Here is a 112,283-nt window from a genome sequence, read left to right as displayed (position 1 = left end):
GACCTCCGCGCCGGTCAGCTCGGCGAAGCGGGCGGTGCGCAGGCGAGGGGGTGCGGTCACGCACGCAGTTGTAGCCGACCGCGGGGGCACCACCGGCGACCGCGCGTGGTACACCTGTGCTGAGGTCAGGCTTGCCTATCTTCCGTTCGCCATCTCTCCCAGGAGCGTCGTGACCAGGCTCGTGCGCACCACCGCGACCACCCTGTCCGCCCTCACCGCCGCCGGGGTGCTCGCCGGGTGCGGGTCCGACGCGGCGGCCGCCGAGACGCTGACGGTCTACAGCGCCCAGCACGAGAGCCTGGTGCGTACCATGCTCGAGGGCTTCACCGAGGAGACCGGCATCGCCCTGGAGTTCCGGGACGCCAACGACGCGGAGCTGGCCAACCAGATCGTGCAGGAGGGCGAGGCCAGCCCGGCCGACGTCTTCCTCACCGAGAACAGCCCCTCGATCGACGTCCTGGACCGCGCCGGCCTGCTCGCGCCGCTGGAGCAGTCGACGCTGGACCAGGTGGGCGAGCAGTTCCGGCCGTCGTCGGGCAACTGGACCGGCTTCGCCGCCCGCTCCACCGTGCTGGTGCACAACCCCGCGCAGCTGCCCGCCGACCAGGTCCCGGCCTCGATCATGGACCTCGCCGACCCGGAGTGGGAGGGCCGCATCGGCATCGCCGCCGGCGGCGCGGACTTCCAGGCGATCGTCGCCGGCGTCCTGGCGCTGCGCGGCGAGGAGGAGACCCGCGCCTGGCTGGAGGGGCTGGAGCGCAACGCCGACGTCTACCCGAGCAACACCGCGGTCATGGTGGCCGCCGACGAGGGCGAGATCGACGCCGGCGTCATGTACCACTACTACTGGTACCGCGACCAGGCCGAGAACGGGCTGCAGGGAGACGACGCCGAGCTGCACTACTTCCGCAACGCCGACCCCGGCGCCTTCCTCAGCGTCTCCGGCGCCGGCGTGCTGGCCTCCTCCGACCAGCCCGAGCAGGCCCAGCAGCTGGTCGCCTACCTGACCGGCGAGGCGGCCCAGCGGCGGCTGGCCGAGAGCACCGCGCTGGAGTACGCCGTGGCCACCGGCGTCCCCTCGGCCGAGGCGCTGCCGCCGCTGGAGGAGCTGCAGGCGCCGGAGGTGGACCCGGGCGCGCTGGACCAGGAGCGGGTCACCGAGCTGATGCAGGACGCGGGGCTGCTCTGAGCGCACCCGCGGCACCGGCGACCGCCCCGGGGACCCCGGCTCGACGAGCCGCCCCGGGGCGGTCGCGTGCCCGCCGGGCGCCGCTGACCCTGCTGGCGGCCGCGGCCGTCGCGCTGCTGGCGCTGCTGCCGCTGGGCTACGTGGTCGTCGCGCTGGCCGACGTCGGCTGGGCCGGCGTCCGCGAGCTGGTGGTCCGCCCCCGGGTGGCCGAGCTGCTGGGCAACACCGCGCGGCTGGTCGGCGGCACGGTGCTGCTGTGCGCCGTCCTCGGCGTCGGGGCGGCCTGGCTGGTCGAGCGCACCGCCCTGCCGGGACGGCGGGTCTGGCACGTGCTGCTGGTCGCGCCGCTGGCCGTGCCGGCGTTCGTGAACAGCTACGCCTGGATCTCCCTGCTGCCCGGCCTGGACACCTACGGCGGCGCGCTGCTGGTGGTCACGCTGTCCTACTCCCCGTTCGTCTACCTGCCGGTGGTCGCCGCCTTCCGCGGCCTGGACCCGGCACTGGAGGACACCGCCCGCGGCCTGGGGCTGTCCGGGTGGGCGGTGTTCCGGCGGGTGCAGCTGCCGCAGCTCCGGGTCGCGCTGCTGGGCGGGTCGCTGCTGGTCGCGCTGCACGTGCTCGCCGAGTTCGGCGCGCTGCAGATGCTGCGCTACCCGACCTTCACCACCGCGATCTACGACCAGTACCGGGCCACCTTCAACGGGCCGGGTGCCACCGCGCTGGCCGGCGTCCTGCTGCTGCTGTGCCTGCTGCTGCTCCTGGCGGAGCTCCGGCTGCGCGGGACCCGCGGGTACGCGCGCACCGGCGCCGGCGTGGCCCGCGGAGGGCGGCCGGTGCCCCTCGGCGCCTGGGCCGGCCCGGCGCTGCTGGCCCTCGGCGGGCTGGTCGCGCTGTCGCTGGCCGTGCCGCTGGGCAGCCTGGCGCTGTGGATGGTCCGCGGCTCGTCGACCGCGGTGTCCCTGCCCGCGTTGGCGCAGACCACCGGGACGACGCTCGGGCTGGCCGCGGTCGCGGCGCTGGTCACCACCGCGATGGCCCTGCCCACCGGCTGGCTCGCCGTCCGCGCGCGCGGGCGGGTGGCCACCCTGCTGGAGCGCAGCACCTACCTGGGCAGCTCGGTGCCGGCCATCGTCATCGCCCTGGCGCTGGTCACCGTCTCCCTCGAGCTGACGCCGTGGGCCTACCAGACGGTGCCGGTGCTGCTGGCCGCCTACGCGGTGCTGTTCCTGCCGCGCGGCCTGGTGCCGGTGCGCGCGGCGATCGAGCAGGCCCCGCCACTCTACGACGACGTCGCCGCCTCGCTGGGCTCCTCGGCCGCCGACCGGCTGCGCCGGGTGACGCTGCCGCTGCTCGCCCCCGGGCTCGGGGCGGGCGCGGCGCTGGTGTTCCTGGCGGTGGTCACCGAGCTGACCGCCACCCTGCTGCTCGCCCCCACCGGGACGACCACGCTGGCCACCGCCTTCTGGTCGGCCAGCAGCGCGCTGGAGTACGGCGCGGCCGCCCCGTACGCGGTGGTCATGGTGCTGCTGTCCGCGCCGGCCACCGTGCTGCTCTCCCGCGAGGCCCTGACCACCCGAGGACGGCTGACGTGAGCTCCCTGACGGTCACCGGTGTGACCCGGTCCTACGGCGGGACGCCGGTGCTCACCGGCGTCGACCTGCACGTGCCCGAGGGCGGCTTCACCGCGCTGCTCGGCCCGTCCGGGTGCGGCAAGACGACGCTGCTGCGGCTGGTCGCCGGCTTCGACGACCCCGACGCCGGCACGATCGAGGTCGGCGGGCGGACGGTCGCCGGCGCCGGCCGCAGCGTGCCGGCCCGCCGCCGCCGGATCGGTTTCGTGCCGCAGGAGGGCGGGCTGTTCCCGCACCTGTCGGTGGCCGGCAACGTCGCCTTCGGCCTGCCGCGGCGGCAGCGCCGGGACGCCGGGCGGGTGGCCGGGCTGCTGGAGCTGGTCGGCCTGGACCCCGCGCTGGCCGGGCGCGCGCCGCACCAGCTCTCCGGCGGGCAGCAGCAGCGGGTGGCGCTGGCCCGCGCGCTGGCGCCGGCGCCGTCCCTGGTGCTGCTGGACGAGCCGTTCTCCGCGCTGGACGCCGGGCTGCGCGAGGAGACCCGGCAGGCGGTCGCCGACGCGCTGGCCGCCGCCGGCGCGACCACGGTGCTGGTCACCCACGACCAGGCCGAGGCGCTGTCGATGGCCGACCAGGTGGCGGTGCTGCGCGGCGGCCGGCTGGTGCAGCTGGCCGACCCACGCACCCTCTACCGCAGCCCGCAGGACCTCGACGTCGCCACCTTCGTGGGGGAGTCGGTGGTGCTCGACGCCGACGTCCGCGGCGGGCGGGCGCACTGCGCCCTCGGCGCGCTCGACCTGGAGCGGAGCTGCGCCGACGGGCCGGCGCGGGTGCTGCTGCGCCCCGAGCAGCTGCGGCTCGGGCCGTCGTCCGGGGCCGGACCGCTCGCCCGGGTCCGCGCCGTCGACTTCTACGGCCACGACGCGCGGGTGCGCCTGGAGCTGCCCTCCGGGGTGGCGTTCAGCGCCCGGCTGGAGGGCCGGGAGCTGCCGGCTGCGGGGGAGGACGTGACGGTCGGCGTGCTGGGGGCGGCCCTGCCGTTCCCGGGCGTCCGGGCCTGAGTGCAGGCTGCCGGTTAGGTGTGCCTAAGCTCACCGGCGTGGACCTCCTCCTCTTCACGGTCGACCCCGCGTGGGGTGCCGACGTGGTCGCCGCCGGGGCGGCCGGGATCGTCGTGGACTGGGAGCGGCGCGGGAAGCTCCGCCGCCAGCTCGGCGAGGGCACCCAGATCAACGACGACACCCCGGCGGACCTGAGCCGCATGCGGGCGGCCACCGACGGGCGGCTGCTGTGCCGGCTCAACGGCTTCGGCCCGTGGACCCCCGGCGAGGTCGACGACGCCGTCGCGCGCGGGGCCGACGAGCTGCTGCTGCCGATGGTCCGCACGCCCGCCGAGGTCGACCGGACCCTCGACCTGGTGGCCGGCCGCTGCGGGCTGGGCATCCTGGTCGAGACGCAGGACGGCGTGGCGTGCGCCACCGAGCTGGCCCGCCGGCCGCTGTCCCGGGTGTACGTGGGCCTCAACGACCTGCGCATCGACCGCGGCGCCGACCAGCTGTTCACGCCGCTGGTCGACGGCACGGTGGACGCCGTGCGGGCCGTGGTGCCCAGCGCCTTCGGCGTCGGCGGCCTCACCCTGCCCGAGGGCGGCGCGCCCGTGCCGGCGGCGCTGCTGGCCGCCGAGCTGGTGCGCTGCGGTGCGGACTTCACCTTCCTGCGGCGGTCGTTCACCGCCGACATGGCCGGGCGCGACCCGTTCGTCGAGGTGCCCCGGCTGCTCGCCGTCCTGGCCGGGATGGCCGCCGCGGACCCGGCCGAGGTGGCCGCGCGGCGGGCCGCGTTCGTGGCGGCGGTGACCGGCCGGGTGCCGGTGGGCGCGTGAGGCTGCTGTCGTGAGGGCGCCGTCGTGAGGGCGCTGGTGACCGGGGCCGGCGGGTTCGTCGGCCGGCACCTGGTCGCCCGGCTGCGCGGTGACGGCTGGGACGTCGTCCCGCTGACCCGCGCCGCCGTCGACCTGACCGACGCCGACGCCGCTGCCCTGGCCGTCCGCGCGGCCGACCCGGACGTCGTCTTCTCCCTCGCCGCGGGCCGCCGGAAGGCCACCGCGGCCGAGCGGGCGGCGACCACGGCGGTCAACACCTCGCCGTGGCTGGTCGACGCGCTGCCTCCGCGCTGCCGGGTGGTCGTGCGGCTGGGGTCCTCCACCGAGTACGCCGCCGCTCCCGTGCCGCTGGCCGAGGACGCCGCACTGCACCCGCGCGGTTTCTTCGGGGCCACCAAGGCCGCCGGCTCGCTGCTGCTGCAGGCCGCGGCCGCCGAGCGCGGGGTGCGGTCGGCGGTGCTGCGGGCCTTCCAGGTGTACGGGCCCGGCGACCACCCGACCCGGCTGGTGCCCGTGGTGCTCGACGCCGCCCGCACCGGGGCCGCCGTCCCGCTGCCGGCGCGGGTGAGCCGGCGGGACTGGGTGTGGGTGGGCGACGTCGTCGACGCGTGCGTCCGTGCCGCGCTGGCCGACGACCTGCCGCCCGGCCAGGTGCTCAACGTCGGCACCGGCGTGCAGACCTCGACCGAGGAGCTGGTCGCGGCCGCCTCCCGGGTGACCGGCCGGCCGATCGCGGTGCGGCCCGGCGGGCACCCGGGCCGCGACTGGGACACCGACTGCTGGGTCAGCGACCCCTCCCTGGCGGCGTCCCTGCTCGGCTGGCGGGCGTCGGTGGACCTCGACGAGGGGCTGGCCCGCACCTGGGCCGCGATCGCGTGAGCGCCGCGGACGGCCGGGTCGCCGTCGTCGTCCCGGTGTACCGCAACGCGGCGACGCTGCCGGAGCTCGTCGACCGGCTGGGGGTCGCGCTGGCCGGGCGGGACTGGCGGGTGCGGCTGGTGGTCGACGCCTGCCCGGCCGGGAGTGCCCAGGTGGCGCTGTCGCTGGTGGGGCCGCGGGTGGCGGTGACCGTGCTGCCGGTGAACGGCGGCCAGCACGCCGCGCTGCGGCGCGGGCTGGCCCTGGAGACGGACGCCGATACCTGGGTGTGCCTGGACGCCGACCTGCAGGACCCCCCGGAGGCCGTGCCGCTGCTGCTCGACCGGCTGGCCGCCGGGGACGTCGAGGCGGTCTTCGCCGGGCGGCGGGGCGCCTACGAGTCGTGGGCCCGGCGGTTCTCCGGCGGGCTGCACCGGCGGGTGGCGGCCCGGCTGACCGGTCTGCCGCCGGACGCGGGCGCCTTCCTCGCGCTCGGCCCGGCCGTGCGGGCCGCCGTGCTGACGTCGGAGGCCCCGAGCATCGTGCTCGCCGTCGGGGTGGCGCGGCGGCCGGTCACCAGCGTGCCGGTGGTGCGGGACGTCCGGCCCGAGGGACGGTCGGCGTGGACGGCGCGGGCCCGGCTGAGCCAGTCGGCACGCTCGCTGGCCTGGGCGGCGCGCCGCCGTTAGCCGCTGTGTCGCTGTGTCGCCGTGTGGCCGGATCGGCGTGTGTTGCCCCGGTCGGCCGCCGTCAACCCCTGCGCCGGATCTGTGGACGGGCGTCTGACCTGCGTATTCACGTTGATCACGGCAGTCTGCCGCGGTAGACTTCGAACACCCGATCGATCAGGTGGGAGGTGTCCGTGTCCGACCCTGTGGGCGAGCTGCTGGCATCGCTGGACACCCTGGCCGCCGAAGACCTGTCGCCGTTGTTCGGCCCCGCCCTGCTGGAGCGGCTGCGCCCGCTGCTGGTGGCCCACAACCGGCTGGCCGCGGAGATCGCCCGCACGGTGGCCGAGTGCGACGGGGTCGGGGCCGCCGACCACGACGGGCTCACGACGATGAGCTCCTGGCTGCGCGGGCACGGGCACCTGTCGCACGCCGAGGCCGCCCGGGTGGTGCGTGCCGGCCGGGCGCTGGCGCACCTGCCGGGTCTGGCGGCGGCCTTCGCCGCCGGAGCGGTGACCGGCGAGCAGGCCGCGGTGATCGGCACGGTCGCCGAGCCGGGCACGCTGGCGCTGGCCGCCGAGCAGGGTGTGGACCTGGCCGCGGTGGACGCGATCCTGACCCGGGTGGCCACCGAGCAGCCCCATCGGGAGACCGCGAGGGCGGTACGGCACTACTGCGACCGCCTGGACGCCGACGGCCCGGAGCCGGACCCCACCGAGGGCCGCCGGCTGTCGATCACCCGGCACGCGGACGGATCGGTCAGCTTCCGCGGTGACCTGGACGCCGTGGGCGGGGAGCGGTTCTGCACCGCGGTCGAGGCCATCGTGCAGGCCGGCCGCTGCGCCGGCGACGACCGCACCCGCACCCAGCAGCAGGCCGACGCACTCGTGCAGCTGAGCGACAACCAGCTCGCAGCAGGCACCCTGCCGACCCTGCGTGGGCACAAGCCGCAGGTGGTCGTGACCATCGACGCCGAGGACCTCGCCGGCCCCGCGACCGGTCCCGGCGCCGCCCGGCTCGCCAGCGGCGCGACCATCTCCGCGGCCCGGGCACGCTGGCTGGCCTGCGACGGCACGATCACGCGGGTGGTGATGGGCCCGGACGGCCGTCCGCTGGACTACGGCCGCGACGCCCGGCTGTTCCCGGCGCACGTGCGCCGCGCCGCGGAGGTCCGCGACGGGGGCTGCGTGTTCACCGGCTGCGGGGCGCCGACCTGGTGGTGCGACGTGCACCACCTGATCGCCTGGGTCGACGGTGGGGCCACCGACCTGGACAACGCCGCCCTGCTGTGCGAGCGGCACCACACCAAGGTCCACCACGGCTTCCGCGTCGAGCGGCAACCCGACGGCAGGTGGCACACCTGGCGCCCCGACGGCACCGAGATCCGCACCGGGCCACGCGTCACCGGATCCGGCAGCACCGGACCACCGCTGACCGGCGCTGCCTGACCGCCGCACCCGCCGCCGAGCCGCACGACCGTCGAGGTCGTGCGGCCCGGCGTGCGTGCCCACCGCCCGTCGAGCCACTGGCCACGGGCTACGGGTTGCGGGTGCGGGTGGCCCGCGGCCGAGTCAGCGACCGGGCTGGCCGGCATCCAGGGTCCCGAGGAGTCGGCGGACCGCTCGTGTCCGGCGGGACGTCCACAGCAGCGGCGCGACAGCGAGCAGACCCAGCGCGCCCGCCAGTGCCCCAACGGCCGGGTCGTGGTCGTTGTCGACAGCGGCGGCTCCCACGGCCGCGGCGACGGCACCGCAGGCCACAGTGATCAGCACGCTGTCCCGGCGCAGTTCACGGAGCATCCGCGACAACCGGGGGACCCACACCTCCGGCCGCGCGCCCCCCGGCAGCTCACCGACGTCGACGGCGTGCTGGGTCTCGCGCAGCGTGGGGTCCGTCGGCTCGAAGAGGGCGATCCAGGCCAACGCCGCTGCCGCCGTCAACCCCACGCCCACGCTGATGGCCGTGCCTGCGACCTCTCCCCAGCTCCACCCGGAACGGTCGATCACGCTGGTGACCGCTTCCCGGCCGCTGCCGACGTAGAGGCCACCAGCGGACACGATCGCCGCCACACGCCTCCAGTACCGGCTCGGCCACAGGCGTCTCATCCGCCGGCTCAGCGCTCCCAGAGTTGGACGACCAGTGCGGTGTGCGACGCGGGGAACTCGTACACCGCGGTGACTTGCAGGCCGGCGTCCTGGAGGATCGCGTCGTCGTCGGAGGGGACCACCTCGCCGCCCACCACCTGCCGTACCAGCCACACCCGGTCCTGCGGCGCGCGGGCGTCCTCCGGCGGCAGGACGACGTCTGGCCGCAGCTGCGCGGCCGACGTCCGGACGTAGTGGTCCAGCCCGGTCGCCGAGCGGAGGTCCGCGGCCACGACCGGCTCACCGGCGACGTGCCGCTCGGTCAGCAGTGCCACCACGTCGTCGGCCCGCTCCCTCGGTCCGCGGTCGACCAGCGGAGCGGTCGCCACCAGCGAGCAGGCCACGAGCAACCCGGCGACCGGCGCCCGCGCGGGCCGCGGCACCGTGAGCGCGCCCACCGCCGCCAGCACCCCGAGCCCGAGCAGCCCGGCCAGCAGGTAGCGGGGCAGGTACACCGGCCGCACCTGCTCGGCCAGGAGCAGCAGCGTCAGCGGCACGAGCAGCCAGCACGCGCCGACCGCCCGCACGCCACGACCGCGCAGCGCACCGAGCACGGCCAGCCCGACGGTCAGCGCGAACAACGGCGCCAGCCCGCCCACCCAGGCCCCGACCGCCAGGTCGGCCAGCCTGCCACCGGTGTCGGGCAGCCAGTCGGCGTTGCGGGCACCGTTGCCGTTGACCAGGTTCACCCCGACCAGCCCGGCGACGGGCAGCGCCGCCGCGGCTCCGGTGAACGCCTCCGGCAGCGCCCGCCGGCCGCGCAGCAGCAGCGCCGCGACCACGAACGCCGCGAGCACGGTGACCGCGTACCAGTGCGCCAGCCCCATCCCGGCGCCGGCCAACCCGAACAGCAGCAGCCCCCGCGGCGGCTCCTGCAGCCGGCGCACCAGCCCGAGCAGCGCGCCGCCGGTCGCCAGCACCGCCAGACCGTAGGGGCGCGCCTCGACGGCCTGCTCCAGCAGCAGCGGGTTGACGGCCAGCACCAGGCCGGCCAGCACCCCCGCCGCCCGCGAGGCCAGCCGGGTCACCGACCGGGTCACCAGGGCCAGCCCGCCGGCCGTGGCCAGCAGCGACAGCACCCGCAGCGAGGTGTCCCCGCCCAGGCCGGGCACCGACGTCCAGGCGTGCACCACCAGGTACCACGGCGCGTTGTAGGACGGCGGCACGGTGGCCAGGTAGCTCGTGGTCCCGCGGCCCTCGACGACCGCGGCGAGGATCTCCGCGTAGGACCGGCGACCCACCTCGGCGGTGAACAGCTCGTCGAACCACAACCCGTGTCCCGGCGCCAGCAGCACCGCGCCGAGCAGGACGACGGCCAGCGGCGGCAGGAGCTCCACCGCCGACCAGCGGGACGGGCGTGCGGCGGCCGGTCCGCGCGGTGCGGACACCTGTTCCGCCGTCGTGCTCACGCCCAGCAGGTTAGGCGACCCTTCCCGGCGTCCCGAGCTGTCACCCGTGCGCCGTAGCGTCCGCGGCCGGCGGGAGGAGGGGCAGCGGTGACCGCAGGTCCGGGGCCGGCACCGCCGCCGTCGTCGGAGACCGTCGCCCGGCGGTTCCGGCGCCAGCCGCGCCGGGACACCGCGCACGAGCTGGCCGTCCGCCGCCGGTTGCACGCCCGCGGCGTCCGCTACCGGACGAGGGCGCGGTTGACGGCCATCGTGCAGGGGCCCGCCGCGAGCTTGCGAGTGGTGGGGGGCACGGTGGTCCTCTACGGGTGGCCAAGCTCGCCGGCAACACCGCCCGCGACCGTCGGACGGACGCCGTGCTGCGCGCGCACGGCTGGCGGGTGCTCCGCTTCTGGGAGCACGAGGACCCCGACGCGGTCGCCGACGCGATCTGCGCAGCCCTCGGCCGGCCGTCGTTCACGCGCCGTTCACCGGTCCCGACACCGTGCCGGGCCACGCGGGTGGGTAGTGCAGCCGGGACGCCCATCCGTCACCGCGGTCAGGAGGACGACGTGTCGATGTGGACCCCGATGGAACCCAACCTCGGCCAGGAGGACGACGGCATCCCCGCGGCCGACCCCGGAGCCGGGGCCCCGCCACCGGCGGACGGCTTCGGGGTCGGCGGCGAGGAGCCCGATCGGCCCGAGGAGCTGCCCGAGGCGGCGACCGGCGGTGAGCCGGCCGACGACCCGCCGTTCCGCACCCCCGACCCCGCCGACGTGTCCCGCGACGGGGGCTGAACGCACACACGGGCCCGGTGGACCGCACGCGCGGTCCACCGGGCCCGTGCGGACGGGTCAGCCCCGGACGAGGGCCAGCAGGCGGTCGACCAGGTCGTAGTGGCCGACCGCCCAGAAGACGACACCGGCGGCCACCAGGCCGCCGACGGTCACCGCCGCCGAGCTGACTGGGTGCTGCCGGGCGTGCGCCCACGTCTCGCGGGCCTTGCGGCGGAAGGTCAGGAAGAACCGCCGGGCCCACTCGAACTCCGTCGACCACACCCACAGCCCGACCAGGATCGGCGGGATGGTCAGCGGCCCGGGCAGCACGGTGAGCGCCAGGCCGAGCAGCACGAACAGCAGCCCCGCGATGAAGACCCCGACCCGGTAGACGATCCCGAGACCCGGCTTCTGCCGGACGCGGTCCCGCCACGACCCGGGCGCGACCGGCCGCGCCTGGCCCAGTCCGTCGGTGCAGTCGGCGCACCGGGTGGCGCCACCGCGGGCAGATGAGTCGCGCGCGGACGCGTCCTGGGTGCTGACGGCGTGCGTCACGGGTCCTCCTGGGTCGGGGCGGGTGGGATGGGGACGGTCAGCGGGAGGCGAGGCCGCGGGCGACCTCGCTCGGCCGCTGCTGCTCACCGGCGTAGGAGCTGACCACCACGATGGCCCCGGTCAGGGCGGGGATGACCCACTGCAGCTGGTCGAGCTTGGCCTGTGCCACGGCCACCTCGGCCTTGGCGCGCTTGCTCGGCTTGGTGCCCGAGCGCGACGGGGTGGCGCCGGCGTCGGAGACGACCTTGCCCAGGGCCCGGCTGTAGGCGGTGACGCCGAGGGCGGCCGCGGTCAGCAGGGTCTTCACCGTGCTCATGCCGGCGACGCCCTCCTGCTGGGACACCCGCGCGCGGTGGGCGAGCAGCTGGCCGACGCTGCCGACCAGGTGGGCGCCGATGGCGGCGGCGTTCACCGGGGTCCACCGGTCCCACCCGGCGTTCGCGACCCGGCCGGCGTCCGAGGCCCCGCCGGCCTCGGCGGCGGCCGGGTTGAGCGCCACCGCGTTGGCCAGCGTGCCGCCGAACCAGGCGGCCAGGCCGACGTCGTGCAGTGAGCGGGACAGGGTGTTGCGGGCCATGGTGGTGCTCCTCCGGAGAAGTGGGATGGACTCCGGGCCGCTCTACCCCGCTTCCCCCGTTCACACTCCGTTGGCTCAGGTGCCGTACCGCACCGCGGCCCGACGGCGGGCCTTGGCCGCCTCCACCTCCCGGTCCCGGGGCGGCGCCGTGGTGACGAGGGTGGCCAGCAGCTGGGCGGAGACCTCGGCCACCTCGGCGACGGCGCGGTCGAAGGCCTCCGCGTTGGCCTGCGACGGCCGGGTGGTCCCGCTGATCTTGCGCACGTACTGCAGCGCTGCAGCGTGCACCTCCTCGTCGGTGACGGGGGGCGCGAAGTTGGCCAGCGGCCGGATGTTGCGGCACATGGGCCGCAGCGTAGGAGGGCATGTCCCGTCCGGGGGGACAGCCGGTCACCGGGGGAGGAGGGGTGCGTGCCAGGGGAGGACGCGGCGGCCGTGCTGCTCGTGGACGCCGCCAACGTGGTCGGCGCCCGGCCCGACGGCTGGTGGCGGGACCGCGCGGGGGCGACGTCCCGCCTGCTGGCCCGGCTGGCGGCGCTGCCGGGGCTGGCCGTACCGGCCCCCGACGGCGGCCACCCGCTGCGGTGTGCCGAGGTGGTCGCGGTGGTGGAGGGCGCTGCCCGCGCCGTGCCCGCCCCGGACGGCGTCACCGTGGTCCGCGCGCCCGGCAGCGGGGACGACGCGCTCGCCGCCTGCGCCACCCGGATCGCCGGGGAGGGGTGGGACCTGATGGTGGTCACCGCCGACCGCGGCCTGCGCGCCCGGCTGCCCGCGGGCGCCACCGTGACTGGCCCGGGCTGGCTGTACGAGGTCCTGCCCGCATGAGCGGCGGAGCGGCCGGGTAGAGCCGCTACACCGATGCGCTGGGTGACCAGCCCGCGCCGCCACCCGCCCCGCCAACCGAGGAGCCGCATGCCGCCGGCCGCGCCGTCCCAGCCCCTGACCGTCCTCGTCACCGGGGCCTCGAGCGGGATCGGCCGGGCCACCGTGCACCTCCTGGCCGGCCGCGGCGCGCGGCTGGTGCTGCTCGCCCGGGGCCGGGCCGCGCTGGAGGACACCGCCGCCGAGGCCCGCGAGGCCGGCGCCGCCGAGGTCGTCGTCTGTCCCGCCGACGTCCTCGACGAGGACGCGCTGCGCACGGCCGTCGACGGGTCGGTCGCCCGCTTCGGCCGCCTCGACGCCGTGGTCCACTCCGCGCAGGTGGTCGCCTACGGCCGGATCGAGGACGTGCCCAAGGAGGTCTACGAGCGCGTCGTGGACACCTCGCTGCACGGCACGGCGAACCTCGCCCGCGTCGTGCTGCCGGTGTTCCGGCGCCAGGGGGCCGGTCACCTGGTCATCGTCAGCTCGCTGCTGGCCTCGGTGGCCACGCCGTTCATGGGCAGCTACATCGCCGCCAAGTGGGGGCAGCTCGGCCTGATCCGGGTGCTGCAGCAGGAGACCCGCGACGTCGCGGACGTGCACGTGTCCGCGGTGGCCCCCGGTGGGGTGAACACCCCGATCTACGCCCAGGCCGGCAGCTACATCGGGATCAAGGGCCGCCCGCCGATCCCGATCTACTCCCCGCAGCGGGTGGCGCGCTCGGTGGTGGCGCGCCTGGAGCACCCGCGGCGGCTGGTGCAGTCCGGCTTCGCCAACCCGGTGGTCATCCTCGGCTTCCGGCTGTTCCCGGCGGTGTACGACGCCCTCGTCGGGCCGCTGCTGCGGGTGTTCGCGCTGGCCGACGACCACCGCACCTCGGCCACGGAGGGCAACGTCTTCCGCTCGGTGCCGGAGGGCAACGCCACCGAGGGGCGCTGGCACGGCCTCTGAGCCCACGGGTCCGCACCGCACGGGTCCGCACCGCACGGGTCCGCACCGCACGGGTCCGCACCGCACGGGTCCGCACCGCACGGGTCCGCACTGCACGGGCCGCACGGGCCCGGGGGCTCACCAGCGGCCCGGGCGGTCGGCCAGGCCCTCCTCGAACGCGGTGACGACCCCGGCCGCGACCTCGTGCAGCTTGACGTTGCGCCGCTGGGAGGCGATCCGCAGCAGGTCGAAGGCCGCCGCCGCGGTGCAGCGCTCCTGCGCCATGAGCAGGCCGACGGCCTGCCCGATGGCGGCCCGGGTGTCCAGGCCGCCGAGCAGCCGCTTCGCGCGATCGTCGCTGCCGGCCACCCGCAGCGCGACGGCCAGCGCGCCGGTGGCCTGCTCCGCCCAGCCGGCCGCGACGGCCTCGTCCTCGGCGGTGAACACCCCCGGCGCGGTGGCGTAGAGGTTCAGCGCGCCGGCGCTGCGGCCCTCGACGTCCAACGGCAGGGACAGCGAGGAACGGACGCCGAGTTCGGCGGCGCGCTCGGGGTAGGGGGCCCAGCGCCGCTCGGTGCGCATGTCCTCGACCCGGACCACCGTGCCGGTGCGCATGGACTCCAGGCACGGTCCGGCGTCCACCTGGTACTGCTCCTCGTCGGCCCGGTCGGCCAGCGGGCCGGTGCTGGCCACGGTGACCCCCGTGGCCGAGCGGGTCAGGGTCAGCCCGCAGGCCTCGGCGTGCGGCACCTGCCGTGCCGTCAACTCCACCAGGTCGCCGAGGAAGGAGCCGAGGTCGCCGCTCGACGCCAGCGAGGCGAGCAACTCCCGCGCGTCCGGTCCCTGCTGCACTGCCGTCCTCCGTCTGCCGCCACACGCTGCCACCGGTCAGTATCTCTCAGCCACGGCCGCCGGTGGGTGGCCGCTGCCGACGGCTGCCCGTCCCGGGCCGGAGGACCGCCGCTCGCGCGCGGATCACGGGGACCCTGCGGTGCGCTCGACGCGGCGGCGGGCGGTGTGCAGCCACGCCGCCAGCCGGTCGCCGTCCCAGGGCCGGCGGCGTCGGGCGGCGGCGGCGAGCAGCCCACGGGGCAGCTCGACCGTGGCCAGCGCGATGCCCGCGGCCCCCGGCCAGTCGCCGTCGCACAGGTGCCGGAGCACCGCACGGGCCCGCCGGACGGCGAAGCGGGGCAGCTGCCGGGGCAGCGAGGGGGCGTGCTGGTGGACGAGCACCTGCGCGGTCCGGGCGTAGTGCCACTCGCGCAGGAACACCCCCGCGGCCGACCGGCCCGACCGGTCGTGGGTGAACCGGGTGGCCGGGACCCGCAGCAGCACGTGCCCGGCCGCGCGCAGCCGCCGGGAGGCGTCGGCGTCCTCGTTGTAGAAGAAGTACAGCGGGTCGAACCCGCCGGCGGCGAGGAACTCCGCCCGGCGCAGCAGCAGCGCCGTGCCGCTGAGCTCCTCGACCGGGTGCGTCGGCCCGGCCGGCGGCGAGTCCTCCCCGGCGCCGTGCACCCCCGGCGCCGCCGCGACCGCCGCCGGGTCGGCGTCCAGGGCGGCGGCGAGGACGCGCAGCACGTCCGGGTCGGGCCGGCCGTCGGAGTTGACCAGCGCGGCGTAGCGGCCGTCGCAGGCGTCCAGGCCGAGGTCCACCGCGCGGGCGAAGCCCAGGTTGCGCCGCGACCGCAGCACGGTCACCCGGGCGTGCCGGTGGCGGGCCAGCTGCGCCCGCGCCGCGGCCGAGGTGGCCGGCGTCGCGCCGTTGTCCACCAGCACCACCCGGCCGCGCCACTCCGGTCCGAGTGCCGCGGCCAGGGCGGCGTGCTGCCGCTCGAGCAGCTCGGGTGGCTCGCGCCAGGCGAGGAGGACGACGTCCACGTCGTCGAGGTCGGCCCGCACGGTCAGCGGCGGTCCGGCGGGGGCACGGCGTCAACCTAGCGGCGCGCACGGGGGCGACCGTGGGTGCGGTCGCCCCCGTGCGGACTGCGGGTCGGGGACTCAGGGCCGGTCCTCGTCCGGCCGCCGGTGGGCCTCGACGGAGACCGAGTCGGTCAGCCCGGTGTGGGCGTGGGCCTCCTCGATCTCGTGCACCGCCTCGTCGAGCACGGGCACGTGCAGCCCCTTCCGCGGCAGCAGCCGGCGGACCAGCGGCCACAGCAGCACGAGCAGCACGACGGTGTAGACCACGGTGGAGAACGGGGTGACGAGGCCGGAGAGCTCGCCGTTGCTGATCTGCAGTGCGGTGCGCAGCCGCTCCTCGGCGAACGGGCCGAGGATGACGCCGATGATCGCCGGGAGCACCGGCAGCCCGTAGCGGCGCATCATGAACCCCAGCGCGCCGATGACCAGCAGCAGGACCAGGTCGAACGGGGAGGCGTTGGCCGCGTAGGCGCCCAGGCTGGCGAAGAACAGGATGCCTGCGTACAGGTAGGTGCGCGGGATGCGCAGCAGGCGGGCCCACACCGGCGCCAGCGGCAGGTTGAGCAGCAGCAGCGCGGTGTTGCCGATGAACAGGCTGGCGATCAGGCCCCAGACCAACTCCGGCTCGTTGTCGAACAGCTGCGGGCCGGGCTCGATGCCGAAGCTGGTGATGGCGGCCAGGATGACCGCCGCGGTGGCCGTCGTCGGGATGCCGAGGGTGAGCAGCGGGACCAGGCCGCCGGCGGCGGACGCGTTGTTCGTCGCCTCCGGGCCGGCGACACCCTCGATGGCGCCGTGCCCGAACTCCTCCGGGTGCCGGGACAGTCGCTTCTCGGTGACGTAGGAGAGGAACGTCGGGATCTCCGCGCCGCCGGCCGGGACGGCGCCGAACGGGAAGCCGATCGCGGTGCCGCGCAGCCAGGGCTTCCACGACCGCCCCCAGTCCGCCCGGCTCATCCGGGGGTTGCCCACCGGGATGACCTCGGCCGGACGGCGGCGGAGGTGGGCCGCGGTCCACAGCGCCTCGCCGACGGCGAACAGGCCCACCGCCACGACGACGACGTCGATGCCGTCGGCCAGCTCCGGGACGCCGAAGGTGAGCCGCTGCTGCCCCGAGGTCGCGTCGATGCCGACCAGGCCGATGGTCAGGCCCAGCCCGAGGGAGGCCAGGCCGCGGACCCGCGAGCTGCCGAGCACCGAGGTCACCGCGATGAAGGCCAGCACCATCACCGCGAAGTAGTCCGGCTGCCCGACCTCGACGGCGAGGTCGGCCACGGTCGGGGCGACCAGGGCCAGCAGCAGGGTGGCGATGGTGCCCGCGACGAACGAGCCGATGGCCGCCGTGGCCAGCGCCTGGGCGGCCCGGCCGGAGCGGGCCATCTTGTTGCCCTCGAGGGCGGTGACCACCGAGGCGCTCTCGCCGGGGGTGTTGAGCAGGATCGACGTCGTCGACCCGCCGTACATGCCGCCGTAGTAGATGCCGGCGAACATGATCAGCGCGGGGACGGGGTCGAGGCTGACGGTGAGCGGCAGCAGCAGTGCCACCGTCATCGCCGGCCCGATGCCGGGCAGCACGCCGATCGCGGTGCCCAGCAGCACGCCGAGCAGCGCGAACAGCAGGTTCTCCGGGGTCAGCGCGGTGGCGAACCCGCCCGCCAGGTCGGCGAAGGCGCCCATCAGAGGATCCCCTCCAGGATGCCCACCGGCAGGGAGATGCCCAGGCCGAGGACGAACAGGTACCAGGTGCCGACCGACAGGACGACGGCGATGACCAGGTCGCGCACGACGTGCCGGCTGCCGAGCGCGAACGCCGATCCCCAGAACAGGACGGCGCCGGACACCGGCCAGCCCAGTGGCTCGATGAGCACCGCGTTGGCGACGAAGGCCGCGGCCAGCAGGACGACGGTCCGCCAGTCGCTGCCGCCGGTGAGGTCGACGTCCTCGCCGCCCTCGGGCTCGCCGCGCCCGCCGCGGAGGACGTCGACGGCGAGCACCGCCGCGACGGCCACCAGCAGGCCACCCACGACCAGTGGCACGGTCCGCGGCCCGACCGGGCCGCGGGCGATGAGGCTGTCCTCCAGCAGCAGCGCCTGGACGACCACCAGCACGCCGAGCCCGCCCAGGAACAGGGCCACCCCGAGCTCGGAGCGGCCCTGTCCCCGGCCGCCGCCGGCGGCGCGGGACACGTCGCCGGAGGCGGGACCCCCGGCGCCGGCGGCGGAGCTCACGCCAGCCCCAGCTGGCCCAGGACGGTCTGGACCTCCGTGCTCTGCTCCTCCAGGAACGTGGTGAACTCCTCGCCGGTCAGGAAGGCGTCGGTCCAGCCCTGGTCCTCGAGCACCTGCTGCCAGGCCTCGCTGCCGTGCATCTCGGTGATCAGGTCGACGTGCCGCTGCGCCTCCTCCGGGGAGATGCCCGGTGCGGCCACGATGCCGCGCCAGTTGGTGAAGACCAGGTCCACGCCCTGCTCGGTCAGCGTCGGAGCGTCCACGCCCTCGACCGGCTCCTCGCTGGTGACGCCGAGGATCCGCACCTCACCGGCCGCCGCCTGCTCGGCGACCTCGCCGATGCCGGTGGCGCCGGCCTGGATCTGCCCGCCGAGGATGCCGGCCAGCAGTTCGCCGCCGCCGTCGTAGGCGACGTAGTTGACCGCGGTCGGCGCCACGCCGAGTTCCTGGGCGAGCAGCATCGCGGTCAGGTGGTCCGGGCCACCGGGGTTGGAGGCGCCGCCGACCGGCACGTTGCCGGGGTCGGCGGTCCACGCCTGCGCCAGCTGGTCCAGCGTCTGGTACGGGGAGTCGGCCGGGACGACGATCGCCTCGGCCTCCTCGATCAGCCGGGCCACCGGGGTGGTCTGGTCCAGCGTCGCCTCGGAGGAGTTGCTGTACTGCGCGCCGACGACACCGAGCCCCATCTGCATGAGCATGTCGGCGTTGCCCTCCTCGTTGACCAAGCGCTGCAGGCCGACCGTGCCGCCGGCGCCCTCGAGGTTGAACACCTCGATGCCCTCGGCGAGCTCCTCGCCCTCCATCACCTGCGCCGCGGCCCGGGCGGTGGTGTCGTAGCCGCTCCCGGCCGAGTTCGGGACGAGGATCCGCAGCCCGCTGACCGGGCCGTCGGCCGTGCCGCCGGCGGCCGAGCCGCCCTCGGCGGTCGTGCCGCAGCCGGTGAGCAGCAGGCCGGCGGCCAGCGTGCCGGCGGTGAGGCTCCGCAGTGGAGCAGTGCGCATCTCGTTCCTCCTGTGGGTCCAGCGGGGGTCCGCCTCGTCCCAGGGACGGTCGCAACCGGCGTGGCGCGTGTCACGCTTGCGTGCGCAGTGGGCGTTGTGGTCGTTGTGTGCACGGCCTCCGGCGGCAGCGGGGCGGGGTTCAATGGCCGTCCCGTCCCCCGAGCCCGAAGGAGGGCCCCGTGACCGAGCCCGCGAGGTCACGCAGGGGCACCGCCCGGCGGCTCTCCCTCGCCGGCCAGCTGCTCGTGCTGCAGGTGGTCATCGTCTGCGCCGTCCTCGTCGGGGTCGCTGCGGTGACCGTGGCCCAGTCGACCTCCCGCGCCGAGGAGGTCGAGGGCCGCCGCGCCCTGCAGGTCGCCGAGACGCTGGCCAACGCCCAGGCCGTCCGCGAGGCCATGGCCGCCGGACTGCGGGACTACGTCCGCATCGAGGCGGAGAACAGCCGCAGCACCTCCGGCTCGGAGGACGTCCTGGTCGCCGCGGCCGACCGCACCGTCCTGGCCAGCGCCGACCCCGGCCTGCTGGGCGACCGGTACGACCTCGGCGCCAGCCGGGTGCTGGAGGGCCGGGCGTGGACCGGGGACCTCGAGGTGGACGACGGCCGGGCCGCGGTCGCGATGGCCCCGGTCTACTCCCCGCGGGGGGACGCCGTGCAGGGCCTCGTGTCGGTGCAGCGGCCCTACCCGGGTGTCCTCGACGGGCTCGAGGCGGCGGCGCCCAACCTGCTCACCTACCTGGGGCTGGCCAGCGCCATCGGCATCGGCGGCTCGCTGCTGCTGGCCCGGCGGGTAAAGCGGCAGACCCTGGGCCTGGAGCCGGCGGAGATCGCCGGCCTGGCCGAGCACCGCGACGCGATGCTGCACGGCATCCGCGAGGGCGTCGTCGGCCTGGACCTGGCCGGCCGGGTCACGCTGGTCAACGACGAGGCGATCCGGCTGCTGCGCATCCCCGGCGACGCGCTTGGCCGCACCCTCGCCGAGCTGGGCGTGGCCGGTGAGCTCGCCGACGCGCTCACCTCGCCCGGCGTCGAGCGGGACCGGGCGCTGGGCAGCGCCGGGCGGGTGCTGGTGGTCAACCGGCTGCCGCTGACCAGCCGGGGCCGGCCGATCGGGTCGGTGACCACGCTGCGCGACCGCACCGAGCTGCTCGAGCTGCGCCGGGAGCTCGACCTGACCCGGCACGTCACCGACACGCTGCGCGCCCAGGCGCACGAGTTCGACAACCGGCTGCACACCATCGCCGGCCTCATCGAGCTCGGCGAGGTCGAGGAGGCGGTGCGCTTCGTGCACCGGGTGAGCAGCAGCCGCTCCGAGCTCGGCGCCGCCGTCACCGCCGCGGTGCGCGACCCGGCGATCGCCGCGCTGCTGGTCGCCAAGGCCAGCCAGGCCGCCGAGCGCGGCGTGCAGCTGCGCGTCGCCCCGGACTCCGCGCTGCCCGCCCTCCCCGGCGAGCTGTCCACCGACGTGGCCACCGTCGTCGGCAACCTGGTCGACAACGCGCTGGACGCCGCCGCCACCGCCCCCGAGCGCTGGGTCGAGGTCGGCCTGGGCCTGGTCGACGGCGAGGTCGACGTGGTGGTCCGCGACTCCGGCCCGGGGGTGCCGCCGGGCATGGAGAGCGAGGTGTTCCGGCGCGGCGTCTCGACCAAGGACGGCGGCGTGTCGGGTGGCCGCGGCATCGGGCTGTCCCTGGTGCACCTGGTGTGCACCCGCCGCGGCGGGGACGTGACCGCGAGCGCGGCCGGCGGCTCGGTGTTCACCGCCCGGCTGCCCGCCGGGCCGGCGATGGTGGACGCGTGAGCGACGTCCGGGTGCTCATCGTCGACGACGACTTCATGGTCGCCCGGGTGCACGCCGGGTTCGTGGCCGCCCTCGACGGCTTCACCGTGGTCGGGACGGCGTCCACCGGCACCGCCGCCCTGCAGGAGGTGGCCCGGCTGCGGCCGGACCTGGTGCTGCTGGACGTCTACCTGCCCGACATGACCGGGCTGGAGGTGCTGCGCCGGCTGCGGGCGGAGGCCGCGCCGGTCGACGTCGTCGTCATCAGTGCGGCCCGGGACGCCGAGAGCATCCGCAGCGCGCTGCACGGCGGCGTCCTGCACTACCTGGTCAAGCCCTTCGACCGGCAGACCTTCCAGGCCCGGCTGCGCGAGTACGCCGGGCTGCGCGCAGACCTGGCCGGGCTGGCCGACGCCGGGCAGGCCGACGTCGACCGGGTCTTCTCCGGCGCCCGTGGCGCCGTCCCCCCGGCGCCGGTCACCCCCAAGGGCATCGCGCCGGAGACGCTGCAGCTGGTGCGGCAGGCGCTGCAGGGGGCCGGGGCCGACGGCCTGTCGGCCACCCAGTGCAGCGAGCTGACCGGGCTGGCCCGGGTCAGCGCCCGCCGCTACCTGGAGCAGCTGGTCACCCAACAGGAGGCCGAGGTCCGGCAGCGCTACGGCACCGCTGGGCGTCCCGAGCGGCGGTTCACGCTGCGCGCCCCGCACCGGGCCGGCTGAGACCGGAGCCCGGGGACCGCAACGACCGCAACGACCGCTGTGCCCGCAACACCGCAGGTCGGCGCCCGGGTGCCTAGCCTGTCGCCATGACCATCGTCGTGGGCTACGTGCCCACCCCCGAGGGCGAGGCCGCGCTGGACGCCGCGATCGCCGAGGCCAGCTTGCGCCACGAGCCCCTGCACGTCGTCAACAGCGCCCGCGGCGACGTGCTGGCCGACCCGCGGTTCGCCTCGGAGCAGACGCTGGACCAGGTCCGGGCCAAGCTGGACGCCGCCGGGGTGGTCTACGAGGTCGAGCAGCGGGTGGCCGGCCACGAGGCCTCCGACGAGATCGTGGACGCCGCCGACCGGGTCGGGGCCAGCCTGATCGTCATCGGCCTGCGCCGGCGCACCCCCACCGGGAAGCTGATCACCGGCAGTCAGGCCCAGCGCATCCTGCTCGATGCGCACTGCCCCGTCCTGGCGGTCAAGGCGCACTACTGAAGAAGGACCCCGCCGCCCCCCACCCCTCGCAGGCTCGGCGCGGGACCCTGCGGCGGGGCCGTTCCAGCACCTCAAGACAGCAGGTCGAGGGCGTCGCCGGGGGCCTCGGCCAGGTTGCGGAAGATCGTCCGCAGGCTGAGCTCGAGGTGCTCGGCGGTCGCCGCGGCGGCGGCCTCGGCGTCCCCGGCCAGCAGCGCGTCGCAGATGACCAGGTGCTCGGCGACGGACACGTCGACCCGCGCCGGGTCGACGTGGGAGAGGTTGCGCAGCCGGGCGGTGTGCGGGCGCAGCTCGGCGATGGTGCGGCGCAGGTGCTCGTTGCGGGCCGCCCCGACCACCGCCCAGTCGAACCGGTCGGCCAGCTCGTAGAACGCCCGGGACCGCCCCTGCGACGGCGGCTCCCGCTGGATCCGCGCGAAGCCCTCGCGCAGGCCGGCGAACCGCGCGTGCAGTTCGGGGTCGGCGGCCGCCGCCGCGGTGGCCTGCCGCACCGCCGCAGGCTCGAGCAGCACGCGGAACTCGAACAGGTCGCGCACGCTGCGCGCCGACACCCGCGACACCCGGGCGCCCTGCCGGGGCACCAGGTCGACCAGGCCCTCGGCGGCCAGCCGGCGCAGCGCCTCGCGCACCGGCGTCCGCGAGGCCCCGGTGCGCGCGACGAGGGACAGCTCCGACAGCGGCGTCCCGGGGGCCAGCTCGCCGAGCTCGATCTCCTCCCGCAGCCGGCGGTGCACCAGGTCGACCAGGCTGGTGCCGTCGTCCCCGGCGGTCACCGCCGGGGCCTCGGGAAGGGGATGCCGGTCTGCTCGCCGAGCCGCCGCAGCTCGGCCAGCGCGTCCCGGGCGAGGACGACGCCCCCGGCGGCCAGGGCGGCGGCCTCGGCGCGGTCCTCCACCTCCCCCGGGAGGAACACCTGCTGCACGCCCTGGGCCAGCGGCACCGACGACACCTCCTCGACCAGCTGCCCCACCCGGGCCTCGTAGCCCGCGCGGTCGCCGAAGGCCCCGGGGTCCAGGGCGAGGAACAGGTGGCCCGCGCCGCTGCGCGTGCCGGGCTCGTAGGGCCCGTGCACGCCGGTGCCGACGGCGCTGCCGGTCAGCGCACCGGACAGCACGTCCATCATGACCGCGATCGCGTAGCCCTTGTGCCCGGCCATCGGCAGGACCACGCCGAGCAGCGCCTCGGCGGGGTCGGTCGTCGGCGCGCCATCGGCGGTGAGTGCCCAGGACGCCGGGATCGGTTCGCCGCGGCTGGCCGCCAGGTGGACCTTGCCCCGGGCCACCGCGGTGTTCGCGACGTCGACGGCGAGCACCCGCCCGTCCGGCCCGGGCGCGGCGATCGACCAGGGGTTGGTGCCCACCCGCTTCTCCCGCCCGCCCCACGGGGCCATGGCCGGGCTGGCGTTGGTGGTGAGCAGGGCGACGAACCCGTCGCGGGCGGCCCGCCGGGTGAACCACATGGCCGTGCCGAAGTGGTTCGAGTCGCGGACGCCGACGACGCCGACGCCGAACCGCGCCGCCCGTTCGGTGGCCAGCGCGCGGGCCCGGTCGGTGAGCACCTGGCCGACGCCGTCGCGCCCGTCGAGGGCGACCAGCGGGCCGGTGTCGGCGAGCACCACCGGGTCGGTGGCCGCGTGCATCGCGCCGCTGCGCAGCCGGGCGGCGTACCAGGGCAGCCGCAGCAGGCCGTGCGAGCCGTGCCCCCACAGATCGGCCTGCACGAGGGAGTCGGCCACCAGCGCGGCGTCGTCCCCCGGCACGCCGAGCGCGGTGAGGACCCCGGTGCCGAACTCCCGCAGCGCGCCCGGCGCGAACCGCTCCTCCACGTGCGCCCTCCCGTTCATGTGTGCTGACCTGTATACAGGTCAGCACACAGCAACTCGGCAGTCAACGAGGAGGTCCATGGTGTTCAGCCTGGTGGTGCAGATGGAGGTCCGGCCCGGTCGGCGGGAGGAGTTCCTGGCCGGGATGACCGAGAACGCGCGGTCATCGGTGCGTGAGGAGCCCGGTTGCCTGCGCTTCGACGTCTGCTCGGTGGAGGGGGACGAGAACCGCTTCTACCTCTACGAGCTGTACGTCGACGCCGCCGCTCATGCGGCGCACAAGCAGATGCCGCACTTCCTCGAGTGGCGGAAGACCGCCGAGCGCGTCCTGGCGTCGCAGAGCAACACCCCGGGCACCCTGGTCGCCACGAACTCGGCCGAGGCGGCGGCGTGAGCGGGGCAGGGGAGCAGCCGGCTCCGCCGTCGATGGTGCTGCGCCCCGACGACATCGAGCGGTTCGACCGCGGCAACGGCGTCACCACCATCCCGTTCGTCGGGAGGTGGAACTGCGCGGACAACCGGGTCACCACCGGGATGACGGTCTTCGCGCCCGGCACCGGCATCCCGCTGCACTCGCACAACGTCGAGGAGACGGTGCTGGTGTACGCGGGGGAGGCCACCGCGGTGGTCGGCGACGACGAGTTCGACCTGGTCGCCGGGCAGGCGACCTGGGTGCCGGCCGGCGTCCCGCACTGCTTCCGCAACCGCGGCGACGGGGAGATGACCATCTACTGGGTCTACGGCGGCCGCGACGTCACCCGCACCATCACCGCCACCGGCAAGACGGTCGAGCACCTGAGTGACGCCGACCGGGGCGCGACGCCGGCATGACCCCCTACCGCCTCGGCGTGATGCTCGGCGACGGCATCGGCCCCGAGATCGTCCCCGCCGCCGTGCGGGTGGTCGACGCCGCCCTCGCGGCCGCCGGCGCCCCGCCGGTGCAGTGGCAGGAGCTGCCGCTGGGCGCCACCGCCATCGGGACGCACGGCAGCGCCGTCCCGGACACCACGCTGACCGCGCTGGCCGACACGGACGGCTGGCTGCTCGGCCCGCACGACAGCGCCGCCTACCCCGAGCCGTACCGCTCGCAGCTCAACCCGAGCGGCGCGCTGCGCAGGCACTTCGACCTGTACGCGAACGTCCGTCCGTCCCGCGCCTTCGAAGGTGGCCACGCCATCGCGCCGAGGACCGACCTGGTCGTGGTCCGCGAGAACACCGAGGGCTTCTACGCCGACCGCAACACGCACGCCGGCACCGGTGAGTACATGCCGACACCGGACGTCGCCATCGCGATGGGCGTCTTCACCCGGTCCGCGGTCGAGCGGATCGCGCGGACCGCGTTCGAGCTGGCCCGCCGCCGGCGCTGCCGGGTGACCGTCGTGCACAAGGCCAACGTGCTGCAGCTGAGCTCGGGGCTGTTCAAGAGGGTCTGCCTCGAGGTGGCCGAGGCGTATCCCGACGTGACGGTGGACGACGTCCACATCGACGCCATGACGGTGCACCTGCTGCGCCGCGCTGCTGACTTCGACGTGCTGGTCGCCGAGAACATGTTCGGCGACATCCTGAGCGACCTGACCGGGGAGCTGGCCGGCTCGCTGGGCACCGCGCCGTCGATCAACGCCTCGGACGACCGCTGCATGGCCCAGGCGGCGCACGGCTCAGCTCCCGACATCGCCGGGCGGGGTCTGGCCAACCCCGTCGCGATGATCCTGTCGGCGGCGATGCTGCTCGACTGGCTGGGCACCCGGCACGGCGACGAGCGGGCCGCCGATGCCGCGGTGCGGGTGGACGACGCCGTCCGGGCGGCCGTGCGCGCCGGCGTGAGCACCCGCGACCTGGGGGGATCGGCCTCGACCGAGGAGTTCACCGACGCCGTGGTGGCCCGCGTCGGGAGGTGAGGGTCAGCCGCCGCCCTCGTGCAACCGGCGGGCGGCGGCCCCGGCCAGGGCCAGCGCCCCGGCGGTCGCCCACAGCACCCCGGCCGAGCCGACGCCGGCGGCCAGCAGCCCGACGGCGCTGGGGATGAGCACCTGGCCCAGCCGGTTGCCGGTCAGCCGCAGCGACATCGCCCGGCCGCGCAGCCCGGTCGGGGCCATCTCCGCCAGCCAGGACATCGTCAGCGGCTGGCCGACCCCGAGCCCCAGGCCGAGCAGCACCACGAGCACCGCCGTCCCCGCGACGGGCATGGGCACCGCCACCGCGCCCATCGCGACCGCCGACAGCGCGACGCTGACCAGCATCAGCCGCCGCCGCCCGGCTCGCCGCACCAGCCGGCCGAGGAAGAACCGGGAGGTCATCGAGGCCACCGCGCGCAGGGTGAGCAGCAGGCCGACGGTGCCGGCGGCCAGCCCGCGGTCGGCGCCCAGGGCGGGCAGGTAGACCAGCGTGATGTCGACCGCGGCGAGCACCACGCAGCTCACGGTCAGCGCCCGCAGCAGCCCGGGCAGGCGCAGCAGCGTGCCCATGCCCCCGACCTCGGCAGCGCCGGCCGGCCGCGCCCGCGCCGGGACCCGCAGCACGGCGGTGCAGGCCAGCAGGAGCACCGCGACACCGGTGGCCACGGCGAACACCGGCCGGGTGTCGGGCAGCGCGCCCTCGCCCCCGGCCACCGTGATCAGCGCGGGTCCCACCGCCTGCCCGAGGGACGCCGCGAACGTGTAGTGGCCGAAGGCGGTGTCGAAGCGCCCGGGGCCGGCGCTGTTGGCCACCGCCGCCTGCTGGCCCACCACCGACAGCAGGTGGCCGGTGCCGAGGACGACGCTGCCCAGGACCAGCCCCGCCGCCCCGCCCACATCCGCCGTGAAGACCACCGCGGAGGCCAGCAGCAGCACCGCGCCGGCCAGCAGCACCCGCCGCTCGCCGAACCGGTCCGTGGCCTGCCCCGACGGGACGGCGAGCAGCAGCGGGACGACGGCGAAGGACGCGGTGAGCGCCCCCAGCCAGGCCGCCGGCACGTCCAGCTCGATCGCCCGGTACGCCGAGGTGGGGCGCAGCACGAAGGTGACCACCTGGGTGAGCGCGGAGTGCACCAGCAGCAGGGCCAGCAGCCGCCGCCCGCCCGGGCCCGGGGGCGTCCTCACGCCGGGCGGTGCGAGGTGGTCAGGCTCCCGGCGGCCCGGGCCGCGAGACTGGTCTCCACGTGGCGGCGCATGAGCTCGGCGGCCCCGGCGGCGTCGCGGTCCTGCACCAGCTCGAACAGCAGCCGGTGCTCCTCGGCCCGCCGCGCGCGTTCGGTGTCGCTGCGCCCGGTCCGCAGGGCGTGCCGCCGGTAGCGGTCGGTCTTGTCCCACAGGCCGTCGAGGGTGGCCACGAGCAGCGCGTTGTGCGACGCGCGGTAGACCGCGGCGTGGAACCGGCGGTGCCCGGCCAGCTGGCCGGGGGAGGGGTCGTCGGACAGCGACTCCAGCCGGGCCAGGCCGTCGGCCATGGCGGCGAGGTCCGCGGCGGTGCGGCGCTGGGCGGCCAGGCCGGCGGCGAACGGGTCGAGGTCCTGGCGCAGCTCGACCAGGTCGCGGGCCTCACCCGCGTCCAGCGGGGCGACCCGGGCGTCGCGGTGGGCGCCGAGCTCCACGAGACCCTGCTGGGCCAGCCGCCGCAGCGCCTCCCGCAGCGGAGTGGTGCTCACCCCGATCCGCCGCGCCAGGGTGGCCTGGTTGACCACCGCGCCCGGGGCCAGCTCACCGGACAGGACCAGCTCGCGGACCCGCGCGTAGGCCAGTTCGCCCTTCGTGCTGCCCGGTTCGTCCATGCCGTCCCCTGTCCTCACAACCTCGACGACCCGCTGAGCTGCAGCGAAATGCCTGATCTGCGCGATCCTCCCGTCAGCTTATAACTTCGGTCCATGACCGACACACCCGTGCCCGCGACGACCGACCTCTGCGACGAGCACCCGGAGGCCCAGGTGTGCGCACCGGTGTTCCGGGCCTTCGGGGGGCGGCCGGCCTTCTGCGGGCCGATCGCCACCCTCAAGGTGTTCGAGGACAACACCCTGGTGAAGCAGGCGGTCGAGGGGCCCGGGGAGGGCCGGGTGCTCGTCGTCGACGGGGGCGGCTCGCTGCGCTGCGGGCTGGTCGGCGGCAACCTGGCGGTCTCCGCGGCGGCCAACGGCTGGGCCGGCATCGTGGTGTACGGCTGCATCCGGGACGCCGACGAGCTGGCCGCCCAGCCGCTCGGCGTCCGGGCGCTGGCCGCCTTCCCGCGCCGCAGCCAGCGCGGGCTGCACTCCGGTCAGGCCGGGGTCCCCGTGGTGTTCGCCGGGGTGGTGTTCCGCGAGGGCGAGTGGCTGTGCGCGGATGCCGACGGCGTGGTCGTCCTGCCGGAGCCCCCGGCCTGAGGGAGGACCCCTGCGCCGCGGTCCGGGCACGGCCGTCGTCCGGAGGACCTGCGTCGCTGCTCCGGCACGACGGGACGCGAGCGACCTCGGCCGCTCAGCCGACCCGGGCCGGCTCCGCGGACCCCAGCCGGACGACGGTGTCGCCGGCCCGCTCCACGGTGTCGTCGTGGGTCACGCAGACCACCACCCGGCCGGCCAGCGCGGCGCGCAGGTCGCCCAGCAGCGCGGCGGCGGTCGGCGGGTCCAGGTGCGCGGTCGGCTCGTCGAGCAGCACCACGTCCCGGTCGGCCAGCAGCGCCCGTGCCGCGGCCAGCCGGCGCCGCTCCCCGCCGGACAGCGCGGTGCCGCCCGCGCCGACCGGCGTGTCCAGCCCCTCGGGCAGCCCGGCCAGCAGCCCGCCCAGCCCGCTGGCCGCCAGCGCGGCGCGCATCCGGGCCTCGCCGTCCGGGCCGGCCAGCCCGCCGCGCGGGGCGGCCAGCGCCAGGTTGGCGCGGACGGTCGAGGCGAACACGTGCGCGTCCTGCGGCAGCCAGGCCGTCCGCGACCGGACGCCGTCCCCGGTCAGCCGCGCGGTGTCGACCCCGCCGAGCGTCCAGCCCCCGGCGCGCGGGCGGAGCGCCGCGAGCAGCACGGCGAGGAACGTCGACTTGCCCGAGCCCGACGGCCCGCGCACGACCAGCCACCCGCCGTCCGCGGCGGCGCGGGTGGTCAGGCCGCGCAGCACGTCCGGGCCGCCCGGCCAGCCGGCGACCAGGCCGTCGGTGGCCAGCCCGCGCACCGGCGCGGGGACCGGGAGCGGGTCGGCCGGGTCGGCCGGCACCGGTGCGGTGAGGACGGCGTCGAGGCGGGCCCGGGCGTCGGCCAGCGCGCCGCGCCGCTGCAGGGCCGTCACCAACCCGGCCAGCGGCTCGGCCAGGGCCAGCGGGGCGAGCGCGAGCACCGCGACCGCCGGGCCGGTGACCCCCGTCGCGGCCCCCGCCGCCGCGGCGGCGACCGCGGCCAGCCCGGTGCCGAGGACGACCGCCCCGGTGCCCAGCGCCCCGGCCCGGGTGCGCGCGCCGTCGGCCGCCGACCGCTGCGCGGCCAGGCCGGCCAGGTCCGCCGCCGTCCGGCCGGCCAGGCCGTGCGCCCGCAGGTCGGCCGCCCCCTCCAGCACCGTCGTGGTGTCGCGCAGCGCGGCCACCCGCAGCGCGGCCTCGGTGCGGGCGGCGCCGGCGTCGACCCGGCGGTGGGCGGCGAGCACCAGCCCGACGGCAGCGAGCAGCACCGCTGCCGCGGCCGCACCCGCGGCGGGGGAGACGAGGGCCAGCGCGCCCAGCGTCGCCGTGGTCACCGTGCCGGCGACCAGTGCCGGGGGGACGACACGCACCGCGAGGTCCTGCACCAGGCCGACGTCGCCGACCACGCGGGCCAGCGCCGACCCCGGCGTCCGGTCGGCCGCCAGGCCCTGCGCCGCCAGCGCCCGCCACACCCGCACCCGCAGGTCGGCGGCCAGCCGCAGCACCGCGTCGTGCGCGGTCAGCCGCTCGGTCCAGCGCAGCCCCGCCCGGCCCAGGCCGAACGCCCGCACACCGACGATCGCCACCAGCAGGGTCAGCACCGGCGGCATCTCCGCGGCCCGCACGATCAGCCAGCCGGACACCGCGGTCAGCGCCACGCCGGCCCCGGCCGACGCGGTGCCGGCGAGCACCGCCCGCGCCAGCGCCCGCCGCGGCCAGCGCAGCCCGCCGTCCGCGTGCACCGCCGCGACCGGCTCCGGCTCAGCGGTGTGTGCACGTCCCGTCGTCGGATCGGGGGCGGATGCGGCGGTGTGTGCATGGACCGCGGTCGAGGCACCGGCGGCCGGCAGCTCGACGGTGCGGTCGGCCAGCGCCGCGAGCGCCGGGTCGTGGGTGACCAGCAGGACGCTCACCGTGCCGCGCAGCCCGGCCAGCACCGCGGCCACGGTGGCGGCGGCGGCGTCGTCCAGGTGCGCGGTCGGCTCGTCGAGCAGCAGCAGCCGGGCGCCGCGGCGGACCCGCACCAGCCCCCGGGCCAGTGCCACCCGCTGCAGCTCGCCGGGGGACAGGGTGGTGCAGGCCCGGCCGGCCAGGCCGGCGGCGCCGACCCGGGCCAGCGCCTCGACGACGTACGCCTCCCCGACGACCTCGTCGATGCCGGGTGCGGAGCCGGCGTGCCGGCGGAGCTCGTCGGCGACGGTCGCGCCGGTGGTGCGCGGGGACTGCGGCACGTACGCGACCCCGCCGTCCGGGACGCCGGTCACCGAGCCCGCCACCTGCGCGGACGGGTCGACCACCCCGGCGAGGACGGCGAGCAGCGTGGACTTGCCCGAGCCGCTGGCACCCTGCAGCGCGATCAGCTCGCCGGGCCGGACGGCGAGGTCGACCGGCGTCAGGGCGGGCACCGTGCGACCGGGGAAGCGGACGGCGAGCCCGGTGACGGTGACGTCGGCACCGCGTGGGTCGGCGTCCACGGCCGGGACCGCGACGGGCACGGGGGTGTCGAGCACCGCGCGGGCCTCGGCGGCGGCCAGCGCGGCGTCCTCACCGGCGTGGTGCGCGGCGCCCAGCGCGCGCAGCGGGGCGAACGCCTCCGGCGCGAGCAGCAGCGCGGTCAGCCCGACCGCCAGGGCCAGGTCGCCGTGCACCAGCCGCAGGCCGACGGTGACCGCGACCAGCGCGACCGACAGGGTGGCGAGCAGCTCGAGCACCAGCGCGGAGAGGAAGGCCAGCCGCAGCGTCGCCATCGTGCGGCGGCGGGCGGCCTCGCCCAGCTCGGCGAGCGCCGCGGCTTGCTCGGCGGCCCGGCCGAGGCCGACCAGCACCGGCAGCCCGCGGACCAGCTCGGCCACGTGCGCGGCGATCCGGTCCAGCGCGCGGGCGGCCACGGTCGTGCCGTCCCGGGTGGTCAGCCCGACCAGCACCATGAACACCGGCACCAGCGGCAGGGTGAACGCGACCAGGACGGCCGACAGCAGGTCGGTCCAGGCCAGGACGACCAGCAGCACCGGCGGCACGACGACCGCCGAGGCCAGCGCGGGCAGCCGGGCGGCCAGGGCGGGCGCGAGATCGGCCAGCCGGGTGGTGGCCAGGACCGCCGCCGGGCCGGGACCGCCGGCGGCCGCGACCGCGGCGGGGGAGGCGGCCAGCCGGGCGACCAGCGCGGCGCGCAACCGCTCCTCGGCGCGGCGGGCGTCCCGGGCGGCGAGCAGCTCCCCGGCCCACCCGGCGACCGCGCGCACTGCCACGCCGGCGGCCGCGACGAGCAGCGGGCCGGTCAGCGCCCCGTCGTCCTGGCCGGCGGCGCGGGCCACCGCGTGCGCCAGTCCGGCGGCGAGCAGCACCAGCCCGGCGACCTGGCCGAGCGCGGCGGCCCCGGCGCGGACCAGCGCCGCGGTCACCCCGGGGACGCCGGCCAGCGCCCCCAGCGGCCCGCGGTCGGAAGTGCCACCCGCGCGCGACAGGCGACCGCCTTTGTCGCGATATTGGCGGGTCATGCGAGCGTCCCGGTGGGCCCGGCGTGCGGTGACCCCGCGTGCTGGGGCTCGGCGGTCAGCCGCGCCCGGAACACCCAGTAGGTCCACGCCTGGTAGCCCAGCACCACGGGCAGCCCGATGCCGGCGGCCCAGGTCATCACGGTGAGCGTGTAGTCGCTGACCGAGGCCTCGGCGATCGTGAGGCCGAACGCCGGGTCGATCGTGGACGGGACGACGACCGGGTAGGCCGCCCCGAAGACCGTCGCGGCGGCGGCCGCCAGCATCGCGCCCCACGCGGCGAACGCCTGGCCCTCGCGGCCGACCCGCAGCCGCGCCCAGGCGACCAGCACGGCCAGCGCCGCGGCCAGCCACAGCGCCCCGGTGACCGGCGTCCCGGACCGCAGGTGCACCAGGCCGGCCCAGGCCAGCAGCGGCAGCGCGGCCAGCGGCATCCAGCGCAGCGCGAGGGCGCGGGCGGCCACCCGCAGCGGGCCGTCGGTCTTCAGCGCCAGGAACACCGCGCCGTGCACCACGGAGAACGCCAGGACGGCGACCGCACCCAGCAGCGCCGGCCATCCCAGCCCGGAGAACGCGCCGCCGACCCGGGTGCCGTCCGCACCGATCGGCAGGCCGAGGGTGGTCGCGCCGAGTGCGGCGCCGATGCCGGCCGCGGCGAGCAGCGAGCCGCCGGTGATGACGCGGGTCCAGGTGGCGTCCCAGCGCGGGTCGGGGTGGGCGTGCCGCCACTCGAAGGCGACCGCGCGGACGATCAGCCCGAGCAGCACGAGGACGAACGGCAGGTACAGCGCCGGCAGCCAGGTGGCGTACCAGCCGGGGAAGGCGGCGAACACCGCGCCGACGGCGGTGATCAGCCAGACCTCGTTGCCGTCCCACACCGGGCCGATGGTGCGCAGCATGAGGTGCCGGTCGGCGCGCCCGCCGTCGGCACCGCGCCGGCCGAGCACCGGCAGCAGCGCGGCGACGCCGACGTCGAAGCCCTCGAGCAGCAGGAAGCCGGTCCACAGCAGCGCGACGGCGGCGAACCAGAGGGTCTGCAGGTCCACGGTGTGGCTCCCGGTCAGTGGGCGAAGGAGAGGACGTCGTCGTCGGCGTCCCGGGAGGTGTCGTCGGTGCCGGCGGCCGGGACGGCGGCACCGTCCCCGGTGGTGACGCCACGGCGCACGAAGCGGGTGAGCAGCCCCAGCTCGACGACGGCCAGCGCGCCGTAGACCAGGGTGAGCAGCGTCAGCGACGTCCACACCTCGGCGGCGGTGACGCCGGGGGAGACGGCCTGGGCGGTGAAGAACCAGACCTGGTCCTCGACCGGCACGTCGGGGTTGGGGTGCACGACGAAGGGCTGGCGGCCCATCTCGGTGAAGACCCACCCGGTCGCGTTGGCCACGAAGGGCGCGGCGACGGCGGCCAGCGAGCCGTACACGCCGAGCCGGGAGGTGGGCACCCGGCCCCGCCGGGTCGCCCACAGCGCGTAGGCGGCCACGCCGGCGGAGACGGCACCCATGCCGATCATCAGCCGGAAGCTCCAGTAGGAGACCGCCAGCAGCGGCGTGTAGTCGACCTCCTCGCCGGCCAGCGCGCCGAACCGGGACGGGTCGTCGGGGTAGGTCGCGCCGTAGACCTCGGCGTACTCCTCCTGCAGCTGGTTGACCCCCGGGACGGCGCTGGAGAAGTCGCCGTGGGCGAGGAAGGACACCAGCCCGGGGATGGTGATGGAGCGGACGTCGTCGCACTCGTTGGAGCCGAGCTTGCTCCAGGCGAAGACCGAGAACGGGGCCGGCGCCTCGGTCTCGCACAGCGCCTCGGCGGAGCTCATCTTGAGCGGCTGCTGGGCGTACATCAGCTTGCCCTGCCAGTCGCCGGTGAGGGAGACCAGCACGAAGGCGGCCAGCGAGACGACCCCGCCGAGGCGCACCGAGCGGCGCCAGACCCGGGAGTCGGTGTCCTCGGGCTGCCCGGCCAGCGCCCGGCGGCGCAGGTGCCACAGGCCGATGCCGACCAGCAGGGCGCCGGCGACCATGAGCGCGGCGACGATGGCGTGGCTGAACGCGGCCAGCGCGGTGTTGTTGGTGAGGACGGCGAGGAAGTCGACCTGCACGGGGCGGCCGGTGGCGTCGTCGGTGACCACGCCGACCGGGTGCTGCATCCAGGAGTTGGCCGCGATGATGAAGTAGGCGCTGACGATCGAGCCGACGACCGCGGCCCACAGCGCGGCCAGGTGCAGCTTCTTCGGGATGCGGCCCCAGCCGAAGATCCACAGGCCGAGGAAGGTCGACTCCAGGAAGAAGGCGAGCAGCGCCTCCAGGGCGAGCAGCGAGCCGAAGACGTCGCCGACGAAGCGGGAGTACTCGCTCCAGGCCAGGCCGAACTGGAACTCCTGCACCAGCCCGGTGGCCACGCCGAGCACGAAGTTGACCAGGTAGACCCGGCCCCAGAAGCGGGTCATCCGCAGCCACTCTGGCTTGTCCGTGCGCACCCACATGGTGTGCATGACGGCGACCAGCAGCCCCAGCCCGATGGTCAGCGGGACCATGAGGAAGTGGTAGACGGTCGTGATCCCGAACTGCCAGCGTGCGACGTCCAGCACGTCCACGGCGGGTCCCCTCCGGTCGTCGTACGATCGACGCATCCTTTTCTACGCCTCGTAGAAGGTAACCTCTACGCGACGTAGAAGAGTCCCGGTGTGACCCGGCGGACAGGAGGAGCACGTGGCGTCGCTGGGAGACCTCGAGCGCGCGGTGATGGACCGGCTGTGGTCGGCCGACGGACCGCTGGCCGCGACCGAGCTGCGCGACGGCCTGGCCGGTCGCGGCCTGGCCCTGACCACCGTGCACACCGTGCTGTCCCGGCTGGAGCAGAAGGGCTTCGTCGTGCACGACGAGGGCCGGCCGCGGCGCTTCCGGGCCCGCGGCACCCGCGAGGACCACGCCGCCGAGCTCATGCACGAGGTGCTCGGGCAGGCCGGGGACCGGCAGGCGGTGCTGGCCCGGTTCGTCGGCGGCGTCGACCCCGACGAGGCGAGGCTGCTGCGCGAGCTGCTGGCCGCCGCCGGCCCGGACGAGCCGACCGCCTGACCGGCGCCCGATGCTGCCCGCCACCGCCGCGGCCCTCGCCGTGCTGGCCGCGCTGCTGGCCTGGCCGGTGCCGGCGCTGCTGGCCCGCGCCGGCTGGCCGCGCCGCGACCCGCTGGTCGCGCTGGCCTGCTGGCAGGCGGTCGGGCTGGCCGGCGGCCTGTCGATCATCGGCGCGCTGCTGGTGCACGGGCTGGCGCCGTGGGGCGCCTCGCTGCCCGAGGCGCTGGCGGCGGTGGCCACCGGGCGGCCGGCCGGGACGCCGGTCCGCGGCGACCACTGGACGACGCTGACCCTCGCCGGCGTGCTGGCCACCGAGCTGCTCGGCGTGCTGCTGCTGTCCTGGGTGCGCACGGCGCGCACCCGCCGCCGGCACCGGGAGCTGCTGGAGCTGGTGGTGCAGCCGGCCGCGCTGCCCGACGCCCGGCTGCTGGAGCACCCCGCGCCGGTGGCGTTCTGCATCCCCGGCGCGCGGCCGCTGCTGGTGCTGTCCTCCGGGATGGTCGCCGAGCTGGACGACGCCGCGCTGGCCGCGGTCGTCGCGCACGAGCGGGCGCACCTGCGCGAGCACCACCACCTCTACCTGCTGCCGTTCGTGGCCTGGGAGGCGGCGCTGCCGGTGCTGCCCGCCGCGGCCCGGGCGCACGCCGCGGTGCGCACGCTGGTGGAGATGCGCGCCGACGACGTCGCCCTGGCCTCGCTCCCCGGGCCCGCGCCCCGGCGGACGCTGGCCCGCGCCATCGTGGTCGCGGCCGGCGGCGCCGGTGGAGCGGGGGTGCCGTCCGGGGCGCTCGCCGTGACCGGCAGCGCGGTGGGGGACCGGGTGGTGCGGCTGCTGCGGCCGCCGGCCCCGCTGCCCGGCTGGGCCCGGGCCCTCGCGCTGCTGTCGGCCGGCCTGCTGCTGCTGGCGCCGACCGCCCTGCTGCTCCTGCCCGCGCTGTGGTGACGGACCCTGCCGGTCAGCGGCTGGCCGCGCCCAGGGCGGCCGGGAAGTCGACGCCGGTGAGCCGCGCCGACGCCGCCCACAGCCGCTCGGCCGTGGCCAGGTCGCTGGCGGCCCGGCTGCGGCCGACGAGCGTCGGGTACCCGCGCATCTCCATCGTGCCGTCCGGGCCGGCGTAGCTGCCACCGGGCAGGTCGGCGGTCGCCGCGAACAGCAGCGGCAGGGCGCCCTGCTCGGCGTCCATGGCCAGCAGTCGGTTGCCCACGGCCATGACCGCGTCCTTGACCCGGTTGCCGGTGCGGCTCTGCAGGTTCGTCGCCGACCACCCCGGGTGGGCGGCCAGCGCCCGGACGGGCGACCCGGCCGCGGTGAGCCGGCGCTGCAGCTCCAGGGTGAACAGCAGGTTGGCCAGCTTGGACTGGCCGTAGGCGCGCTCGGGGGAGTAGCGCCGCCGCTCCCAGCTGGGGTCGTCGAGGGAGATCTCGCCCATGCGGTGCGCGCCGGAGGCGACGGTGACCACCCGGTCGGTGACCTGCGGCAGCAGCAGGTTGGTCAGCGCGAAGTGGCCGAGGTGGTTGGTGCCGAACTGCAGCTCGAAGCCGTCGGCGGTGCGGCCGGCCGGGACCATCATGATCCCGGCGTTGTTGACCAGGACGTCCAGCGGCCCGTCCCACCGCTCGGCGAAGGCGCGCACCGAGGCCAGGTCGGCGAGGTCGAGGCGGCGCACCTCGACGTCGCCGGCCAGGCCCGCGGCCACGGCCGTGCCGCGCTCGGGATCCCGGACGGCGAGGACGACCCGGGCGCCCGCGGCGGCGAGCTCCCGGGCGGTGACCAGGCCCAGCCCGCTGGTGGCGCCGGTGACGACGGCGGTGCGGCCGGCCTGGGAGGGGATGTCGGCGGTGGTCCAGCGACTCGTCATGCCGAGTGAATGTAGCCGGTGACAACAATGTGTGCAACGCCTACATCGACTAGCCTGCCCGCCGTGCGGCACCCCGACCAGCCCTACCACCACGGCGACCTGCGCGCGGCGCTGCTGGAGCGCGCGGTCGAGCAGCTGCGCACCGGGTCGCCGGCCGACCTGTCGCTGCGCCGGCTGGCCCGCGACCTCGGCGTCAGCCACGCCGCACCCAGCCGGCACTTCCCCGACCGGCAGGCCTTCCTGGCCGCCCTGGCCGCCGCGGGCTGGCAGCGGCTGGACGCCGAGCTGGCCGCCGCCGACCCAGGGCCGGACGCCGGTCTGCGGCCCCGGGTGCTGGCCCTGGGTCGGGGCTACGTCCGCTTCGCGACGACGGAACCGGCGCTGCTGGAGCTGGTCTTCGCCCGCAAGGGCGCCGGCGAGGCCCCGCACGCCGCCGATGCGGTGTCCGGGCCGGCGCTGGTGGTGGCCGACGCCCAGCGCCGCGGCGAGGTCGTCCCGGGGGACCCGGGGGCGCTGGCCACCGCGCTGTGGGCGGGCCTGCACGGGGTGGCCGCGCTGTCGGTCAGCGGCGCCCTGCCCGGTACGGACGTCGACGCCCTGCTGGTGCGCACGGTGGACACGCTGCTGGACGGTCTCCGCCCGCGCTGAGGCCGTCCCTCCCGACCTGGGTGTTCCGGCTGGTCCGCCCGGGGTAGTGGCAGCGCCCCGCCGTCCGGCCCCGGACGGCGGAGCTCGACGGGGAGGTCGGCGTGGCGGGGAAGAGCGGCAAGGGGAGCGACACGGCGGAGAAGGCGAACGCCAAGGCGGAGGAGGAGGGGAAGAAGAACCCCCGGAAGAGCTCGGCCGCGCAGAGCGAGCTCGGCAAGAAGGGGGGGAAGAAGGGCGGGAAGAAGTCCTGACCGCGGTCCACCGTCGACCTGGCGCCGTGTCGACGGGTCGCCCCTGACCAGCACGCGCGGGAGGATGGGCCGGGCGGGACCTCCGGCCACGGGCGGGACGCGGGCCGCGACGGAGCCTCCGCCGGGAGGGAGGTGCAGGTGTCCGCCGGGCTGTACGTGACCGGCTGCAAACCGGGGACCGGCAAGTCCGCGGTCGCCCTGGGGGTCTTCGAGCTGCTCGCCCGGCGGGTCGGCCGGCTCGGCGTCTTCCGGCCGGTGGTCACCGCGGTCGAGGGCACCGACCGCGTCGTCGACCTGCTGCTCCCGCGGTCCCCGGAGCCGCGGCCGCCGTACGAGGCGTGCCTGGGCGTGCCCTACGCCGACGTCCTCGCCGACGAGGACCGCGCCGTCGCCGAGGTCGTCGCCCGCTACCGGGCCCTGGCCGCCCGCTGCGACCGCGTGCTGGTCGTCGGCACCGACTTCACCGAGGCGGGTGCGGCCGGCGAGCTCGCGCTCAACGCGCGGATCGCGGTCAACCTGGGTCTGCCGGTGCTGGCCGTCGTCTCCGGGCACGACCGGACGGCGGCCGGCACCCGGTCGGCCGCCGACGTCGGGGTGGCCGCGATGCGGTCGGCCGGCTGCGAGGTCGTCGCCGTCGTCGCCAACCGGGTCGACCCGCGGGAGCTCGCCGCGGCACCGGCCACGGCCGCCGGCGGCCTGCCGGTCTGGGCCCTGCCGGAGGCCCCGGTGCTCACTGCCCCGACCGTCGCGGAGATCGCCGAGGCCTGCGACGGCGAGCTGCTGGCCGGCGACCCCGTCACGCTGTCGCGGGAGACCTCCGGAGTGCTGGTGGCGGCCATGACGCTGCCCAACCTGCTCGACCGGCTGGTCGACGGCGTCGTCGTCCTCACCCCCGGCGACCGCGCCGACGTGCTGCTCGGCGTGCTCGCCGCGCACCTCTCCGGCGGGCTGCCGGCACCGGCCGGCGTCGTGCTCACCGGCGGCATCCCGCCGGCGCCCCGGGTGCTCGAGCTGGTCGAGCGGCTGCCCACCGGGCTGCCCGTGGTCCTCACCGCGCAGGACACCTACGCCACCGCGCCGACCGCCGCCGCCGTGCCCGGGCGGATCACGCCGGAGGCCACCCGCAAGGTCGACACGGCGCTGGCGCTGTTCGAGGCGCACGTCGACGGGGCGGACCTGCTCGACCGGGTCGCGGTGGCGCGGCCGCAGGTCCGGACGCCGCTGATGTTCGAGTACGAGCTGCTCGACCGGGCGCGCGCCGACCGCCGGCGGATCGTGCTGCCCGAGGGCACCGACGAGCGCGTCCTGCGCGCGGCGGAGACGCTGCTGCGCCGCGGCGTCGTCGACCTCACCCTGCTCGGCCCGCGGGAGGAGGTCCGCGCCGCGGCCGCCCGCGCCGGCGTCGACGTCGGCGGCGCCCAGCTGGTGGACCCCGCCGACCCGGAGCTGCGCGAGCGCCTCGCCGTCGAGTACGCCCGCCGCCGCGCGCACCGGGGCGTGCCGATGGACGCCGCCCGCGACGTGGTCGTCGACGTCTCCTACGCCGGCACGCTGATGGTCGCCCTCGGGATGGCCGACGGCATGGTCTCCGGCGCGGCGCACACCACCGCGCACACCATCCGCCCGGCCCTGGAGGTGATCCGCACGGTCGAGGGCGTGCCGATCGTGTCCAGCGTCTTCTTCATGTGCCTGGCCGACCGGGTGCTGGTCTACGGCGACTGCGCGGTCAACGTGCACCCCACCGCCGAGCAGCTGGCCGCGATCGCGGTCTCCTCGGCGCGCACCGCCGCGCAGTTCGGCGTGCAGCCGCGGGTGGCGATGCTGTCCTACTCGACCGGGTCCTCCGGCAGCGGGGAGGACGTCGACCGGGTGCGCGCGGCCACCGACCTGGTCCGGCAGCAGGCCCCGGACCTGTCCGTCGAGGGGCCCATCCAGTACGACGCCGCCGTCGACGCCGGCGTCGCGCGCGCCAAGCTCCCCGGCAGCGAGGTGGCCGGCCGGGCGACGGTGTTCGTCTTCCCGGACCTCAACACCGGCAACAACACCTACAAGGCGGTGCAGCGCAGTGCGGGGGCCGTCGCGGTCGGCCCGGTGCTGCAGGGCCTGCGCCGGCCGGTCAACGACCTGTCCCGCGGCGCGACCGTGCAGGACATCGTCACCACCGTCGCCATCACCGCGGTCCAGGCCCAGCAGCAGGACCGGCAGCAGGACCGGCCGTGACGGTCCTGGTGCTCAACGCCGGGTCCTCCTCGCTGAAGTACGCCGTCGTCGACGTCGGCGCCGCGACGTCGCTGGCGTCGGGGCTGGCCGAGCGGGTCGGCCAGCCCACCGGGCGGCTGACCCACCGCGGTGCCGACGGCGCCCCGCGGGTGACCGAGCGCCCGCTGCCGGACCACGCCGCCGCGCTCGGTGCCGCCCTCGACGCCTTCGCCGAGGCCGGGCCGGACCTGTCCGGCGTCGGGCTGACGGCGGTGGCGCACCGCGTCGTGCACGGCGGCACCCGGTTCGCCACGCCGGTGCGCGTGGACGACGGGGTGCTCGCCGCCGTCCGCGACCTCGCGGCGCTGGCCCCGCTGCACAACCCGGTCAACGCGACCGGCATCGAGGTCGCCCGGCGGGCGTTCCCCGGCCTGCCGCACGTGGCGGTGTTCGACACGGCGTTCCACCAGACGCTCCCCGCCCACGCGCACACCTACGCGGTGCCGCGGCAGTGGGCCCGCGACCACGGCGTCCGCCGCTACGGCTTCCACGGCACGTCGCACGCCTACGTGTCGCGGCGGGCCGCCGAGGTGCTGGGCCGCCCGGTCGCCGACACCAACGTGGTCGTGCTGCACCTGGGCAACGGCGCCAGCGCCACCGCGGTCGCCGGCGGGCGCAGCGTGGACACCTCGATGGGCCTCACCCCGCTGGAGGGCCTGGTCATGGGCACCCGCTCCGGCGACGTCGACCCGGCGGTGGTGGCCCACCTGCGCCGGACGGCGGGCCTGGACGCCGACGCCGTCGACCGCGCGCTCAACTCCGCCAGCGGCATGCTGGCCCTGGCCGGGCACAGCGACCTGCGCGAGGTGCACCGGCTGGCCGCGGCCGGCGACGAGGCGGCCGCGCTGGCCCTCGACGTCTTCTGCCACCGCGTCCGCAGGTACGTCGGGGCCTACCTGGCGGTGCTGGGCCGCACCGACGCCGTCGTGTTCACCGCGGGCATCGGGGAGAACGACGCCGTGGTCCGCGCCCGCTCGCTGGCCGGGCTGGAGACGCTGGGCATCGTGGTCGACCACGAGCGCAACGCCGCCCCGTCCCGGGCGGCCCGGGTGGTCTCCGCCGACGGCAGCCCGGTCGCCGTCCTCGTCGTGCCGACCGACGAGGAGCTGGAGATGGCCCGCCAGGCCGCCGAGCTGCTGGCCGGTGGCTGAGCGGGCAGGCTGGCCGGGTGGCCGGCACCGAGGTGACCCCCTTCCGCGTGGACGTGCCGCAGGCCGACGTCGACGACCTGGCCGACCGGCTGCGGCGCACCCGCTGGCCGGTCGCCCAGGACCTCCCCGGGGAGCGCGGCATCCCCCTCGAGCGGGTGCGCGAGCTGGCCGGGCGGTGGGCGTCGGGCTGGGACTGGCGCGCCCAGGAGGCGGCGCTCAACGCCTGGCCGCAGGTCACCACCACGGTCGACGGCACCCGGGTGCACGCGCTGCACGTGCGCTCCCCGGAGCCGGACGCCGTCCCGCTGGTGCTGCTGCACGGCTGGCCGGGCTCGGTGGTGGAGTTCCTGCAGGTGTTCGGCCCGCTCAGCGACCCCGCCGCGCACGGCGGCGACCCGGCCGACGCGGTGCACCTCGTCGTCCCCTCGCTGCCCGGCTACGGCTTCTCCGGTCCGACGCCGGACGGCGGGTGGACGCCGGCCCGGATGGCCCGCGCGGTCGCCGAGCTGGTCGCCCGGCTCGGGTACGACCGCTACGTCGTCCACGGCGGCGACTGGGGCTCCCACGTCGGGCGCGACCTCGCCGCCGCCGACGCGGCGCACGTCGCCGGGCTGCACGTGACCATGGTCCCGGGGCCGGCGCCCGACGGGGACCCGGTCGCCGAGGCCAGGGCGGCGCGCTACGCCCGCGAGCTGTCCGGCTACGCCAAGGTGCAGGGCACCCGGCCGCTGTCGCTGGCGCCGGCGCTGACGGACTCACCGGCCGGGCTGCTGGCCTGGGTCGCCGAGCGGTTCGCCGAGTGGACCGACCCGGCCAGTGCCGTGGACGACGACCGGCTGCTCACCAACACGGCCGTCTACTGGTTCACCCGCACCGGGCCGTCGTCGGCGCAGCTGTACTGGGAGCGGGCGCACGCCCCGGTGCCGGGCTGGTCGCGGGACGTGCCGACCGGCGTGGCGGTGCTCCCGCACGACCTGTTCCGGCCGGTCCGCGCGGCGGTGGCCGAGGTGGTCGACCTGGTGTCGTGGACGGAGTTCCCGCGCGGCGGGCACTTCGCGGCGATGGAGGTGCCCGACCTGCTCGTCGAGGAGCTGCGGCGGTTCGTCCGCGTCGTCAGCCGCTGACCGGTCGGCCGTCCTCGCCGGCGCGCAGCCGGTTGACGGTGGCCTGCAGTCGCTCGCTGTCGGCCCGGGCGTCGGCCAGCTCGTCCTGCAGGCCGAGGATGACCTCCGCGGAGGCCAGCGTGTGCCCGTCGTCCAGCAGCTGGCGCAGCCGGGCGGCCAGGGTGAGCTGGTGGCGGGAGTAGCGGCGGTGCCCGCCGGGGGAGCGGTGCGGCTGCAGGACCCCGGCGATGTCCAGGCTGCGCAGGAAGGCCGCCTGGACACCGAGCAGCGCCGCGGCCTGGCTCATGGTCAGCGCCGGGTAGTCCGGGTCGTCGAGGCGCCCCACCGGGTCACCGGCGTCGGGTCCGGGTCTGGTCATGGCGGTCCCCCGGTCCCGGGTGGTGCGGGACGCACGAGGGCCGGGTCCGTGCGGACCCGGCCCTCGCAGGCGCCGACGTCGATCAGCTCTCGACCGACTTCTGCTGGGACGACTCGCCCTCGATGGTGCGGTGCTCGACCGTCGCCGGGGTGTCGGCGCGGGTGACCGTGATCTTGCGGGAGCGGGCCTTCTCGGCGACCGGGATGCTCACGGTCAGCACGCCGTCGTGGTAGCTGGCCTCCAGCCGCTCGGTGTCCAGGCTCCGGCCGAGGACGAGCTGGCGGGTGTAGCTGCCGTACGGGCGCTCCGCGATCGCCCACTCGGCGTTCTCCAGCTGCGGTACCGAGCGCTCGGCGGTGACGGTCAGTGTGGTGCCCTCGACCTGCAGGTCGATCGAGCCGGGGTCCACGCCGGGCAGGTCGAAGTGGGCGACGAAGTTGTCACCGACGCGGTAGGCGTCCATCGGCATGCCCGACAGCGGGCGGGCGGTCAGCGACCCGGCCCGGCCGGCGAGCTGGTCCAGCGCGCGGAAGGCGGCGGACGTGGCGGCGAACGGGTCGTAGGCGGTCAGCATGGCCATGGCTGTGCACCCTCCTGGGATCGTGCTGTTCGGTTCGCTGCCCGAGGTGGATCTCTCGCGGCGACTGGAGATTACCTCGGTCACGCACTCTGGTAAACGTCCATCGCGCACAGGTGTTCCCGGCCCCGTCCCACGTCCCGGTCCGTGGTCGTCGGGCCTGCCCGCCCGCGCGTGATCTCCCGCCCGTCGGGGCAGGACAGGTCCGTGGACGACAACGGAGCAGCCCGGACGCCGGGGGGACCCGAGCAGCAGCGGCGCGGCGACGCGGAGCCGGAGGTGGTCACCGCCCTGGACGGCGACGTCGCGACGTCGACCGTCCACGGCGAGTTCACCGAGGGGGCCCGCCGGCCGCTGGTCCGCACCATCACCGACCTGCTGCTCGGCCGGCCGGACCTGCGGCAGGTCCGGCTGGACCTGCGCGGGGTCACCTACCTCAACTCCGCCGGCATGGCGGTGCTCGTGCAGCTGCAGAAGCTCTGCCAGCCGCGCGGGGTGGAGGTCGTGCTGGTGTCCCCGCCGTCGGTGGTCGCCCGGCCGCTGCAGCTGTCCGGTCTGTGGCTGCGCTTCTCCGTGGAGCAGCAGCCGGCCCTGGCCGACGACCGGGTCGACCGGGAGGGCGGCGGCTGAGTCCCGGTGTCGGGCGGTCCCGGCGGGGGGTGGGCTCCTAGCCTGACCGGGTGCCACCGAGCCACCCCCACAGCCACGGTCCCGACCCGGACGCCCCGCCGCCGAGCCCGGAGGTCCTCACCCGCCGCCGGCGGGCGGTGTGGCTCATGCTGCTGCTGCTCGTGCCGGTCGGGCTGGCCACGGTGGTCGGCCTGGTGGTGCTGTGGCCCGGCGACGGGCCGACCCGCGCCGAGCAGGCCGCCCAGCTGTTCCTCCCGCCGGGCACCACCTACCCGGAGGGGCGGGTCACCACCGTCGAGCCGCTGGACTGCTCCCTGCCCGGCGGGGAGGGCCAGCCGGCGCAGCAGCTGACCTGCGCCACCGTGGTCGTGGAGGTCCTCGACGGCGACGGCGCGGGGGACTTCCAGGAGCTCGAGCTCCCCGCCGAGGTCTACTCCGCCGGGGTCGACGTCGGCGACGTCCTGGTGCTCACCCGGGACGCCGCGGTGGAGGGCGCCGGTCAGTACGCCTTCTTCGACTACGACCGCGACGTGCCGATCGTCGCGCTCACGGTCGCCTTCGCCGTCGTCACCGTGGCCGTCGCCCGGCTGCGCGGGCTGGCCGCCCTGGTCGGGCTGGCGTTCGCCTTCGCCGTGCTGCTGCAGTTCCTGCTGCCCGGGCTGCTCGGGGACTCCTCGCCGACGCTGGTCAGCCTGGTCGGCTCGGCGGCCATCATGTTCGTCGTCCTCTACCTGGCGCACGGTTTCTCCGCGCGGACGACGACGGCGCTGGTCGGCACGCTGTTCGGGCTGGCGCTGGTGGCCGTGCTCGGGGCGGTGTCGGTGGCCACGGCCCGGCTGACCGGGCTGACCACGGAGGAGACCACCACGCTGCTGCAGTACGACCCGGCCATCGACTTCTCCGGGCTGGTGCTGGCCGGCGTGGTGGTCGCCGGGCTGGGCGTGCTCAACGACGTGACGATCACCCAGGCGTCGGCGATCTGGCAGCTGCACGAGGTCGACCCGACCATGGGCGGGCGGGAGCTCTACCGGCGCGGGATGGCGGTCGGCCGCGACCACATCGCCTCCACCGTCTACACCATCGTGTTCGCCTACGCCGGGGCCTCGCTGCCGCTGCTCATGCTCTTCGAGGTCTACGCCCAGCCGTGGGACGTCGTCCTGACCAGCTCGGCGCTGGCCGAGGAGGTGATCCGCACGCTGGTCGGCTCCATCGCGCTGGTCCTCGCCGTGCCGGTGACCACCGCGGCCGGCGCCTTCTTCGCCACGGCCGCCGGCACCGCGGCCGGCGCGGCGACCGAGCGGCGGGTGACCGCCCTGCGCGCCCGGTTCGCCCGGTGAGCGCCGACCGGCCCCGCGCCGAGCCGCTGCTCACCGCCGCCCGCGCCGCCCCGGGGTTCATGCCCGACGACGAGGGGACGGCGCTGTACGAGGCCGCCCGCGCGGTCGCCGTCCCCGGGCCGCTGCTGGAGGTGGGCAGCTGGCTGGGCCGCTCGGCGCTGTACCTGGCCGCCGCCGCGCGGGAGACCGGCCGGGTGGTGGTGACCGTCGACCACCACCGCGGGTCGGAGGAGCACCAGCCCGGCTGGGAGTACCACGACCCGTCGCTGGTCGACCCCGCCGTCGGGCTGCTGGACACCCTGCCGCGGTTCCGCCGCACGATCGCCGACGCGCACGCCGAGGACGTCGTCATCGCCGTCGTCGGCCGCTCGGAGGCGGTCGCCGCGCTGTGGGCCACGCCGCTGGCACTGCTGTTCCTCGACGGCAGCCACACCGAGGAGTCCGCCCGCCGCGACGAGGACGCCTGGGTGGCCACGCTGGCCGTCGGCGGCGCGCTGGCCATCCACGACGTCTTCCCCGACCCCGCCGACGGCGGGCAGGCGCCCTACGGCGTCTACACCCGCGTGCTGGCCTCGGGGGACTTCACCGAGCTGCCCGGCACCGGCTCGCTGCGGCTGCTGCGCCGTGACCGCTGAGGCCCCGCCCCGGCCGCCACCGCTCCCGTGATCATCGTCGAGTGGCTGTCCCCGCCCGCGGTGTAGTCATTCGGTTGTTGCAACGCCCCTTCGATGGTGGTGGTGATGGCCGGATGCCGGGACGTCGGTTGGACGTAGGTGAGCGCCTGCAGATCGAGGCGCTGTGGCGAGCGGGCCAGGAGATCCCGCAGATCGCAGTGTTGACCGGCCGGCATCGGTCGACGGTGTGGCGGGAGCTGCAGCGCAACCACTCCTATCGGCATGGTCACAAGAACCCGGCCGGACGCAGCACGGCCCGCCCGGCCGGGCGGGGCGGGCTGTACCGGTGGGGCTATCTGGCCGGCCGCGCTCAGGAACGGGCAGCCGCCCGGGCGCGGCGGCCCAAGCCGGCCAAGCTGGGACCGGGCACGGCCCTGCGGGCGGAGGTGCTCCAGCGGCTGCGGCAACGGCACTCACCGCGCCAGATCGCCCACGGCCTGCCCCGGGAGCATCCGGGCGCGGCAGGCTGGGCCGTGTCGCACGAGACGATCTACCAGGCCATCTACGTCCAAGGCCGGGGCAGCCTGCGCGCCGAGCTGGCCGACCAGGTGGCGCTGCGCTCCGGACGCGCCCATCGCCGCGCGCGCCGGATACCCGGTGGGGCGGTGCGCTCGGCGCGGGCCTGGGCCACCCCGTAGTTCCACCTCTCCGCCCGCCCCGCCGAGGCCGCCGACCGGGCCGTGCCCGGCCACTGGGAAGGTGACCTGGTCATCGGCGCGCGCGGCGCTTCGGCGATCGTCACCCTCGTGGAGCGCTCCACCCGCTACGTGATGCTCGGCGCGCTCCCCGGCGGCCGCGCCTCCGAGGCCGTCATCGACGTCCTGTCCACCCTCGCCCAGCGCCTCCCGCAACACCTGCTGCGCTCGCTGGCCTGGGACCTGGGCCCGGAGCTGGCCGGCCACGCCGGCTTCACTGTGGCCACCGGCTGCCCGGTGTTCTTCTGCGACCCGCACTCACCCTGGCAGCGCGGCAGCAACGAGAACACCAACGGCTTGCTCCGCCAGTACTTCCCCCGCTCGACCACCGACTTGCGCACCTGGACCCAAGAGGCCCTCGACGACGTCGCCGCCGAACTCAACGGCCGCCCCCGCGAAACCCTCGGCTGGCACACTCCCGCCGAGAAGCTCAACGAGCTCCTCGTTGCAACAGCCGCTTGAAGGCGCCCGCGTGTCGGGCAGCCACCCGCCGATGGTCACGGGGCGGGCGGACGATGGCCGGGTGACCGAGGACGACCCGCTCGCCCGCGCCCGTGCGGAGACGCTGGCCCAGATCGCCGCGCTGACCGGCGAGTTCGACGCCGTGGTCGACGCCTCGCGGGCGTCCAACGCCGACGACGAGCACGACCCGGAGGGCGCCACCATCGCCTTCGAGCGCCAGCAGGTCGTCGCGCTGCTGGCGGCGGCGCGCCGGCGGCTGGCCGACGTCGAGGCGGCGCTGGAGCGGCGCGCGGCCGGCGGCTACGGCGTGTGCGAGACCTGCGGCCGGCCGATCGCGCCGGAGCGGCTGGCCGCCCGCCCCGCGGCGCGCACCTGCATCACCTGCGCCCGCTGACGGCTCCCTCGCAGGGGCCCGCTGCGAGCTCGCGAGCGGTGGGGGGCGAGGGGGTCCTCTCTCAGCTGACGTAGCGGCGTGCGGTCGAGGTGCGCTGGGCGTGCTCCAGCGCGGCGAAGCGGGCCTCGGCGTGGGCGGGCAGCACCCGCCGCTCGCGCAGCACCCAGGGGACCCCGCGGACGGCGGCCAGCAGCCCCTGCGCGGTCACCCGGTCGCGGGGCAGGGTGGCCAGCAGGTGCCCGGTGCGGCGCAGCGCGGGTCGGACCGGGCGGCGCAGCCACGTCGTCCACAGGGTGTTGCGGATGCCGTCGCGGCGCCGCCGGTGGGAGTCGCGGACCCTCGACGCCCGGTGGTGCACGGTGAGTGCCGGCAGGTAGCACAGCTCCCACCCGGCGGCGGCCAGGTCGCCGGCCATCAGCTCCTCCTCGCCGCCCAGCCACAGCCGCGCGCAGAAGCCACCGACCTCGGTGAACGCGGCCCGCCGCAGCACCGAGGCCCCGGCGAGGAAGGAGCCCAGCGCCGGGCCGGGCAGCCAGTCCGCGCCGCGCACGGGGGAGTCCCGCAGCTCGGGCACGATCGGGTCCTCGCGGCCGCCGGGCTCGACGAGGATCCGGGCGGTCACCACCGCGAGCCGCGGGTGGGCGTCCAGCACGTCCGCGGCGGTGCGCAGCGAGCCCGGGTCCCACCAGGTGTCGTCGTCGCAGAAGGCCACGTAGGGGGTGTCCACCCGGGCCACGCCCACGTTGCGGCCGACCGCCCCGAGGTTGTCCGGGCTGGCGACCAGCTCCACCTGCGGGAAGCGCTCGGCGATCGCGGCCGCCGTCCCGTCCGTGGAGCCGTTGTCCACGACGACGACGTGCGGCTGCTCGGGCAGCGTCACCAGCCGGGACAGCGCGCCGAGCACCTCCTCGCGCCGCTGGTGGGTGATGACCACGACCGACACCCGCGGGTCGCGGCCGGTGCCCGTCTCCTGCCGGCGGGGCTGGGTCGCCGTCACGACGACGCCAGCACGCGCAGGTCCGCGCGCACCCGCTCCGGCACGACCCGGCGGCGGCGCAGCGCGGACGGCACCTCGGGCAGCGCGCGCAGCAGGCCCCGCCGCTCCGGACCGGTGCGCAGCGCGGTCAGCGCCAGCCGTCCGACCTCCGGCCAGGGCCGCCGCATGACGGCGGTCAGCAGCCGGCTGCGCCAGATCGCCGTCCGCCGCACCTCCGGGGCGGACCGCTTCGTCGAGGGGTGGTGGTGCACGGTGACGGAGTCGACGTAGGCGATGCCCCAGCCGGCGGCGGCCAGGTCCAGCGACAGCCGCTCCTCCTCGCCGGGGAAGCGGACGACGGGGTCGAAGCCGCCGACGGCGAGGAAGGCCGCGGTGCGCACCATCGCCCCGCAGGCGATGAAGCCCATCAGCGCCGGCCCGGGCAGGTCCTCCGGGGTGCCCAGCGGGCTGCGGGCCAGCTCCGCGCAGAAGGAGTCCAGCCGCTCCTCGGGGCCGACCAGGATGCGCGCGTTCAGCACCGCCAGCCGCGGGTGGGCGCGCATGACCTGCACCGCGCGGGCCAGGTCGCCCGGTGCCCACCAGGAGTCGTCGTCGGCGAAGGCGACGAACTCGGTGCCGGCGCGCTCGACGCCGAGCGTGCGGGCGTGCGAGCCGACGTTGCGCTCCAACGGGAGCACGGTGACCTCCGGCAGGGCCGCGCGCACCGCCGCCACGGTGCCGTCGGTCGAGGCGTTGTCGACCAGCACCACCGGCGCCTCGTGGCGGGGGAGGGTGGCCAGCAGGTCCTCGCGGCGGTTCCGGCTCATGACGACGACGGCGAGGTCGGGGGCGCTCACGGCACCCCGGTGCCCGCGCCGCCGGGCAGCCAACCCGCCGTCTCCGGTGAACTCTGCGTGCCCGGCAGCGCCCCCGGGTCGGTGAACAGGCCCGACGCGCCGGTGGCACCGGAGAGCGCGTCGGCGGCGAGGACGACGGCGGCCGCGGTCCACGTCGTGCGCTCCACCGGCCAGCGGGCGTCGTCGGGCCAGACGTAGCCGGTCCAGTACGAGCCGTCGTCCGCCCGCAGGTGCTGCACCGCCGCGACCTGCTCCAGGGCGGCGTCCGGCCGGCCTGCGGCGGCCAGCGCCAGCGCCAGCTCGCAGGTCTCCGCGCCGGTCACCCACGGCCGGTCGGCGACGCAGCGGACGCCCAGCCCGGGGACGACGAACCGGTCCCGGTCCGCGGCCAGCCGGGCGTCGGCCGCCGCACCCGTGACCGCCCCGCCGAGCACCGGGTAGTACCAGTCCATGGCGTACCGCGACCGGTCGGCGAACGCCTCCGGCCGGGTGCGCAGCGCGGTGCCCAGCCCGGTGAGGGCCAGCTCCCAGTCCGGCTGCGGCTCCCCGGTCAGGCCGGCCAGGGCCACGCCGCAGCGCAGCGCCTGGAACAGGCTGGCGTTGCCGGTGAGCAGCGCGGTGTCGTCCGCGGTGCCGTCCGGGCGCAGCGCCCAGCCGACCGCGCCGCCGGGCAGCTGCATGCGGGTGACCAGGTCCAGGCCGCGCCGCACGGCCGGCCAGAGCCCGGTGACGAGCTCCGCGTCGCCGGTGCACAGCCAGCCGTGCCAGACGCCGACGGCGAGGTAGCCGGCGTGGTTGCTCTCCGCCGCGCCCGGGGACACCTCGGCGCCGTCCCGGTACTCCGCCGCCCACGACCCGTCCGGCCGCTGCCGGCGGGCCAGCCAGCGGTAGGCCGCGCGGGCCCGGGCGTGCTCGCCGCCCACGTCGAGGGCCATGGCGGCCTCCACCATGTCCCACGGGTCCAGCTGCCCGCCGCGGAACCAGGGCAGCGCGCCGTCGGCGGACTGCTCGGCGGCGATCGCGGCCACCGTCGCGCGCACCTGGCCGGCGCTGAGCACGCCGGGCAGCTCGGGCAGCTCAGACAGCGGTCCGCTCCGGTTCGGCCGCGACGGGGACCGGGACGGCGGGCTTGTCGGCGTAGACCACCAGGCTCTTGCCGAGCACCGGGTCCAGCAGCCGCTCCGCGACCCGGGTCGGCCACGGGCGGCGGGTCAGGTCCCAGACCAGCAGCCGGTGGTAGGCGCGCACGGCGGCCGGCTCGCGGTCCACGCCGACGGCGCACCTCAGCCACCAGTACGGCGCGTGCAGCGCGTGCGCGTGGTGCTGGGCGCCCGGCACCAGCCCGGCGTCGGACAGCCGCGCCCGCAGCGCGTGGCCCCGGTAGATGCGCACGTGCCCGCCCTCGTTGGCGTGGTAGGCGTCCGACAGCGCCCAGCACACCCGCTCGGGCCCGTACCGCGGCACGGTGACCGCCACGGTGCCGCCGGGCCGCAGCACGCGGGCGATCTCGGCGATCGCGGTCGCGTCGTCCGGGACGTGCTCGAGCACCTCCGCGGCGATCACCCGGTCGACGCTGGCGTCGGGGAGGGGCAGCGCCAGCAGGTCGCCGCGCACCACCGCGGAGCGCGCGCCCGCCCGGGCCTCCCCGGCCGCCGCGATCGCGCCCAGCCAGCGCTTCGTCGTCGCCACCTCCTCCGCGCCCCGGTCGAGGGCGAGCACCCGGGCGCCGCGCCGGAGGGCCTCGAAAGCGTGCCGGCCCTCGCCGCAGCCGAGGTCCAGGACGGTCGTGCCCGGCCGCACGTCGAGCCGGTCGTAGTCCACCGTCAGCACCGGCCGCGCGTCCGTCCCAGCACCTCGCGGTACCACTCCGCCGTCCGCTCCGCGGTCGAGCGCCAGGTGTAGGAGGCCAGCGCCCGGCGCCGCCCGGCCCGGCCCAGCTGCTCGGCCAGCGCGGGGTTCTCCAGCACCAGCCGCAGCGCCGCGGTGAGCTCGTCGACGTCCCCCGCGCGGGTGCGCAGCCCCGCCTGGGTGCCCACCACCTCCGGCAGCGCGCCGGCGTCGGTGGTGACCAGGGCGGTGCCGCAGGCCATGGCCTCCACCGCGGGCAGCGAGAACCCCTCGTACAGGGACGGGACGGCCACGGCGGCGGCCGACTGCAGCAGCCGGACCAGGTCGGCCTCCGGCAGCGCGCCGGTGAACCGGACGGCGCCGCGCAGGGCCAGCCGGTCCAGCGCCGCCTCGGCCGGCCCGCCGGGCCGCGCGGTGCCGACGACGGTGAGCCGCACCGGCCGCTCGGTGCGCAGCTTGGCCACCGCCTCCAGCAGGTGGACCAGCCCCTTGAGCGGCACGTCGGCGCTGGTGGTGACCACGACCGAGTCCGGGTCGCGGGGCCGGCCGGGCGGCGGGGGGCTGAAGACGGCGGGGTCGATGCCCACCGGGACGACGCGGACGCGCCCGGCCGGGACGCCGAGGCGGGTCTCGATGTCGCGTCGGGAGCTCTCCGACACCGTGGTGATGCCGTGCAGCTGCGGGGCCACGCGGGCCTGCATGCGGGTGAAGCCGTACCAGCGGCGCAGCGTCAGCCGCCGGCGCGCCGACGGGGCGGCGGCCAGCTCCAGGTCCCGGTCGACGGCGACCGGGTGGTGCACGGTGGCCACGGTCGGGATCCCTGCGCGCACCAGCCGCAGCAGGCCCGACCCCAGGCTCTGGTTGTCGTGCACCACGTCGACCTCGGCGGCGCGGGGGAGCAGCAGCCGGGCCGCGCGCAGGCTGAACGTCCGCGGCTCCGGGAAGCCCGCGGTGCACATCGTCGCCCACTCGAGCAGGTCGGTGCGGTCGCGGAACTCCGACGGCCGCGGGGTGCGGAACGGGTCGGGCTCCCGGTAGAGGTCCAGGCTGGGCAGCCGGGTCAGCGGCACGCCGTCGTCCAGCTCGGGGTAGGGCTGCCCGCTGACCACGGTGACCGCGTGGCCCAGCGCGGTGAGCTCGCGGGACAGGGCCCGCACGTAGACGCCCTGCCCGCCGCTGTGCGGCTTGCTCCGGTAGGACAGCAGTGCGATGCGCAGCGGCCGTCCCATGGCCGGCGACTCTAGCCAGGAGCCGGCACCGCGCCGTGCGAGAGCCCTGGGCTGCGCTGGGCCGGGGCGCCTGACAGGATCGCGGCCGTGCTGCGCCACGTCGTCCTGTTCACCTGGTCCGACGACGCCGACGAGGAGCGCCGGGAGCAGACCCTGGCCGCCCTGCGCCGGCTGCCCGAGGAGGTCGGTGGGATGACCGCCTTCGCCGTCGGCCCGGACGCCGGGCTGCGCCCGGGCAACGCGCACACCGCGCTGGTCGCCGACTTCCCGGACGTCGAGGCCTGGCGGCGCTACGCGGAGGACCCGGTGCACCTGCAGGTGATCGCCGACCACGTCACCCCGGTCCTCGCCGCGCGCACCGCCGTCCAGTACGAGGTCTAGCAGGGGGCGGGCCTGCCGCCCGTCCGGCTGCGGGCCCGAGCGCGACGGCGGGGTTACCGTCGGTGGCATGCAGCGACTCCACCGTGCCCGCCGGACCACGCTCGTCGCCTCCGGACTGCTCGCCGGTGCGGTGCTGACCGGCTGCGCGTCCGGCGCCGACGTCCGGGAGGCCGCGGCCACCGGCTCGCCGTCGCCGTCGCCGTCGGTCGAGGTGTCGGCCGCGACGCCCGCCGCCGCCGACCTGGCCGCCGGCCTGCTGCCGGCGGACGCCTTCGGGCCCGGTGCCCGGGTGCTCCCGGTCAGCGGCGAGCAGCTGCTGTCCCGGGGGGCGCTGCTCCCGGCCGGGTTGCCGGCGGACGTGCAGGTCACCCCGGAGGCCTGCGCCGCCGCACTGCGGGTGCTGCCGATGGTCCAGCCACCTGCCGCGGAGGGCCCCGCCGCCGACGACCTCGCCGCGCAGGTCGCCGTCTCCGGCAGCACGTACACCGCCGAGCTGCTCGCCGTCGCCGGCCCGGCCGCCGGGCTGGTCGGCGAGGTCCCCGCGCTGGTCGGGCGGTGCCCGCAGGTGCAGGTGAGCGCTCCCGGGCACGGCACCGCGACGGTCGACCTGGCCACCGTCGAGGTCCCCGACCTCGGTGAGGACGCGGTGGGCGTCGCGGTCGGCGTCACCGCCACCGGGCCGGACGGTGCGCCGGTCACCGCTGCCGGCCTGGTCGGGCTGGTGCGCGACGGGGACCGGGTGCTCGTGCTGGCCACCGGCGACCGCACCGGGACCCCGCCGGACCGCGCGGCGTTCACCGCGCTGCTCGAGCAGGCCGTCACCGCGGCGCGGTAGGAGACCCCCCACGCCTCGCCTCCTGGGGACGGGCCCCTGGAGGCCGGCCGGGGTGGGCGTCCACAGCCGCCCGGCCGGTCCACAGATCCCGTGACGGTGGCTGCCGGAGGCCCGGCGGGCGCCAGGGTCGCGGCATGGACGACCCCACGCCACCTCTGGTGCGCCTCTCCGAGCCCGCCGACGTCCTCAGCGCGCTGCCGTACCTGATCGGCTTCCACCCGCAGGAGTCCGTGGTCGTGGTCGCGCTCGGCGGGGACACCGGCAACCGGGTGTGCCTCACCGCCCGCGCCGACCTGCCCGACCGCGCGACCTCACCCGAGGTCGCGCGCGACCTGGCCCGCCGGGTGGCCACCGAGGACCCGGCCGGCGTCGTGGTCGCCGTCGTCACCGCGTCGCCGGACGAGCACGACCGCCGGCCCGGCGGCGACCCGCGCGCCGGGCTGCCGCACCGCGGGGTGGTGCACGACGTCGTCGCCGCCCTGGCCGACGAGGGCATCCCGGTGCGGGACGCCCTGCTCCTGCGCGGCGGCCGCTGGTGGTCCTACGACTGCCCGGAGCCGTGCTGCGTCCCCGGCGCCGGCACGGCGCTGCCCGGCGGCGTGCCCGCGCTCGCGGCCGCCTCGGTGGCGGCCGGCCAGGTGGTCGCCCGCGACCGCGGGGAGCTCGAGGGGCGGATCGCCCCGGTCGACGGCGCGGCGCGGGCCGCGATGGAGGCGGTCACCTGGCGGCTGGTGGACCGCCGCGCCCACGCCGCCCGCGAGGACCCGGACGCCGAGGCCCGCCGTTCGTGGGACGCGCTGCTGGCGGCGCTGCGCCGCTGCGGGCCGGGCGGGAGCCGGCTCCCGGACCGCCAGGTCGCCGGGGTGCTGTGGGCGCTGGCCGACGTCCGGGTGCGTGACCGGGCGCTCGGCCTGGCCCTGGGGGAGGACGCGCCGGCCGCCGAGCTGCTGTGGACCGAGTGCACCCGTCGCGCCCCCGCTCCGCTGGACGCCGCCCCGGCCACGCTGCTCGCGGTGAGCGCGTGGCTGCGTGGGGACGGCGCGATGGCCGGTGTCGCACTGCAGCGGGCGCTGGACAGCCGCCCCACCTACCGGCTGGCGCAGCTGCTCGCCGAGGGGCTGGCCGCCTGCCTGCCGCCGCGCGAGCTGCGCACCCTCGTCACGACGGTGACCGCCGACCCCGACGCGCTGTGGGCCGCCGGGTGAGCCGCCCTCACAGCAGCTCGGGGCGCCGCCACTGCTCGCCGTGCACGTGCTCGGCCAGGAAGGCCAGCACCGTGTCGTACCAGACGCGGTGGTTGCCGGGGTGCAGCACCCAGTGGTTCTCGTCGGGGAAGTACAGGAACCGGGAGGGCACGCCGCGCTTCTGCAGGTCGTACCACAGGCGCAGCGCCTCACCGATCGGCACCCGGTAGTCCCGGTCGCCGTGGATGACCAGCACCGGCGTCCGGATGGCGTCGGCGGCGCGGTGCGGCGAGTTCGCCTCGTAGCGCTCCGGCCGCTGCACCGGGTCGCCCCACTCCTTCTCCCAGTAGTAGGCCGCGTCGGTGGTGCCCACGAACGAGTCCAGGTCCCACAGGCTGGCGTGGGTGACGATCGCGGCGAACCGGTCGGTCCGGGTGGCGATCCAGTTGGCCATGTAGCCGCCGAAGGAGCCGCCCATCGCGGCGGTGCGCGACCCGTCGACCTCCGGGCGCGCCACGGCGGCGTCCACGGCCGCCATCAGGTCGGTGTAGGGCGCTCCGCCCCACTCGCCCCAGCCGCGGCGGACGAAGTCCTGCCCGTAGCCCTGCGACAGCGCCGGGTCCGGCAGCAGGACGGCGTAGCCCCGCGCCGCCATCACCCACGGGCACCAGCGCCACGACCAGGCGTTCCAGCTCATCAGCGGCCCACCGTGCACCCACAGCAGCAGCGGCGCCGGCTGCTCCGCCGACGCGCCCTCCGGCAGCACCAGCCAGGAGTGCACCGGGATGCCGTCGGCGGCGGTGGCCTCGACCTCGTGCAGCGTGCCGGGCAGCGCCGACGCCGGCGCGGGGGACAGCAGCGGCCCGGGGTGCTGGCCGGTCGCCTCCGGGTCCAGCCGCACCGGCGTCGGGGGCTCGTCGTAGGCCGAGCGCAGCGCGTACAGGGCGCTGCCGTCGCGGGCCACCTGCAGGTCGCTGTAGGCGCCGTCGGTGGTCATCCGCACCGGGTCGCCGCCGGCCACGGGCACGCGGAACAGCGCGTGCCGGCCGCCGTCGTCGGCGAGGAAGTACACCGTCGTCGCGTCGGCGCCGAACTGCGGCGCCGACGGCCAGCGGTCGAAGCCGGCGGTGAGGTCGCGGGTCTCCCCGCTCGCGACGTCGACGTGCAGCAGGGTGTAGTCCGGCGGCTCCTCCCAGGTCGACGTCGACTCCCGTACGCAGATGACGGCGCTCCCGTCGGGGGCGAAGCGGGGCGAGTGCACGTCGGCGGCCGGGTCGTCGACCAGTACGCGGGCCTGACCGGTCGCGGTGTCGAGCAGGACCACCCGCTCGCGCCGGCCGGCGGGGCCGTCGGGCACGGACTCCACCCGCACCAGGGCGCGCCCGTCGGGGGACAGGTCCAGGTCGCCGCCGGCGCCCGCGGGCGGGACGGCGTCCGGCGTGAGGTCGCGCAGCGCGACGGCGGGTCGCTCCCCACCGGCGGCGGGGTCGGCCGGCAGCGCGCCGGCCCAGAACACGTGCGGGGTGGCCGGCCCCAGGTCGCTGTCCCAGTACCGCACCGGGTAGGCCTCGTGCAGGATCGCGGTCACCCCGGCGTCGGTGCGCCGCTTGCGCCGCGCCGCGTCGTCCTCGGCGTCGGCGGCACCCGGCACGGCCGAGGCGGTGACGACCACGTCGCCGGTGTCCGCGGCGACGGCCACCCCGCCGATCCCGCCGGGGTGGGCGAGCACTGGGCGGGCCTCGCCGCCGTCGGCGGGCAGCGCCCACAGCGCGGGCTTCGGCTCCTCGTCGTCGCCCGTGGCCGAGGGGTCGGGACGGGCGGAGGTGAACAGCAGCGACCCGTCGGGCGCCCACACCGGCGCGGACTCACCGCGCGCGCCGCGGGTGAGCCGCCGGGCCGGGCGCCGCCCCTGCGGGTCGACCTCCCACAGCGCGGACTGCCACGTCTTGCCCTCGGGGTCCAGCGTCTGCACCCCGACGGCCAGCCGCCGCCCGTCCGGCGACAGGGCCAGCCCGCCGACCCGGGGGAGCGCGACGAAGGCGGCGAGGTCGGCGAAGGGGTCGGCGGGGGCGGCGGTCTCGGCGCCGGTCGGCTCGCTCACCCCGCCCACCGTAGGAGCCGGGGGCCCTCCCTCAGCGCAGGGGGGCCGCCTCCACGGGGGCGAGCTCCTCGTCGAGGGCGCTGACGAACACGTGCTGGGCGACCCCGGCCGGCAGCACGGCGCCGTCCAGGCTGATCGACCCGGCGGTGAGCTGCGCGACGGCGGTCATGCCGGGCCGCAGGCCCTGGGCGGCGAGCTGCCGCATCCGCTCGCTGTCCTCCTGCAGCTGCTCGCTGATCCGCCTGATCTCCACCCGGCGCCCCTCGGGCGTGGCCGTGGTCGACAGCAGGGTCAGGGAGTCCAGCACCGCGGAGGTCTCCCCGCCGAGGGCGTCCAGCCCCGGGATCGGGTTGCCGAACGGGGACACGGTCGGGTTGCCGAGCAGGGTGAGCAGCTTGCGCTCCACGGCCTCGCTCATGACGTGCTCCCAGCGGCACGCCTCCTCGTGCACGTCGGCGTAGTCCAGGCCGATGACGTCGACGAGCAGGCACTCGGCCAGCCGGTGCTTGCGCATCACCGCGGTGGCCAGCTGCCGGCCGGACTCCGACAGCTGCAGGTGCCGGTCGCCCTCGACGGTGAGCAGGCCGTCGCGCTCCATGCGGGCGACCGTCTGGCTGACCGTCGGGCCGCTCTGGTGCAGCCGCTCGGCGATCCGCGCGCGGAGGGGAACGATGCCCTCCTCCTCCAGCTCGAAGATCGTCCGGAGGTACATCTCGGTGGTGTCGATGAGGTCGTTCACAGCTCTCCTCCGTGTCGTGCCCGATGGTATCGGGGGAGAGCGACCGCGCCGGGGCACGCGAGGCCGCGCTCGCCGGCACGCCCCAGCGGCGCCGGCGGTAGCGTCCCCGGCGACAGCGCCGTCAGCGTCAGGAGTGTGCCGTGAGTGACTCGGTCGCGGTCGTCTGGGACGACGCGCTGCTCGGCTACACGATGGGCGGCGACCACCCCCTGCACCCGGTGCGGCTGGACCTCACCATGCGGCTGGCCGACAGCCTCGGCGTCCTGGCCACCGACCGGCTGGAGGTGGTCGAGCCGGCGCCGGCCGGCGCCGACCTGCTGACCCGGGTGCACGACCCGGCCTACCTGGACGCGGTCCGGCGCGCCCCGGCCGACCCCGGCGTCGGGTACGGCCTCGGCACCGCCGACAACCCCGTCTTCGAGGGCATGTACGACGCGGCCGCGCTGATCACCGGGGGCAGCGTGCTGGCCGCCGAGCGGGTGCACACCGGCCGCACGCAGCACGCGGTCAACATCTCCGGCGGGCTGCACCACGCGATGCGCGACCGCGCGTCGGGCTTCTGCGTCTTCAACGACGCCGCGGTGGCCATCCGGTGGCTGCTGGACCACGGCCGCCAGCGGGTCGCCTACGTCGACCTCGACGTGCACCACGGCGACGGCGTGCAGACGCTGTTCTACGACGACCCGCGGGTGCTCACCGTCAGCGTCCACCAGACCCCGCTGACGCTGTTCCCCGGCACCGGCTTCCCCGAGGAGTGCGGCGACCCCGAGCAGGCGCTGGGCAGCGCGGTGAACCTGGCACTGCCCAACGGCACCGACGACTCCGGGTGGCTGCGGGCCTTCTCCGCCGTCGTCCCCAGCGTGCTGCGCGCGTTCCGCCCGGAGGTGCTGGTGACCCAGTGCGGCTGCGACGCCCACCACGAGGACCCGCTGGCCGACCTCGGGCTCACCATCGACGGGCAGCGGGCGAGCTACCGGGCGGTGCACGACCTGGCGCACGAGATCTGCGACGGCCGCTGGATCGCGCTCGGCGGCGGCGGGTACGGCCTGGTGCGCTGCGTCCCCCGCGCCTGGACGCACCTCATCGCCGAGGCCGCCGGCGCCCGGCTGGACCCGGCCACCGAGATCCCGGAGTCCTGGCGGGCCGACGTCGTGCGCCGCGGCCTGCGCACCCGCCCGCCCACCCACATGACCGAGGGCGGCTACACCGGCTTCGCCCACTGGGACCCGACGACGGAGTCCCGCGTCGACCGCGCCATCGCACGCACCCGCACCGCGGTGTTCCCCTACTTCGGCCTGGACCCGGACGACCCCCGTGACTGAGGAAGGACCCTCCTCCCCCCCGCCCCTCGCTGACGCTCGCGACGGGGCCCTGGAGGAGGGCCGTTCCAGCACGTCGCCGGCGCCGCAGCCGCCGGCGCACTGGGAGGCCGACGTGGTCGCCGCCGACGGCGGCACGCTGCACCTGCGCCCCATCCGCCCGGAGGACGCCGATCGCCTCGTCGGGCTGATGGACCGCAGCTCCGACCAGACCCGCTACTACCGGTTCTTCGGGCCGATGAAGCGGCTGTCGGACCGGGACCTGTACCGCTTCACCCACGTCGACCACGACGCGCGGGTGGCCTTCGTCCTCGTCCTCGGCGACCAGGTGGTCGGCGTCGGCCGCTACGACCGCTACCCGGGCACCGACGACGCCGAGGTCGCCTTCCTCGTCGAGGACGCCCACCAGGGCCGCGGGCTGGGCTCGGTGCTGCTGGAGCACCTGGCCGCCGCCGCCCGCGAGCGTGGCATCACCACCTTCGTCGCGGAGGTGCTGGCGCAGAACAACCGGATGGTGCGGGTCTTCCTGGACGCCGGGTACACCCCGAAACGCTCCTACGAGGAGGGCGTCGTCCACCTCACCTTCCCGATCGCACCGACCGAGACCGCCCTGCAGGTCGCCTACGAGCGCGAGCAGCGCAGCGAGTCCCGGTCGATCGCCCGGCTGCTCACCCCCTCGTCGGTCGCCGTGGTGGGCGCCAGCAACGACGACGGCAAGATCGGCAACGCCGTCCTGCGGCACCTGCTCGACCTGGGCTTCGAGGGCCCGGTCTACCCGGTCAACCCCGGCACCCGGCACGTGCGCGGGGTGCCGGCCTACGCGGGCATCGAGGACGTCCCCGACGACGTCGACCTGGCCGTGCTGGCCGTGCCCGCCGACGAGGTGGCCGGTGTCGTGGAGGCCTGCCGGCGCAAGCGGGTGCACGGCCTGGTGGTGATCTCCGGCGGGTTCGGCGAGTCCGGCCCGGAGGGCCGGGTCCGCGAGCGGGAGCTGGTCGCCGCGGCGCGCGCGTCGGGCATGCGGGTGGTGGGGCCCAACTGCCTGGGCATCGTCAACACCGACCCGGCGGTGCGGCTGAACGCCAGCCTGGCCCCGCGGGTGCCCGGCCGCGGGCGGGTCGGCTTCTTCGCCCAGTCCGGCGCGCTGGGCTCGGCGCTGCTCGGGCAGGCCCGCAACCGCAACATCGGCCTGTCCAGCTTCGTGTCGGCCGGCAACCGCGCCGACGTCAGCGGCAACGACATGCTGCAGTACTGGGCGACCGACCCGGGCACCGAGGTGGTGCTGCTGCACCTGGAGAGCTTCGGCAACCCGCGCAAGTTCGCCCGGCTGGCCCGCCGGGTGGGCCGCACCAAGCCGGTGGTCGCGGTGAAGAGCGGCCGGCACGTGCGGATGACCGAGGGGCTGGCCGGCACGTCCGTTGCGGTGCCCGAGGAGTCGGTCGCCGCGCTGTTCGCCTCCGCGGGCGTCATCCGGGTGGAGACCCTGGCGCAGCTGTTCGACGTCGGCACGCTGCTGGCCCACCAGCCGCTGCCCGCCGGCGACCGGGTCGCGGTGGTCGGCAACTCCACCGCCATGGGCTGGCTGGTCAGCGACGCCGTCCTCGAGCAGGGCATGCGGCTGGCCCACGAGGCGCCCACGGACATCGGCGCCGACGGCTCGGCCGAGCGGTTCCGGGCCGCGCTGCAGGGCGCGGTCGACGACGACACGGTGGACGCCGTGGTCGCGGTGTTCCTGCCGCCGGTGAGCCGGGGCGCGGCCGAGTACGGCCGGGCGCTGCGCGACGTGGCCACCGGCGCGGACAAGCCGGTGGTCGCCACGTTCCTGTCCAGCGAGGGGGTGCCGGTCGAGCTCGCCGTCCCCGGGGAGGACGGGACGCCGGCCCGCGGTTCGGTGCCGTCGTTCTCCACCCCCGAGCGCGCCGTGATCGCCCTGGCGCGGATGGTGCAGTACGCGGCCTGGCGGCGCCGTCCGGTCGGCGAGGTGCCGGAGCTCGACGGCGTGGACGAGCAGGCCGGGCGGGACGTCGTCCTGGCCGCGCTGGCCGGGGACCCGGGCGGGCGGGCGCTGACCGACGAGGAGGTCATCGCGCTGCTGGCCGCCTACGGCATCCCGCTGCTGGGCACCCGCACGGTCACCGACGCCGAGGCGGCGGTGCAGGCGGCCGAGGAGGTCGGCTACCCGGTGGTGCTCAAGTCCACCGCGCCGTGGCTGCGGCACCGCTCCGACCTGGGCGGGGTGCGGCTGGACCTCGGCGACGCCGAGGCGGTGCGGGCGGCGTTCGCGGCCATCCCCTCGGGCGACCCGGTGATCGTGCAGGAGATGGCCGCGCCGGGCGTGGCCACCGTCGTGGAGATCGTCGACGACCCGTCCTTCGGCGCGCTGGTCAGCTTCGGGCTCGGTGGCGTGGCCACCGACCTGCTCGGCGACCGCGCGTACCGCACGCTCCCGCTCACGGACCGGGACGCCGCCGAGCTGGTGCGCGCCCCGCGGGCCTGGCCGTTGCTGGACGGCTACCGCGGCTCCGAGCCGGTCGACGTCGCCGCGCTGGAGGACCTGCTGCTGCGCGTGGCCCGGCTGGCCGACGACCTGCCCGAGGTGCTGCAGCTCGGCATGGAGCCGGTCATCGTCGGGCCGCCGGACCCCTGGCACGGCGGCCGGTCCCTGGTCGTGGCCGGCGCCGCGGCCCGGGTCGGCCCGCCCACCGCCCGCGTCGACCCCGGCCCCCGCCGGCTGCGCAGCCCGATGTGACCCGTGACATCGCGGTCCTCCGGACCGCACCGCGGCCAGGAGCCCGGAAGGACCCCCGCGCCGCGGCAGCGTTGCCCGCGCAGCGGCTCCGGTCAGGAGGTCGCCGTGGTCACCCCACGAACGCCGCGAGCCGGGCCCCCGTCGGGGGCCCGGCTCGCGGCGGAGGACGTCAGGCCAGGTAGTCGCGCAGGGCCTCGGCGCGCTCGGGCGCGCGCAGCTTGGCCATGGTCTCGCGCTCGATCTGGCGGACCCGCTCGCGGGACAGGCCGAACTGCTTGCCGATCTGCTCCAGCGTGCGCGGCTGGCCGCCGTCCAGGCCGAAGCGCAGCACGACCACGTCGCGCTCCCGGTCCTCCAGCGTGGAGAGCACGGTGCGCACGTCGCCCTTCATCATCTGGAAGGCCACGGCGTCCTCGGCGACCGCGGCGTCGGCGTCCTCGATGAAGTCACCGAGGCGGGACTCCTCGTCGGCGCCCACCGTCTGGTCCAGGCTCACCAGGTCGCGGGAGTACTCCAGCAGCTCGGTGATCCGCTCCGGGGTCATGTCGAGCTCCAGGCCGAGCTCCTCGGCGGTGGGCTCGCGCTCCAGCTCCTGGTGGATCCGGCGCCGGGTGCGCACCACCTTGTTGACCTGCTCGGCGAGGTGCACGGGCAGCCGGATGGTGCGGCCGGAGTCGGCCATGGCGCGGGTGATGGCCTGGCGGATCCACCACGTCGCGTAGGTGGAGAACTTGAAGCCCTTGGTGTAGTCGAACTTCTCGACCGCCCGGATCAGGCCGACGTTGCCCTCCTGGATGAGGTCCAGGAACGTCATGCCGTGGCCGGTGTAGCGCTTGGCCACCGAGACGACCAGGCGCAGGTTGGCCTCCAGCAGGTGCCGCTTGGCGGCCTTGCCGTCGGCGGCCAGCGCCTTGTAGTCCCGCTGCAGGGCGGGGGTGAGCTGCCGCTCGGTGAGCAGCCGCTCGGCGTACAGGCCGGCCTCGATGCGCTTGGAGAGCTCGACCTCCTGCTCGGCGGTCAGCAGCGCGGTCTTGCCGATGGTGTTGAGGTACACCCGGACGAGGTCGGTGGACACCAGGCCGCTGGTGTCCGGCTCGCGGCGCGGGGAGCGCACCTCGAGGGCGTCGGTGGTGGAAGACTGCAGCAGCGTCACGATCTGTCTTCGTCCTTGCCTTCGGATCGGATGCACACCGCGCGCCGTCGTCGGCGACGGTGTGCCCCGGGGCGTCGGGGGTCTGGTCGCTCGGCCGGCTCGGGGTCAGCCGGCGAGCCCCCGCTCGATCTGTCCTTGTGGTACGCCCGGTCCAACGGCGTTGACGGGGTCCGGTGTTCCACGGGACCCCGTTTCACAGCAGATGCACAGGACGTGTGTCGTGTCACGTCGCTGTACCCACACCACCCAGCGCTCAGACCTCCAGCAGCAGGGTCATCGGGCCCTCGTTGACCGACGACACCAGCATGCGGGCCCCGAAGACGCCCGTGGCCACCTCGCTGCCGCGTCGGCGCAGCTCGGCGACCACCTCGTCGACCAGCGGCTCGGCCACCTCGCCGGGGGCGGCGTCGGCCCAGGAGGGACGGCGGCCCTTCCGCGTGTCGGCGTAGAGGGTGAACTGGCTGACGACCAGCACCGGCAGGCCCAGGTCGCCCACGGAGCGGGCGCCGTCGTCGGTGGGGAAGACCCGCAGCTCGTGCACCTTGCGCGCCAGCGCCCGGGCCCGCTCGGCGTCGTCCACGCGGCCGACGCCGACCAGCGCCAGCAGCCCCGGGCCGACCTCCCCGACGACCGCGCCGTCCACGGTCACCGAGGCCGTCGCCACCCTGCTCACCACCGCGCGCACCGGGACATCCTGCGGTCCGGCCGGCCGCGGACCCGCCCGCCCCTCACCCGACCCGGTGGGCCGCCCGCGCGGGCCGCTCCGCCGCGGGCGCCGTGCGGCACACTCCCCGGGTGCCCCAGCTGCGCATCGCCCAGGACCCGGCGGCCGACGACCTGCTCGGCCGCGACCCGCTGGCCCTGCTGCTCGGGATGCTCCTGGACCAGCAGTTCCCCATGGAGCGGGCCTTCGCCGGGCCCCGTCTGCTGGCCGACCGGATGGGCGTGGACACCCTGTCGGCGGCCGGGCTCGCCGACGCCGACCCCGGGCAGGTGGTGACCTGGTTCCGGGGTCCCCCGGCGGTCCACCGCTACCCGGGCTCGATGGCCGCCCGCACGCAGGCGCTCTGCCGGCTGCTGGTCGACCGCCACGACGGCCGGGCCGAGGGGCTGTGGGCCGGCGTGCCGGACGGCGCGACGCTGCTGCGGCGGGTCCGCGAGCTGCCCGGCTTCGGCGAGCAGAAGGCGCGGATCCTCGTCGCGCTGCTCGGCAAGCAGTACGGCGTCACCCCGCCCGGCTGGCGGGAGGCCGCCGGCGACTACGGCCAGGAGGGGTCCCGGCGGTCGGTCGCCGACGTCACCGGCCCGGAGTCGCTGGCCGAGGTGCGGGCCGGGAAGCAGGAGGCCAAGCGGGCGGCCAGGGCCGCCGTCCCCTCCTGAGGGGGCAACGCAGGGGTGCCTGCACGGCCCTCGGTGGAGTGGCACCATGGGCCGCGAACCCCGGGCTGACGGGGACTCGGGCGCCGTCGGGACGCCGGGCACCGCAGCCCGCGGAGGTGATCCGCCGGTCCCCACGGGGGACGGCGGAGGGGAGGAAGCCCGTGGCCTCGAGCCAGCAGCCCGCGCGTGCCCACCGACCGGAGCCGGTGCTCATCACCGAGGCGGCACCGAGCCTGGCCGACCAGCACAACGCCCGGAAGCGGCGGTACGTCATCACGATGCTGGTCCGCAGCATCAGCCTCATCCTGGCGGCGGTCTTCTACCAGACCCTGTGGCTGGCGATCGCCTTCGCCGTACTCGGCACCGTCCTGCCCTGGGTGGCGGTCATGATGGCCAACGACCGGCCGCCGAAGAAGAAGCTCGACGCCCACCGCTACACCGCGCCGCGACCGGACCGCATCCTGGAGAACCCGTCCCGCCCCGGGCGCGTCATCGAGCACTGAGAGGACCACCCTTCCCCCCACGCCTCGCAGGCTCGGCGCGGGCCCCTGAAGGGTGGCCGTTCCAGCAGGTCACCGGGGCCGTTCCAGCGGGTCACCGGGGCCGTTCCAGCAGCTCACCTCGCCCCGGGGTGGGTGACCACGGTGGCGGCCTGCGCGAGGCCGGCGTCCAGGGCGGCGGCCGGGTCGCCGTCCGGTGCCGCCAGCCAGGCCGACAGCAGCCCGGCGGTGAACGCGTCCCCGGCGCCGGTGGTGTCCACGACCGCCACCGGGTGCGCCGGGCGGTGCACCACCCGCCCGGCGTCGGCCCACAGCGCGCCGTCGGCACCCAGCGTCACGACGGCGACCGGGTGGCGCGCGGCGAGCGCCCGCGCGGCGGCGGCCGGGTCGGCGCAGCCGGTGAGCAGCCGCGCCTCGTCGGCGTTGGGCAGCACCAGCGTCGCCGCGGCGGTGTCGGCCAGCCACCGCTCGACGCCGTGGGCGGCCAGCGGCCCGGTGGACGCCGGGTCCACCGAGACGGTGCACCCGGCCGCCCGCGCGGCGGCCAGCGCGGCCAGCGCCGCGGCGCGCGGACCCGGCGCGAAGAGGGTGTAGCCGGACACGTGCAGGTGCCCGCCGCGCGCCGGCCGCGGGACGTCGCTGGCGGCCAGCGCCAGGTTGGCGCCCCGGTCGGCCAGCATGCTGCGCTGACCGCCGGGCTCCACCAGGCTGACGATCGTCCCGGTGGCCGCGCCCGGCACGGTGCGCACCGCCGGTGTCACCCCCGCCGCGGCCAGCTCGCCGGTCAGGGCGGCGCCCGCGGCGTCGTCCCCGACGCAGCCGGCGAGGGTGACCGGCACGCCGAGTGCGGCCAGGTGGACCGCGACGTTCGCACCGGCACCGCCCCCGCGGGAGCGGATGACGGCAGGGCGGTCCGACCCCGGTGCGGGGTCGCCGTCGAGCAGCACGACGACGTCGGTGGCCAGGTCGCCGACGACCAGCACCTCCCGCACGGTCAGCGACCCGGGACGGCGAGGGCGACGGCGATCCGGCCGGCCAGCTCGGCGTTGCGCAGCACCAACCGCACGTTGACCGCCAGCGTCGCGCCCTCGCTGACCCGGTGCAGGTGGTCGAGCACGAACGGGGTGACCGCCTTGCCACGCACCCCGGCGTCGTCCGCCGCGGCCAGCGCGTCGGCGATCACCCGGTCGTGCAGCGCGGGGTCCAGCTGCTCGTCGGGGGGCAGCGGGTTGGCCACCACCACGCCGCCGGGGGACAGCCCGCGGCGGGCGGCGAGCACGGCGGCGGCCTCCTCCGGTGAGGACACCGCCCAGTCGAGCGTGGCGCCGGAGTCGGCCACGTAGAAGCCGGGGAAGGTCGTCGTCCGGTAGCCGACCACGGTCACCGACAGGGACTCCAGCCGCTCCAGCGTCGCCGGGACGTCGAGGATCGACTTCACCCCCGCGCAGACCACCAGCAGCGGGGTGCGCGACAGCGTGGTGAGGTCCGCGGACTCGTCGAAGGTGTCGGCCGCCTCGCGGTGCACCCCGCCGAGGCCCCCGGTGGCGAACACGCCGATGCCCGCGGCGGCGGCCAGCAGCGCGGTGCTCGACACCGTGGTCGCCCCGCTGCGGCCCAGCGCCAGGGCGACCGGCAGGTCGCGGACGGCGAGCTTGGCCAGCTCCGGGTCCGCGCAGACCCGGTCCAGCTGTCCGGCGGTCAGCCCGACGTGCGCCGCCCCGTCCAGGACGGCGACGGTCGCCGGCACCGCCCCGCCGGCGCGCACGGCCGCCTCCACCGTGTCGGCCGCGCCGCGGTTGTCCGGCCGGGGCAGCCCGTGGGCGAGCAGCGTGCTCTCCAGCGCCACCACCGGCCGCCCGGCGGCCAGGGCGTCGCCGACCTCGGGGGAGTGCACGATCGGGGGTGCGCCGGCGGGCGGATCGGGGCGGGGCTGCTGCACCCTGCCATCATGGGGGCCGGCGGAGCCGCGCCTGCCGGGCGCCTCCGCGACCCGTCCCCGACCCGAGGGAGCACCGCGTGAGCAGCAGCACCGACCTCCTCGAGAAGCCCGACGTCCGCGAGGGCGACACCGGCAACGCCAACGAGGTCTTCCACTACGTGCGCAAGAACAAGATCGCCGAGAGTGCGGTCATGGGCACGATGGTCGAGGCCCTGTGCGGCGAGGTGTTCCCGGTGACCAAGAGCCCGAAGCCCGGCAGCCCGGTGTGCCCGGCCTGCAAGGAGGTCTACGAGCAGCTCAGGAAGTAGGCCGGTCGCCGCGGGGCCGGTGCCCGTTCAGCGGCGTCGGCCAGCGGGCCTGCACGGTGGCGTTGAGCTCGGCGCCCAGCAGCACCGACATCCCGAAGAAGAAGCAGAACAGCAGCGCGGCGATCGGGGTGGCCAGCGCCCCGTAGGGCAGCGTGGTGGTGAGGATGTCGGCCACGTAGGTCCGGGTGGCCAGCGCGGTGACCACGAAGAACGCGACCGCGAGCACGGTGCCCGGCAGGTGCCGGTGCCAGGGCAGCCGTCGCGGCAGCACCACGTGGTAGAAGCTGGTCAGCGCCAGCAGCAGCCCGACGATCACCAGCGGCCAGTAGACCGCGTCGACCAGGACGGTCGCCGTGGCCCGCCAGTCGACCGGCAGCAGCGAGACCAGCACCCCACGGCCCAGCACCAGCAGCGGGAGGGTGAGCACCGCCAGCACCAGGCCGACGACGAACAGCCACAGCGCCATGAGCCGGGTGCGGATCGGGCCGCGCACGTCGCGCTGGTCGTAGGCGATGACCACGGTGTTCATGAAGGTCGCCGTGGCCGACGAGCCGGCCCACAGGGACACCAGGAAGCCCACGCTGACCAGGTCCAGCCGCCCCGAGCCCAGGATGTCGTCCAGCGTCGGCTGGACGAGCGAGGCGACCACCCCCGGGGTGAGCACCTCGCTGGAGGCCCGGACCAGCTGCTCCTCGATCTGGGCCACCGCGGCGTCCCCGATCAACGTGCCCAGGTACCCGAGCGAGCCGAGCAGCCCGATCAGCAGCGGGGGCACCGACAGGATCTGCCAGAACGCCGCCTCCGCCGACAGTCCGAGGATGCGGTCCTGCCAGGCCTTGGCGACCGTGCGTCCGAGCACCTGCAGCGGGACGCGCAGGGCGGCCGGCCAGGAGTCCAGCCGCCCCCGGCGGGCTCCCCCGGCGTCCGGTCGGGCGGCGGTGGCACCGGCGGCGGTGGCAGCCGCGGGGGCGTCGCCGTCCTCGGGGTGCCCGCCACCGGCCGGTCGGCCGCCGGGCAGGACGGTGGACACCGGCCCAGTGTGCACGCCCCGGTGGCCGACCGAGCCCCGGACCGGACGGGCGCCGCCACACCGTCGCCCGTCCGGGCGACGGTGTGGTGAGCCGCCGTCCGTGCCGTTCAGCCGCCCGGCGCGGGTGCCGGGACCACGCCCGGGGGCGGGCCGGCGGGCGCGGCCACCGGCACGCAGCGGACCACGGGCTCCGCGGCGTAGCGGGTGCGGAAGTCCTCGCGCCGGACCTCGGCGCCGCTGACCGGGTCGTGGAACACCCGGGTGACGGTGATGTCGAACCCGGTGGACCCGCCCTGCGGGCTGCAGGTGCCGTCGTCGGGCTTCTCCTGCACCACGGGCTGGCGCAGGTTGTACCGCTCGCTGCTGATCGACTCGACGTCCCAGCGCTTGGTCCCGTAGAAGGTGACCGTCAGCGAACCCGGCGTCCAGGCGGTGTCGACGTAGACGCCGGCGTCGCTGTCGTTGCGCCACTGCAGGTCGATCGTGTCGTAGTAGACCGTCGCCTCCCGGCCGGCCGGGTAGCGGCTGATGTAGAAGCTGTGCGGCTTGTGGTAGACGTCCTCGAGGCCGGCGAAGAAGACCGCGTTGAACAGCGTCGTGGCGACCTGGCTGACCCCGCCGCCGACGGCGGTGGCGAACTCGCCGTTCTGGATGACGCCCGCCTCGACGTAGCCCTGCGCCGCGGTGCGCGGACCGGTGAGGTCGTTGAGGCTGAACGTCTCGCCGGGCCGGACGATCGTGCCGTCGACCTCGGCGGCGGCGACCCGGATGTTGGTGCCGCTGGCCGCGCTGGTGAAGTTCGTGGTGAAGGTGCTGATCTCCTCGCGGATGCCCAGGGCCTGGGCCTCGGCGGTGGTGAAGTCCGCCTCGACCGGGCCCAGCTCCGCGGTGACGGCGCGCGGCGCCGGCTGGGGCAGGACCGCCAGCAGCTGGCCGGCCAGGGCGGCCGGGTCGACGCCGGTGCCGTCCACCGAGGGGACGACGGAGACGCTGCCGCCGGACACCTCGAAGCGGGCGTCCTCGGTGGGGGTGCCGAACTCGGCGAACCCGTCGCCCATGGCCTCCTCCAGCGCGGCGGGGTCGACGGCGACCGCGAGCCGGCCGTCCTCCTGCGGGGTGAAGGTCAGGGCGGCCGCGATGGCCGCCGGCGGCACCTCGACGGAGGCCGCGCCGTCCCGGCCGGAGACGGTCACCGGCGCGGCCAGCGCCGGGGTCACCGTCCCGTCGAGCACCCGCTGGGCCTCCGCGGCGTCGACCGACACCTCGGTGACCTCGACGGGCAGCTCGATGGGGGTGTCGGGGTCGCCGCCGGAGGCGAGCGCGGCGGTGACGGCGTCGGCGGCCCCCGTGCGGTCGAGGGTGCGGCCGGGCACCGGCTGCACGACGCTGGCCGACGTCCCGGCCAGGGCGATGGTGGCGTCGACCGGGGCGCGGTCGACCTGCTCGGCGATGCCGTCGATCTGCGCGGCCAGCGCGGTGTCCTCACCGGTCATCACCGGCGGGACCGTGCGCTCGCCGACGAGGGTCGCCAGGCGGGTCCAGGGGGCCAGCGGCTGCTCCGTGGCGGCCGCAACGGTGCCGGGGACGTCGAGGGTGATGCCCGCGGTGGCGGGGGAGAGGGTGGCCTGCACGTCGTCGGCGACCACGACGTGGTCGGCGACCACGCGCGGTGCGAGCTCGGTCTCCAGCCGCTGGGCGGCGGCGGCGGGGGACAGGCCCCCGAGGTCGATGCCGGCGACCACGGTGTTGCGGAGCACGTCGCCGCGGGTGGCGGCCAGGTCGACCCCGTAGGCGGCGGCGAGCACGCCGGCCGCGGCGACCGGGGCGACCACGGCCGGGCGGCGCCACCACCGCCGGCGGGTGCCGGGCGCTCGGGTGTGCGGGCCGTCGCCCGGGGTGTCGTCGCGGGTCGGGGGCCCGGCCGGTGCGGGGCCCGCGGGCACCGCCGGCAGGACGCCGGTGCGGTCGTCCGCCCCGGGTCGCGCGGGGGCGTCCGGGGCGTCGCCGGGGGTGAGCCGGATGTCCTGGGTCACCCGGTCCTCGACCCCGGCACCCGCGGTGTCGGTAGCGGTGTGGGTCGTGGTGTCGGTCGCGGTGCCGGTCACGCCGGCGTCGGCCGGGGCCGCCGCCGTACGGGCCGGGCCGGGCGTGGCCGGCGCGCCGGGTGCGCCTACCGGGGCGGGCACGGCGGGGCCCAGCGGTCCACGGTCGCGTGGGACCGGGCGCGTCTCGTCGGACAGCTCCCCCGGGTCGGGGACCGCGGCGGCCCGCGGGGTGGCGGGGTCGGGTGCTGCGGCGTCCGGGGTGGCGGCGTCGGATCCAGCGGCGCCGGGCGTGGTCGCCGGGTCCGGGGTGGTCGCCGGGTCCGGGGCGGCGGCCGGCCCGGTGCCGCCGGTCCCGATCCGGGCGGTGCCGTCGTCCGGCTGGGCGACCGCCGGCTCCGCGAGGGACGGCTGGTCGTGCTGGGGAGCGGTCTGCGGGGGCATCGCGGGATCTCCGGTGTGTCGTCGACCGGGGGCTCCCGGGAACGACGGAGCCGCCGGCGTCCCGTCCCCGTCGAGCGGAGAGGGGACGCCGGCGGCGGCGTCGGGTGAGGGCTTCATCGCTGTCGGCGACGATAGCGCCTCGGTCAGTGACTGATGCGCTGCTCGCCGTCGGTCTCGATGATGTCGACGGCGATGTCGCGCAGCTTGCCCTCGTACTCACGGGCGTGGTGGCCGCAGAAGACGAGGTCGCTCCCGCTGGCGAGGACCACCCGCACCTTGGCGAGCGCGCCACAGCGGTCACAGTGGAAGGGAACGACGAGGTCGTCGGCGGGCGGGGTCGTCGTCAGCGTCTGGGTCATCTGGGTCATCACTCGCTCTCTACCGCACGGACCCGCGACTGCGGATCGGCCTCCTGCACAGCGCCAGGATGTCCCCTCGTGTTCCCGATCGGACCGATGTGGCGTCGGACTCGCCGCGGGCGGTGAGGCCGGTGCCGGTGGTGCAGGTGGTCCGGTTCAGCAGGGACGTCACTGGTGTCGTGCCGGTCTGTGGATCGTGCTGTTCTCGTCGGTCGTGTGCGCCGGTCGTCGTCCGGCTGGTGGGTCCGCTGCTGTCTTGACGACGCCCACGCTACGCCGTCTACCCGGGGCCTGACGGCGTACACCGGCCGACCGGCCCGTCCGGGTGAGATCGTGATCTGGCCGAGACACGGCGACGGCCCCCGACCGGTGAGGTCGAGGGCCGCCGCGAGGGGTCCTTCCCTCAGTCCAGGTAGTCGCGCAGCACCTGGGAGCGGCTGGGGTGGCGCAGCTTGGACATCGTCTTGGACTCGATCTGCCGGATGCGCTCGCGGGTGACCCCGTAGACCTGGCCGATCTCGTCCAGGGTGCGCGGCTGGCCGTCGGTGAGGCCGAACCGCAGCCGGACGACGCCGGCCTCGCGCTCGGACAGGGTCTGCAGCACGCTGGTCAGCTGGTCCTGCATGAGGGTGAAGCTGACCGCGTCGACCGCGACGACGGCCTCGGAGTCCTCGATGAAGTCACCGAGCTGGCTGTCGCCCTCGTCGCCGATGGTCTGGTCCAGGCTGATCGGCTCCCGGGCGTACTGCTGGATCTCCAGCACCTTGTCCGGGGTGATGTCCATCTCCTTGGCCAGCTCCTCCGGGGTGGGCTCGCGCCCGAGGTCCTGGAGCAGCTCGCGCTGGATGCGGCCGAGCTTGTTGATGACCTCGACCATGTGCACCGGGATGCGGATGGTGCGGGCCTGGTCGGCCATCGCGCGGGTGATCGCCTGGCGGATCCACCAGGTGGCGTAGGTGGAGAACTTGTAGCCCTTGGTGTAGTCGAACTTCTCCACCGCGCGGATCAGGCCCAGGTTGCCCTCCTGGATGAGGTCCAGGAACGCCATGCCGCGGCCGGTGTAGCGCTTGGCCAGGGAGACGACCAGGCGGAGGTTGGCCTCCAGCAGGTGGTTCTTGGCGCGCTCGCCGTCGCGGACGATCCAGTTGAGGTCCCGGCGCATCTGCGGGGAGAGCTTCTGGTTCTCCTCCTCGGCCTGGCGCAGCCGCTCGGCGCCGTACAGGCCGGCCTCGATGCGCTTGGCGAGGTCGACCTCCTCCTCGGCGTTGAGCAGCGCGACCTTGCCGATCTGCTTGAGGTAGGCGCGCACGGAGTCGGCCGAGGCGGTGAGCTCGGCGTCCTTACGGGCCTGGCGGAGGGCCTCGGACTCCTCCTCGTCGTCCCACTCGAAGTCGCCGCCCTCGGCGGCCCCCTCGGGGGCGGCGGTCGCCTCGGCGTCGGTCGGGGCCTCGGCCACGCCGTCGGGGGTGGCGACGACGGTCTCGTCGAGCTTGAGGCCCTCACCACCGGCGTCGACCACGGCGACCGTGGCGCCGTCGGAGGCGACGGCGGTGAGCACCGCACCCTCGCCGCCCCCCGGCGACGGGGTGATGGCGGGCTTGCGGGCGCCCGTGGTGGTGGTGGGCTGCGCCACGCTCTTGGCCGTCCGCTTGCGAGCGGGGGCCTTGGCCGGTGCTGGCTGGTCGGCGGGCACTCAGGATTCCTTCCCGTGCGGGGTGCGTCCCCCGGGGGCCGTCTGGCCCCCGGGCAGCGGCCTCGGCCGTCGTCCGGAGCGTGAGGGGACCCGACGGACGGCCCCGGGTTTCACCGGTGCGCAGGCGGGGGATGCCTCTCGGCTGGGAGCGACGGGGCGTGGCCTGCTCATTGTAACGACGCGTCCGGGCAGGGCCACCGTTCTCGGGGGCGACCTGCCCCTCGACCTGGGGTGCCGCGCCCCGCTCGGGCGCGTCCCCACCCTCCCCGGGGACCCGGCGGCGTCCGCCGTGCGCGGGACGTCACTGCCCGACGCGCTCCTCGGCGGCCAGCGCCGCGCCGACGATCCCGGCGTCGTTGAGCAGCTCGGCCGCGACGACGGGGGTGCGGGTGGACAGCAGCGGCACCCACTTGTGCGCCTTGCGGCTCACCCCGCCGCCGACGATGACCAGGTCGGGCCAGACGGCGGCCTCCAGGACGTCGAGGTAGCGGTCCACCCGCTTGGCCCACTGGGGGTAGCTGAGGTCCTCCCGCTCGCGGGCCGCGGCCGACGCCCGCTTCTCGCCGTCCTCCCCGTCGACCTCGATGTGCCCGAACTCGGTGTTGGGCACCAGGACGCCGTCGGTGAACAGCGCACTGCCGATGCCGGTGCCGAAGGTCAGCAGGAGGACGACGCCGCGCTGGTCGCGCCCGGCGCCGTAGCGCATCTCGGCCAGCCCGGCGGCGTCGGCGTCGTTCAGCGTCTGCACGGTGCCGGGGATCCGGGACGCCAGCCCCTCGGCCAGGTGCGTGCCCAGCCAGGACCGGTCGACGTTGGCCGCGGTGCGCACCACCCCGCTCTTCAGCACGCCGGGGAAGGTGACGCCGATGCGGCCCTGCCAGCCGAAGGACTCCACGATCCGGTCCACGACGTCGTACACCGGCTCCGGCAGCGAGGGCTGCGGCGTCTCGATGCGCAGCCGCTCGCCCTCCAGTTCGCCCTTGTCGAGGTCGACCAGGCACCCCTTGATCCCGCTGCCACCGATGTCCACGCCGAACCCGAGCACGCGGTCAGGGTAGAGAAGGACCCCCTCGCCCCCCACTCCTCGCACGCTCGCAGTGGGCCCCTGCGAGGGGGCCGTTCCTGCATGGGGGCCGTTCCAGCACGGCCGGCTCGGGGCAGGATCGCGCGGGTGAGCACCTCGACCGAGCCCGGCGTCCTGCTCGACCTCGCCGTCTCCACCGCGCGGGAGGCCGCCGAGCTGGTCGCCCGCGGGCGTGCCTCGGCCGCCGAGCGGTTCGACGTGAAGTCCAGCCCGACCGACGTGGTCACCGCCGTGGACCGGGCCTGCGAGGAGCTGGTCGCCCGCCGGCTGCTCGACGTGCGTCCGGACGACGGGCTGCTGGGCGAGGAGGGCGGTGAGCGGGCGGGCAGCAGCGGGGTGCGCTGGGTGGTCGACCCGATCGACGGCACCACCAACTTCGTCTACGGCCTGCCGGCCTACGCGGTGTCGATCGCCGCGGAGGTCGACGGGCGGTCGGTCGCCGGCGTGGTGCTCAACGCGGCGACCGGCGAGCTGTGGACGGCGACCCTCGGCGGCGGGGCGCACCTCACCGCCCCCGGGGCCGACCCGGTGCGGCTCACCGGCAGCGCGCCGGCGTCCCTCGGGCAGGCCCTGGTCGCCACCGGCTTCGGCTACCGCGCCGAGGACCGCCGCGCGCAGGCCGCGGTGGTCGCCGGGCTGCTGCCGGAGGTCCGCGACATCCGGCGGCACGGCTCGTCGGCCCTGGACCTGTGCACCGTCGCCGCGGGCCGGGTGGACGCCTACTACGAGCTGCACCTCAACCGCTGGGACCACGCCGCGGGGGCCCTCGTCGCGGCCGAGGCCGGCGCCGTCGTCACCGGGCTGCGCGGGCAGCCGTTCGCCGAGCCCCTGGCCGTCGCCGTCGCCCCGTCGGTGGCCGAGGACCTCCTCGCCCTCCTCGACCGGCTGCACCCCACCGCAGGGTGATGGAACGGCCCCGCTGCAGGGGCCCGGTGCGAACTCGCGAGCGCCGGGGGGCAGCGAGGTCCTCCATCAACAGGCGGCGGCTGCGCTGGCGCCGGCGGCGAGCGCGGCGTCGACCTGCTCGGGCGGGGCGAGGCCGGCGAAGTCCGGGCCGATCACGAAGTCGACGACCGCGGTGGCCCGCACGTCCAGGAGGTCCCCGGCACCCGGGAGGTACAGCGCCACGTAGGCGGCGGCCTCGTTGCCGCGCGGGCCGTGCCGCAGCTCGCCGACGCCGGTCACCTCGCGCTCGGTGGGGTCGTTGGCGATCTCCTCCACGACGAAGCCCCGCTGCTGCAGCGCGGCGGCGACCTCCTGGGCCAGGCCGGCGGTGTCGGTGGCGTTGAAGACGCGCAGCGACACGGTCGTGGGGTCCAGCGCGGGCGGGGCCGCCGAGGCGCTGGCGCAGGCCTGCGCCTCGGCGGCCTCCACCTCGCCCTCGGTGTCGAACACGTTCCACCACACGACCAGCGCGGCCAGCGCGAGCACCAGCAGGAAGACCAGCGGGGGGATCGGCCGGCGGCCACTGCGGGGACGGACCGCGGGTCGGTCGGCGGGCGGCGCGCTCACGGGTCGGCTCTCTCTCGGTCGCGGGAGGTCGGCGGGAGTCTAGGGCCGGCCGCGTGAGCTAGATCGCACCGTCGTCGAGCGCGGCGCGTCCCCGCTGCACGCAGGGGTCGATCCGGTCGGCGTAGCCGGAGGTGTCCTTGCCGGCCATCGCGCCGGCGGCCGACCGCGCCACGATCCCCGCGACGATCGCCGCGAACTTGAAGTAGGCGAAGGCGACGTACCAGGGCAGGTCGGTGAGGTCCAGGCCGCTGCGCTCGGCGTAGCGCGCCGCCACCTGCGCGCGGGTGGGGAAGCCGTCCAGCGCGGTGACCGTGCTCTGCCCGGCGACGCTGTCCTCCCCGGCCTGCGGCCAGTAGACGTGCAGCATGCCCAGGTCGGCGAGCGGGTCGCCGAGGGTGGACATCTCCCAGTCCAGCACCGCCCGGACCCGGCCGGGGGCCTGCGGGTCGAGCAGGCAGTTGTCCAGCCGGAAGTCGCCGTGCACGACCCCGTTGCGCTGGGTCGCGGGCACCGTCTGGGCCAGCCGGGCGGCCAGCGCGTCCAGGCCCGGGCGGTCCCGGTCGCGGGTGGCGTCCCACTGCTGGGTCCAGCGGCGCACCTGGCGGGCCATGAAGCCCTCCGGCCGGCCGAAGTCGCCCAGCCCCACCGCCTCGTGGTCGACCCCGTGCAGGTCGGCCAGCACGTCGACCAGGCCCTCGCCGATGGCCCGCCGCTGCTCCGGTTCGTCGGCGTAGCCGGCCGGCAGCCGGTCCACCACGTGCAGGCCGACCACCCGCTCCATCACGTAGAAGGGCGCGCCCAGCACGGCGGGGTCGGTGCACAGGTGCAGCGTGCGCGGCACCGGGACCGGCGTGGGCCCGAGCGCGGAGACGACCCGGTGCTCGCGCGCCATGTCGTGGGCGGTGGCGAGGACCGCGCCCGTCGGCGGGCGCCGGAGGATGACCGCGTCCTCCTCGCCGCCCCCCGCGGGCGTCACGACGTAGGTCAGGTTGGACATGCCCGCGGCGATGAGGTCCACCTGCACCCGGGACCACCGTTCGTCCGCCAGGACGGAGGCCAGGTAGGGCCCCACGACGGCCGGATCAGCACCCACGGGAGTCGACACGGGCGCAGGGTAACCTCTGGCGCTCCGCATCCCGATCGACCCGGTTCGACAGCGCGGTGGGACCCCTCCGGCGACCGGGCACAAACCACGGCCTCGCGACGTTGGGGGGTCCGCCGGTCAGACCGTGCCGGCTGTCCCGTTGCCCGACGGCGGGTCCGGCGGCGCGGTCCGCACCGCACCGGCCGGTGCCCGCGCAGGCGGTCAGCGGCCTCCGGACCCCCCGGTCGCCTCCGGCGACCGGCCAGCACGGCGGCGCCCAGGCGCCGACGCACACCCGCGGGCGCACCGCCCGCGACGACCCCGGAGGAGGGGCACTTCCCATGGCCACCGACTACGACGCCCCGCGGCGCAACGAGGCCGACGAACTCGGCGAGGACTCCCTCGAGGAGCTCAAGGCCCGCCGCGCCGAGGCGCAGTCCTCCTCGGTCGACGTCGACGAGACCGACTTCAACGAGAACCTCGAGCTCCCCGGCGCCGACCTGTCCAACGAGGAGCTCACCGTCCGCGTGCTGCCCAAGCAGGAGGACGAGTTCACCTGCTCGCGCTGCTTCCTGGTGCAGCACCGCAGCCGGCTGGCGGCCACCAAGGGCGACCAGCTCTACTGCCGGGACTGCGCCGCCTGAAAGAGGACCCCGTCCCCCTCACCGTTCGCGAGCTCACGGTGAGCCTCTGGACGGGGCCGCGCCGTTCCAGCGGCTCACCGGGCCGTTCCAGCACGTCACCTGGAGGGACAGTGACCGACCACGGAGAGCCCACCGTGCCCGTGCGGGACGTGCCGCCGCCGCGCCCGGTCGGGCCGACGGCCGCCCGCCCGGTCCCGCCCGCGGACGAGGGTCCGCTCGCGCGGGCCGGCCGGCTGCTGGCCGACGCCGTGTCCGGCCTCGTCGGCGGGACGCCGGAGCCGGCCGGCGGGCGGCGTCCGGCCGCGGCGACCCTGCGGGACGTCGTGGCGGCGGTCGCCGCTGCCGGTGTCCGCGCCGGCCGTGGTGTCGCCGAGCGGGCCGCCAGCGGTACCCCGGACGCGGCCGGTCCCGGCCGGACGCCCGGTGTCCTGCTGGGCGACCTGCTGGCCACCGCCGCCCCGCTGCTGCCGATCCGCGACGCCGCACGGCTGCGCGCGGCGCACCCCGGCGCGACCGACGAGGAGATCGCCGACGCGCTGGTCGCGCGGGCCGCGCGGCTCACCTCCGGCGTGGGCGCGGCCACCGGCGGGCTGTCGGCGGCACACTGGCTGACCCCGCCCTCCCTGCTGGCGGTGCCGCTGGAGCTCGGCGCGGAGACGGTGCTGACCGCCGCCGTCGAGGTGGTCCTGCTCGGCGAGCTGCACGAGCTGTACGGCCGCCCCGCCCCGGGCGACGCGCGCAGCCGCGCGCTGGCCTACCTGTCCAGCTGGACCCGCCAGCGGGCCGTGGACGACGCCGCGGTCCCCGGCCTGTCCGCCGTCCTCGGGTCGGCCGGCATGCGGGCGCTGAGCCGCCGGGTGACCCGGCGGATGGCCCGCAGCGTCCCGGGCGCGGCTCCCTTCCTGGTCGGCGCGGCCCTCGGCGGCCGCGCCAACCGCAAGGCCACCGAGACCCTGGCCCGCCGCGTCCTCACCGACCTCCGCCGCAGGTGAGCGGATGGAACGGCCTCCCTGCAGGGCCCCGCGCCGAGCGGAGCGAGGCGTGGGGGGCAGGGAGGTCCTCTTAGGATCGCGGACGTGCCCGACCCCTCCGTGCCCGCCGTCCCCGAGGTACAGGTCCCGGTGCGGCTGACCTCCCCCGGGGGTGCCGTCCCCGCCTACGCGCTGCCCGCCGACGCGGGGGCCGACCTGGCGATCGCGGAGGACGTCGAGCTCGCCCCGTTCCAGCGGGCGCTGGTCGGCACCGGCGTCGCGGTGGCCATCCCGGAGGGCTACGCCGGCTTCGTGCACCCCCGGTCGGGCCTGGCCCACCGGGTGGGGCTGTCCCTGGTCAACGCGCCCGGCACGATCGACGCCGGGTACCGCGGGGAGATCAAGGTCAACCTGGTCAACCTGGACCCCACGACGCCGCTCACCCTGCGCCGGGGCGACCGCGTCGCGCAGCTGGTGGTGCAGCCGGTCGCCCGCGCCCGGTTCGTGCCGGTGGAGGACCTGCCGGGCAGCGTGCGCGGCGGCGGGGGTCACGGCTCGACCGGCGGGCACCCGAGCGTCTCGGCGAAGGGAACCGACTGACATGCCGTTCGGACGGCGACGCAACCGGATCGACCGCACGCTGCGCGAGCGCGGGGTGCCGCCGGAGCCGCAGCACAAGGTGCGCGAGGTGGAGCAGACCACCGGGCCCTGGGACGCCACCGACGCCCCCGACGACGGCACCCCGCGCATCGACCTGGGGTCCCTGCGGCTGCCCGCGGTGCCCGGCACGGAGCTGCGCGTGGACGTCAACGCCCAGCAGAAGGTCGTCGGCGCCACGCTGCGCTACGGCGACTCGCTGCTGCAGGTGGCGGTCTTCGCCGCTCCGCGCGCCGGGGGCATCTGGGACGACGTCCGCGCCGACCTGGCCCGCAGCGCCTCCGGGCAGGGTGGCTCGCTGCGCGAGGTCGAGGGGCCCTTCGGCCCAGAGCTGGCCGGGTTCGTCCGGGCCGTCCCGCCGGGGCAGCCCGGGCAGCCGGCCCCCGAGCCGGTGCGCCGGGCGGCCCGTTTCGTCGGCGTGGACGGACCGCGCTGGTTCCTGCGCGGCATGATCAGCGGCCCGGCGGCCGAGGGCCCGGAGGCCGCGGCCGCCCTGGAGCAGGCGTTCCGGCAGATCGTCGTCGTGCGCGGGACGGCACCCATGCCGGTGCGCGAGCAGCTGCCGCTGACCCTCCCGCCGCAGGCCGCCGCGCAGCTGGCCGCCCAGCAGGGCGCCGGCCGCCCCGGTGGCGCACCGCCGGCCGCCCCGGCGCCCGGGGCGTGAGCGCCGCCCGCACCGCCTACGGGCCGCACCCCGACCAGTTCGTCGAGCTGACGCTGCCCGCGGGCCGCGGCCCGGCGCCGGTCGTGGTGGTGCTGCACGGCGGGTTCTGGCGGGCCGCCCGCGGCGTGGAGCTGGCCCGGCCGCTGGCCGCGGACCTGGCCGCCACCGGGTTCGCCGCCGTCGCCGTCGAGTACCGCCGGGTCGGCGGTGGCGGCGGCTGGCCGGCCACCCTCCAGGACGTCGCCGCCGCGCTGGACCGGCTGCCGGAGCTGCCCGCCGCGGACCGGCTCGACCTCGCCGACGTCGCCGTCGTCGGGCACTCCGCGGGCGGGCACCTGGCGGCGTGGGCCGCCGGCCGGGCCCGGCTGCCCGGGGGAGCGCCCGGCGCCGGCCCGCGGGTCCCGGTGACCGCCGCGGTGCTGCAGGCCGGCGTGCTGGACCTGGAGCGGGCGGCGGCGCAGCGGCTCGGCGACGGCGCGGTGCAGGACCTGCTCGGGGGCGGGCCGGCCGAGGTCCCGGAGCGCTACGCGCTGGCCGACCCGGTGCGGTTGGTCCCCGACGGGGTCGACCTGCTGTGCGTGCACGGCACCGGCGACACCACCGTCCCGGCCGAGCAGAGCACCCGGTACGCCGCCGCGGCGGCGGCGCGGGGCGTCGCGGTGGACGTGCGGCTGGTGCCGGCCGACCACATGGTGCTGATCGACCCGGCGGGGGACGCGTGGGCGCTGGTGCGCGACTGGCTGCGTGCCCGCGCCGGGGGCGGGCCCGACCGATCTACGCTGGTCCCGTGACGGAGACACGCCAGGGCGGCTGGTTCGCGCGCACGCTGCAGCGGCTGACCGCCGACGACTCCACCATCGACGCCGAGGAGCTGCGCGCCGGCTCGGCGAGCGCCGGCTGCGAGGCGGTGAGCGCCTGCCGCAAGGGCGCGGTCGTCACCGTGACCGGCCGGCTCAGGTCGGTCGTCTACACCCCGCGGGAGACGGTGCCGACCCTGGAGGCCGAGCTGTTCGACGGCTCGGGCTCGGTCACCCTGGTCTGGCTCGGCCGGCGGCGCATCCCCGGCATCGAACCGGGGCGCACGCTCACCGCGCACGGCCGCTTCGCCTCCTTCGACGGCCGGCAGGTCATCTACAACCCCCGGTACGAGCTGAGCGCCGGGTGACGGCTGCGCCCGAGGGGGACGGGCGTCCCGGCCCGGCCGGTGCGCCGGGTCCGGCCCGGCCGGCCGGGGACGCGGCCGCGGCACCGCGGGCGGTCACCTTCGACCGGCACCTGGTGCTGGACTCGCTCGGCGGCTGGCGCGGCATGCTCGACGCCACGCTGCCCACGGTCGCGTTCATCGTGGCCAACTCCGTCGCCGGGCTGCAGGCGGGCATCGGGGCTGCGCTCGTCGCCGCCGTGCTGGTCTTCGGGTTGCGCCTGGTCCGCCGGGAGAGCGTGCAGCAGGCGGTCAGCGGGCTGTTCGGCGTCGCCATCGCGGTGGCCATCGCCGCGGCGTCCGGGCAGGCCCGCGACTTCTTCGTGCCCGGGCTCATCCGCAACGCCGCCCTCGGCGTGGTGCTCATCGGCTCGATCGCGTTCCGCTGGCCGCTGGTCGGTGTGGTGGCCGAGTTCCTCGCACCGAGCCACCTGGGCGCGATGGCGTCCACCCAGCTGCCGGGCCTGCGGCGCCGGGCCGGCGGGGTCGGCGCCGCCGTGCGCGCCCGCCCCGACCCGGACCCCGCCACCGGGGAGCGCCCGGCCGACCCGGAGCCCGAGCGGCACTGGCGCGACGACCCGCGCATGGTGCGCGCCTACTCCTGGCTGACGCTCATGTGGGGCGCGGTCTTCCTGCTTCGCGTCGCCGTCCAGTGGGTGCTGTACCGGGCCGACGAGGTGGAGCTGCTCGGCACGGCCTCGCTGGTGCTCGGCCTGCCGGTCACCGCCGTCGAGGTCGCGGTGACCTTCTGGGTGGTCTCCCGCCTGCACCGCCACCGCGCCCCCCAGGTGAGGTGAGGGAACCGGCCCCCGTGCAGGGTCCCGCCGCGAGCGTGCGAGCGGCGGGGGGCACGGGGGTCCTTGCTTCAGTGGTCCGGGGAGAGCACCTGCTGCAGCTGCTCCTCGACGTCGGCGTGGGTGACGAACAGCAGCTCGTCGCCGGCCTCCAGCGGCTCGTCGGGGGTGGGCGTGATCACCCGGTCGCCGCGCAGGACGGCGGTGAGCACCGTCTCCCGCGGCAGCGGCACCTCGCGCAGCGGCTTGCCCACCCACGGGGTGTCCTCGGCGAGGGTGATCTCCACCAGGTTGGCCGCGCCCTTGCGGAAGCTCATCAGCCGCACGACGTCGCCGACGGTGACCGCCTCCTCGACCAGGGCGGCCAGCACCCGGGGCGTGGAGACCGCGACGTCGACGCCCCACGCCTCGGTGTAGAGCCACTCGTTGCGCGGGTCCTTGACCCGGGCGACGACGCGGTTGACGGCGAACTCGGTCTTGGCCAGCAGCGAGACGACCAGGTTGGCCTTGTCGTCGCCGGTGGCGGCGACCACGACGTCGCAGGTGGCCAGCTGCGCCTCCTCCAGGGAGGTCACCTCGCAGGCGTCGGCCTGCACCCACTCCGCACCGGGCACCGCCCGGGTGCGCACCTTGCGGCCGTCCTTCTCGATGAGCATCACGGTGTGCCCGTTGGACAGCAGCTCCCCGGCGATCGAGCGCCCGACGGCACCCGCGCCCACGATGGCGACCCTCATGGGTGTCCCCCTCCTCCGGGGCCGGCCTCGACCACCTCGTGCACCCGCTGGCTGATCGCGTCGGTCGAGGCGACCACGAGCTGGTCGCCGTCCTGCAGCACGGTGGCCGCCGTCGGCAGCTGGGCCTCGCCGTAGCGGACCAGCCACGCGGCCCGGGCGCCGGAGGCGACCTCCAGCTCGGAGAGCCGGCGGCCCACCCAGACGTCGGTGACCGTGACCCGCATGAGCAGCACCTGCCCGGTGGGCTCGCGCCACAGCTCGCTGACCTTGACCGAGAGCAGCTCGCGCATCAGCCGGTTCACCGTCCACGGCACGGTGGCCACGCTGGGGATGCCCATGCGCTCGAACACCTCGGCCCGCTTGGAGTCGTAGATGCGGGCGACGACGTGCTGGACGCCGAACGTCTCGCGGGCCACCCGGGCGCTGATGATGTTGGAGTTGTCGCCGCTGCTCACCGCGGCGAAGGCGCCGGCGGAGTCGATGCCGGCGTCCAGCAGCGTCTGGCGGTCGAAGCCCAGGCCGGTCACCTGGCGGCCGGCGAAGTCCGGGCCCAGCCGGCGGAACGCCTCCGGGTCCTGGTCGATCACGGCCACGCTGTGGCCGACCTCCTCGAGGCGGCGGGCGATCGCCGACCCGACGCGGCCGCAGCCCATCACGACCACGTGCACGGGGGTCTCCTGAGCTGACGAGTGCGGTGCGCCGGCGTCGAGCACCGGCGCGGGTCCGGGCGCGAAGCTACACCCGGCCGCAGGCGGCGCCGTGCTGCGCAGCGCCGCAACTCACCCTCCCGGCGGGGGCGTGGGCGACGGCGGCGTCCGTACGATCGCCGCCGTGCCGATCCTGTCCGAGCTCGGACAACTCCCCAAGCGCCTGGTCCTGGGCCGTCCCGTGCGCAGCGACCGGCTGGGCGAGTCGCTGCTGCCCAAGCACCTGGCCCTGCCGATCTTCGCCAGCGACCCGCTGTCCTCCGTGGCCTACGCCACGCAGGAGATCCTCATCGTGCTGACCCTGGCCGGGACGGCGTTCCTGTTCCTGACGCCGTGGCTGGCGGTGGCCGTGGTCGTGCTGCTGCTCACCGTGGTGGCGTCCTACCGGCAGGTGGTGCGCGCCTACCCGTCCGGCGGCGGCGACTACGAGGTGGCGATCAAGAACCACGGCCAGTTCGCCGGCCTGGTGGTGGCCAGCGCGCTGCTGGTCGACTACGTGCTCACCGTCGCCGTGTCGGTCTCCGCGGGCACCGACAACATCATCTCGGCGTTCCCGGCGCTCAACGAGTACCGGGTCGGCATCGCCGTCGGTCTGGTCGCCCTGCTGTCGGCGATGAACCTGCGCGGCGTGCGCGAGTCCGGCCGCACCTTCGCCGTCCCGGCGTACCTGTTCATCAGCGGGATCCTGGTGCTGATCGTCACCGGGCTGCTGCGGCACTTCTTCGGCGACGGCATCACCGCCGAGAGCGCGCAGTACACCGTCATCCCCGAGGAGGGCTACGAGGAGGTCACCGGGCTGGCGCTGCTGTTCTTCGCGCTGCGCGCCTTCGCCTCCGGGTGCACGGCGCTGACCGGGGTCGAGGCCATCGCCAACGGCGTCCCGGCGTTCAAGCCGCCGAAGAGCCGCAACGCGGCCACCACGCTGGCGCTCATGGGCGGGCTGGCCGCGACCATGTTCTCCGGCGTCACCGCCCTGGCCATCCTCGCCGACGTCCGCTACACCGAGTTCCCCTGCGACCTGGAGGGGTTCACCGACTGCGAGACCGAGCCGCAGCGCACGGTCATCGCCCAGATCGCGGCCGCGACCTTCGGCGGCGACACCTCCCCGGGCTTCTTCTACGTGCAGGCCGCCACCGCGCTGGTGCTCATCCTGGCGGCCAACACCGCCTTCAACGGCTTCCCGCTGCTCGGCTCGGTGCTCGCCCAGGACCGCTTCCTGCCCCGCCAGCTGCACACCCGCGGCGACAAGCTGGTCTACAGCAACGGCATCCTGCTGCTGGCCGGCTTCGCCATCCTGCTGATCGTCGCCTTCGACGCCGACGTCACCCGGCTGATCCAGCTGTACATCCTGGGCGTCTTCACCGCCTTCTCCATCGGGCAGTGGGGCATGGTGCGGCACTGGAACCGCGAGCTGCGCACCGAGACCGACCCGCGGGCCCGGGCCCGGATGCGCCGCTCCCAGGCCATCAACACCGTGGGCGGCACGCTGACCACCGTCGTCCTGGTGATCATCGTCATCACCAAGTTCTCCCGCGGCGCCTGGCTGGTGCTGGTCGCCATGCCGATCCTGTTCCTGATGATGCGGGCCATCAACCGGCACTACTCGCACGTCGCCGAGCAGCTGGTGCCCGACGCGGACTCCCGGATGCTGCCCAGCAAGGTGCACGCCATCGTGCTGGTCTCCCGGGTGCACAAGCCGACGCTGCGGGCGCTGTCCTTCGCCCGCGCCACGCGGCCGGACCACCTCACCGCGCTCACCGTGAACGTGGACGACGCCGACACCCGGGCGCTGCAGCAGCAGTGGGAGCGCTACGACATCCCCGTCCCGCTCACCGTGCTGGAGTCGCCGTACCGCGAGGTCACCCGGCCGGTGGTGGACTTCGTGAAGTCCGTCCGCCGGGACAGCCCGCGGGAGCTGGTCGTCGTCTTCGTGCCGCAGTACGTCGTCGGCCACTGGTGGGAGAACGTGCTGCACAACCAGAGCGCGCTGCGGCTGCGGGCCCGGCTGCAGTTCCAGCCCGGCGTGATGATCACCTCGGTGCCGTGGCAGCTGGAGAGCTCCGTCGGCCGGGAGGACGCCGGGCTGCGCGCCGCCGGGCCGGCGCCCGGTGACCTGCGCCGCGGGCTGGCCGATGAGCACGACACCACCCCCTATGGATGAGGACCCCGCGGCCCCCCACCGCTCGCAGGCTCGGGGCGGGACGGGGGAGGGGGCCGTTCCAGCCCCTCACCAGCGGGGCCGTTCCAGCACGTCACCTGACCGCGGCCTCGGGTGGGTCGGGCGGGCGTTCGAGGTGACCGTCGGCCCGGTGGCGCACGGCGGGCACTGCGTGGCGCGGCACGAGGGCCGGGTGGTCTTCGTCCGGCACGCGCTGCCCGGCGAGCGGGTCACCGTCCGGGTCACCGAGGACCGCCAGCCCGCCTTCTGCCGCGCCGACGCCGTCACGGTGCTCCAGGCCGCGCCCGACCGCGTCGAGCGGCCCTGCCCGCACAGCGGCCCGGGCCGGTGCGGCGGCTGCGACTGGCAGCACGTGGCGCCGGAGGGCCAGCGCGCGCTCAAGGCGGCGGTGGTCCGCGAGCAGCTGACCCGGCTGGGTGGGCTGTCCGGGGAGGACCCGCTGGTGCGCGACCTCGCCGTCGAGGAGCTGCCCGGTGGGCCGCTGCGCTGGCGCACCCGGACCCGGTTCGCCGTCGACCGGGCCGGCGTCCCGGGGCTGCGCCGGCACCGCTCGCACGACCTGGTGCCGCTCGACGACTGCCCGATCACGGTGCAACAGGCCGCCCGGGCGGTGCTGGACCGCCGGTGGCCGGGTGCCGGTGCGGTGGACGTCGCCGTCGACGCCACCGGGGCGGTGACCACCACCCGGCTGGACCGCCGGGGCCGGGCACAGTCCACCCGGGTGGTGCGCGCCGGCGGGCCGGCGCCGGCCGGCCGCGCCGCCCGGTCCGCGGCGGGACGCGACTGGGAGGTCGAGGGCACCGGGTTCTGGCAGGTGCACCCGGCCGCGGCCGACGCGCTGGCCGCCGCGGTCGCCGCGTTCGCCGCCGTCGCGCCCGGGGAGACGGTGCTCGACCTCTACGCCGGCGCCGGCCTGTTCGGCGGCGCGCTCGCCCCCGCGGCCGGGCCGGCGGGGCGGGTGGTCTGCGTGGAGGCCGACGAGGCCGCCTGCGCCGCCGCCGAGGCCAACCTCGCCACGCTGCCGCAGGCCGAGGTCTGGCAGGGCGAGGTGGACGCCGACGGGCTCACCGGCCTGCTCGCCGACCTGGGGACCGGCCCGGACGTCGTCGTCCTCGACCCGCCGCGGGCCGGTGCCGGGGTGGCGGTCAGCCGGGTGCTCGCCGCCGCCGGGCCCCGCGCGGTCGTCTACGTCGCCTGCGACCCGGCGGCACTGGCCCGCGACGTCGCGGCCCTCGCCGAGGGCGGGTACCGGCTGGCCGCGCTGCGCGGCTTCGACGCCTTCCCGATGACCGCGCACGTGGAGTGCGTGGCGCTGCTCGAGCGGCGCTGACCGCCGCTCAGTCCCCGCCCCGGCCCGTCCGCCCCGTGGGCTCGACGACGTCGGTCGCCGTCGCCGGTGCCGTCGTGGGTGCCGTCGTCCCCGCCGGCGTCTCAGGGGCCGTCGTCGTCGGTGTCCCGGACGGCGTCGGTGTCGCGGACCGCGTCGGTGTCGCGGACGGCGTCGTCGGTGTCGTGGGGAGGAGCTGGGGGACCAGGACGGGCGGGCTCGGCGCGGCCGGGGGCGGCGGGGGAGCAGGAGGCGCCGGGGGCCCGGCCGGCGTCGGTGACGGCGAAGCCGGGGACGCCGCAGCCGGCGGCGCGGGCGGGGTGGCCGCCGGCGGCGGGACCGGCGCGGGGGCCGGTGCCAGGCTGCCCGCGGAGGTGTCCGGTGCCGGGACGGCGGTGGGCGGCGCGTTCCCGGTGTCGGCGGCGGGCGCGTCGGCCTCCGGGACGACGGCAGCGGGCACGGGCCCGGCGTCCGGCGGGAGCGACGTGCCCGGGGAGCCCGGTGCCGCCGGCCCCGGGGCGCGGGCGGCGTCGCCGATCTCCCCGGCACGGGCGGCGTCGCCGATCTCCCCGGCGCGGAGCGGCTCCCCGACCCCGCCGGGCGCGGTCGGGACCGGGTGGTGCACGGCCGCCTCGGTGCCGGGGCCGGAGGCCCCGCCCTCGTCGGCCGCGACGGCGCCCAGCCCGGCGGCCATCCCGACGAAGGAGAGCACCCCGAGCGCGGTGACCGCGGCCCGCGAGTAACGGGAGCCGCCGGTGCGGGGGGTCGACGGGCGGAGCATGCGGGCGGTCCCCTCGGCGGGTGCGGAGCGGTGGGCGGCGTGCGGTGCGGTGACCCGGACGGGGGCGACCCACCGTGCACACGCTGAGCGTTCGGTCGGGCGCTCGCTGTGACGGTATCCCGGGGAGCGCGGTGACGGAAGGGTCCGGACGGCGAGCGGCCGAGCCGTTCCGGGACGTCCTGGGCCGGGGCGCGCTGCGCCGACCGGCTACCGTGGTCGACCGTGACCACCTGGGAGTACGCCTCGGTCATCACGGCCAACGACGCGCAGTCGCTGCGCGCCGGGGTGAGCGTCAAGCTCCCCGGCGGGCAGCTGGAGCGCCAGGCCGGCGACACCAGCTCGGTGCTCAACCGGCTCGGCAGCGAGGGCTGGGAACTGGTCAGCTACAACTCCAGCGGCGCGGGCACCTGGGGCTTCGAGCAGTTCTGGCTCAAGCGCCCCACCTCCTGAGCGAGGACCCCCGTCCTCCCCACCCTTCGCAGGCTCAGGGCGGGGCCCGGGACGGGGCCGGTGCTCCGGGCGTCGGCCGGCCCACCAGGTCGAACGCGTGTTCGATCGATGGGGCACACTGGTGCGGTGGACGCCACGCTGCCCCCCGGTTGGCCGGCAGCCGTGCGTCCGCCGGGTGCCCCCGACTGGGAGCACACCGCCGTCGTCTGGCTGTTCGACCTCGTCCCGCCGGACTACCGGGCGCACGAGGTGCTGCGCCGTTACCCGGTGCTGCTCGCCCGGTTCGCCCGCGACCACGTCGCCGCCGGGCTGGAGGCCGCCCGCGCGGGCTGGCGCACCGTGCGGGTGGAGCTGGCCGACGACCTGCCGCCGGACGCCATGGAGGCGGCGATGGCCGCCTACGAGCGGGAGGGTGCCCGGCTGGCCGCGGCCGCCCGCGGGGTGGACGCGGTCGGCGGGGCCCTGCGGGGCGAGCGCTGGGTGCCCCGCCTCTGACCTGCATCCGTCGGTGGTGCTCGATCCGAAGGGTCTGCATCAGCGCGGCTACAGTGGGTCGGCGGCCCTCACGACGCCGTGCCCCGCCGCCGATGGAGAGGACGCACCTCCTCGTGTCGCTCCTGCGATCGCTCCGCACCCCCGACGACCTCAAGGCGCTGCCGGCCGAGCAGCTGCCGGGCCTGGCCGCCGAGATCCGCGACGCGCTGGTCACCAGCGTCGCCCGGACCGGCGGGCACCTCGGGCCCAACCTCGGCGCGGTCGAGCTGACCATCGCCCTGCACCGGGTGTTCGACTCCCCGCGCGAGCCGATCGTCTTCGACACCGGCCACCAGAGCTACGTGCACAAGATGCTCACCGGCCGGGTGGAGGGGTTCGCCAGGCTGCGCCAGCGCGGCGGGCTGTCCGGCTACCCGAGCCGCGCGGAGAGCGAGCACGACTGGGTGGAGAACAGCCACGCCTCCACCTCGCTGTCCTACGCCGACGGGCTGGCCAAGGCCCTCGCCGTGCGCGGCGAGCACCGACCGGTGGTCGCGGTCATCGGCGACGGCGCGCTCACCGGCGGCATGGCCTGGGAGGCGCTGAACAACATCGCCGGCGCCAAGGACCGCCCGGTGGTCATCGTCGTCAACGACAACGGCCGCTCCTACTCGCCGACCATCGGCGGGGTCGCCGACGCGCTGGCCTCGCTGCGGCTGCGCCCGGGGTACGAGCAGGCGCTGCTCGCCGTCCGCCAGGCCCTGCACCGCGCGCCGGTCGTCGGCTCGGCGCTGTTCGACGCGCTGCACGCCGTCAAGAAGGGCCTCAAGGACGTCCTGTCCCCGCAGGGCATGTTCGAGGACCTCGGCCTCAAGTACATCGGCCCGGTCGACGGCCACGACGTCCGGGCGGTGGAGTCCGCGCTGCGCCGGGCGCGCTCCTTCGGCGGGCCGGTCATCGTGCACGCGGTCACCACCAAGGGCTTCGGCTACGCGCCGGCCGAGACCGACCAGCTCGACGCCTGGCACGCCACCGGGGTCTTCGACCCCGACAGCGGGGCCAGTGCCGCCACCGCCGGCCGCGACTGGACGACGGCCTTCGGCGACGAGCTGGCCCGACTCGGGGCCGAGCGCTCCGACGTCGTGGCCGTCACCGCCGCGATGCTGCACCCCACCGGGCTGACCGCCTTCGCCGAGCGCTTCCCCGAGCGCACCTACGACGTGGGCATCGCCGAGCAGCACGCGCTCACCTCGGCCGCGGGGCTGGCCATGGGCGGGATGCACCCGGTGGTCGCGGTCTACTCGACGTTCCTCAACCGGGCCTTCGACCAGCTGCTCATGGACGTCGCGCTGCACCGCCAGCCGGTCACCGTCGTCCTGGACCGCGCCGGGGTGACCGGCAGCGACGGTGCCTCGCACAACGGCATGTGGGACATGTCGATCCTCTCCGTCGTCCCCGGCGTGCGGCTGGCCGCGCCCCGTGACGAGCCGACGCTGCGCGAGGCGCTGCGCGAGGCGGTCCAGGTGACCGACGGGCCGACCGTCGTCCGGTTCCCGAAGGGCACGCCGCCGGTGGACATCCCGGCACTGGAGCGGCGCGGGCCGGTCGACGTGCTGCGCCGCGGGGCTGCGGCGGAGGTGCTGCTGGTCGCCGTCGGCTCGATGGTGCCGGTGTGCCTGGCCGCCGCCGAGCGGGCCGCCGACCACGGCATCGAGGTCACCGTCGTCGACCCGCGCTGGGTGCTGCCGGTGTCCGACGACCTCGTGGCGCTGGCGTCCGGGTTCCGGTTGGTGGTCACCGTCGAGGACGGCGGGCGGGCCGGTGGCGTGGGCACCACGCTGACCCAGGCGCTGCAGGACCGCGGCATCGACGTCCCGCTGCGCGCCCTCGGCCTGCCCCAGGCGTTCCTGGAGCACGGCAGCGTCGGGCAGGTGCTGGCCGACGCGGGCCTCACCGAGCAGGACGTCGCCCGCCGGATCGCGGAGTGGACGGCGGTGCTCACCGAGCGCGCCGAGGGCAGCGTGGCCGAGGCGGTCGAGGAGCGCCCGTGACCGGGTCCGCCAGGTCGTGCCGGTGCACGTGATCGCCGAGATCCAGGTGGCGCCCTCGCCGCCGGGCACCGCTGACGACCCGCACGCCCACGTCGAGGCGGCGATCGCGGTGATCCGGGCCTCCGGCCTCCGCCACGAGGTCGGCGCGCTGGGCACGACGATCGAGGGCGACGCCGACGCGGTGTGGGCCACGCTGCGGGCCGCGCACGAGGCAGTGCTGGCCGCCGGTGCGACCAGCGGGATCTCCCACCTCAAGGTCGCCTCGGTGGACCGGACGATGGACTCGCTCACCGCCAAGTTCCGCTGAGGGAGTGCCCCGGCGGCCCCGTCCCCGCGACGGGAACGGGGCGCCGGCGCACCCGCTCGGGCGCTCAGGCGGGCAGCGAGGCCACCCCGCGCGGCAGGAAGCGCGCGCCGGTGACCCGCTCCGAGGTCCCGGTGCGGTCCAGGTACGCGGAGATGCCGCCCAGCCAGAACGGCCAGCCGGCGCCCAGCAGCATGCACAGGTCGACGTCCTGCACCGCCTGCACGACGCCCTCGTCGAGCATCAGCCGGATCTCCTGGGCCAGCGCCCCGGTCGCGCGCTCGCGCACCTGCTCCTCGGTCAGCGGCGAGTCCCCGGCGTCGATGCCCGCGAGGTCGGGGTCGACGACGCCCGGCTCGGAGTAGACGCTGGTCTTGCCGAGCTCGACCATCCGGCGCAGCCCCTCGCCCACGGTGAACCGGTCCGGGAAGGCCTCGTGCATCCGCTCGGCCACGTGCAGCGCCACCGGCGGGCCGACCAGCGTGAGCAGCTCGAACGGCGTCATCGGCAGACCCAGCGGGTCCAGCGCCCGCTCGGCCACCGCCACCGGCGTGCCCTGCTCCACGGCGGCGGTGACCTCGCCGAGGAACCGGGTGAGCAGCCGGTTGACCACGAACGCCGGGGCGTCGGCGACCAGCACGCAGGACTTCTTCAACTGCCTGCCGACGGCGAAGGCGGTGGCCAGCGTGGCGTCGTCGGTCCGCTCGGCGCGCACCACCTCCACCAGCGGCAGCACGGCGACCGGGTTGAAGAAGTGCAGGCCCACCACCCGCTCGGGGTGCGCCAGCTTGGCCGCCATCTCGGTCACCGACAGCGCCGAGGTGTTGGTGGCCAGCACGCACTCCGGCGAGACCACGGCCTCCACCTCGGCGAACACCTGCTGCTTGACCGACATCTCCTCGAACACCGCCTCGATCACCAGGTCGGCGTCGGCGAAGGCGGCCTTGTCCAGCGCGCCGGTCACCAGGCCGCGCAGCCGGGTGAGCCGGTCCGGCGACAGCCGGCCGCGGGCAGCCAGCTGCTCCAGCTCCCCGTGCACCCAACCGACGCCGCGGTCCACCCGCGTCTGGTCGACGTCGGTCAGGACGACCGGCACCTCCAGCCGCCGCACGAACAGCAGGGCCAGCTGGGAGGCCATCAGCCCGGCACCGACGACGCCGACCTTGCCGACCTTCCGCGACAGGCCCTTGTCCGGTGCGCCGGCGGGGCGCTTGGCCCGCTTGTTGACCAGGTCGAACGCGTACAGCGAGGCCCGCAGCTCGTCGCTCGTCAGCAGGTCGGCCAGCGCGGCGTCCTCGGCGGCGGTGCCGGCGGTGAACGCCGCACCGTCCACGCCGGCACGGGCGAGGTCGAGCAGCTCCACGGCCCGCAGCGCGCCCGGGGAGGCGTTGCGGGTGCGGGCCGCGACGATGCCGCGGGCGCGCGCGATCGCGTCGTCCCACGCCCCCCGGTCCACCGGCCGCCGGGTGACCGTGACGTCCCCGGTGAGGACGCCGGCGGCCCACTCCAGCGAGCGCTCCAGGAAGTCGGCCGGCTCGAACAGCGCGTCGGCGATGCCCAGCTTCGCCGCCCTGGGCCCCGGCGTCATGCGGTTCTGCGCCAGCGCGTTCTCCACGACCACCGTCACCGCCGCGTCGACGCCGACCAGGTTGGGGAGCAGCTGCGTGCCGCCCCACCCGGGCACCAGGCCGAGGAACACCTCGGGCAGGCCGACGACGGCGGTGCTGGCGATCGTGCGGTACGAGCAGTGCAGGGCCAGCTCCAGCCCGCCGCCGAGTGCCGCGCCGTTGACGAAGGCGAACGTCGGGACGCCCGCGTCCTTGAGCCGGCGGAACACCCGGTGGCCGGTCTCGGCGATCTCCCGTGCCTGCGCGGCGGAGGTGATCGCCGGGACGCCGGAGAGGTCCGCGCCGACGGCGAAGACGAACGGCTTGCCGGTGACCGCGATGGCCGCCGGCGCGGGCGTGTGCGCCTCGATCGCGTCGAGTGCGGCGTCCAGCGAGGCCAGCCCGGCCGGGCCGAAGGTGGACGGGCGGGTGTGGTCGTGCCCGTTGTCCAGGGTGATCAGCGCGATCTCACCGGCCAGCCCGGGCACCCGCAGGTACCGGACCCGCGCGGTGGTGACGACCTCGTCCTCGAACACTGCCGTGGTCACTTCGTGCCCTCCCAGGCGGGGTTCTCCCAGATCACGGTGGCGCCCATGCCCAGGCCCACGCACATGGCGGTCAGGCCGTAGCGGACGTCGGGCCGCTCGGCGAACTGGCGGGACAGCTGGGTCATCAGCCGCACGCCGGAGGAGGCCAGCGGGTGGCCGACGGCGATCGCGCCGCCCCACGGGTTGACCCGCTCGTCGTCGTCGGCGATGCCGAAGTGGTCCAGGAAGGCCAGCACCTGGACGGCGAAGGCCTCGTTGAGCTCGAACAGCCCGATGTCGTCGATGGTCAGCCCGGTGCGGGCCAGCGCGCGCTCGGTCGACGGGACCGGGCCGACGCCCATGACCTCGGGCTCCACGCCCACGAAGCCGTAGCCGACCAGCCGCATGCCCGCCGTCAGGCCCAGTTCCTGCGCCACCTCCTCGGCGGCCAGGATGCAGCCGGTGGCGCCGTCGTTGAGGCCCGCGGCGTTGCCGGCGGTCACGTGGCCGTGCGGGCGGAACGGCGTCTTCAGCGTGGCCAGCCCGTCGAGGGTGGTGCCCGGCCGCGGCGGCTCGTCGGCGGTGGCCAGCCCCCAGCCGTGCTCGGCGCTGCGGGTGGCGACGGTGACCAGCTCCGGGCCGATCTGCCCGTTGGCCACGGCCTTGGCGTACCGCTGCTGGCTGGCCAGCGCGAACGCGTCGGCCCGCTCGCGGGTCAGGTGCGGGAAGCGGTCGTGCAGGTTCTCCGCGGTGGCGCCCATCACCAGCGCGGACCCGTCCACCAGCTGCTCGCTGAAGAACCGCGGGTTGGGGTCGGCGCCCTCGCCCATCGGGTGGCGGCCCATGTGCTCCACGCCGCCGGCGATGGCGACGTCGTAGGCGCCGAAGGCGATGCCGGACGCGGTGGTGGTCACCGCGGTCATCGCGCCGGCGCACATCCGGTCGATGGCGTAGCCGGGGACGGTCTTCGGCAGGCCGGCGAGCAGCGCGGCGGTGCGGCCGATGGTCAGGCCCTGGTCGCCGACCTGGGTGGTGGCGGCGATGGCGACCTCGTCGACGCGGTCGGCCGGCAGTGCCGGGTTGCGGCGCAGCAGCTCGCGGATGACGCGCACGACGAGGTCGTCGGCGCGGGTCTCGGCGTAGACGCCCTTCGGGCCGGCCTTGCCGAAGGGGGTGCGCACGCCGTCGACGAAGACGACCTCGCGCAGCGAGCGGGACATGTGACCTCCGCAGCAGTTCCGTGCCGCCGCCGGCCAGCGGGGCACCGCTCAAGTTACCCGCCGGTAACCGGAGGTCCAAGCACGGCCCGTCCCTCGGTGGGGGTGGCCCCGCGGCGGCGAGATCGGCGATCTCGCACGGCAACGGACCCGTGTCCGCGCGAGATCGCCGATCTCGCCGTGTTCAGGCGCGGGTCAGGGCGTCGGTGAGCACGTCGCGGGTGAGCCCGACCTGCCACTCGCGGGCGCCGCCGGCCCGCAGCGCCGCGGCCACCGTGTCGGCGTCCCGGGGCTCCGGCGGGCTCCACATCAGCCGGCGCACCAGGTCGGGGGAGACCAGGTTCTCCACCGGGACGGCGTGCGTCGCGGCCAGCGCGGCCAGCCCGGCGCGGGCGGCCTGCAGCCGGGTGGCGGCGGCCGGATCGCGGTCGGACCAGCGGTTGGCCGGCGGTGGTCCCTCGCTGGGCCGGCTGTGCGGCGGCAGGGCGGAGTCCGGCAGCGCCCGGCCGCGGGCCAGGGCGCCGAACCAGGTGTCCACCAGCCGGCGGTTGGCGCGGCCGCGGAAGACGGGCAGCTCCAGCAGCGCGGCCTCCGTCTGCGGGTCGGCCTGCACCGCGGACACCATCGCGGCGTCCGGCAGCACCCGGCCCGGGGCGACGTCGCGGCGGCGGGCCAGGTCGTCGCGGGCCTGCCACAGCGACCGCAGCATGCCCAGCTGCCGGCGGTTGCGCAGCCCGTGCACCCCCGACGTCCGCCGCCACGGGTCGGGCTTCGGCGCCGGCGGACCGGCGGCGAGGACGGCGTCGAACTCCTGCCGCGCCCACTCGGTCTTGCCCTGCTCCTCGAGCAGGGCGGCCAATGCGTCGCGCAGGTCCACGAGCACCTCGACGTCCAGCGCGGCGTAGACCAGCCACTCCTCCGGCAGCGGCCGGGTGCTCCAGTCGGCGGCGGAGTGGCCCTTCTGCAGCGAGAAGCCGAGCAGCGACTCGACCACGGGCCCCAGACCCACCCGCGGCAGGCCGGCCAGCCGGGCGGCCAGCTCGGTGTCGAACAGCCGGGCCGGCACCAGGCCGAGCTCGGCCAGGCAGGGCAGGTCCTGGTTGGCGGCGTGCAGCACCCACTCGACGTCCGCGATCGCCGCCTGCACCGGCGAGAGGTCCGGCAGCGGGACGGGGTCGACCAGGCCGGTGCCCGCGCCGGCGCGGCGCAGCTGCACCAGGTAGGCCCGCTGGCCGTAGCGGTAGCCGGAGGCCCGCTCGGCGTCGACCGCGACCGGGCCGGTGCCGGCGGCCAGCGCCTCGGCGTAGCCGGCCAGCGCCGGCGGGGTCTCGATGACCGGGGGCAGCCCGTCGCGGGGGGCGAGGAGCGGGACCGCCGGGGGAGCGGCCGGCTCGTCGTCCGGGAGGGGCGCGGTGCTCAGGGCAGGTCCAATCGACAGCGGGTACGGCACGACCGCGCGGGCACGGACCACGGCGGGCGCCGGCGCACGCGCCTGGGACCCCGATCCTAGTGAGCGCCGGCCCCGCCGGACCGGGCACCCGGCTCCGGCGCCGGGTGCGGTGGGGTCAGGGCTCGCTGGGGTCCGGGTCGGCCGGCCCGAGCAGCCGGACGCCCGGTGGCGGCAGGCCGGCCGCGCTGCCCAGCACGTCCAGCCACGCGGTCAGGTGCCGGTCCAGGTGGCCGTCGTCCGGCGTCCAGGAGGCGCGGATCTCCACGTCGACCGAGTGCTCGACGCCGGCCAGCTCACCGAACCGCGTCGAGGCGGTGCGGGTGACGGTGCCGCCGAGGGCGTGCGACGCGGCGCCGCAGTCGGCGAGGGCGTCGGTCAGCCAGCTCCAGGCGACCTCGGAGAACATCGCGTCGTCGACCATGTGCTCGTCGGTCGTGGCCGACAGGTAGCCGACGCAACGGGTGGTACCGGCCCAGGCGTCGTGGCCGGCCGGGTCGTGCAGCACGATGAACCGCCCGGTGGCGACCTCGACGTCCTCGTCGCCGTCGGGCTCGGTGACCAGCGCACCCACCGCGAACGCGTGCGGCGCCAGCCGCTGCGGCGCCGGGATGGCCTCCAGCACGATCTCGGGGCGGGCGGTCACGCCGGCCAGCGCCTCCAGCGCAGCGCGGAACTCCTCCGGCGGCTCACCGCCCGGGCGGTCCCCGGCACCGGGGAGGCTGGAGGGCTCCACGCTCGCAGGGTAGGTCGCCCGGCCGCGCGCTGCCGCCGACGCGCCGCACGGGTTCTGGGAGGATGGGACGTCGTGACCGCCGATCCCGCGCCGACGCCCGCACTCCTCCCCGCCGAGTCGGACCTCGTCCGCGCCGCCCGCGGCCTCCCGGTACGGCACACCCCGGTGTGGTTCATGCGCCAGGCCGGCCGTTCGCTGCCGGAGTACCGCGCGCTGCGGGCCGGCACCGCCATGCTCGAGGCCTGCCAGGACCCCGACCTGGTCACCGAGATCACCCTGCAGCCGGTGCGCCGGCACGGCGTGGACGCCGCCATCCTGTTCTCCGACATCGTGCTGCCGCTGGTGGTCGCCGGCGTCGACATCGACATCAAGCCCGGCGTCGGCCCGGTGATCGCCCAGCCGGTGCGCACCGTCGCCGACGTCGACGCCCTCCCGCCGCTGGAGCCCGACCGGCTGGACTTCCTGGCCACCGCGGTGCGCCGGCTGGTCGCCGAGCTCGGGGCCACCCCGCTGATCGGCTTCGCCGGGGCGCCGTTCACCCTGGCCACCTACCTCATCGAGGGCGGGCCGTCCAAGGAGCACGCGCGCACCAAGGCGTTCATGTACGCCGAGCCGGAGGCGTGGGGCCGGCTGCTGGACCGGCTGGCGGTCTCCGCCGCGACCTTCCTCACCACCCAGGCCGACGCCGGGGCCTCGGCGGTGCAGCTGTTCGACTCCTGGGCCGGGGTGCTGTCGGCCGCCGACTACGCCGAGCGGGTGCTGCCGCACTCGCGGGCGGTGTTCGACGCCCTGGGCGACCGGGACCTGCCGCGCGTCCACTTCGGCGTCGGCACCGGCGAGCTGCTGGCGCTGATCGGGGACGCCGGGGCCGACGTGGTGGGCGTCGACTGGCGGGTGCCCCTGGACGAGGCCGCCCGCCGGGTGGGCCCCGGGCGGTCGCTGCAGGGCAACCTCGACCCCGCCGTCCTGCTGGCCGGCCGGGACACCGTCGACCGGGAGGTGCGGCGGGTCGTCGCCCAGGGCCGGGCCGCGCGGGGCCACGTGTTCAACCTCGGCCACGGCGTGCTGCCCGACACCGACCCCGGGGTGCTCACGCACGTCGTCGAGCTGGTGCACGAGCTGACCGCACGGTGATCCCGTCCCGCCCCACCACCCCGGCGACGCGCCGCCGCCTGGTCGTCGTCGGCGCCGGGATCACCGGCCTGACCGCCGCCTTCGAGTGGCGGCGCCGGCGCCCGGACGACGAGATCGTCGTCCTCGAGGCCGGTGACCGGGTCGGCGGCAAGCTGGACCGGGTCGAGCTGGCCGGGCACTGGTACGACACCGGCCCGGAGGCCGTGCTGGCGCGGGTCCCCGAGGCGGTGCAGCTGGTCGAGCGGCTCGGGCTGGCCGACCGGCTGGTCACCCCGGCCACCACGCAGGCGACGGTGGTGCTGCCCGACGGCCGCTTCCCGCTGCCGCCCGGCACGGTGCTCGGCGTCCCGGCGTCGGCCGAGGGGCTGGACGGGATCCTCACCCCGGCCGGGGTGGCCCGGGTGGCCGCGGAGGCAGAGCTGCCGCCCCTCGTGCTCGATGGTGATGTCGCGGTCGGCGCCCTGCTGCGTGCCCGGCTCGGTGACGAGGTGGTCGACCGGCTGGTCGAGCCGCTGCTCGGCGGGGTCTACGCCGGGCGGGCCGACGAGCTGTCGCTGCAGGCCACCATCCCGCAGCTGGCCGCCCACCTGCCCACCGCCGGCTCGGTGCTCGGCGCGGCCGCCGCCGCCCGCGACGCCGGCGCGCGCAGCCGCTTCGACACCGGCACCCCGGTGTTCGTCACCGTCGCCGACGGCATCGGCTCGCTTCCCGCAGCCCTGGTCGCCGCCTCGGGCGCCGAGGTCCGGCTGCGCACCCCGGCGCACGGGCTGACCCGGACGGCGACCGGCCTGGAGCTCGCCGTCGGCCGGGGGGACGCCCCCGAGCAGCTGGCCGCGGACGCCGTCCTGGTGACCGCACCCGCCGGCAAGGCCGCCCGCCTGCTGGGCCGGGTCGCCCCCGGCGCGGTCGAGCCGCTGCAGGGCATCCCGTACGCGTCCAGTGCCGTGGTCGCGATGGCCTTCCCGGCGCAGGAGGTGGCCGTCGGCTCCGGCCTGCTGGTTCCGCCGGTGACCGGCCGGCTGGTCAAGGGCGTCACCGTCTCCTCGCACAAGTGGCCGCACCTCGCCACCGGACCCCACCTGCTGGTGCGCTCCTCGGTGGGCCGCCACCGCGAGGAGCACCAGCTGCAGCGCGACGACGACGACCTGGCCGCGGCGGTGGTCGCCGACGTCGCCGACCTGCTGGAGCTGTCCCGGCCGGAGCCGGTGGCCACCCGCGTCGTCCGCTGGGGCGGCGGGCTGCCGCAGTACCTGGTGGGCCACCCGGCGCGGGTGGCCGCCGTGCGCGCCGCCGTCGGCGCGGTGCCGGGGCTGGCGGTCGCCGGCGCGGCGTTCGGCGGCGTCGGCGTGCCTGCCTGCATCCGCGACGCACAGCGGGCCGTCGACGCGCTGCTGTGACCCCTCACCGGCCGCGGCGCTCGCGGACCGGGCGGTCCTCGCCGTCCTCGGCGTGGACGACGTCGACGTCCGGCCCGAGCTCGTCCTGCAGAGCGTGCGCCAGCCACTGCACGGTCACGCGGCCAGCGTGCCCGACGCCACGGCGGGTGCCCGGCATGGCGGCCGGGACGGGACCGTTGCACCTGTCGTGACCGTGCACCACCCCGTCCGCCCTGCCCTCCGACCCGCCCGCTGCCTGCGCCACCACGTCTGGATGGCCGCCTGCGGCGACTGCCGCGACGCGCACGCCGTCCCCGTCCAGGACCGGCGGTGGCGCACTGCGGCGACCCGCTGACACCGTCCCGCCGCCCGCCCGGCCCCTGCCGGGCGGGCGGCGGCGTCCCCGCCCCGAGGGGGATGATGGGGTCATGAGCGAGCAGACCGACGAGCGCAGCATCGGCAAGCGGGCGAAGGAGCTCAACGCCACCATCCGCTACACGATGTGGTCGGTCTTCCGGCTGGCCCGCCCGCTGGGTGAGGAGCCGCGCACCGGCACCGCCGACGAGGTGCAGGGCCTGCTCGAGGAGCTGGCCGGCAAGGACGTCGTCGTCCGCGGCACCTACGACGTGAGCGGCCTGCGGGCCGACGCCGACCTCATGGTCTGGTGGCACGCGGCGACGCCGGAGGCGCTGCAGGAGGCCTACACCCGGCTGCGCCGCACGGCGCTGGGCCGGCACCTGGAGCCGGTCTGGTCGCAGATGGCGCTGCACCGGCCCGCGGAGTTCAACCGCAGCCACATCCCGGCGTTCCTGGCCGAGGAGGAGCCGCGCCGCTACGTGTGCGTCTACCCGTTCGTGCGGTCCTACGAGTGGTACCTGCTGCCCGACGAGGAGCGGCGAGACATGCTCAAGGAGCACGGCATGCAGGCCCGGCCCTACCCCGACGTGCGCGCCAACACGGTCGCCGCGTTCGCGCTCGGCGACTACGAGTGGCTGCTCGCCTTCGAGGCCGACGAGCTGCACCGCATCGTCGACCTCATGCGCGACCTGCGGGCCAGCCGGGCCCGGCGGCACGTCCGCGAGGAGGTGCCGTTCTACACCGGCGTCCGCAAGCCGGTCGCCGAACTGGTCGCCGACCTGCCGTGAGCGCCGATCTGCCGTGAGCGGAGTGTGGGAGTGCGGGTTTCCCGCACTCCCACACTCCGGTCAGGACGCGACGAGGCGGATCGACACCGAGTTGATGCAGTAGCGGTCGCCGGTCGGGGTCTGCGGGGCGTCGGCGAAGACGTGGCCCAGGTGGCTGTGGCAGCTGCCGCACAGCACCTCGGTGCGGACCATCCCGAAGGCGCGGTCCTCGCGGAGCACCACGTTGTCGGCCGACGTCGGCTCGTAGAACGACGGCCACCCGCAGTGCGAGTCGAACTTCGTCTCCGACCGGAACAGCTCCGCCCCGCAGGCGCGGCAGCTGTAGACGCCCTGCGCCTTCGTGTCGACGTACTCCCCGGTCCAGGGCCGCTCGGTGCCGGCCTGCCGGAGGACGGCGTACTCCTCGGGCGACAGCTGGGCCCGCCACTCCTCGTCGGACTTGGTCACCTTCGGCTGCTGCGCGGACGTGGTCATGCCCTCGACGATACGAGCGGCCCGCCAGGTGTGATCGGCGCCGGAGCGGTGACCGGGCCGGTCCGTGAGGGCACCGTGGCCCCGGGTGGCGGGGTGCCGTCGTGCCCGGCGGAGACTGGCCGGGTGCCCGAGCAGCTCGACGACGTCTGGTTCACCCGCGACCTGCCCGTGCTGCGGGCGATCGCCCGGCTCGTCGACGGGTCGGAGCACGGGGGCAACCCGTACCTGGGCCAGGTGGTGCCGGCCAGCGGGCTGCCCAAGCCGGAGGTCACCGCGGCCGCGCGGGCGCTGGTGGCGGCGGGCTACGTCGAGGCGCTGACGAACTACGCCGGCGAGATCGTGCGGTTCACCGGCATCTCGGCCGAGGCGCGGCGACTGGCCGGGCTGTGGCCGACGCCGCAGGGGGAGTGGGACCGGCTGGTCGAGCAGCTCACCGCCCGGGCGGAGCACGCGCCGACCGACGTCGAGCGCGCCCGGTGGCGGGCCCTCGCCGAGGCGGCGGTCGCGCTCGGGCCGGACGACGGCGCGCTGCTGATGTCCGCGCTCATCGGGGGGTACGTGCCCCGGGCCCGGTGACCTCGCGAACGACAGCGCCCCCGCCCGGAGGGACCGGGCGGGGGCGCTGTGCTGATCGGGGAGTCAGACCGGGTTGACGTTCGCAGCCTGCGGGCCCTTCTGGCCCTGCTCGATGTCGAACGAGATCCGCTGGCCTTCGTCGAGCGAGCGGTACCCGCTGGTCTGGATGGCCGAGTAGTGGACGAACACGTCCGGCCCACCGCCGTCAGGGGTGGCGAAGCCGAACCCCTTCTCCGCGTTGAACCACTTGACAGTTCCTTCGGGCATTGCTCGCTCCTAGCTGAGATGGTGCATCGGGGTCCTGCCATAGCGCAGAGGCCTTCCCGACGCGGACGACCATAGCCGCACAACGGCGTCCGCGGGGCCCCGGGGGCCGGTCCGTCTTCCGGGGGCGGGATCTTGCGCCGATCCTGCGGCTGGCTGCGCGGGGGCCTGCGGAGCGGCCCGGATCGTCGTCCGTGCCGGGAGGGACCCGGCGCCCCGAGGAACGGACTCCCGCCATGACCGCCGCCCTGCTGACCACCGAGCCCCTCGTCCTGGTCGACGTCGAGGACCTCGCCGAGGCCGACCTGGAGGCCGACCTCGCCGAGCGCCTGGCCCTGTGCTGCCCGGGGTCCCGCGGGCCGGTGCCGACCCGCGGGGACGTCCCCGTGACGCCGGCCGACGCCGTCGCGCTCGCGGCCGGCATCCACCGGGCCGGTGCCGCCGCGGTCGCCGGTCACCACCTCGGCGCGCGGGCCGCCCTGCTCACCCGCTGAGCCGCACGTCCGGTCCGGCGGCCGCCGGACCGCCGGCGGGGCCGGGGACGGGGGCCCGACCCAGGAGGCACCCGCAGGAGGGGCCGACCGCTCAGAACAGGCGGCCGGGCTCCTCGGGGAACGGCCGGCCACGCGACGGGGTGGCGTAGTCACCCCCGGGTGCGGCGTCCCGCGGCCTGCCGCCGGGGGCGGCGGCACGGGAGGACGGACCGGCCGGCAGCGCCAGGGGCTCCGGCCGCCACGAGGACACCGTGATCGTCGCGGCGTCCTCCCACGCCACGGCGGCCGCCAGCGCCCGCTCCTGGCGCCACGCCCCGACCGACCGGCGCCACCGGCGTCCGCCGACGTCCGCGCCGACGAGGACGGCGACACCGACGGCGACGGTCAGGCAGGCGTTGGCCACCGCGGTGGCGACGTCGAGGGCGGTGAGCTGCGGCCAGCCGATCACCGCCAGCTGCGCGCCGACCACCTCGACGAGGACGTAGAGCACGCCGTACAGCAGGAACGGGACCCGCACCGTGCACCTCCGTCGTGGACCGGACGTCTCCCCAACGGCAGGTCGGGCACCGGGACGTCGTCGGGTGACCCGGCTCTCACCCGTCCGGGTGACGGTCCGGGGAGGGCGGCCGGTGCGGCGGCACGGGAGCGTCGAGCGTGCCCGGAGCGATACGCAGGGTTGCGCCGGTGTGTGGCCTCGGACACGATCGCGGCACCCGCTCCACGGACGAAGGAGTCCCGTTGCACCTGCGCCGCCGACCCGCCTGGTCGCTCGTCACGCTCGGCACCGCCGCAGCGCTCGCCCTGCAGGCGGCACCCGCAGCCGCCCACCAGGGTGGGCGCGGCCCGGAGCGGGACCCGGCGCCGCGCGCGTGCACCGCGGACGACCGCGTCGAGGTGCCGGGCGCCGAGCGCGCCGACACCGCCTGCCTGCCCGACATCACCACGGCCGGGCTGCTCACGGCTCCTGCCGGCCAGTACACCGACCAGACCGACTGGGTCTCCCTGCACGCCCCCGGCACGACGAACCCCAGCGGGGTGCCCGGGCTGCAGGTCGACGGGTACTTCCCGGACACCTCCTCCTTCAACACCACGCACGGCTGGGACCACGACAGCCAGTTCGTGCTGCGCATCCCGGACGACTGGAACGGCGGCCTGGTGGTCACCGGCGCACCCGGCAACCGCAAGCAGTACGCCTCGGACTTCCTGGTCTCGGACTCCGTCCTCGCCCAGGGCTTCGCCTACGCCTCGACGGACAAGGGCAACAACAGCCCGGACTTCTACACCGACGGCGAGCAGCCCGCCGACGCCGTCGCCGAGTGGCACGACCGCGTCACCCAGCTGGCCGTCGCGGCCAAGGGCGCCCTGCAGGAGCGCTACGGCCACGCGCCGCAGCGCACCTACCTGGCCGGCATCAGCAACGGCGGCTACCTGGTGCGCTGGCAGCTGGAGAACCGCCCGGAGCTGTACGACGGCGGCGTCGACTGGGAGGGCACCCTGTTCACCCCCGACGGCCCGAACCTGTTCACCTACCTGCCCACGGCGGTGCGCTACTCGCTGGGCCAGGCCGACGCCGAGGACATGTACGCCGCCGGCTTCGCGCCCGGGTCGGAGGCGCTGTGGCCCTACCACCAGCAGGTGTACTGGGGCCTGACCCAGAAGGTCTACCGGGCGGAGTTCGACCCGGCGTACGACCCCACCTGCCCCGGGGCGACGGCCGGCACCACCTTGGCGGCGATCGTGGCCCCCTGCCCGAGCGACGCGGGCTACGACGCGTGGTTCACCGACCCGGCGTCGCAGCCGGTGCACGACGCCCTGGCCCGGATCAGCCTCACCGGCGAGATCGACAAGCCGATGCTGACCCTGCACGGCACCCTCGACACCCTGCTGCCGATCAGCACCGACAGCGACGTGTACGCCGAGATGGTCGCCGACCAGCACCGGGACTGGCTGCACCGCTACTACCGCATCGAGGGCGGCAACCACGTCGACAGCCTGGTCGGCCTGGACCCGGAGCGCCTGCGGCCGATGCTGCCCTGCTTCCGGACCGCCTTCGACGCCCTCACCGCCTGGGTGGAGGACCGCGAGAAGCCCCCGGCGAGCACCACCGTGCCGCGGCCGGCCGGCAACGGCGCCACCGACCCGGCGCTGCTCGACACCTGCGCGCTGAGCTGAGGTGTGCCGGTGCCCGCGCCGCCCGGCGCGGGCACCGGCACAGCCGCTGAGCGGGCGGTCGCCCGGTCACCCGGACGGGTGAGCGCACCACTCGCCCGCGGTCGTCCGGGCGTCCCCGGGTCATCGTGCGGAGGTGACCCTGCCGCTCGTCGTCGTCCTGGTGGTCGCCGTGGGCCTGCCGCTGCTCGCGGTGTGGGTCGCCCGGCGGCCGTACTGGTCGCGGCTGCGCGCCGGCGCGGAGCCGGACCCGTGGGGTGACCTCGTGCGGCGGCACGGGTTGTCGGCCGGGGAGGCGTCCCGCATAGCCGAGGACGTGCCGAGGGGGCGCCGGCTGCCCGACCCGCGGCTGCGGCCGGTGGCCGTCGAGTGGGCCCGGGAACTGCTGCGCCAGGAGCAGCTGCGGCTGCCACGCGACCCCTGGAGGCGGCGGGTGGTCGTCGCGTTCCTCGTCGTCTGGCTGGTCACCGCACTGGGTCTGGTGGTCCCCCGGGTCGTCTCCGGCGAGGGCGTCGACGTCAACTGGGCCACGGTCGTGATCTGGTCCGTCGTCGGCATCTGGGCCGTGCGGCGGCGCCGCGCACTCCGGCGCGCCGTGGAGCTCAACGAGGGGCTCGACCCCGACCGGTGAGCCGGCGGACGCGGTCCGTCCGGGTCACCACCCGGACGGACCGCGCCACCCCGATCGCCGGGGTCAGGTGGTGGGGTCGTCGTCCTCCTCGTCCTCGTTCGTCTCGAACGGCTGGGCGATGACCGGGCAGTTGATGATGATGTCGCTCGGCCGCAACCCGGCCACGAACGGGTTGCCCGGCCCCTCCGGGCTGATCGCCCCGCTCTCCACCAGGCCCTCGTCGACCAGCGCGCGCAGGTCGGCGAAGCCGGTGATCCGGCGCCGCTCGCCGGCGTCCACGGCCGCGCGGGTCCACTGGTTGACGTGCGCGTCCCACATCGGGCTGTAGTCGTTCCCGTAGGCGCGCCGGTTGTCCGGGTCCAGCGGGAAGACGTTGATCGGGTCCTCCCCGCCGCTGGCCACCGTGTAGTTGAGCCCCTGCCGCTCCGGGTCGTCGCGGCCCTCGCGGCCGTTGATGTTGGGGGAGAACCCGAGCAGCGCGGAGCGGTCGTCCAGCGTGCTCTCCCCGAAGCGGGGCAGCTCGGCGAGCCGCGGCGCGTAGACGCCGGCCTCCAGGGTGGCCGCGACGGGGTCGGAGGAGTCGGTGACGAAGTGGTAGTAGAGCTGGTCGCCGCCCTGGAAGCCGTCCAGCAGCTCCATGGTCACCTGCCGGTCGCGGACGTCGATGTCGGTGGCGCGGTCGTGCAGCCCGGTGTCGTTGGCGACGACCTGGGCGTTGAGCACCAGGCCGCTGGGCAGCACCACGGCCGAGGACCACTCGGCGTCGGCCACGGCCCCGGGCTGGACGGCGGCCGGTGGGAACACGCTGGTGCCCGGCACCACGGTCTCCTCGGTGGCCGGCTCGACGCTGCGCTCGGGGGCGAAGTCGACGGTGCCGCGGAACCGCATCCGGTCCTTCCGGTCCAGGGAGACCTGCTGGTCACCGCCGCTGCCGCGCGCCCACACGAGCTTGGGCGCGTAGTTGACGCCGAGCAGCTGGGCGACGGCGAAGTCCGACGCCTCGGTGATGATGTACTGCTCGTCGGCCCGCCCGTCCGGCCCGACCCCGCGGAACAGCGGCACGACGGCGGTGGCCTCCTCCGGGTCCTCCAGGTCGTTGAGCGCGATGGTGCTCGCGAGGAACACGTTCTCCTCGGCGGGAAAGCGGTCGACGCGGTCGATCAGCTCCTCGACCAGGCGCCGGCCCGCCAGCCCCTCCCCGGCCAGCAGCCGGGCCGCCTCGGTCAGGGCCAGGCGGCGGTCCAGGCCGGGGTCGACACCCCGGGCCGGGTCGGGGACCGCCTCGGGTGGCGGTGTCGCGTGGGCCGGTGACACGACCGCGGCCAGCGTCACGCAGACGCCGACGACCCCGGCGCGCAGCACGGATCTCCTCATGGGGAACCTCCAGACGACGCGGGGCACCACGGTGAACGGCTCACCCGCCCCGCGCCGTGGGTCGCCGGACACCGGCCGCCCGTTACGCGCCGGTCTCAGGGCCCGGTGGACCCCGGCGGGAAGTAGTCCAGCGCCGTCGTGCCCAGCCGGACGGCGCTGCGCGGGTCGGGCAGCGCCGTCGTCCGCGGCGTCGCGCCCGCACGGGGGCGGGCGGCCGCCGCCGCCACGGCGTCGCGCAGCCGGCGGACGGCCACGTCGGCCTGGTGCTCGCGCACCCGGGCGAAGCCGAGCACCAGACCCGGGGCGCCCGGGGCCGAGCGCATCCGGCCCAGGTCGAGCACCAGCAGGCCGCGCTCGGCCGCCGCGTCGACGACGGCCACCTCGTCGACGTCGGCCGGGCCCATCGCGCACAGGTGCAGCCCGGCCTCGGCCCCCTGTACCCGCCACGCCGGCAGGTGCCGGGCCAGCGCCTCGACCAGGGCGCGCCGCTGGCCGCGGTAGCGCAGCCGCAGCCGCCGCAGGTGCCGGTCGTGGGCGCCGGTGTCGAGCAGGTGGGCCAGCGTGTGCTGGGTCAGCACGGAGGTGCCGAAGTCGTCGTCCCGCTTGGCGCCGACCAGGGCGGCGCGCAGGGCGGGGGGTGCCAGCAGCCAGCCCAGCCGCAGGCCGGGCGCCAGGGTCTTGCTCACCGAGCCGACGTGGACCACCCGCCCGGGGGCCGCGCCCTGCAGCGAGGGCGCGGACTGGCGGCCGAACCGGAACTCCGCGTCGTAGTCGTCCTCGAGGACCCACCCGTCCACCCGGTCGGCCCAGGCCAGCAGCGCCGCCCGTCGGCGCGGGCTGAGCACGACGCCGGTCGGGTGCTGGTGGGCGGGGGTGACCAGCACCGCGCGGGCACCGGAGCGCTCCAGCGCGGCGACGTCCAGGCCCTCGTCGTCGACGGGGACGTCGACGACCGCCGGCACGTGCCGGCCCAGCACCCGGCGCTGGATGGCGTTGCTGGGGTCCTCCACGGCCAGCGCCCGGTGCCCGAGGTCGGTGAGCACCCGGCAGGTGAGCGTGAGGGCCTGGGTGACCCCGCTGGTCACCACGACGTCGTCGGGCCCGGCGGCGGTGACCCGGGTGCGGGCCAGGTGGCCGGCCAGCTGCGTGCGCAGGGCGACCGACCCCCACGGGGGCACGTAGCCGAGCTCCCGGTCGGGCAGCACCCGCAGCACGTGGGCGGTGGCCGACGACCACGCCGCCCGGGGGAAGGCGGCCAGGTCCGGGGCGCCGGGGCGCAGGTCCAGCAGCGGCGCGTCCTCCGGCACGGCCGGCACCCAGGTGGTGGGCGGTCCCTCCCCGGCCGGGGACCCGGGGGGTCGGCCGGCGACCAGGGTGCCCGATCCGCGCCGGGTCTCCAGGTAGCCCTCGTGCTGCAGCTGGTCGTAGACCTCCACGACGGTCCCGCGCGCGAGGCACAGGTCGGCGGCGAGGTGGCGTGAGGGCGGCAGCCGGTCGCCGGGCGTCAACCTGCCGGCGTCCATGGCCGCGATCAGCTGACGGCGCAGCTGCTCGCGCACCGGCTCGCCGCCGGCGCGGGAGACCTCGACGAGCAGCTCGCCGCGCCGTGTCGGGCTGCGCAGGTGGTCCACCTCCCCGCTGTCCATGTGGTCCGCCGAGCGCGGTGCACTGATCGTTAGCGTCACTGTGGAGTCGGGTCCGTCCGTCCGGCAAGCCCGCCGGGCCGCTCTCCCCGAGGGTGCACCGTGACCGCAGAACCGCTCGTCCCGTCCCCGCCACCCCCCGTCCGCCCCGACGACGCCCTGGTGGACGCGCTGTGCGCGGGCGACGAGCGGGCCTTCGTCGAGCTCGTCGAGCGGCTGACGCCGGGGATGCTCCGGGTGGCCCGGTGCCACGTCCCGAACCAGGCCGTCGCCGAGGAGGTCGTGCAGGAGACCTGGGTCGTGGTGCTCACCCGGCTGGGCGCCTTCCAGCGCCGGTCGAGCCTGACCACGTGGGTGTTCGGCATCCTGCTCAACACCGCGCGCACCTCCGGCCGGCGCGAGCGCCGGTGCACCCCCGTCGACCTCCAGGGCCCGGACGACGGCGGCTCGCCGCTCGCGCTCGCGGACGACGCCCGGCGGGTCCGGCGCCGGGTGCCGCCGCCCCGGCGCTGGGGCAGCGACCCGGAGGACGTGCTGATGGCGCGGGAGACGCTGCACCGGGTGCGTGCGGCCCTCGACGACCTGCCGCCCCGGCAGCGCGAGGTGGTGGAGCTGCACGACGTCGTGGGCCTGCCGGCGGCCGACGTCTGCGCGCTGCTGGGCCTCTCCCCGGGCAACCAGCGGGTGCTGCTGCACCGGGGGCGCACGAGGGTGCGTTCGGCGCTCGAGGAGTACCTGGGCGCCGCCGGGTGAGAGACTGGCGGGGTGCCACTGCGTGGGGGACCGTCCGGTCCGGTCGAGTGCCAGGACGTGGTGGAGCTGGCCACCGACCTGCTCGAGGGCGACCTGGACGGCGCGACGGTGGTGCGGGTGGACGACCACCTGCTGAGCTGCGCCGGGTGCGCGGAGTACGTCGACCAGATGCGCCGCACCGCGGACGCGCTGCACGCGCTCGGCCGCCCCGAGCACGCCGAGCCCCTGGGGACCGATCTGCGGCACCGGCTCATGGACGCCTACCGCCGGTACGGCCCGCGCGGCTGAGCGGCCACCCGGCACGGTCACCAGCCGTCGGCCGGCCACGGCGCGCCGGCGTAGCGCTCCTGCGCCGGCCCGGCCGGCCGGGGCCGGCGGCCCAGCACCCCGGCGCCGACCTCCAGCAGGCGTGGGACGCCGAGCAGCGCGAACGGGTCCTCGACCGGCCGCCCGGGGTCGGTGACCCACACCGACCCGGCGAAGTGCACCGCGTCGACGGTCAGCGCCGACGCCGCCCGCGGCCACGGACCGGCCAGCGCCGCCCGGCGGGCCTGCACGACCGCGGGGTCGTCGAACAGCGGCAGCGCGTCCCGGTCCGGCCACAGCACGGAGACGACCGCCGTGGGGCCGTCGGCGTCCAGCAGCAGGGGGTCGCAGCGCCGCGCCCCCGGGTGCGGCCGCCGCGCCGCGGCCGGCCAGGCGAGCAGGCGGACGCCGTCGCCGGCAGCGGTGGCCAGCGGAGCCGACACCCCTCCGGCCGGGTCGAGCAGCAGCCAGGCCGGGTCAGGCACGCGGGGGCTCCCAGTCCGGCCGCAGGTCCCGCGACAGCGCCCGCAGCTCCTGCCACAGCTCGCCGGCCGACGGCCGGCCCCAGTACCAGTAGCCCAGCCACCAGCGGTGCACCCGCAGCTCCGGGGTGAGCAGCCAGACCGTCGGCAGGTACGGGTCGTGCACGGTGTCGGTGAGCTCCTGCAGCCCCAGTTCGGGCAGCCACCGCCGTCCCGCGTCGGACAGGAACGTCCAGCGGGCGTCCAGGCCGGCGCGGAAGGCCGCGGCCACCTCCGGCGGGTCGACGCTGACCGACACCAGCCGCGTGTAGGCCACCTCCAGCGCCGGCTGCAGGGTCACCAGCTCGCGGGCGTAGGCGCGCTCCTTGGGGCACCAGAACCCGCGGTAGGTGTGCAGCACCAGCGGGTCGCCGCCGGAGAGCTCCGACAGCCGCCGCAGGTGCCCGTCGACGTCGGGCAGCTCCAGGTCCGGGAAGCGGTCGCCCGGCTGCAGGTCGCGGGCGCTCACAGCCCGGCCTCCTCGAGCAGCCGCAGCCACGCCTCGCCGATCGTCGGGAAGGGGGGCACCGCGTGCCGCAGCCGGTCCAGCGGGACCCGCCCGACGACCGCGACCGTCGCGGCGTGGACCAGCTCGGCGACGTCCTGCCCGACGAACGTCGCCCCGACCACGACGGCGCGGTCCTCGTCGAGGACCAGCGCGGCCCGCCCGCGGTAGTGCCGGGCGTGCAGGGCGGCGCCGGCCAGGTGCCCGAGCTCGACGGTGACCGTGCGCGTCCGCAGCCCCCGCTCGGCCGCCTGCGCCGTCGTCAGCCCGACGGCGGCCACCTCCGGGTCGGTGAACACGACCTGGGGGACGGCGGCGTCGTCGGCCTCGGCCCGCCAGCCCGGCTGCTCCCCGCGCGCCCGCGCCGCGATCGCGTCACCCGCCACGCGGGCCTGGTACTTGCCCTGGTGGGTCAGCAGCGCCCGGCCGTTGACGTCACCGACGGCGTACAGCCAGTCGCTGCCCTCGACGCGCAGGGTGTCGTCGACGGGCAGGGCGTCGCCGGGTCGCAGCCCGAGGGTCTGCAGGCCCAGGTCGGTCGTCGCCGGCCGGCGCCCGGCGGCGACGGCCAGCTCGTCGGCCTCCACCGCCGCGCCGTCGGCCAGGTGCACGGTCACCGGGCCGTCCGCGCACGGCCGCGCCACCCGGTCGGCCCGGACGCCGAGCCGCAGGTCGACGCCGTCCTCGCGCAGCGCCCCGGCCAGCAGCTCGCCGGCGAACGGCTCCACCGCGGGCAGCAGCCGCCCGGCGACCTCCAGCACCGTGACCGAGCTGCCCAGCCCGGCCCAGGCCTGTGCCATCTCCAGCCCGACCACCCCCGCGCCCAGGACCAGCAGCCGCGACGGGGCGTCCCGGGCGGTGGTGAGCCCGCGGCTGGTCCACGGCCGCGCCTCGGCCAGCCCCGGCACCGGCGGCAGCGCGGCGGTGGAGCCGGTCGCGACGGCGACGGCGTGGCGGGCGGCCAGGGTCGTCGGCGTCCCGTCGGGGCGGGTGACCTCGACCCGCCGCTCGCCGGCCAGTCGGCCGTGCCCGCGCACCAGGTGCACGCCCACGTCGGTGAGCCAGCGCACCTGCCCGGCGTCGTCGTGGTGGCCGGCGAACGCGTCCCGCCGGGCGAGGACCGCGGCGACGTCGAGGTCGCCGGTCACCGCCTCCCGGGCGCCGGGCAGCCGCCGGGCGGCGCGCAGGGCGTGCACCGGGCGCAGCAGCGCCTTGCTCGGCATGCACGCCCAGTAGGAGCACTCGCCGCCGACCAGCTCGGCCTCGACCACGACCGCGGTGAGGCCGCCGCGGACCACACGCGCGGCGACGTTCTCACCGGCCGGACCGGCGCCCAGGACGACGACGTCGTAGGTGTCCACCGGGGACAGTGCGGCGGCACCCGGCCGGCGTTACACGGCCGGCGTCACACCAGCGTCGCGACGGCGATGGGGGTGCTGAACGCCCGGCACCACAGCAGCACCGCGCCGTGGTCGGCCGGGTCCACGCCCGGGGGCAGGACGTGGTTGGCGCTGCCCCGGGTGCCCTTGAGCGCGCCGAGGTCCACGCCGCCCTCGGGGTCGGTCTGGTCGGCGCCGGGGACGAGGTACACGACGACGTCGACCGCGCCCTGCACGTCGAGGTCCTGCAGCCGGACGAACGTCGTCCCTCCCGCGCGGTAGAGCACCGCCTCGCCACTGGCCCGGTGCCCGACCCCCCGCACCGGCCCCGCGCCGAGCCGCTCGGGCGCCGGCGGCGCCGGGGACGCCGACGGACCGGTCCCGCCGGCCATCGGGACGGCGACCGGCACACCCTCCAGCAGCCCCTCGTCGACCTCGCGGTCGACCAGGGCCGGGACGAGCAGCACGGCCAGCAGGGCGAGCACCGGCAGCAGGCGCAGCGTCCCGCGCACCGCCCGCCGGCGGGTGAGCCGGGGGACGACCAGCCTGCTCCAGACGAGCACGGCGACCACCAGGGCGAGCACGGTCAGCACCCCGGTGGCCGTCCGGGGGACCAGGGCGGACAGCTCCACCGGCGAGAGCACCAGCAGGGCGAGCACGGCCGCGGCGACGGCGAGCGGCAGGAGCCGACGGGACCTCACCCCCTGCCGTGTGCGGGACGTGCCGCGGCGTTACACGTCGCCGCGCGGCTCGTCGTCCCGGTGCCCCCGGTGGTAGACCTCCAGCGCCGCCCGGACCCGCGCCCGCCCGCGGTGCAGCAGCACCCGCTGGTTCGCCGCGGTCAGGCCCAGCACCTCGCGCACCTCCGCGGCGGTGAAGCCCTCGACGTCCCGCATCACCACCACCGTCCGCTGCCGCGGCGGCAGGGCGTCCAGCGCCGCCTCCAGCAGCGCCCGCACCTCCGCACGCAGTGCTCCCTGCGCCGGGTCGCCGTCCCACGGCCGCGGCTGGCCGGCCGGCGTCCAGTGCCGGTGCCAGCGGTCGCCGGGGCCGCGGAAGCGGGCGGGGTCGACGGTCGCGCCGCCGGGCTCGTCGGTGAGGTCGCCGACCGGGGTGACGCGGCTCTCCCGCACCCCGCGCGCCGTGGCCGTGTGGACCAGGATCCGGAAGACCCAGGTGCGCAGCGTCGAGCGGCCCTCGAAGCCGGGCAGCCCGCGCAGCACCGCCAGCCACGTCTCCTGCACCACCTCCTGTGCGGAGGCGTCGGTGGACACGTGCGCGCGGGCCAGGCGCAGCATGGCGGCCGACCAGGAGGTCACCAGCCGGGCGAACAGCGCCTCGTCGCCGGCCAGCAGCGCCGCGACCACCGGGTCCTCGGCCGGCCGGGGCGGCTGCCCGGCCCGGGGCGCCGGGAGGCGGGCGCCGCCGTCCGCGAGGGGCACCTCCATGACGGCGCAGTGAACCACGCACCCGGGGCCGCGTCAGCCGGTCGACGGTGAACTCCTCGTGCCGCCCCGGCCGGTGGCGCGCGTAACGCCGGGCGAGGTCGGCGCACTGGACAGCCGTGGCACCCACGACGACCGGTGCCGGGCGCGCCCGGCTGCGAGGCGACGCGTGAGCGGCCGGTTCGACGGCCGGGTGGTCCTGGTGACCGGCGGTTCGTCCGGGATCGGCCAGGCGATCGCCGTGCGGCTGGCCCGGGAGGGCGCGCGGGTGGCGGTGAACCACGTCGGGCCCGCCGAGTCCGCCCGGGAGACGGCCGACCTGGTCGAGCAGGCGGTGCGCGAGTGCGTCGACGCCGTCCGCGCGGCGGGGAGCGAGGCGCTGCTCGTGCGGGCCGACGTCTCCGACGCCGCGCAGGTGGCGGCGATGACCGCGCGCGTCGTGGAGCACTTCGGGCGGCTGGACGCACTGGTGAACAACGCCGGCATCCAGGTGGCCGCCGACACCGAGGCGCTCGACGTCGCCGACTTCGACCGGGTGCTCGGGGTCAACCTGCGGGGGGCGTTCCTGTGCGCCCAGCAGGCGGTGCGGCACTTCCTGTCCGCGGGCGGGGGAGCGGTGCTCAACGTCAGCAGCGTGCACCAGGTCGTCCCCAAGCCCCGCTTCCTCGGCTACAGCGTGAGCAAGGGCGGGATGGCCAACCTGACGACGACGCTGGCGCTGGAGTACGCCGCACGCGGCATCCGGGTCAACGGGCTGGGACCGGGGGCGACGGTCACCCCGATCAACCGCTCCTGGGTCGACGACCCGGTCCGGCGGGCCGCCGTCGAGCGGCACATCCCGATGCGCCGGGCCGGTGAGAGCGGCGAGATGGCCGCCGCCGCGGCGTTCCTGCTGTCCGACGAGGCGGCCTACGTCACCGGGCAGACGCTCTACGTCGACGGCGGGCTGACGCTGTACCCCTCGTTCGAGACGACCTGGTCGTCGGAGTGAGCCCGGCGGGTCCCGCTCAGCGCCCGGCGGGTGCCAGGCCGTCGAGGAGCACGTCGACGTAGCGGTCGACGGCCGCCGCCGCCCCGGTCCCGGCGGCCTCCGCGGCGGTCGCCAGGCCGCAGACCAGCCGGTGCAGGTCGGCGCCGTCGATGCCCGGACGCAGCACGCCGGCGTCCCGGGCCCGCCGGCACACCTCGTCGAGCCGCGCGCCGATCGCCGCCCG

Annotated in this window: 117 protein-coding genes and 1 pseudogene (2 of these 118 cut by a window edge); 61 read left to right on the top strand and 57 right to left on the bottom strand. The window is 76.6% G+C overall.

Annotated features, from left to right (window positions below):
* On the bottom strand, nucleotides 1–60 hold the beginning of the coding sequence (locus RTG05_RS13850) for a GNAT family N-acetyltransferase (protein ID WP_208104951.1). It extends 387 nt beyond the left edge of the window; only the first 60 of its 447 coding nucleotides appear in the window; it begins with the start codon at nucleotides 58–60; its stop codon lies off the left edge, out of view.
* A 109-nt stretch (nucleotides 61–169) separates the two neighbouring features.
* On the opposite strand from RTG05_RS13850, the gene RTG05_RS13845 reads away from it, so the two are divergent.
* From RTG05_RS13845 to RTG05_RS13815, 7 genes are all read left to right on the top strand, one after another.
* Entirely contained in the window at nucleotides 170–1,189 is a 1,020-nt protein-coding gene (locus RTG05_RS13845; RefSeq protein WP_208104950.1) for an iron ABC transporter substrate-binding protein, read from the top strand.
* Between the two features lie 140 nt (nucleotides 1,190–1,329).
* Nucleotides 1,330–2,781 carry an ABC transporter permease gene (locus tag RTG05_RS13840; RefSeq protein WP_315911884.1) on the top strand — a complete coding sequence of 484 codons (1,452 nt, stop codon included), beginning with the start codon at nucleotides 1,330–1,332 and terminating at the stop codon, nucleotides 2,779–2,781.
* Nucleotides 2,778–3,818 (top strand): ABC transporter ATP-binding protein, encoded by a 1,041-nt coding sequence (locus tag RTG05_RS13835; RefSeq protein WP_166529136.1) that lies wholly within the window; start codon nucleotides 2,778–2,780, stop codon nucleotides 3,816–3,818. Before RTG05_RS13840 ends, RTG05_RS13835 begins: the two co-directional genes overlap by 4 nt.
* A gap of 38 nt (nucleotides 3,819–3,856) precedes the next feature.
* The gene (locus tag RTG05_RS13830) at nucleotides 3,857–4,639 is read left to right on the top strand and encodes an aldolase/citrate lyase/malate synthase family protein (protein WP_315911883.1); all 783 of its coding nucleotides are present in this window, start codon (nucleotides 3,857–3,859) and stop codon (nucleotides 4,637–4,639) included.
* Between the two features lie 24 nt (nucleotides 4,640–4,663).
* Complete coding sequence (locus tag RTG05_RS13825; RefSeq protein WP_166529134.1) at nucleotides 4,664–5,518, top strand: NAD-dependent epimerase/dehydratase family protein; 855 nt, start codon at nucleotides 4,664–4,666, stop codon at nucleotides 5,516–5,518.
* Nucleotides 5,515–6,186 carry a glycosyltransferase gene (locus RTG05_RS13820; RefSeq protein ID WP_166529133.1) on the top strand — a complete coding sequence of 224 codons (672 nt, stop codon included), beginning with the start codon at nucleotides 5,515–5,517 and terminating at the stop codon, nucleotides 6,184–6,186. The genes RTG05_RS13825 and RTG05_RS13820 overlap by 4 nt, the downstream gene beginning before the upstream one ends.
* Nucleotides 6,187–6,371: 185 nt before the next feature.
* On the top strand, nucleotides 6,372–7,613 hold the full coding sequence (locus tag RTG05_RS13815) for an HNH endonuclease signature motif containing protein (protein ID WP_166529740.1): 1,242 nt from the start codon (nucleotides 6,372–6,374) through the stop codon (nucleotides 7,611–7,613).
* A 123-nt stretch (nucleotides 7,614–7,736) separates the two neighbouring features.
* Here RTG05_RS13815 and RTG05_RS13810 read toward each other — a convergent pair whose 3' ends face one another.
* Nucleotides 7,737–8,234, bottom strand: a complete 498-nt coding sequence (locus RTG05_RS13810; RefSeq protein WP_166529132.1) for a hypothetical protein — start codon at nucleotides 8,232–8,234, stop codon at nucleotides 7,737–7,739.
* A 44-nt stretch (nucleotides 8,235–8,278) separates the two neighbouring features.
* Nucleotides 8,279–9,718: a glycosyltransferase family protein gene (locus RTG05_RS13805; protein ID WP_315911882.1), complete on the bottom strand. Its 1,440-nt coding sequence runs from the start codon at nucleotides 9,716–9,718 to the stop codon at nucleotides 8,279–8,281.
* A gap of 305 nt (nucleotides 9,719–10,023) precedes the next feature.
* On the opposite strand from RTG05_RS13805, the gene RTG05_RS13800 reads away from it, so the two are divergent.
* Entirely contained in the window at nucleotides 10,024–10,494 is a 471-nt protein-coding gene (locus tag RTG05_RS13800) for a hypothetical protein (protein WP_315911881.1), read from the top strand.
* Nucleotides 10,495–10,551: 57 nt separating this feature from the next.
* Here the strand turns inward: RTG05_RS13800 and RTG05_RS13795 are convergent, their stop codons facing one another.
* The 3 genes from RTG05_RS13795 to RTG05_RS13785 form a co-directional block, all read right to left on the bottom strand.
* Nucleotides 10,552–11,028 carry a PGPGW domain-containing protein gene (locus tag RTG05_RS13795; protein ID WP_166529131.1) on the bottom strand — a complete coding sequence of 159 codons (477 nt, stop codon included), beginning with the start codon at nucleotides 11,026–11,028 and terminating at the stop codon, nucleotides 10,552–10,554.
* A 37-nt stretch (nucleotides 11,029–11,065) separates the two neighbouring features.
* A complete protein-coding gene (locus tag RTG05_RS13790; RefSeq protein WP_166529130.1) occupies nucleotides 11,066–11,605 on the bottom strand; it encodes a hypothetical protein in 540 nt (179 codons plus the stop codon).
* 75 nt (nucleotides 11,606–11,680) lie between these two features.
* Nucleotides 11,681–11,950, bottom strand: coding sequence for a DUF2277 domain-containing protein (locus RTG05_RS13785; RefSeq protein WP_166529129.1), 270 nt, complete (start codon nucleotides 11,948–11,950; stop codon nucleotides 11,681–11,683).
* Nucleotides 11,951–12,016: 66 nt separating this feature from the next.
* On the opposite strand from RTG05_RS13785, the gene RTG05_RS13780 reads away from it, so the two are divergent.
* Together RTG05_RS13780 and RTG05_RS13775 are read left to right on the top strand one after the other, a co-directional pair.
* A complete protein-coding gene (locus RTG05_RS13780) occupies nucleotides 12,017–12,430 on the top strand; it encodes a hypothetical protein (RefSeq protein WP_166529128.1) in 414 nt (137 codons plus the stop codon).
* 87 nt (nucleotides 12,431–12,517) lie between these two features.
* On the top strand, nucleotides 12,518–13,417 hold the full coding sequence (locus tag RTG05_RS13775; protein ID WP_166529127.1) for an SDR family NAD(P)-dependent oxidoreductase: 900 nt from the start codon (nucleotides 12,518–12,520) through the stop codon (nucleotides 13,415–13,417).
* Between the two features lie 117 nt (nucleotides 13,418–13,534).
* Here RTG05_RS13775 and RTG05_RS13770 read toward each other — a convergent pair whose 3' ends face one another.
* The 5 genes from RTG05_RS13770 to RTG05_RS13750 form a co-directional block, all read right to left on the bottom strand.
* Nucleotides 13,535–14,248 carry a GAF and ANTAR domain-containing protein gene (locus tag RTG05_RS13770; protein WP_166529126.1) on the bottom strand — a complete coding sequence of 238 codons (714 nt, stop codon included), beginning with the start codon at nucleotides 14,246–14,248 and terminating at the stop codon, nucleotides 13,535–13,537.
* Nucleotides 14,249–14,371: 123 nt separating this feature from the next.
* Complete coding sequence (locus RTG05_RS13765) at nucleotides 14,372–15,295, bottom strand: glycosyltransferase family 2 protein (protein WP_166529125.1); 924 nt, start codon at nucleotides 15,293–15,295, stop codon at nucleotides 14,372–14,374.
* A 99-nt stretch (nucleotides 15,296–15,394) separates the two neighbouring features.
* Entirely contained in the window at nucleotides 15,395–16,993 is a 1,599-nt protein-coding gene (locus tag RTG05_RS13760) for a tripartite tricarboxylate transporter permease (RefSeq protein WP_166529124.1), read from the bottom strand.
* Nucleotides 16,993–17,544, bottom strand: a complete 552-nt coding sequence (locus tag RTG05_RS13755) for a tripartite tricarboxylate transporter TctB family protein (protein WP_315911880.1) — start codon at nucleotides 17,542–17,544, stop codon at nucleotides 16,993–16,995. Before RTG05_RS13755 ends, RTG05_RS13760 begins: the two co-directional genes overlap by 1 nt.
* The gene (locus RTG05_RS13750; protein ID WP_166529123.1) at nucleotides 17,541–18,545 is read right to left on the bottom strand and encodes a Bug family tripartite tricarboxylate transporter substrate binding protein; all 1,005 of its coding nucleotides are present in this window, start codon (nucleotides 18,543–18,545) and stop codon (nucleotides 17,541–17,543) included. Before RTG05_RS13750 ends, RTG05_RS13755 begins: the two co-directional genes overlap by 4 nt.
* Before the next feature lie 179 nt (nucleotides 18,546–18,724).
* On the opposite strand from RTG05_RS13750, the gene RTG05_RS13745 reads away from it, so the two are divergent.
* The 3 genes from RTG05_RS13745 to RTG05_RS13735 all read left to right on the top strand — a co-directional run bounded on the left by RTG05_RS13745 (nucleotide 18,725) and on the right by RTG05_RS13735 (nucleotide 21,524).
* The gene (locus tag RTG05_RS13745; RefSeq protein WP_166529122.1) at nucleotides 18,725–20,344 is read left to right on the top strand and encodes a sensor histidine kinase; all 1,620 of its coding nucleotides are present in this window, start codon (nucleotides 18,725–18,727) and stop codon (nucleotides 20,342–20,344) included.
* A complete protein-coding gene (locus RTG05_RS13740; RefSeq protein WP_315911879.1) occupies nucleotides 20,341–21,042 on the top strand; it encodes a response regulator in 702 nt (233 codons plus the stop codon). The genes RTG05_RS13745 and RTG05_RS13740 overlap by 4 nt, the downstream gene beginning before the upstream one ends.
* Nucleotides 21,043–21,128: 86 nt before the next feature.
* Nucleotides 21,129–21,524, top strand: coding sequence for a universal stress protein (locus tag RTG05_RS13735; protein WP_166529120.1), 396 nt, complete (start codon nucleotides 21,129–21,131; stop codon nucleotides 21,522–21,524).
* A 71-nt stretch (nucleotides 21,525–21,595) separates the two neighbouring features.
* Here RTG05_RS13735 and RTG05_RS13730 read toward each other — a convergent pair whose 3' ends face one another.
* Nucleotides 21,596–22,297: a GntR family transcriptional regulator gene (locus RTG05_RS13730; RefSeq protein WP_166529119.1), complete on the bottom strand. Its 702-nt coding sequence runs from the start codon at nucleotides 22,295–22,297 to the stop codon at nucleotides 21,596–21,598.
* Nucleotides 22,294–23,367, bottom strand: coding sequence for an Ldh family oxidoreductase (locus RTG05_RS13725; protein WP_166529118.1), 1,074 nt, complete (start codon nucleotides 23,365–23,367; stop codon nucleotides 22,294–22,296). The genes RTG05_RS13730 and RTG05_RS13725 overlap by 4 nt, the downstream gene beginning before the upstream one ends.
* Nucleotides 23,368–23,425: 58 nt before the next feature.
* Between RTG05_RS13725 and RTG05_RS13720 the strand changes: the two genes are divergently transcribed.
* Genes RTG05_RS13720 through RTG05_RS13710 form a run of 3 tightly spaced genes read left to right on the top strand, consistent with a single transcriptional unit; the run spans nucleotide 23,426 to nucleotide 25,244 of the window.
* Nucleotides 23,426–23,740, top strand: coding sequence for a putative quinol monooxygenase (locus tag RTG05_RS13720; RefSeq protein ID WP_315911878.1), 315 nt, complete (start codon nucleotides 23,426–23,428; stop codon nucleotides 23,738–23,740).
* Nucleotides 23,737–24,177 carry a cupin domain-containing protein gene (locus RTG05_RS13715; protein WP_208104949.1) on the top strand — a complete coding sequence of 147 codons (441 nt, stop codon included), beginning with the start codon at nucleotides 23,737–23,739 and terminating at the stop codon, nucleotides 24,175–24,177. The genes RTG05_RS13720 and RTG05_RS13715 overlap by 4 nt, the downstream gene beginning before the upstream one ends.
* Nucleotides 24,174–25,244 (top strand): isocitrate/isopropylmalate dehydrogenase family protein, encoded by a 1,071-nt coding sequence (locus RTG05_RS13710; protein ID WP_166529117.1) that lies wholly within the window; start codon nucleotides 24,174–24,176, stop codon nucleotides 25,242–25,244. Before RTG05_RS13715 ends, RTG05_RS13710 begins: the two co-directional genes overlap by 4 nt.
* Nucleotides 25,245–25,247: 3 nt before the next feature.
* Here RTG05_RS13710 and RTG05_RS13705 read toward each other — a convergent pair whose 3' ends face one another.
* A complete protein-coding gene (locus tag RTG05_RS13705) occupies nucleotides 25,248–26,426 on the bottom strand; it encodes an MFS transporter (protein ID WP_208104948.1) in 1,179 nt (392 codons plus the stop codon).
* Complete coding sequence (locus RTG05_RS13700) at nucleotides 26,423–27,094, bottom strand: GntR family transcriptional regulator (RefSeq protein ID WP_166529116.1); 672 nt, start codon at nucleotides 27,092–27,094, stop codon at nucleotides 26,423–26,425. The genes RTG05_RS13705 and RTG05_RS13700 overlap by 4 nt, the downstream gene beginning before the upstream one ends.
* A gap of 93 nt (nucleotides 27,095–27,187) precedes the next feature.
* Between RTG05_RS13700 and rraA the strand changes: the two genes are divergently transcribed.
* A complete protein-coding gene (gene rraA / locus RTG05_RS13695; protein WP_166529115.1) occupies nucleotides 27,188–27,679 on the top strand; it encodes a ribonuclease E activity regulator RraA in 492 nt (163 codons plus the stop codon).
* A gap of 94 nt (nucleotides 27,680–27,773) precedes the next feature.
* Here rraA and cydC read toward each other — a convergent pair whose 3' ends face one another.
* Genes cydC through RTG05_RS13680 form a run of 3 tightly spaced genes read right to left on the bottom strand, consistent with a single transcriptional unit; the run spans nucleotide 27,774 to nucleotide 33,762 of the window.
* Entirely contained in the window at nucleotides 27,774–31,175 is a 3,402-nt protein-coding gene (gene cydC, locus RTG05_RS13690; RefSeq protein ID WP_315911877.1) for a thiol reductant ABC exporter subunit CydC, read from the bottom strand.
* Nucleotides 31,172–32,218, bottom strand: a complete 1,047-nt coding sequence (gene cydB, locus RTG05_RS13685) for a cytochrome d ubiquinol oxidase subunit II (protein WP_166529114.1) — start codon at nucleotides 32,216–32,218, stop codon at nucleotides 31,172–31,174. Before cydB ends, cydC begins: the two co-directional genes overlap by 4 nt.
* Nucleotides 32,219–32,232: 14 nt before the next feature.
* Nucleotides 32,233–33,762, bottom strand: coding sequence for a cytochrome ubiquinol oxidase subunit I (locus RTG05_RS13680; RefSeq protein WP_166529113.1), 1,530 nt, complete (start codon nucleotides 33,760–33,762; stop codon nucleotides 32,233–32,235).
* A gap of 115 nt (nucleotides 33,763–33,877) precedes the next feature.
* Here RTG05_RS13680 and RTG05_RS13675 point away from each other — a divergent pair, with 115 nt between their 5' ends.
* Together RTG05_RS13675 and RTG05_RS13670 are read left to right on the top strand one after the other, a co-directional pair.
* Entirely contained in the window at nucleotides 33,878–34,243 is a 366-nt protein-coding gene (locus tag RTG05_RS13675; protein WP_166529112.1) for a BlaI/MecI/CopY family transcriptional regulator, read from the top strand.
* Between the two features lie 10 nt (nucleotides 34,244–34,253).
* Complete coding sequence (locus tag RTG05_RS13670) at nucleotides 34,254–35,186, top strand: M48 family metalloprotease (protein WP_166529111.1); 933 nt, start codon at nucleotides 34,254–34,256, stop codon at nucleotides 35,184–35,186.
* Between the two features lie 13 nt (nucleotides 35,187–35,199).
* On the opposite strand, the gene RTG05_RS13665 is transcribed toward RTG05_RS13670, so the two are convergent.
* Entirely contained in the window at nucleotides 35,200–36,102 is a 903-nt protein-coding gene (locus RTG05_RS13665) for an oxidoreductase (protein WP_166529110.1), read from the bottom strand.
* 63 nt (nucleotides 36,103–36,165) lie between these two features.
* On the opposite strand from RTG05_RS13665, the gene RTG05_RS13660 reads away from it, so the two are divergent.
* The 5 genes from RTG05_RS13660 to RTG05_RS13640 all read left to right on the top strand — a co-directional run bounded on the left by RTG05_RS13660 (nucleotide 36,166) and on the right by RTG05_RS13640 (nucleotide 41,535).
* On the top strand, nucleotides 36,166–36,750 hold the full coding sequence (locus tag RTG05_RS13660; protein ID WP_208104946.1) for a TetR/AcrR family transcriptional regulator: 585 nt from the start codon (nucleotides 36,166–36,168) through the stop codon (nucleotides 36,748–36,750).
* A 101-nt stretch (nucleotides 36,751–36,851) separates the two neighbouring features.
* Nucleotides 36,852–37,001 (top strand): hypothetical protein, encoded by a 150-nt coding sequence (locus RTG05_RS13655; RefSeq protein ID WP_166529108.1) that lies wholly within the window; start codon nucleotides 36,852–36,854, stop codon nucleotides 36,999–37,001.
* A 138-nt stretch (nucleotides 37,002–37,139) separates the two neighbouring features.
* On the top strand, nucleotides 37,140–39,221 hold the full coding sequence (gene pta, locus RTG05_RS13650) for a phosphate acetyltransferase (protein ID WP_166529107.1): 2,082 nt from the start codon (nucleotides 37,140–37,142) through the stop codon (nucleotides 39,219–39,221).
* A complete protein-coding gene (locus RTG05_RS13645) occupies nucleotides 39,218–40,411 on the top strand; it encodes an acetate/propionate family kinase (protein ID WP_166529106.1) in 1,194 nt (397 codons plus the stop codon). The genes pta and RTG05_RS13645 overlap by 4 nt, the downstream gene beginning before the upstream one ends.
* A 17-nt stretch (nucleotides 40,412–40,428) precedes the next feature.
* Nucleotides 40,429–41,535, top strand: a complete 1,107-nt coding sequence (locus RTG05_RS13640) for an epoxide hydrolase family protein (RefSeq protein WP_208104944.1) — start codon at nucleotides 40,429–40,431, stop codon at nucleotides 41,533–41,535.
* Here the strand turns inward: RTG05_RS13640 and RTG05_RS13635 are convergent.
* Nucleotides 41,525–41,893, bottom strand: coding sequence for a helix-turn-helix domain-containing protein (locus RTG05_RS13635; RefSeq protein WP_166529105.1), 369 nt, complete (start codon nucleotides 41,891–41,893; stop codon nucleotides 41,525–41,527). The two genes, RTG05_RS13640 and RTG05_RS13635, sit on opposite strands and share 11 nt — an antisense overlap.
* Before the next feature lie 82 nt (nucleotides 41,894–41,975).
* A complete protein-coding gene (locus tag RTG05_RS13630; RefSeq protein WP_166529104.1) occupies nucleotides 41,976–42,473 on the bottom strand; it encodes an Hsp20/alpha crystallin family protein in 498 nt (165 codons plus the stop codon).
* A gap of 204 nt (nucleotides 42,474–42,677) precedes the next feature.
* On the opposite strand from RTG05_RS13630, the gene RTG05_RS13625 reads away from it, so the two are divergent.
* From RTG05_RS13625 to RTG05_RS13600, 5 genes and pseudogenes are all read left to right on the top strand, one after another.
* A complete protein-coding gene (locus tag RTG05_RS13625) occupies nucleotides 42,678–43,100 on the top strand; it encodes an STAS domain-containing protein (protein ID WP_166529103.1) in 423 nt (140 codons plus the stop codon).
* A gap of 50 nt (nucleotides 43,101–43,150) precedes the next feature.
* Nucleotides 43,151–44,437: a YibE/F family protein gene (locus RTG05_RS13620; RefSeq protein ID WP_166529102.1), complete on the top strand. Its 1,287-nt coding sequence runs from the start codon at nucleotides 43,151–43,153 to the stop codon at nucleotides 44,435–44,437.
* Nucleotides 44,434–45,072, top strand: coding sequence for a class I SAM-dependent methyltransferase (locus RTG05_RS13615; RefSeq protein ID WP_166529101.1), 639 nt, complete (start codon nucleotides 44,434–44,436; stop codon nucleotides 45,070–45,072). Before RTG05_RS13620 ends, RTG05_RS13615 begins: the two co-directional genes overlap by 4 nt.
* Before the next feature lie 113 nt (nucleotides 45,073–45,185).
* A pseudogene (locus RTG05_RS22385) lies at nucleotides 45,186–46,268 on the top strand (IS30 family transposase).
* Between the two features lie 61 nt (nucleotides 46,269–46,329).
* Nucleotides 46,330–46,662, top strand: coding sequence for a TraR/DksA family transcriptional regulator (locus RTG05_RS13600; protein ID WP_315911875.1), 333 nt, complete (start codon nucleotides 46,330–46,332; stop codon nucleotides 46,660–46,662).
* A gap of 61 nt (nucleotides 46,663–46,723) precedes the next feature.
* Here the strand turns inward: RTG05_RS13600 and RTG05_RS13595 are convergent, their stop codons facing one another.
* From RTG05_RS13595 to RTG05_RS13575, 5 genes are read right to left on the bottom strand one after another with little or no spacing between them, the layout of a single operon-like run.
* Nucleotides 46,724–47,659, bottom strand: coding sequence for a glycosyltransferase family 2 protein (locus tag RTG05_RS13595; RefSeq protein WP_166529098.1), 936 nt, complete (start codon nucleotides 47,657–47,659; stop codon nucleotides 46,724–46,726).
* On the bottom strand, nucleotides 47,656–48,495 hold the full coding sequence (locus tag RTG05_RS13590; protein WP_166529097.1) for a glycosyltransferase family 2 protein: 840 nt from the start codon (nucleotides 48,493–48,495) through the stop codon (nucleotides 47,656–47,658). Before RTG05_RS13590 ends, RTG05_RS13595 begins: the two co-directional genes overlap by 4 nt.
* Entirely contained in the window at nucleotides 48,492–49,553 is a 1,062-nt protein-coding gene (locus RTG05_RS13585; RefSeq protein ID WP_315911874.1) for a prenyltransferase, read from the bottom strand. Before RTG05_RS13585 ends, RTG05_RS13590 begins: the two co-directional genes overlap by 4 nt.
* Nucleotides 49,554–49,572: 19 nt before the next feature.
* Nucleotides 49,573–50,325: a class I SAM-dependent methyltransferase gene (locus tag RTG05_RS13580; protein ID WP_166529096.1), complete on the bottom strand. Its 753-nt coding sequence runs from the start codon at nucleotides 50,323–50,325 to the stop codon at nucleotides 49,573–49,575.
* Nucleotides 50,319–51,572, bottom strand: a complete 1,254-nt coding sequence (locus RTG05_RS13575; protein ID WP_208104943.1) for a glycosyltransferase family 4 protein — start codon at nucleotides 51,570–51,572, stop codon at nucleotides 50,319–50,321. The genes RTG05_RS13580 and RTG05_RS13575 overlap by 7 nt, the downstream gene beginning before the upstream one ends.
* Nucleotides 51,573–51,659: 87 nt before the next feature.
* On the opposite strand from RTG05_RS13575, the gene RTG05_RS13570 reads away from it, so the two are divergent.
* The 3 genes from RTG05_RS13570 (at nucleotide 51,660) to RTG05_RS13560 (ending at nucleotide 53,993) form a co-directional block, all read left to right on the top strand.
* Entirely contained in the window at nucleotides 51,660–51,953 is a 294-nt protein-coding gene (locus RTG05_RS13570; protein WP_166529095.1) for a Dabb family protein, read from the top strand.
* A gap of 67 nt (nucleotides 51,954–52,020) precedes the next feature.
* Nucleotides 52,021–52,788 carry a hypothetical protein gene (locus RTG05_RS13565; RefSeq protein ID WP_166529094.1) on the top strand — a complete coding sequence of 256 codons (768 nt, stop codon included), beginning with the start codon at nucleotides 52,021–52,023 and terminating at the stop codon, nucleotides 52,786–52,788.
* A 134-nt stretch (nucleotides 52,789–52,922) separates the two neighbouring features.
* Nucleotides 52,923–53,993, top strand: coding sequence for a DUF4192 domain-containing protein (locus RTG05_RS13560; protein ID WP_166529093.1), 1,071 nt, complete (start codon nucleotides 52,923–52,925; stop codon nucleotides 53,991–53,993).
* Nucleotides 53,994–54,000: 7 nt separating this feature from the next.
* Here RTG05_RS13560 and RTG05_RS13555 read toward each other — a convergent pair whose 3' ends face one another.
* Entirely contained in the window at nucleotides 54,001–56,073 is a 2,073-nt protein-coding gene (locus tag RTG05_RS13555; protein ID WP_315911873.1) for a S9 family peptidase, read from the bottom strand.
* 31 nt (nucleotides 56,074–56,104) lie between these two features.
* Nucleotides 56,105–56,812: an iron-dependent transcriptional repressor DtxR gene (locus RTG05_RS13550; protein WP_166529091.1), complete on the bottom strand. Its 708-nt coding sequence runs from the start codon at nucleotides 56,810–56,812 to the stop codon at nucleotides 56,105–56,107.
* Between the two features lie 140 nt (nucleotides 56,813–56,952).
* Here RTG05_RS13550 and RTG05_RS13545 point away from each other — a divergent pair, with 140 nt between their 5' ends.
* Both RTG05_RS13545 and RTG05_RS13540 read left to right on the top strand, forming a co-directional pair.
* The gene (locus RTG05_RS13545) at nucleotides 56,953–58,134 is read left to right on the top strand and encodes an acetoin utilization protein AcuC (protein ID WP_166529090.1); all 1,182 of its coding nucleotides are present in this window, start codon (nucleotides 56,953–56,955) and stop codon (nucleotides 58,132–58,134) included.
* 112 nt (nucleotides 58,135–58,246) lie between these two features.
* Complete coding sequence (locus RTG05_RS13540; RefSeq protein WP_315911872.1) at nucleotides 58,247–60,880, top strand: bifunctional acetate--CoA ligase family protein/GNAT family N-acetyltransferase; 2,634 nt, start codon at nucleotides 58,247–58,249, stop codon at nucleotides 60,878–60,880.
* A gap of 169 nt (nucleotides 60,881–61,049) precedes the next feature.
* On the opposite strand, the gene sigB is transcribed toward RTG05_RS13540, so the two are convergent.
* Together sigB and dtd are read right to left on the bottom strand one after the other, a co-directional pair.
* Nucleotides 61,050–62,033, bottom strand: a complete 984-nt coding sequence (gene sigB / locus RTG05_RS13535; protein ID WP_166529089.1) for an RNA polymerase sigma factor SigB — start codon at nucleotides 62,031–62,033, stop codon at nucleotides 61,050–61,052.
* A 253-nt stretch (nucleotides 62,034–62,286) separates the two neighbouring features.
* Nucleotides 62,287–62,718 carry a D-aminoacyl-tRNA deacylase gene (gene dtd / locus RTG05_RS13530; RefSeq protein WP_166529088.1) on the bottom strand — a complete coding sequence of 144 codons (432 nt, stop codon included), beginning with the start codon at nucleotides 62,716–62,718 and terminating at the stop codon, nucleotides 62,287–62,289.
* Between the two features lie 110 nt (nucleotides 62,719–62,828).
* Between dtd and RTG05_RS13525 the strand changes: the two genes are divergently transcribed.
* Complete coding sequence (locus tag RTG05_RS13525) at nucleotides 62,829–63,413, top strand: HhH-GPD-type base excision DNA repair protein (protein WP_166529087.1); 585 nt, start codon at nucleotides 62,829–62,831, stop codon at nucleotides 63,411–63,413.
* Nucleotides 63,414–63,574: 161 nt separating this feature from the next.
* Nucleotides 63,575–63,916, top strand: a complete 342-nt coding sequence (locus tag RTG05_RS13520) for a DUF3099 domain-containing protein (RefSeq protein ID WP_166529086.1) — start codon at nucleotides 63,575–63,577, stop codon at nucleotides 63,914–63,916.
* 113 nt (nucleotides 63,917–64,029) lie between these two features.
* Here RTG05_RS13520 and RTG05_RS13515 read toward each other — a convergent pair whose 3' ends face one another.
* A complete protein-coding gene (locus RTG05_RS13515) occupies nucleotides 64,030–64,896 on the bottom strand; it encodes a carbohydrate kinase family protein (RefSeq protein ID WP_315911871.1) in 867 nt (288 codons plus the stop codon).
* Between the two features lie 11 nt (nucleotides 64,897–64,907).
* Nucleotides 64,908–65,852, bottom strand: a complete 945-nt coding sequence (locus RTG05_RS13510; RefSeq protein ID WP_208104942.1) for a pseudouridine-5'-phosphate glycosidase — start codon at nucleotides 65,850–65,852, stop codon at nucleotides 64,908–64,910.
* A gap of 77 nt (nucleotides 65,853–65,929) precedes the next feature.
* On the opposite strand from RTG05_RS13510, the gene RTG05_RS13505 reads away from it, so the two are divergent.
* Nucleotides 65,930–66,160, top strand: coding sequence for a DUF3039 domain-containing protein (locus tag RTG05_RS13505; RefSeq protein ID WP_166529084.1), 231 nt, complete (start codon nucleotides 65,930–65,932; stop codon nucleotides 66,158–66,160).
* Here the strand turns inward: RTG05_RS13505 and RTG05_RS13500 are convergent.
* The 5 genes from RTG05_RS13500 to ppgK form a co-directional block, all read right to left on the bottom strand.
* A complete protein-coding gene (locus RTG05_RS13500) occupies nucleotides 66,150–67,190 on the bottom strand; it encodes a YihY/virulence factor BrkB family protein (protein WP_166529083.1) in 1,041 nt (346 codons plus the stop codon). The genes RTG05_RS13505 and RTG05_RS13500 overlap by 11 nt on opposite strands.
* A gap of 107 nt (nucleotides 67,191–67,297) precedes the next feature.
* Complete coding sequence (locus tag RTG05_RS13495) at nucleotides 67,298–69,676, bottom strand: VanW family protein (protein ID WP_208104941.1); 2,379 nt, start codon at nucleotides 69,674–69,676, stop codon at nucleotides 67,298–67,300.
* Nucleotides 69,677–69,819: 143 nt separating this feature from the next.
* Nucleotides 69,820–70,044 carry a DUF7455 domain-containing protein gene (locus tag RTG05_RS13490; RefSeq protein ID WP_089306726.1) on the bottom strand — a complete coding sequence of 75 codons (225 nt, stop codon included), beginning with the start codon at nucleotides 70,042–70,044 and terminating at the stop codon, nucleotides 69,820–69,822.
* Nucleotides 70,045–70,438: 394 nt separating this feature from the next.
* On the bottom strand, nucleotides 70,439–71,728 hold the full coding sequence (locus tag RTG05_RS13485) for an RNA polymerase sigma factor (RefSeq protein WP_166529082.1): 1,290 nt from the start codon (nucleotides 71,726–71,728) through the stop codon (nucleotides 70,439–70,441).
* 301 nt (nucleotides 71,729–72,029) lie between these two features.
* Nucleotides 72,030–72,773, bottom strand: coding sequence for a polyphosphate--glucose phosphotransferase (gene ppgK / locus RTG05_RS13480; protein WP_208104940.1), 744 nt, complete (start codon nucleotides 72,771–72,773; stop codon nucleotides 72,030–72,032).
* Nucleotides 72,774–72,899: 126 nt separating this feature from the next.
* Here ppgK and RTG05_RS13475 point away from each other — a divergent pair, with 126 nt between their 5' ends.
* On the top strand, nucleotides 72,900–73,718 hold the full coding sequence (locus RTG05_RS13475; protein ID WP_166529080.1) for an inositol monophosphatase family protein: 819 nt from the start codon (nucleotides 72,900–72,902) through the stop codon (nucleotides 73,716–73,718).
* A 66-nt stretch (nucleotides 73,719–73,784) separates the two neighbouring features.
* On the opposite strand, the gene RTG05_RS13470 is transcribed toward RTG05_RS13475, so the two are convergent.
* Entirely contained in the window at nucleotides 73,785–74,324 is a 540-nt protein-coding gene (locus RTG05_RS13470) for a LytR C-terminal domain-containing protein (RefSeq protein WP_166529079.1), read from the bottom strand.
* Nucleotides 74,325–74,382: 58 nt separating this feature from the next.
* Nucleotides 74,383–75,429, bottom strand: coding sequence for a phosphotransferase family protein (locus RTG05_RS13465; RefSeq protein WP_166529078.1), 1,047 nt, complete (start codon nucleotides 75,427–75,429; stop codon nucleotides 74,383–74,385).
* Nucleotides 75,430–75,749: 320 nt separating this feature from the next.
* Between RTG05_RS13465 and RTG05_RS13460 the strand changes: the two genes are divergently transcribed.
* The 7 genes from RTG05_RS13460 to RTG05_RS13430 all read left to right on the top strand — a co-directional run bounded on the left by RTG05_RS13460 (nucleotide 75,750) and on the right by RTG05_RS13430 (nucleotide 80,342).
* Nucleotides 75,750–76,052, top strand: coding sequence for a DUF4193 domain-containing protein (locus RTG05_RS13460; protein ID WP_089306675.1), 303 nt, complete (start codon nucleotides 75,750–75,752; stop codon nucleotides 76,050–76,052).
* Nucleotides 76,053–76,186: 134 nt separating this feature from the next.
* A complete protein-coding gene (locus RTG05_RS13455; RefSeq protein ID WP_315911870.1) occupies nucleotides 76,187–77,044 on the top strand; it encodes a hypothetical protein in 858 nt (285 codons plus the stop codon).
* Nucleotides 77,045–77,128: 84 nt separating this feature from the next.
* Nucleotides 77,129–77,623 (top strand): dUTP diphosphatase, encoded by a 495-nt coding sequence (gene dut, locus RTG05_RS13450; protein WP_166529076.1) that lies wholly within the window; start codon nucleotides 77,129–77,131, stop codon nucleotides 77,621–77,623.
* A 1-nt stretch (nucleotide 77,624) separates the two neighbouring features.
* The gene (locus RTG05_RS13445) at nucleotides 77,625–78,344 is read left to right on the top strand and encodes a DUF3710 domain-containing protein (RefSeq protein ID WP_166529075.1); all 720 of its coding nucleotides are present in this window, start codon (nucleotides 77,625–77,627) and stop codon (nucleotides 78,342–78,344) included.
* On the top strand, nucleotides 78,341–79,135 hold the full coding sequence (locus tag RTG05_RS13440; RefSeq protein WP_166529074.1) for an alpha/beta hydrolase family protein: 795 nt from the start codon (nucleotides 78,341–78,343) through the stop codon (nucleotides 79,133–79,135). Before RTG05_RS13445 ends, RTG05_RS13440 begins: the two co-directional genes overlap by 4 nt.
* Nucleotides 79,132–79,509 carry an OB-fold nucleic acid binding domain-containing protein gene (locus RTG05_RS13435; protein ID WP_166529073.1) on the top strand — a complete coding sequence of 126 codons (378 nt, stop codon included), beginning with the start codon at nucleotides 79,132–79,134 and terminating at the stop codon, nucleotides 79,507–79,509. Before RTG05_RS13440 ends, RTG05_RS13435 begins: the two co-directional genes overlap by 4 nt.
* Nucleotides 79,506–80,342, top strand: coding sequence for a DUF3159 domain-containing protein (locus tag RTG05_RS13430; protein WP_166529072.1), 837 nt, complete (start codon nucleotides 79,506–79,508; stop codon nucleotides 80,340–80,342). Before RTG05_RS13435 ends, RTG05_RS13430 begins: the two co-directional genes overlap by 4 nt.
* Before the next feature lie 68 nt (nucleotides 80,343–80,410).
* Here the strand turns inward: RTG05_RS13430 and RTG05_RS13425 are convergent, their stop codons facing one another.
* Entirely contained in the window at nucleotides 80,411–81,073 is a 663-nt protein-coding gene (locus RTG05_RS13425) for a potassium channel family protein (RefSeq protein WP_166529071.1), read from the bottom strand.
* Nucleotides 81,070–81,741, bottom strand: coding sequence for a potassium channel family protein (locus RTG05_RS13420; RefSeq protein ID WP_166529070.1), 672 nt, complete (start codon nucleotides 81,739–81,741; stop codon nucleotides 81,070–81,072). The genes RTG05_RS13425 and RTG05_RS13420 overlap by 4 nt, the downstream gene beginning before the upstream one ends.
* Before the next feature lie 163 nt (nucleotides 81,742–81,904).
* Here RTG05_RS13420 and RTG05_RS13415 point away from each other — a divergent pair, with 163 nt between their 5' ends.
* Entirely contained in the window at nucleotides 81,905–83,941 is a 2,037-nt protein-coding gene (locus RTG05_RS13415) for an APC family permease (RefSeq protein ID WP_166529069.1), read from the top strand.
* Nucleotides 83,913–85,289, top strand: coding sequence for a class I SAM-dependent RNA methyltransferase (locus RTG05_RS13410; RefSeq protein ID WP_315911869.1), 1,377 nt, complete (start codon nucleotides 83,913–83,915; stop codon nucleotides 85,287–85,289). Before RTG05_RS13415 ends, RTG05_RS13410 begins: the two co-directional genes overlap by 29 nt.
* A gap of 7 nt (nucleotides 85,290–85,296) precedes the next feature.
* Here RTG05_RS13410 and RTG05_RS13405 read toward each other — a convergent pair whose 3' ends face one another.
* The gene (locus RTG05_RS13405; protein WP_315911868.1) at nucleotides 85,297–86,067 is read right to left on the bottom strand and encodes a hypothetical protein; all 771 of its coding nucleotides are present in this window, start codon (nucleotides 86,065–86,067) and stop codon (nucleotides 85,297–85,299) included.
* 222 nt (nucleotides 86,068–86,289) lie between these two features.
* On the opposite strand from RTG05_RS13405, the gene RTG05_RS13400 reads away from it, so the two are divergent.
* The 4 genes from RTG05_RS13400 to RTG05_RS13385 all read left to right on the top strand — a co-directional run bounded on the left by RTG05_RS13400 (nucleotide 86,290) and on the right by RTG05_RS13385 (nucleotide 89,349).
* Nucleotides 86,290–86,517: a DUF4177 domain-containing protein gene (locus RTG05_RS13400; protein ID WP_166529066.1), complete on the top strand. Its 228-nt coding sequence runs from the start codon at nucleotides 86,290–86,292 to the stop codon at nucleotides 86,515–86,517.
* Between the two features lie 126 nt (nucleotides 86,518–86,643).
* Entirely contained in the window at nucleotides 86,644–87,012 is a 369-nt protein-coding gene (locus RTG05_RS13395; RefSeq protein ID WP_315911867.1) for a hypothetical protein, read from the top strand.
* A 113-nt stretch (nucleotides 87,013–87,125) separates the two neighbouring features.
* Nucleotides 87,126–89,042 carry a 1-deoxy-D-xylulose-5-phosphate synthase gene (gene dxs / locus RTG05_RS13390; RefSeq protein ID WP_166529064.1) on the top strand — a complete coding sequence of 639 codons (1,917 nt, stop codon included), beginning with the start codon at nucleotides 87,126–87,128 and terminating at the stop codon, nucleotides 89,040–89,042.
* 22 nt (nucleotides 89,043–89,064) lie between these two features.
* The gene (locus RTG05_RS13385) at nucleotides 89,065–89,349 is read left to right on the top strand and encodes a thiamine-binding protein (protein ID WP_315911866.1); all 285 of its coding nucleotides are present in this window, start codon (nucleotides 89,065–89,067) and stop codon (nucleotides 89,347–89,349) included.
* 64 nt (nucleotides 89,350–89,413) lie between these two features.
* On the opposite strand, the gene RTG05_RS13380 is transcribed toward RTG05_RS13385, so the two are convergent.
* The 4 genes from RTG05_RS13380 to RTG05_RS13365 all read right to left on the bottom strand — a co-directional run bounded on the left by RTG05_RS13380 (nucleotide 89,414) and on the right by RTG05_RS13365 (nucleotide 94,880).
* Complete coding sequence (locus RTG05_RS13380) at nucleotides 89,414–91,501, bottom strand: 3-hydroxyacyl-CoA dehydrogenase NAD-binding domain-containing protein (RefSeq protein WP_208104938.1); 2,088 nt, start codon at nucleotides 91,499–91,501, stop codon at nucleotides 89,414–89,416.
* Complete coding sequence (locus RTG05_RS13375; protein ID WP_166529063.1) at nucleotides 91,498–92,700, bottom strand: thiolase family protein; 1,203 nt, start codon at nucleotides 92,698–92,700, stop codon at nucleotides 91,498–91,500. The genes RTG05_RS13380 and RTG05_RS13375 overlap by 4 nt, the downstream gene beginning before the upstream one ends.
* 181 nt (nucleotides 92,701–92,881) lie before the next feature.
* Nucleotides 92,882–94,147, bottom strand: a complete 1,266-nt coding sequence (locus tag RTG05_RS13370) for an HRDC domain-containing protein (protein WP_315911865.1) — start codon at nucleotides 94,145–94,147, stop codon at nucleotides 92,882–92,884.
* 115 nt (nucleotides 94,148–94,262) lie between these two features.
* Entirely contained in the window at nucleotides 94,263–94,880 is a 618-nt protein-coding gene (locus RTG05_RS13365) for a DUF3000 domain-containing protein (RefSeq protein ID WP_166529061.1), read from the bottom strand.
* 72 nt (nucleotides 94,881–94,952) lie between these two features.
* On the opposite strand from RTG05_RS13365, the gene hemE reads away from it, so the two are divergent.
* From hemE to hemQ, 3 genes are all read left to right on the top strand, one after another.
* Entirely contained in the window at nucleotides 94,953–96,014 is a 1,062-nt protein-coding gene (hemE, locus tag RTG05_RS13360) for a uroporphyrinogen decarboxylase (RefSeq protein ID WP_166529060.1), read from the top strand.
* Nucleotides 96,011–97,411, top strand: coding sequence for a protoporphyrinogen oxidase (gene hemG / locus RTG05_RS13355; RefSeq protein ID WP_166529059.1), 1,401 nt, complete (start codon nucleotides 96,011–96,013; stop codon nucleotides 97,409–97,411). The genes hemE and hemG overlap by 4 nt, the downstream gene beginning before the upstream one ends.
* A gap of 407 nt (nucleotides 97,412–97,818) precedes the next feature.
* Nucleotides 97,819–98,535, top strand: a complete 717-nt coding sequence (gene hemQ / locus RTG05_RS13350) for a hydrogen peroxide-dependent heme synthase (RefSeq protein WP_166529058.1) — start codon at nucleotides 97,819–97,821, stop codon at nucleotides 98,533–98,535.
* Nucleotides 98,536–98,595: 60 nt separating this feature from the next.
* Here the strand turns inward: hemQ and msrB are convergent, their stop codons facing one another.
* Nucleotides 98,596–99,009: a peptide-methionine (R)-S-oxide reductase MsrB gene (gene msrB, locus RTG05_RS13345; RefSeq protein WP_166529057.1), complete on the bottom strand. Its 414-nt coding sequence runs from the start codon at nucleotides 99,007–99,009 to the stop codon at nucleotides 98,596–98,598.
* Between the two features lie 123 nt (nucleotides 99,010–99,132).
* Between msrB and RTG05_RS13340 the strand changes: the two genes are divergently transcribed.
* A complete protein-coding gene (locus tag RTG05_RS13340; protein ID WP_166529056.1) occupies nucleotides 99,133–99,585 on the top strand; it encodes a hypothetical protein in 453 nt (150 codons plus the stop codon).
* Between the two features lie 63 nt (nucleotides 99,586–99,648).
* On the opposite strand, the gene RTG05_RS13335 is transcribed toward RTG05_RS13340, so the two are convergent.
* Nucleotides 99,649–99,852, bottom strand: coding sequence for a cold-shock protein (locus RTG05_RS13335; RefSeq protein ID WP_014741881.1), 204 nt, complete (start codon nucleotides 99,850–99,852; stop codon nucleotides 99,649–99,651).
* Nucleotides 99,853–100,085: 233 nt separating this feature from the next.
* Between RTG05_RS13335 and RTG05_RS13330 the strand changes: the two genes are divergently transcribed.
* Nucleotides 100,086–100,343 (top strand): hypothetical protein, encoded by a 258-nt coding sequence (locus tag RTG05_RS13330; protein ID WP_166529055.1) that lies wholly within the window; start codon nucleotides 100,086–100,088, stop codon nucleotides 100,341–100,343.
* Between the two features lie 91 nt (nucleotides 100,344–100,434).
* Here the strand turns inward: RTG05_RS13330 and RTG05_RS13325 are convergent, their stop codons facing one another.
* Nucleotides 100,435–100,860 (bottom strand): hypothetical protein, encoded by a 426-nt coding sequence (locus tag RTG05_RS13325; protein ID WP_166529054.1) that lies wholly within the window; start codon nucleotides 100,858–100,860, stop codon nucleotides 100,435–100,437.
* 221 nt (nucleotides 100,861–101,081) lie between these two features.
* Between RTG05_RS13325 and RTG05_RS13320 the strand changes: the two genes are divergently transcribed.
* Together RTG05_RS13320 and RTG05_RS13315 are read left to right on the top strand one after the other, a co-directional pair.
* On the top strand, nucleotides 101,082–102,515 hold the full coding sequence (locus RTG05_RS13320) for a tannase/feruloyl esterase family alpha/beta hydrolase (RefSeq protein WP_315911864.1): 1,434 nt from the start codon (nucleotides 101,082–101,084) through the stop codon (nucleotides 102,513–102,515).
* 133 nt (nucleotides 102,516–102,648) lie between these two features.
* A complete protein-coding gene (locus RTG05_RS13315) occupies nucleotides 102,649–103,143 on the top strand; it encodes a hypothetical protein (protein ID WP_166529053.1) in 495 nt (164 codons plus the stop codon).
* 63 nt (nucleotides 103,144–103,206) lie between these two features.
* On the opposite strand, the gene RTG05_RS13310 is transcribed toward RTG05_RS13315, so the two are convergent.
* A complete protein-coding gene (locus RTG05_RS13310) occupies nucleotides 103,207–104,517 on the bottom strand; it encodes a hypothetical protein (protein WP_166529052.1) in 1,311 nt (436 codons plus the stop codon).
* Nucleotides 104,518–104,612: 95 nt separating this feature from the next.
* Nucleotides 104,613–106,163, bottom strand: coding sequence for a MocR-like pyridoxine biosynthesis transcription factor PdxR (locus RTG05_RS13305; protein ID WP_166529051.1), 1,551 nt, complete (start codon nucleotides 106,161–106,163; stop codon nucleotides 104,613–104,615).
* A 99-nt stretch (nucleotides 106,164–106,262) separates the two neighbouring features.
* Between RTG05_RS13305 and RTG05_RS13300 the strand changes: the two genes are divergently transcribed.
* Complete coding sequence (locus RTG05_RS13300; protein ID WP_208104937.1) at nucleotides 106,263–106,913, top strand: RNA polymerase sigma factor; 651 nt, start codon at nucleotides 106,263–106,265, stop codon at nucleotides 106,911–106,913.
* 12 nt (nucleotides 106,914–106,925) lie between these two features.
* Complete coding sequence (locus RTG05_RS13295; protein ID WP_166529050.1) at nucleotides 106,926–107,201, top strand: anti-sigma factor family protein; 276 nt, start codon at nucleotides 106,926–106,928, stop codon at nucleotides 107,199–107,201.
* Nucleotides 107,202–107,218: 17 nt separating this feature from the next.
* Here RTG05_RS13295 and RTG05_RS13290 read toward each other — a convergent pair whose 3' ends face one another.
* Genes RTG05_RS13290 through RTG05_RS13270 form a run of 5 tightly spaced genes read right to left on the bottom strand, consistent with a single transcriptional unit; the run spans nucleotide 107,219 to nucleotide 111,072 of the window.
* Nucleotides 107,219–107,704, bottom strand: a complete 486-nt coding sequence (locus RTG05_RS13290; RefSeq protein WP_166529049.1) for a hypothetical protein — start codon at nucleotides 107,702–107,704, stop codon at nucleotides 107,219–107,221.
* Nucleotides 107,697–108,209, bottom strand: coding sequence for a redoxin domain-containing protein (locus RTG05_RS13285; protein ID WP_166529048.1), 513 nt, complete (start codon nucleotides 108,207–108,209; stop codon nucleotides 107,697–107,699). Before RTG05_RS13285 ends, RTG05_RS13290 begins: the two co-directional genes overlap by 8 nt.
* Nucleotides 108,206–109,606 carry a dihydrolipoyl dehydrogenase family protein gene (locus tag RTG05_RS13280; RefSeq protein ID WP_166529047.1) on the bottom strand — a complete coding sequence of 467 codons (1,401 nt, stop codon included), beginning with the start codon at nucleotides 109,604–109,606 and terminating at the stop codon, nucleotides 108,206–108,208. Before RTG05_RS13280 ends, RTG05_RS13285 begins: the two co-directional genes overlap by 4 nt.
* Before the next feature lie 44 nt (nucleotides 109,607–109,650).
* Nucleotides 109,651–110,325: a DM13 domain-containing protein gene (locus tag RTG05_RS13275; protein WP_166529046.1), complete on the bottom strand. Its 675-nt coding sequence runs from the start codon at nucleotides 110,323–110,325 to the stop codon at nucleotides 109,651–109,653.
* A gap of 30 nt (nucleotides 110,326–110,355) precedes the next feature.
* Nucleotides 110,356–111,072: an RNA polymerase sigma factor gene (locus tag RTG05_RS13270; protein ID WP_166529045.1), complete on the bottom strand. Its 717-nt coding sequence runs from the start codon at nucleotides 111,070–111,072 to the stop codon at nucleotides 110,356–110,358.
* 166 nt (nucleotides 111,073–111,238) lie between these two features.
* Between RTG05_RS13270 and RTG05_RS13265 the strand changes: the two genes are divergently transcribed.
* Nucleotides 111,239–112,060: a glucose 1-dehydrogenase gene (locus RTG05_RS13265; protein WP_166529044.1), complete on the top strand. Its 822-nt coding sequence runs from the start codon at nucleotides 111,239–111,241 to the stop codon at nucleotides 112,058–112,060.
* Nucleotides 112,061–112,076: 16 nt separating this feature from the next.
* Here RTG05_RS13265 and RTG05_RS13260 read toward each other — a convergent pair whose 3' ends face one another.
* Nucleotides 112,077–112,283, bottom strand: the final stretch of a protein-coding gene (locus tag RTG05_RS13260) for a TetR/AcrR family transcriptional regulator (RefSeq protein ID WP_166529043.1). The gene runs 348 nt beyond the window's last position; only the last 207 of its 555 coding nucleotides appear in the window; its start codon lies beyond the right edge, outside the window — the gene reads right to left on this strand; the stop codon is at nucleotides 112,077–112,079.

Source organism: Geodermatophilus sp. DSM 44513 (assembly GCF_032460525.1).
In the GTDB taxonomy this organism is placed as follows: domain Bacteria; phylum Actinomycetota; class Actinomycetes; order Mycobacteriales; family Geodermatophilaceae; genus Geodermatophilus.
Note: the sequence above shows the minus strand (reverse complement) of the source record. Positions and strands in the feature narration are given on the sequence as shown.

Coding starts and splice junctions, on each gene's coding strand:
- RTG05_RS13445 (WP_166529075.1), top strand. CDS start 77,625: ATGCCGTTCGGACGGCGACGCAACCGGATCGACCGCACGCTGCGCGAG.
- RTG05_RS13720 (WP_315911878.1), top strand. CDS start 23,426: ATGGTGTTCAGCCTGGTGGTGCAGATGGAGGTCCGGCCCGGTCGGCGG.
- RTG05_RS13785 (WP_166529129.1), bottom strand. CDS start 11,950: ATGTGCCGCAACATCCGGCCGCTGGCCAACTTCGCGCCCCCCGTCACC.
- RTG05_RS13560 (WP_166529093.1), top strand. CDS start 52,923: ATGGACGACCCCACGCCACCTCTGGTGCGCCTCTCCGAGCCCGCCGAC.
- RTG05_RS13405 (WP_315911868.1), bottom strand. CDS start 86,067: ATGCTCCGCCCGTCGACCCCCCGCACCGGCGGCTCCCGTTACTCGCGG.
- hemQ (WP_166529058.1), top strand. CDS start 97,819: ATGAGCGAGCAGACCGACGAGCGCAGCATCGGCAAGCGGGCGAAGGAG.
- RTG05_RS13700 (WP_166529116.1), bottom strand. CDS start 27,094: ATGGACGAACCGGGCAGCACGAAGGGCGAACTGGCCTACGCGCGGGTC.
- RTG05_RS13575 (WP_208104943.1), bottom strand. CDS start 51,572: ATGGGACGGCCGCTGCGCATCGCACTGCTGTCCTACCGGAGCAAGCCG.
- RTG05_RS13635 (WP_166529105.1), bottom strand. CDS start 41,893: ATGACCAGACCCGGACCCGACGCCGGTGACCCGGTGGGGCGCCTCGAC.
- RTG05_RS13630 (WP_166529104.1), bottom strand. CDS start 42,473: ATGGCCATGCTGACCGCCTACGACCCGTTCGCCGCCACGTCCGCCGCC.
- RTG05_RS13775 (WP_166529127.1), top strand. CDS start 12,518: ATGCCGCCGGCCGCGCCGTCCCAGCCCCTGACCGTCCTCGTCACCGGG.
- RTG05_RS13410 (WP_315911869.1), top strand. CDS start 83,913: ATGAGCACGACACCACCCCCTATGGATGAGGACCCCGCGGCCCCCCAC.
- RTG05_RS13750 (WP_166529123.1), bottom strand. CDS start 18,545: ATGCGCACTGCTCCACTGCGGAGCCTCACCGCCGGCACGCTGGCCGCC.
- RTG05_RS13760 (WP_166529124.1), bottom strand. CDS start 16,993: ATGGGCGCCTTCGCCGACCTGGCGGGCGGGTTCGCCACCGCGCTGACC.
- RTG05_RS13495 (WP_208104941.1), bottom strand. CDS start 69,676: ATGCCCCCGCAGACCGCTCCCCAGCACGACCAGCCGTCCCTCGCGGAG.
- rraA (WP_166529115.1), top strand. CDS start 27,188: ATGACCGACACACCCGTGCCCGCGACGACCGACCTCTGCGACGAGCAC.
- RTG05_RS13375 (WP_166529063.1), bottom strand. CDS start 92,700: ATGTCCCGCTCGCTGCGCGAGGTCGTCTTCGTCGACGGCGTGCGCACC.
- RTG05_RS13665 (WP_166529110.1), bottom strand. CDS start 36,102: ATGACGAGTCGCTGGACCACCGCCGACATCCCCTCCCAGGCCGGCCGC.
- cydC (WP_315911877.1), bottom strand. CDS start 31,175: ATGACCCGCCAATATCGCGACAAAGGCGGTCGCCTGTCGCGCGCGGGT.
- RTG05_RS13305 (WP_166529051.1), bottom strand. CDS start 106,163: ATGGACAGCGGGGAGGTGGACCACCTGCGCAGCCCGACACGGCGCGGC.
- RTG05_RS13335 (WP_014741881.1), bottom strand. CDS start 99,852: ATGCCCGAAGGAACTGTCAAGTGGTTCAACGCGGAGAAGGGGTTCGGC.
- RTG05_RS13310 (WP_166529052.1), bottom strand. CDS start 104,517: ATGAGGAGATCCGTGCTGCGCGCCGGGGTCGTCGGCGTCTGCGTGACG.
- RTG05_RS13565 (WP_166529094.1), top strand. CDS start 52,021: ATGCAGCGACTCCACCGTGCCCGCCGGACCACGCTCGTCGCCTCCGGA.
- RTG05_RS13790 (WP_166529130.1), bottom strand. CDS start 11,605: ATGGCCCGCAACACCCTGTCCCGCTCACTGCACGACGTCGGCCTGGCC.
- RTG05_RS13270 (WP_166529045.1), bottom strand. CDS start 111,072: ATGGAGGTGCCCCTCGCGGACGGCGGCGCCCGCCTCCCGGCGCCCCGG.
- RTG05_RS13735 (WP_166529120.1), top strand. CDS start 21,129: ATGACCATCGTCGTGGGCTACGTGCCCACCCCCGAGGGCGAGGCCGCG.
- RTG05_RS13460 (WP_089306675.1), top strand. CDS start 75,750: ATGGCCACCGACTACGACGCCCCGCGGCGCAACGAGGCCGACGAACTC.
- RTG05_RS13425 (WP_166529071.1), bottom strand. CDS start 81,073: ATGAGGGTCGCCATCGTGGGCGCGGGTGCCGTCGGGCGCTCGATCGCC.
- RTG05_RS13330 (WP_166529055.1), top strand. CDS start 100,086: ATGACCGCCGCCCTGCTGACCACCGAGCCCCTCGTCCTGGTCGACGTC.
- RTG05_RS13670 (WP_166529111.1), top strand. CDS start 34,254: ATGCTGCCCGCCACCGCCGCGGCCCTCGCCGTGCTGGCCGCGCTGCTG.
- RTG05_RS13710 (WP_166529117.1), top strand. CDS start 24,174: ATGACCCCCTACCGCCTCGGCGTGATGCTCGGCGACGGCATCGGCCCC.
- msrB (WP_166529057.1), bottom strand. CDS start 99,009: ATGACCACGTCCGCGCAGCAGCCGAAGGTGACCAAGTCCGACGAGGAG.
- RTG05_RS13490 (WP_089306726.1), bottom strand. CDS start 70,044: ATGACCCAGATGACCCAGACGCTGACGACGACCCCGCCCGCCGACGAC.
- RTG05_RS13725 (WP_166529118.1), bottom strand. CDS start 23,367: ATGAACGGGAGGGCGCACGTGGAGGAGCGGTTCGCGCCGGGCGCGCTG.